We start from the raw sequence: 115343 nt of genomic DNA on the forward strand, positions 1-115343 counted from the left end.
CTTGCCGAGGCTCGCCGGGTCCTGGCGCGCGCCAGCGTCGCCCGCAAGGCCGCGCGCCGCCATCGCCGATTCCCACAGCGCACGCAGCTGCGCGTCCTGCTCGTACAGTTGCGACACGCGCGCGAGCAGATCATCGGGCGCCTGCGGCAAGGCCGACGGTGCATACGACGTCACCGCCGCGGGCCCGCGCAGCGCCATCGGCACGGTCGGCGCGAACGCGATCGCGTTTTCGCGGGTGGCGGGCAGTTGCGCGGCGAGCCGGTTGAGCCAGCCGTCCTTCGTCTGATACGGCGACGTGCCGCCGGTTTCCAGCACGTTCTGTCCGTCGAAATGCGAGCGGTCGCGATACGGTGAGGCGACCGCGTGCACGAACAACGCCTCGCGCTGCGCGTACAGCTTCGCCATCTGCGCGAGCGCCGGATGCAGCGCGAACGTGCCGTCCAGATGCGGCGCGTTCGACGCATCGATCGCGAGCGGCCCGCGCAGCGTCGCATACGCGGGGTCCGCGTACGGCACGACGATGTTCAGCCCGTCGGCCGCGCCACGCTGGATCACGAACACGAAGCGGCGGTCAGTCGCGACATGCGCGAACGCAATCCGCGGCGACACGAGCAGTGCGCCGGCACCGGCGGCGACGCTCAGAAACTGACGGCGTGACAGCATGGCGTTCATCTCCGTTGAAAATCGGGCGATACGAGCAGCAGCGCGATCGCCGTCGATGCGCTTTCCGCGCGCGACACCGCCGTGGCCGTCGGCTCGCTGAGCGAGCCAGCCAGCAAGGTCTGGCCGAGCGAGCGCGCATCGAGCCGGTCACCCACGCGCGCGGCGAAACGTTGCGCGACTTCGACGCGGCGCACGAGCGCATCGGGCGCGGCCCAGCTCGCGCCGATATCGTCGTAGCCGGCGGGTGAACCGGGCCGCCACACCGGCTGGCCAAGCTGCGTGAGGATCGGCGCGCTCTGCAGATTGCCGGGCTCGTGCCAGCCGAGTCCGCGCATCGACGAGATGGTCCACTCCCACGGCGTCTTGAACTTCACCGCGGCCGGCGACCATGCTTGCGGCGTATCGATCAACGCGCGATAGACGGTCGGCAGATCGCCGTCGCTGCGCGTGAACGCATCGGCCAGACGTTCGCTGACGCCAGGTGGCGGATCGTCGGCGACGAAATGGCGCGCGAGCTTCGTGCCGATATGCTGCGCGGTGGCCGGTGCGTGCGCGAGGTCGTGCAGGATCGCGAGCGCCTGCTGTTCGCCAGCTTCGTCGTAGCGGCGTCCCATGATCGTGCGCGAGCCGGGCTCGTGCAGCGCGGGACGAAACACGAAGCTGCCGGGTTCGCCGTTCTGTTCCAGCGCGCGCCGGTTTGCATTGGCGCCGCCGTTCCCCGGATTGCCGACGAGACTCCAGCCGGTCAGCGCACGCGCAAACTCGGTCACGTCGTCCTGGCTATAGCCGCTGCGCACGCCGAGCGTATGCAGCTCCATGATCTCGCGCGCAAGGTTCTCGTTGAGTCCGCGTTTGTTGTCCGGATTGCGCTGCGCGGCGCGCAGCGCGGCCATGCTGTCGGGACCGACCGAGCGGGTCTGGTCGAGGAACAGCTGCATGGCCGGATGACGCTCGACGGCCACCAGCATGTCCTCGAAACGGCCGAGCACGTGCGGGCGAATCGCCTCCGCTTCGAACGACCCGGCGAGCGCCGCGACGCCGGGCTTTTCGGTCGACACCGCGAAGTGATTCGCCCAGAAATGCACGAGGCGTTCGATGAACGGCGTCTGCGTGGTCAGCGCGCTTGCGACGCGCGCATTGACCGACGAGCGGTACATGTCGAGTATCTCGACGCGCAGAGCTTTTCTTTCGGCTTGCCTGGCGGCTTGCGCGTCGGTCTGGCTGGGTGCTGCGGTGTTGCTGGCGCTGTTGTTTGCGCTGTTGTTTGCGCCGTGGTTCGCATTCTGGCTCGGGTTGGTCTCCTCACCCGCCTTCTGTTTCGACTGCTGTTCCATCTGCATGCGCTGCTGCACGAGCTGCGTCGACAATGCGATCGAATCGGGTTGGTTCGCCCACGCGTCGGGCCGCGGCTGATACTGCTCGAACTGCGCGAGCAGCCAGCCCTTCGGATCGGCGGGCGGCGTGTCGTCGGCGCGCGCGCCGAGGCCGAAGCGGTTCAGTGCGATCGCCGCGGCATTCAGGTTCGGTGAGTTGGCCATACGATCCTCGTCGGCAGGTAGGACACCTGCATGTCCGTTAAACGGACGAAACGCTGAAATCCGTCGCCATAGCGCGCATTTTTTATTCGCTCGATGCGGCGTTCGCCGCCGGTTTTTTCGCGTTCGGCGCCGGCTGCGCTTCGCGCCATTGCCCTCGCAACTTCAAACTCTCGGCGAATTCGACGCGCTCCTCGGGCGTCAGCGTCGCCGCGAAATCGGCGACGCTCGCTTCGACCATCGCGCGCAGGCTGACATCGGCCGCGCGCGTGCGCGCGAGCGCGGCATCGAGTGCGGCGCGATCGAACTTCGGCGCGGCCAGCAGGCGCAGCACCTCACGACGCCCTTCGCGAGCGTCGCGCGCATACTGGCGGCCGTCGCGCCGCGCGCTCTTCAGGCCGTCGATAAACGCCTGCCGCTGCTGCGGCGACAGCGGCTCGGCGGCGAACCGCAGCGCGCGCCGGTCCTGCGCCGCCGCCGGCGGATTCGCACCGTGCGCGGCGAACCATTGATACGCGCCGCCGGCGATCGCGCCGAGCAGGAACACGTTGAGCACCACCGAGCCCAGCAGCGCAAATTTCCACGAGCGCCCGTTCATTCGCCGCTCCAATCGGCGGAGCTGCCGCCGAAGCTCGAAGTCAGATACGAGGATTCATGCACGACCGGCGCGTTCCCGGTCAGCACGAAGAACGACACCGCGAACGCCCCCGCCACGCCGCCGAGCAGCCCGACACCAGCCACCGCCGCGCCCGACCACCACAAACGCCGGCGCGCGGCTGGGCGTCGGGACGGCGCGCGGTCGATGATGCGACGCTGCAGTTCGAGGCTCGGCGGCTCGAGCTCGTCGGCGGCGAGCCACGCGTCGAGGCTGGCCGCGTCGCTCAACGCCGCATCGGCTTCGTCGCGATGCGCGCGCGCCCACGCCTGCGCGGCTTCGCGTTCGCGCTCCGGCCAGCGGCGCGCGTCGGCGCCGTACGCTGCAACGATCTGATGGAATCTTTCGGGCGTCATGACTTGTCCTTGCTAAGGCCGCTGCCGGCCAGTTGAGCGCGCAAATTGCGGCGCGCGCGGCCCAGCAGACTCTCCAGCGCATCGACGCTGACGTCCATCAAGGCGGCAGCGTCGAGGTTCGACATCTCCTGGTAGTAGGTCAGCACGAGTGCCTCGCGCTGTCGCGCCGGCAGCGCGGCGAGCGCCGCGCGCACGCGCGCGTGGTCGGCACGTGCTTCGAGCCGTGCGTCGGGCGGCGCGGCGGGATCGGCCGAATCGGGCAGTTCGTCGCTCGGGTCTTCGCGCCGGCCGCGCAGACGGTCATAGCAAAGATTGAGCGCGACCCGATGCATCCACGTGTCGAACTTCGCTTCGCCTTCACGCCAGCGGGCCGCCTGTTTCCAGATTCGCACGAAGACCTCCTGCGCGACGTCTTCCGCTTCCATGCGATCGCCGAGCATGCGCGTGGCGAGCGCAAGTAGCCGCGGCAGCTTGCGCGCGACCAGCGAGCGGACCGCGCCGGGCTCCGCGCGGCCCACCCGCGCGATCAGCTCGGCGTCCGGATCGGGTGGTGCGTCGCTCAAGGCGTGCGGCTCGGTCGCGACATCACGCGCGCGCTTTCGCGTGAGGACCGCATCACGGGATCAACGTCGTTCACTTGCCGCCGCTCCTTCAGCTGTCGTGTCGTTATGTTGTCGTGCCGCTACGCCGCTATCCGGCCAGGTATCACGTACGCGGTCAATATACGACGACCGCCGGCCGGTAATAGGCCGGGCGTGCCGGATAGACCACACAGCCGGCGAGCGAGGCCGCCAGCAGAATCATCACGAGTGTTTTCATCGCAAGCCTCGTTCAAGCCCAATGTCCTTCGATCCAGCGCCAGCGCGGCCCACGTTGCGCCCAATGCCCGGGCACCCAGTGATAGCCGACGCGCACCGGCTGCCAGTGGCCCGGCACCCACGCATAGCGGCCGTGCTCCCAGCGCCAGCGGCCCTGATCCCACACATAGCCGTCCCGTGGCGCGGGCACGACTTCGACGCGCGGCGCCGGCGGTGCCATCGGCGCGATCATCACTTGTGCGGAGGCGGGCGCGGCGGTCAGCGTGGCCGCGCAGCACAGCGCGGCGCTCAGCGTGGAACCGAGCAGACGAGCGATGCGGTTGGTGTTCATGTCGATTTCTCCCTTCAAAGCTGGAACAAGTCGGCGCCCTGGACGGCCCCGTTTCTACTTGAACGCGGCAGCGGAAGAAATCCGTCGCGCTATTGGCAAAAAAGCACGAAGACAGTCGGGCTCACGAAAGGCAATAGTCGGCGTATTGCCCGAAAACCTTCATTTTTTGATGGTCCAATGCACGGGCTGCAATCAATGGCGTCGGCCGTTACGCTTCTAACAACAATTTCCAGCACCGTTCATACCTATCGATGGAAGGGCTGGACCGCGAATGTGGAGCCACCAAAGAATGTTTCGTAAAGCCCTTTTGCCCATTCCGTTTGCCGCCGCACTGTTCGTGCTGAGCGCATGCGGAAACAGCAGCGTCAGCTCTCCTTCGACTGCATCCGCACCGGCCTCCACACCGGCTGCTACCGTATCCGCCCAGGACGCGTTGGCCACGGCAACGCCGATCAAGCACCTCGTCGTGATCTTCGGTGAGAATCGTTCTTTCGATCACTACTTCGGCACCTATCCGAACGCGCAGAACCCGGCCGGTGAACCGGCGTTCACGGCGGCGAACACGCCGGCCCAGATCAACAATCTGAATCAGAATTCGCTTCTGACGAGCAACCCGAACTTCCTGAACACGGCGAACAACGCGGCCTCCGCAGGCAGCGGTATCAATCCGTTCCGCCTCGACCGCAGCCAGGCCAACACCAACGGCCAGTCGCACGACTACATGAAGGAACAGCTCGCCTACGACAATGGCGCGGCGGACCTGTTCCCCAAGTACACGGGTAACAACAGCGCCGGCAGCGGTTCGACGTTCGGCACGCCGGGTCTCGTGATGGGCTATTTCGACGGCAACACAGTCACCGCGCTGTGGAATTACGCGCAGAACTTCGCGATGAGCGACAACATGTACACCGACACGTACGGTCCGTCGACACCGGGCGCGCTCGAGGTGGTTTCCGGCCAGACCAACGGCGCTATTCCTGCCAACGGTGCCGCTCAAGGCGACAACGTGATTGCCGACGGCGCGGGCAGCTTCACGATGAACGGCGATTCCGACCCGACCGGGGACGTGTGCAACACCTCGACGTCGAGCGGCCAGGCCACGCTGAGCTCGAATAACAAAAACATCGGTGACCTCCTCAACGCGAAAGGCATTACGTGGGGCGGCTTCATGGGCGGCTTCGACCTGAGCGCCACCAACTCGAACGGCACCACGGCGTGCAAGCGCAGTACCTACTCGTCGGTCCTCGGCGCAACGAAGACGGACTACGTACCTCACCACAACTGGTTCCAGTACTACGCTACGACGGCCAACCTGGCGCACACGCGCCCGACGTCGACCGCGCTGATTGGACAGACCGACCCGCTCGATTCGACGGCTACGCCGGTGCACCATCAATACGACGTCAACGACTTCTTCACGGCCGTCTCGGCGGGCAACTTCCCGTCGGTCAGCTACCTGAAGGCACCGGCCGTCGGCGATGCGCACCCGGGCAATTCGGATCCGATCGACGAGCAGGCGTTCGTCACGAAGGTCGTCAACTTCCTGCAACAACAGCCGGACTGGAAGAACACCGCCATCATCATCACGTACGACGATTCGGATGGCTGGTACGACCACGCTTATGCGACGCCGACGACTTCGTCGTTTGACGCCACCGCCGACCAGCTGAACGGCGCGGGCACCTGCAACGCAACGGGCGCGAAGCAAGGCGTCGGCGTGACAGGCGCGGCTGTCAACGGCCGTTGCGGCCCGGGAACGCGTGTTCCGCTTCTGGTGATCTCGCCGTACGCACGTAGCAACTACGTTGACCACACGGCGATCACTCAGGCTTCGGTTGTCAGGTTCATCGAAGACAACTGGCTCGGCGGCACCCGCATCGGCAACGGATCGCACGATGCGGCGACGGGGAGCATCGCGTCGCTGTTCGACTTCACCAACGGTGGCAAAACGCCGGCGTTGTACCTCGACACGAACCTTGGCACCAAGCTGTCGGCTCCTCCTGCAACGAACTAAGGAGCCACCGTTTATCCGTCCGTTCTGCCGCACAGAGAAATACGCGGTGTGACGTTCAGGGAACGGAGCTGTTGATGCCCGTCAATCAGTGATGACGTCGAGCCAGCCGGTACGGTGGCTCGACGTGCTTGTTTGCAGTTCAGCTTGCCTACCGCTATCGCCATGAATCGTCGTTCGAACGCCACCTTGTCTTCGCAACTACCCACCGCAAGCGCCCCGTCCCCTCGCGCTGCGAGCAGCACGCGGCGTCGCCTGATCCTCCGGATAGTGCTGGGCATCGTGCTGCTGGGCGCCGCTCTGGTTGGCTACGCGCTGATCTATCCCGAGCGTATGCCCGCGGCGATCGGCGATACGGTCGAGAATCTGACGGGCCTCAACGCCCATCCGGTCAAGCTCCTGCGTCCCCCCGTCGCGCCCCTTAGCGCGGTCGCGGTACTCGGCAGGGAGCTGTTCAATGATCCGTCGCTTTCGGCGTCGGGCAAACAGTCGTGCGCGTCGTGCCACAGCGCCGCGCACGCTTTCTCGCCTCCCAACGACCTGACGGTACAACCAGGCGGCCTTCACATGACGGAAGCGGGCTATCGGCCGGTGCCATCGCTCGCGTACCTGTATCGCCAGGCGCCGTTCAGCATCGGTCCCGATCAGGGCGATACCGACGCCGCACCGGTCAGCCTCGATACGCAGGCCTCGGCCGCGCTAGGCGTGCAGCGCGCCCAGAAAACCGCGGGCGTTGCGCCTGCCGCGCCGGCTATGGTGCCGCAAGGGGGACTCTTCTGGGACGGCCGGGCAAGCACGCTGCAGGACCAGGCGCTTGGGCCGCTGACCAACCCGGTCGAGATGGCGAACCCCGATCTGGCTTCGGTTGCCGACAAGCTAAGGCACTCGAAGCACATCGATACGCTCAGACAACTTTTCGGTCCGCACGTCGTCAACGATCCCAATCTGCTCGTGTCGGAAGCCATGTTCGCGATCGGTCGGTATGAATTCGAAGACCCGGCGTTCCATCCATTCTCGAGCAAATACGACGCCTGGCTCGAAGGACGTGCACGCCTCACGCAAGCCGAACTACGTGGCTTGCGTCTGTTCAACGACAAGGACAAGGCCAATTGCGCGGGTTGCCACCTGAGCCAGCCGACGTCGGACGGCCTTCCACCTCTTTTTACCGACACGCAGTATGAAGCGCTCGGCGTGCCGCGCAATCGCGAACTTGCGCCGAACAGGAATCCGAAGTTCTACGACATGGGCATTTGTGGGCCCTTCCGGACCGACATGGCCAAGGAGACGCAGTATTGCGGCATGTTCCTGACGCCGACGCTGCGCAATGCCGCCGAACGCAAGACGTTCTTCCACAATGGCGTGTATCACGACCTCAAGCAGGTGCTGGACTTCTACAACCTGCGCAATACGTCGCCGGACAGAATCTATCCGAGCGATGCGTCGGGCAAGGTGCAGAAGTACGACGATCTGCCGCCGCAATACCATGCGAACGTGGATGTGGCCGATGCGCCGTTCGACCGCAAGTTCGGCGACCAGCCCGCGATGACCGATCAAGACATCCAGGACATCATCGCGTTCATGAAGACGCTGAGCGACGGGTACAAGGACTGAGCACCCGCGCTGGACGCCGCCGCGCTGCAGCTTCCAGGCTGCGGCACGCGGCCCGGTGCGGTATCCTTGCCGGTCCGCGACCTTATCCCTACCCTCCCCGATGGCCGATTTTCCTTTCGACGCCGTGCTCTTCGACTGCGACGGCGTGCTCGTCGATTCCGAACCGATCACGAACCGCGTGCTCACCGAGATGCTCGGCGAGCTCGGCTGGCATTTGAGCGTCGAAGAGACGATGCGCATTTTCGTCGGCAAGATGGTCAGGGACGAAGCCGCGTTGATCGAGGCGCGCACCGGCTTCGCGATCACGGCCGGGTGGCTGGCGCAGTTCCGCGCGCGTCGCAACGTGGCGCTCGACAATGAGTTGCGCGCGATCGACGGCGCGCCTTTCGCGGTCCGCGCGCTGCAGCAGAGGTTGAATGGACACATCGCGGTGGCGTCGGGCGCGGATCGCATCAAGATCGAATTGCAGCTCGTGAAGGCCGGCATCCTCGACTGCTTCGACGGACGCATCTTCAGCGGCCACGAAACGCCGCGCAGCAAGCCGTTTCCCGACGTCTACCTCGCCGCGGCCGCGGCACTCGGCGTCGAGCCGACACGCTGTGCGGTCATCGAGGATACGGTGACGGGCGCGACCGCGGGCGTCGCGGCCGGCGCGACGGTATTCGGCTATTGCCCGACGCACCTCGGCCATAGCAGCGCGACCGCGTTGCATGGCGCGGGCGCGGTGCACGTGTTCAGGGAGATGGCCGAGCTACCGGCGTTGCTCGCGGGATGGGGCATGCGCTGATCGACCGACGTGTTGGCGCTTGAACGACACCGGCTTGCCGCAAGTTGGCCGACGCCGATCAGTTTTCGACTGCGCAGATACGGTCGATCAGCGCTCGAGCTAGCACAGACATTGAATCCCGCCGCATGGCATGGTGCGTGCAACTGGAACGCCCGAGCGTAAAGCATTTGCGCGCTCTATACCCATCCAACGTTGCCGGAGATTCATCATGTCGAACTTGACTCTTGCCGACCTGTCGCGCTGCGACGACCTCGACCACGCAGCTGCACAGTCCGTGCGCGGCGGCCACTCGTGTTTCCCGCACGAATACCCGCCTTCGTGTTACGGCGAAAAACCGCCGGTTCGCGGCCCGTCGTACTACAACCCGCCCTCCTACAACCCCTGCCAGCCCGTGCATTACGGCTGCGGGCCGGTCTACACCCCGGTCTGCCATCCGGAGCCGGGCAAAATCGTGCCGCTGTAAGCACGAGGCCCAGCGCCGCTGCGTACGACGGCGCGATCATGCATGTGTTGCGGCCCGGGTTGGTACGATCGGGCCGCATCGCGCGCTTCATGCTCTTATTCGAAGGCCGGATCGATCGGCACGCGATAGCCGACCGCTAGCCGGTTCGTTTCGTTAGCCATCCCGACGATGGCCTGCAGCTCGCCGAACATCTCGTCGGTCATGCCGGCGCGGCGTGCCGCCGCCGTGTGGCTCGCGACGCAATAACCGCAGTTGTTCGTCACGCTGACCGCGACGTATAAGAGCTCCTTGACGAGCGGGTCGAGCGCGCCGGGCGCCATCACTTCCTTCAGGCTGTCCCACGTGCGCGCGAGGGTCGGCGGATGCTGCGCGATGTACTTCCAGAAGTTGTTCACGTCGTCGACCTGGCGGGTCGCTTTGATGTCGTCGTAGACGGCTTTGACTTCGGGTGATGCGTCCGTGTCTTCGATGGCTTTGGGCTGGGTCATGCGGGCTCCTTGGCGTGTCGGTTGGGGGTGTGCGTCGGGGTATTGTGCGCTTGCAGTGGCGGCGAATGAAAAAAGGCTGCCGACCCTGTGAGCAGCGGCCTGTGTGGACAGCGTTAGGTGTACCCCACCGCACCTCTCAATCCTTCCTGACCCACTCCATCCGCACCGACTCGAGTTCTCGCGGCAAACGCGGTGAGACAGGCGCCCGGCGCGGCAATTCGACGAAGCCGAGACGCCGGTAGAGCGCGTATGCGCGCTTGTTGCTGATCAGCACATCGAGCACGAGTTGCTGCCGATCGCGTTCGCCACGGCCCGCGCGAGCCTGCAAATTCATCAGTTCACCCGCGCGCATCGCATTCGCAAACAGCGTGCTGAAAACACCCGTGCCGCGCAGGCGCTCATGCGTCGCGCAATGCGCGATCAACCTCTGCGACGACTTCGGCGCCGGCAGTTCGCTCTCGAGCACTAGGCCGCGCAACAACATGCGAACCGTGCGGCGCAAGCCAAAGAACAGCAGTAGCATCAGCGCGACGTGCGGATCGTCGAACCATGTGTGGCGTCCGTCATGCAGCGCGAGCACCGCGACCGGCTGATCGTCCCCGGTCACGGCCACACGGTGGCGTCGATACGAAAAGCGCCCGAGCTTCGAGGCAAACGCAAACGCCAGAAATTCGATGCAAGCTTCGGCCGGCTCACCGAGAAAGAAACTGAATTCACGCACGCCAGATGCGAAGATCAGCGGCGCGCATGCTTCGGCATCGTCGGCGCGCGCGGCGCGAAAGCGCAGGAGGAGCGGTTCGTCGTCGCGAGCGGGCGCGTGCGCACGCGCGGGTTCTACGGCATACATAGCAGACTGCCCTTTCGTGGATTCGTTGATTCTTTGTGTTTAGCGCGGCAGGCACGCGAGCGCGCACTGGTCTTTATAATTAGCCAAGCTGACAGGAAGTCAGTATCTTTTAAAAGTTCGCTTTTCCTTGCACGTCCAATAGAGCACCATGCCAAAACCGACGCACACAGTCACATTCAGTGGAATCAAAAAATAATTTCCTTTTTTGAATCCTAGCAGTACCGAAATCGCCGAATAGAGGAAGCTGAAGACCTCGCCCGCCAGCAACACGGTATTGATCCGCGGCATGATGGCGCGATAGCCATTCGTGCCTTTCGGCGTTCTGTGAAAGTCGCCATACACGCCGAACAGAGCACGCACGCCGCCGACGAAGTAGTACCAGGCCATCGGCAAAAACATCGCGATATAGCGGTAGGTGTCCCACAAATCTTTCACGGCGCTCCGCTTGTCATCGAAACGTGCCCCGCGGCGCGCACCGAGCGCATTTTCGAGCCCCCAGAGCACAGCCAGGCCGAAGAACGTAAACGCCCCCCAGCGCATGAATGCGGCATCGAAATGCACGAAATAGGTAAGCGGCAGGCTCAGCAAGATCAGTACATAGATCGACGCGAGCAGCACCGACGAAAACATCACGGAGATAGCGTGCATTCGCTTCATCAAAGGCATGCGTTGCACCACCATCTGCTTCACATGCTTGAAGCCGCTATGAATTAGTCCGCGCCCCCAACGCTCGCGTTGAATGCGAAATGCGCTAATGGTCTCGGGCAGCACCGACATCGACACCACGTCGCGCAAATAAGCGTATTTCCAGTCGCCGAATTGCGCGCGATAACCGAGATCGACGTCTTCCGTGACGGTCGACGCATTCCACCCGCCCAACGCATCGACGCACGCCTTGCGCCATACACACGAACTGCCGCTGAGCGATGCCATGTCGCCATCCTCGCTCAGGCCGACCGTCACGTATTGCTGATGGCCCATTTCCATCGCCTGGAAACGCGTCAGAAATGACACGTCGCGATTCTCGTAACCGATGCCCGTTTGCAGGAATCCCAGTTTTGGGTCCCGGAAACACGGAATCGTCTTCAGCAGAAAGTCGACGGGCGGCACGAAATCCGCGTCGAAAACTGCGAAGAATTCCCCGCGCGACTGCTGGATGCCGTTGACCAGATTGCCCGCTTTGTAGCCCTTGCGGTCGAGTCGCCTGAGCAGGCGAATATCGACGCCTTGCGCCGCGTATTGCGCGACTTTCCCGCGCGCGAGTTGTGTGGTGCCGTCCGACGAATCGTCGAGCACCAGAATTTCGAGCAATTCCGCGGGATAGCTCAGACGGCAGGCGGCATCGATCAGCCGCTCCACCACCTCGGATTCATTGCAGATGGGCAACAGCACGCTCACCGACGGCCGGCAATCGGCGTTGGCTTCGGCAGCCGAATGCTCGAGTTCGGTCAATTTGCGCCGTTCCACCTTTCGCGAAATCAGAAAGACCCGCAATTCAAGGAGCACGTACAGCGCGAAATAGACGACTACGACGAGAAAGACTGCCTGGCAAAACCAGGAAAGCAATGCGAGCATCGTGACCGGTCCCTCAAAGATTCACGACGGCGCAGATTTCTTCCAATCGATGTGCCCAGGTATGGTTCTCTCGTACGTATTTCGCACCGGCTTCGGCGCGATCGAGGTCCGCACGCGAAGGTCCGTGACGCAGCCGCGCGAACAGATCGCACGTTTCTTCATAGGTATTCACAACGTGACAGAAATCGCGGAAATGGCGATCGACGGCTCGGCTCGGGTTTGTCACCGCAATACCCCCGCAGGCTAGAATCTCGAGCAAGCGGCGCGAAAACATCGTTTCGGAACTCGTGACCGAATTCACGTTGATCGAAACCGCGTGCGACTTGTAGACGTTCGCCGTTTCCCGATGTGGCACCTTGCCATGCAGGCGCATCTGGCTTGTCTTCGGAAAGCGGAACTCGAAATGGCGCGACAGCCGGTCGTGATTCCGGTCGAACACATTGAGCGGCATCTCGTTGTGCTCGCAGATTTCGAACACCATGTCAAGAAAGCGGCGCCTCTCATTCAGAATGCGCCGGTAATAGCTGCCTGTAAAACAGACTTCGTTGCGCGTGAAATTGAAGCCCGTGAAGCTATGAAATGCCGGCTGAAAGGGCATGATTAGCGTATTCACGGGCACGTGCGCCGGCACCTGCTGGCGATAGCGTGCGAGGCATTCTTCATCTGTGGTGAAGACGTAATCGAACGCCTTCGCTACGTCGATGAACGCTTCGAAGAACGGACCGTCGTCCTTGTTCCAGAATACCGTGGGAACGCCTGCTTTCCTCGCGAAATCGACCAGACGGAAAATCGCCGTTGGCTTTGTGAGGCGCAACGTTTTCGGCTGCTTCGCCAGTTCGTAGCGCCAGCTTCCGTCCACGCCGTGGAATGCGGATTCCGCGAGCACCAGATCCGGCTTCCAGTTAGTGATGACGTCGCGGTAATTCGAGGGCGTCATCACACGAACACGGCATTCGGCAGACAGACAGTCTGCCGTGAAATAGTCCGTGACGAGCGCAATCTTCAGACTGCCAAATGGCCCGTCTCGTTCGACATCTTCCGATACTTTCGGATAGTCGTAGACCAGCGAACCCAGTCTTCTAATGACCCTGCCAACCATTCCCCTCACCCCGCACTTTTTGGTAGCGCCTTGATGACAAAATCGCGCCAGCAACGCTGTGTGGTCGCGTATTCTTTTGCTTGTTCGCCGAGCGCGGCAAGTGCCGCGCGATCACTTATTGCTGCCTCAATCACGCGCGCAAGATCGGTCGCGTCGCCGGCATTGAAAAACCAGCCTGCGGGACGATCACCCATTTCGTCGCGAAACACCGGCAAATCCGGCACGATCACCGGCTTTCCCATTGCCATCGCTTCGACGAGCTTGATCGGCGGCACGATTTCGCAGACTTTGAAAGGCTTGCGCGGAATACAGACCAGCGCGCAGCGGCTCAACGTTTCCTGTGCTTTTTGCGGCGCCATGCGGCCCAGAAAGCGGATCTGCTCCGACAAGCCGAGCCGCTGCACCTGCGATTCGAGCGACAACCGCGCTTCACCATCGCCGATGAGGCTCACGGAAATCCGCACGCGGCGTGCGCGCAGTTGCGCCACCGCGTCGATTAGGGTGTCGAGTCCCTCATAGGCCATCAACGAGCCCGCGTAGCCGATCGTGTCATGCACTATTTCACGCGACGCGAGCGATACGAATCGCTCGGGTTCGACACAGTTGGGCAGCAGGAACATGCGTTCCTTGTCGATGCCCCAGCGCGCGCGCGCGAAGCGTCCCAGTTGCTCTGAAATCACGAACACACGATCCGCGTGGCGCGCGACGAGCCCTTCGAGTTCGAGGCCTTGCTGGAAGCCCTGGCGACCTTCGTAGTGCGGCGTGCGCGAAATACGCGTGAGTTCCCACAGGCCGCGCATTTCATACTGAAACGGAATGCCCAATTGGCGCGCCGCCAGCAAGGCCGGCAACGCGTTCACATGATTCGACGCAGCGTGAATGACCGACACGCGATGTTGCTTCGCCCACTGCGCCACCACGCGCGCCGCCTGCATCGCATACAGCAGCACCGGCCGATTATTGGCTGGCCCCACGGCATGTAGATACCGTACTTCATCGACCTGGGTCTCTTCGTTCAACGCGTCGCGCAAACGGTCGATCCGATCAAATGGATAACCGGGCCGCGTCATCGCATGCACGCGCCCGCCCGCCGACGCCATTGCCCGAATGATCTCGTGCGTGCGCGTCGTATAGCCGCTCGTGTGATACGGCAACGCGCTCGCGGCCACATACAGAAGCCCCCCGGCACCGGCGTCGAATGACGCGGCGGGCGCACGCCGCTTCGCCTTGCGATCCAGCGTGCGGACCGTTAGCCAACGGCTCAATCCCAAATACGGCTCGCTAACGAACGTTTGCAGAGAATCGAATGTGCTGCTCATGCCCGCACGGTCCCCTGCTGCTTGAGTTCCGCGCGTGCGAGATCGACCGTTTGCGACACCCTGATCTTGCCGCGCGCGTGCAGGTCGAGAAATTCGGCGGTCGTGATCACGTCGTAGTCTTTTGTCAGACGGCGCAAGAGCTTGCGATAGCCCTCGACACGTTGATCGTCGCGATAAGTCGCGTAGCCCTTTTCATCCCAGTACAGCAGCGACCACGAATGCAGCAGGAAAATGGAAAACGTCGGGCTGCCGCTGAACGCATCGAGCAGCAATTTGCCCCACCAGGGACGGAAGCGGAAATACGGCGACTCCGGATACGTGAGGCGCGCCCACCATTCGTCTTTGCCGACCTTCGGCAAGATCTTTTTTTCCGTCATCGGTACTTCGATCACACCGTTCGACCATGCGTACGGCAGATTCGTCGGCTCGCTGAAAATGGCCTGTTTCGCGTGGACGGCGCACATCGAATTGTTGAACGACGCCTGCACGCCCGCGGCTTTCAAGGCGCGTATCGTGGACGCATTCCAGCGGAACGAACCTGCCCGATGCGCGAGAACCGGCTTGCCGGTTTGCTCCGAGATAAGCCCGCCAAAATGTTTGATGACGAACTCGGCGCGTGCGTCGTCGGTATATTGATTCATATACTGCGGACGGCGCGCGAGTCCATGCTCGGCCCAGAACGAATCGGGCAAATATTCCGGGTGCGTGTGCAGTTGCACGTCCTGACCCACGGAATCGAGCCAGCGCACCACTTCGCGCGTTTCTTCCAGATACGACCACGCGCCGCATTGATCGACGAAATAGACGTGCCTGGCGCCGAATTCGTCGCCAATCTCGGCCATTTCACGAATTCCCGCGGTTCCACGCTCGTGTACGCCCCACATGAGCCGCTTGACGTGATCGTGCGGCGCGCGTTTGGGCAGCGCTTCGGCATCGACCGTCAACATGGCATAACGATTCTTTTGCATCTTTCTCAGCTCAATTTCAGCAATGCATGCCATTGCGCGTCGCTGGCCAAACCAGCGCTCAACGGCAGGACGATTGCATCTCGATAGCGCCACGCGAGATACGCCTCCTTTCTCTGCTGTAGCGATGGGCCCTCGCCGCTTAATGACGGCACATATTCCACCAGCCAACCCTGCCGGGAATAAAAGGCGAAATCGGCGATATCCGTCACCAGAACCGGCGCCAGATCATCGCCGCCTTGAAGCTTTTTCGACAAGCCCTCGCATGCGGCGCGCAACTGATGACGATCGGCGCCGAGCGCCCAGATCATCACTGTCTTTACATCGGCAGAAAGCGGCCTGTGCTTGAGGGTCGGCAGCCACGGATATGGCGTTACGTGCGGCGAAATCAGATTTGCCGACGCCAACAAATGCCGAATGCGCCGCCAAACACGCTCCTGCCATGACGAAGGCGGTTTTTTTTCGAGCAGGTCGTAACGGACGAGCAGATCCCATTCGGGTCTGGCCGCGAGCGCTTTCACCTCACGCCGCAATGCTTTGGCTTCTGCAATCACGCTCACTGCATGCGCTCCCGTCTTGCTGCCAAAGCGAGGATTTTTTCCGCTGCGAGCACGGCGCCGTTCATCCGAATCGTTGCGCGTTCAGCGGGCGTATCGTTCAGCATATCGAGCAGTCTACCGACCGCAGCCTCGCGTTCGTCATCGGTCTCGCAGGCAGACACGACAGCCGGCATAACGTCGGCAACCATGTGGGCGCGACGCACCTGATCGTCGGCGAGCTGCGCATTGGGTACGAGCAGCGCGGGCACGCCCGCCTGCACGAGTTCGCAGCAGGTGTTGTAGCCGGCGGCGCCGACAAAGGCGTCGAACGCACGCAAATAGCGCGCGAGCGGATAGACCGTCAGCGGCATCACGCCGGCCGGCAATTCGATGTCGCGCACGGAAATGGGCGCACGCACCCAGACTACTTTGAAACCGGCCGCCTCGAACACACGAATCAGCCCGTGGCCGATTCCTGCCACATCCTTCAGATTGCCAGGGCCCAACGCGAACAGGACAAAACGGCAATCCTTCGGAAGGCTCAACGCCTCGCGCGCTGTAGCGCGGTCAAGCAACTCATCGTCTTCGAGCACGCACACGGGCGGCACGAGCGCACGCGTGCCGCCGCCTTCGAGCGGCCGCTCGCTTTCCTGCGCGCCCAATTCGCCGGGCTGGATCACGAGATCGAAACGCGACTCGTCCACGGAGACCGTCTTGCCGCCCTCCTTGAGCAAACCTCGGTTCGACCAGACGAGCGCTGGCGAACCGAACGTCTCGCACGTCGCCAGAAACCCTTGAAACGGCCAAGTGCCGTCGAAGACGATTACGTCGGGACGAACGCGTTCGAGCATCATGCCGAAACGCACAGCCAGCTCGCTATTCCACGCAAACGTGGAGCTCGTCGACCAGTATGGCGAAACGAAATAATCCGCCTCGAATCCCATCTCTTCGATGAGCTCGATGGCCGACGCCAAGGAAAAGAAAACCGCTCGGGCACGGCCGCGCAACCGCCGCGCATACGAAAGACAACGATTCAGATGGCCCATGCCTGAGCCATTCACGTTGAAGAACAGAATGCGGGGAAGCTGCGAGCCGGTCGAGTCGTTGCGAGCGGGTTGCGGATCGTTCATGCGTCGCCGCCGAACAGATCGCGCGTGTATACCTTGTCCGCCACGTCCGCCAGATCGGCCGTCATGCGATTTGCGACGATCACATCGGCCGAGCGCTTGAATTCAACCAGATCGTTGACCACTGACGAATTGAAAAAACTCGATTCGTGCGTCGCCGGTTCGTAGACGATCACTTCCACGCCCTTCGCCTTGATGCGTTTCATCACACCCTGAATGCTCGACGCGCGGAAATTGTCGGAACCTGCTTTCATCACCAGCCGGTAGATGCCGACCACCTTCGGGCTACGTTGGAGCACGCTCTCGGCGATGAAGTCTTTCCGCGTGCCATTCGACTCGACGATAGCGTGAATCAGGTTTTGCGGCACGTCGCTGTAATTCGCGAGGAGTTGCTTGGTGTCCTTCGGCAGACAGTAACCGCCGTAGCCGAAGCTCGGATTGTTGTAATGCGAACCGATGCGCGAGTCGAGGCACACACCTTGAATGATCTGGTGGGTATCAAGGCCGTGCTGCGCGGCGTACGTGTCGAGTTCGTTGAAATACGCGACCCGCATCGCGAGATACGTATTGGCGAAAAGTTTGATCGCTTCTGCTTCGGTGCTGCCGGTGAAGAGCGTCGGAATGTCCTGCTTGACGGCGCCTTGCTTCAGCAACTCGGCGAAAACTTCAGCGCGCTCCGAACGCTCGCCGACGACGATACGCGACGGGTACAGATTGTCGTATAGCGCCTTGCCTTCGCGCAGGAATTCCGGCGAGAAGATCAGATTTTGCGTGCCCAGTGTTTCGCGCGTGCGCTCGGTGTAACCGACCGGAATGGTCGACTTGATCACCATGACCGCTTGCGGATTGATTTCCTTCACATCGCGAACGACGCTTTCTATCGAGCAAGTGTTGAAATAGTTAGTTTCCGGATCGTAGTCGGTCGGCGTGGCGATGATCACATAGTCGGCGTTCGCATAGGCTTCAACCTTGTCGAGCGTGGCTCGGAAGTCGAGCGACTTGTGAGCGAGGAATTCCTCGATCTCCGCATCCTCGATCGGCGATTCCTTGCGGTTGAGCATCGCCACTTTCTCAGGAACGATGTCCAGCGCGATGACCTTGTTATTCTGAGCGAGCAATACAGCAAGAGAAAGACCGACGTAGCCTGTGCCGGCGATTGCGATTTTCATTGGCTTACCTTATAAAACCTTTTGACGCGGGCTGGATTTGCATCGTTTCGCCAGATGCGACGCTCTCTTCACAACCAGCATATTTTATGTTTCCGCATACCTCTTGTGCCACGCGCAGAGTGCATTCCCTGTGCGAGGCTTGTACCTTGTTACCAGCCTCAATTCAGCGATCAAGGCTTTTCAGCACACTCCCGTCCATCATCCTTCGCTGCGCGATATCCGGGACAAGCGGCATTGCAGCGAACGACGTCTCGATATACCCCAAAAATCCCAGCTGCGCCAACTGGAAATTAATCGATCATTTGGAGCGTTGAGAACCGGGATAAAAAGTAAAATATTAAAAATCAATGCATCCAAACCCGTCAATCTCGAAGCAACCTCCACGACCCCCGCTCAAAACCGAGTCGCCATCTTATCATTTTGAGCGTCGGCAAAACGAGCCGCCGCGTCGAATTCCGTGGGTGGCGCGCTACACAGACTCCACTGCATCAGGCTGGGTGGAACACCGGCGTACCGACGACAACGCATCGCCGATATGGGCCGATCTAACTCCATCAAAAAGTTGTCGATAAACAACACGCAGCAATCGAGATTTCGCCGATTGACGAAGACGCGCGCGCAACAGTTTCCGAAAGTCGGCTGAACCAACACACTACCTTTGGGAGCAGTGATCGTATAATTGCCTCGCGAAGAATCCGCCGGGATGCCCTCCCATCGGCTCCGGCAAGTCGTGGCTCGCATCGCTCTCGAAACGCGTCGTCGGCTTCTGATTGAAATTGTATGTCTGATCACCCGGAAATAAGCATACGCTTGGAGCTAGTAATGGATGTAGAAGTGGGGAAATGCGTCTATCGTCTTCGTTGTAACGACGGCAGCATCATCGAAAACCCCCGTATAGACGGACTCGAGGTCGAATTTCTGGGACGTCTCGGAGGCGTCGTCGAGATCGAAGAAGGGTCTATTTTCCGCAACACCCGGATTTCGGCGGGCGGCGCTGCACTGGTCACCATTAAAAGAACTCACTCCAAAGGTATCAAAAATACCAGGATCGAAACCGCCTGCCCGTGTAAATTCAAGCAACTGTTCATCGATGAGGGTTGTTCCATCGAAGGGTCACGCTTTGCGTTGGTGAACGACGCAAATCTTTTCGTTTCCATTGGAAAAGATTGCATGATGAGTTCCAACATTCTTTTCCGTGGCGCAGACGGACACACGATCTTCAACGTTGCAACGGGCGAAGTATTGAATAGATCTACCCCTATTGTCGTAGGTGATCACGTCTGGATCGGCGCCGGAGCAACTTTTCTTAAGGGCGCTCAGATATCCAGCAACGTAATCGTGGGTTCGAACACGTTGCTTTCGCGAAAGTTCGAGGAGAAATTCGTCGCAATCGCCGGTACGCCAGCACGCGTGGTCAAAACGGGCGTCAACTGGGACCGCGCAAGAATCCCAGAGTACGAGTTGGCGAGGAGTCGCAATCTGCATCACGACAACAGATAAAAGCCCGAGCCGGCGACACGATAATTTGTTATCCGGCCAGCTCGATCTGTCAGATTGATGTGTGACTGTCGTTAGCGGACGCCTGGAGATCGTCGAGTCTTCGTCCACCACGACTATTTGACTGCTCTCACGTAGTTCACTACGCTTTCCCAATTGACGAACTTTTTATGAGGTGAGCCGCACCAGACTTTAGCAGCAAAGTTCTCCGCTTCCGGATCAACACAACTCGCCTCTGCAAACACCGGTCCAGCGTTGCAAGTGCTCCAAATGTGCGGCGCATATTCATGCTGCCCTGCGGCCGCGCGCGCCTGGTCGAACTTGGCTTTCGAATGTTTAAATTCTGTGTGGGTTTCCTGCCCTAACGCAAAGGGCTTGATGAAGTCTACGGCAAGCTTGAGTGACGCGCCCGACTTTGCCTGATAGCTGTACCAATCGTGATTGCGTTGATGCGCGACACACGCCAGCGTCAGCAACGGCTGAACGCTAAACAGATGGTAATGCATTGCGTCTCGCAGATCGAAATCGATACTCTTCCCATCGGCCAGGAAACTGGTATTCATCTGCTGCCTAAACCCGTCTTCGACGGCACTCCAGAGATCATTATCTTGAAGCACAGTGGCAACGAGTCCAACCGTTTTAAGGCGATGGCTCTGCCAATTCCCTGTGCGATGTCTGGAGTCGTTCCAAGTGGTTACCGCCGTGTTCCTCATCCAGTTGTCTACCATGACGCGATCGCGTGGAGAAAACTGACTCCGTAAAATGTCGTAACCTACGATCAGCGGCTCAAGGGTCGTTTCGTTAATAGGATCACCATCGGGCCGATTTTCACGAGCCCACGCGAGAATGAAATCACCTTCCTTTTGAGCATACTTCCCGTCTTGACTAACCAGCCACGCCCATGCTAAAGCCGAGATCTTGGGCATGTCCTTGAGCGCGACTTCCGTCTCCATCTTCGCCGGGTCCGAGTCAAGACGACCTTCGCCAACAATGACTGAGACAGGATGCGGAACGTCGTTGAGCGCGTCATTTGCAACCTTGACTATGCCCTTGTACAGAGTCTCGGCCTCCCGATCCTGCGCAATTAATTGCTTCAGCGTTTCAGCTTCAGCGCCGTTCAGACTGACCGGCCCTGCCCAGGCTGAGCTGGATGACAACGCATAAGCGCATAGCGCCAACATCAAGTTTCGTACAAGCATCAAGCGTCCTTATTCGAGGAATTCATCGGGAATCGGCTCGTCAAGCAGGGAGTGGCGCCGATGATCAAGCGAGAAATACATTCGAAATCGAGAGCGACTTCGGGTTTCGTTAATTACAAAAATTGACCACGTCAGATCGATCAAGTTTCCTCGAGTGCTGACCATGATCACCTGCAGTCAATTTTTGACTTCGGGCGCAGCAAAACTGATATGCAGTGGAAAAGATGAATTCGCTGCATCGGTCTGCGCTCACACCATCGACTTGTACTTCGCAAACGCCGACCCGATCACCTGGTGCATGTCGTAGTACTTGTATTCAGAAAGCCGTCCGCCAAACACAACCTTGTCTTCTTTTTCCGCGAGCTCGCAATACTTCTCATAACGGTCTGAGTTGACCTCGTCGCCGACCGGGTAATATGGAACCTTTCCGTTTGCCCAAGTCGCGGGAATCTCCTTCGTCACTACCGTCTTCTCGCTCTTGTTACCCGGCGCGAAATGCTTGTGCTCGATTATGCGAGTCCAAGGCACCTCGGCATCGCCGTAGTTGACGACTGCATTACCCTGATAATTGTCGGTATCTTCTACCCAGGTCTCGAAATCAAGGGTCCGATATTCGAGTTCGCCAAACTGACAATCGAAATAGTCATCGATCTTGCCAGTGAAGACGACGGTCTTCGCTTTCGCATTCCATGCTTCGCGATCAGCGAGATAGTCGACGCCGAGCTTCACCTCGATCCCTTCGAGCATTTTTTCAAACATTGCCGTGTAGCCGTCTTCAGGCACGCCCTGGTACTTGTCATTGAAGTAGTTGTTATCCCACGTCAGGCGCACAGGCAATCGCTTGATGATCGACGCCGGCAAATCTTTCGGGTCGCGCTTCCACTGTTTTGCCGTATAGCCCCGAATCAGCTTTTCGTAGATATCCGTGCCGACTTGCGACAACGCCTGCTCCTCGAGATTGCGTGGCTCGCGGCCTTGAAGATCGAGTTTTTGCGACGCGATCTTCTCTTTCGCTTCTTGCGGCGTCTTCACACCCCACATGTGGTTAAAGGTGTACATATTGAAAGGAAGCGAATAGACCTTCCCATCAGATACGGAGATCGGCTGATTCCGGAAGTTATTGAAGCGTGAAAAGCGATTCACGAACGACCAGATCCGTTCGTCGTTACAGTGAAAAATATGCGGCCCATAGACGTGGACCTGAATTCCTTCCTTCTCTTCCGTGTGACAATTGCCCGCAATGTGCTCGCGCTTGTCGATAATCAGACAGGTCTTGCCATCATCGGCGGCCAGACGTGCAAAGGTAGAGCCGAACATACCGGCGCCAACGATCAGATAGTCATACATTGTGGGTTTCCTCTTCTTGCCGGCTTGCCAGCAGATCTAATAGTTTTGCTTTCCTGGCCTCGTATTGAGACTGTAAATCCTCGGGAACTCGGTCCTTCACCCATTTCACGAGGTTGCTGGCGAACTCGTTCCACACGTGGATCAGATAAGTGCCGTTCACGTGATTGACGATGCGATGATGAGTAAATTCCAACGCATCGAACGCAGCCAAACGCCGATGGTCCGAAACATTGGTAATTTGCGACCGTTGCTCGAACTTGCGGTGCGCGCAGACCTCACCTTCGCCGTAACCAATGTTGTTGGCTGCCAGCAGGCTTTCCCAATGGAAGGCAATGTCGTTATGAACCACCGTCGCGCCAAAAAAGATATTCGCGTCGTGAAGCAACTCCGTCTTGATAATCCGATTCCACGGATAGTTGATCAGCGACGATGCGATGCGGCGCAGTTCATTGTTGTCCTTTGCGTGACGGAAGCTCTCCCACAACGCTTTGTCCGCATTAAACATTTCGCGAACCTGGTTCTTCTCGTAGTATTCGATTCTGTATTTCATGAAATACAGGTCATTGCCGTGCCGTTTGGCTTCGATGACGGCCTTACCCAGCTCCTCGCCATCGACAACGTCGTCCGCGTCAAGGAAGAACGTATACAGCCCTGTGCACAAAGGGATCACAGCGTTGCGTGCGCGCCCCGCTCCGCGATTCTTCTGCTGGAAGAAATGCAGATTGTCGTGCTGCTCCTCGAGTTTGCGGCAAATCTCTGCGGTGCGGTCCTGCGAGCCGTCGTCGATCACGATGACATTGGTCGAGATGCCCGGTACATTTAGTACGCAGTTGATCGTTTCTTCAACGAACGTCTCGCAGTTGTACGTGGGAATCACGATGGTCAGATCATGCTGCGCGTAACCTTTGTAAAACTCCTCGATACGGCTATTGAAGTTCGAACGAAGGTTCTTTGCCGGGAGCCGTTTCCGATTTTTCGATACGATCTGGGCAATGCGTTTGCCGATAATTGCCTTGACCTCTTCGCGCTCCTGACGCTGCGAAATCCAGCTGCTGCGGTAACAGAAATCATAAAACTCGTCGACGATCAGCTGATCTGCCGGCAATTCGACGTGATCGGCGAGAAAGCAACCAATCGTGTTGATATGGCTGCACATGGCCGCGAGCTTGAAATCGGCTGCGCCCATCGTTTGACCTTCGCGCGCCATCCGATGGTAGCTGATAATGTCGTCGACCTTGACGAGCGTGCCATGCGACGCGAGCACAAACCAGTGAAGCGGATTGTCTTCGTAGAAGTAATCGCCTTCCGGATACGCAATCTGATTGTTTTCCAGAAATGCCCGACGATAAAGCTTTCGCCACGGCACAGGGGAGGTTCGGAATACCTCCGGAAAAGACTTTGCCGTAAAAGCTTTATCGGTCGAAATCTTTTCGAACATCTGCAGATCGTACGCTTCCGAATAGTGCCGACTATGTTCGACGAAGGTCCGAAAACCACCAATGACGACGTCTGCCTTATGCCGCTCGGCAGCAGCGACCATGTTCTCGAACGCCGTCTCTGTAATCCAGTCGTCACTGTCGACAAATCCGATATACGTCCCTGTCGCAGCACTGATACCGATATTGCTCGGAATGCCCGCACCGCCCAATGTGTTGTGATCGAGATGAATCACGCGGATGCGGCTATCCAGTTCCGCGTGCATCCTGATGATTTCCATACCATTATCGGTGGAAGCGTCATCGACAATAATCAGCTCGAAGTTGCTATAAGTCTGATAACGGACCGACAGAATACACGCATCAAGATACGGCCCCACATTAAAGACCGGCATGATAATCGAAATTTTTGGGGCAACGTGACCCATTTCGCGACGTAGGTCTCGCACTGCCGGAATTGCGGACTGATCAAGGCGAAGCTTTTTCTCAGCCCACGCAATATTAAATTCGGCGAATTTATACAGCGGATCGTTAGTCGCGATTTTTTTGTACTCCCGGATTGCAGAGGCGAGATCGCCAGCGCGAACCAGGTCGTTTCCCTGCTTGATACTCATCACTACCCCGTTAGGACAGACGCTGCTGGATTAACCGAATTAAAGTTTCGTCGTGAAAGATCGACCGTTGGATATGATATTGCGAAAAATTCAACGTGAACTATCTTTCCGCTTTTAACACGCCACCCGTTAGCTCATTGAGCCGGTTCTTCAGTTCCTGAAGCTCTTGCATCAATTTGAGCGGATGAGCATTTGCGAACCGTTCACTCATATATGCAATGTTCGCGCGACGCAACAACGGGGAATCGCGCATCCATTCTTCCTTCTGCTCATAAATGCGCAATACTCGATAACCAAATGCCTGCAGGAATTGATCAACTTCCGCGAAATAGGTCTGCTGCGTTCCAGAACGATTGAAACCGACCTCGATATAAATAATGTCGACGCTTTGACTCTCGAACAATTTGCGTGCACTCGCGAGCACGTCCATTTCCTTGCCTTCGACGTCGATCTTGAGCAGATTGATCTTGCCATCGGTAAAAATCGGAGCCTGACTATCAAGGCTCACGCAGCGCGCGGTAAACACGTCATCTGGACCAATTTCTGACACGAGGTCAGCCGATAAAGCTTTGGTCATGCTCTTTGCTGGGATGAAGCGATGCGCATCGCTCGATTCAGCAATTGCGAGGTTGTACGCGTGCACGACCGGACTATCGGAGCCGGCGATCTTGCTCATGAGTCGCGCGTAGCTGTTCGGATTAGGCTCGAACAAATGCGCTTCGTGAATTCGGAATTTCTTGCTCGAACGCTTGATCTTCAGGAACACGTCGCCCACATAGGCGCCGACGTCGACGTAGATAATCGCCTTGCCGTTAAAGAACAACTCCAGATCGGCCAGCAAGTCGTCGATATCGGCATCGCCCTTATTTGCTTTGGGAACAATCGTCTGCTTCAACTTCTCTAGAGCGGCTTTTTCCTGTTCCAGCTTGACCGTGGCCTGCTTCAATGACGTCAACTCGCGCTCACGCTCTTCTGCTAAACGCGCTTGCGTCTCGCGTCCTTCGGTCAGCGATTGTTTTTCCTGCTCCAACAGCGCCTTTGTCTGTCTCAGCGCGTCGAGTTCTCGAAGGCGTTCTTCGGCGATGCGACGCTCGACTTCATGCTTGACTTCCAACGCTCGCAGTTCCTGTTCGACGGTCGCCTTTGCGGCTTGAAGAGATTCCAGTTCTTCCTGAACCAGATGAAGACTTGCCAGCAGCGACTCGTTATCGCCGCTCTTCCGAATCGACGCGTCAAGCGCGTCGCGCAATTCCATTTCGCTTTGATCGCGCTCTGCGACTAGAATCACGTTCTCTTTCTGCAATTGTGAGTTTGCCTGCTTGAACGCTTCGAGTTCGCAATTGCGTTGGTCCAGCAGACTCGCCTGCGATTCGTAGCGCGCCGATAGCATGGCTTTTTCCTGCTCCAACTTCGCCTTCGATTGCTTCAGCTCTACAACTTCGCGCGCCCGATCAGTTGCGAGCCTAAACTGTTGATCACGTTCGCGTGCGAGATTGCTCAACTGCTTGTCGGCAGCCGCACGGCGCTCCGCAAACGCGGTTTTCTGCTTCGCTTCACTGTCGCGCGCACGCTTTGCCTCATTGCGCAGTTGTTTGGCCTGACGAGCTTCAGACTCGCTGAACTGAGCGTCGACAGGCAGCAATTCGAGCATGGCCTCCGCTTCGACGACGTCGCCGGCCTCATGCAGCCGGAATGCCAACCACTTCAGACGAAACGCCTTCGGATCGAGGTCATAGGCACGGCGGGCCGCTTCCGCCGCATTTGCGCGATCGCCTTTTCCCAAGTGTCGGGCGAGTGCCGTGTAGCCTTGGGCCTGCATCGCAGGAGCGATGGGCTGTGCGCCCATCGCCTTTTCGACAGCGTTAAAACCGCCGCTTTGCCACGCCGCGATGATCTTACTGAAATCTTTGCCGCCCAGCACTGCTGGCGGAGTCCGACGAGTCGATTGACGCCATATCTTGACGAGCTTGCCGGGCACCAAAAAAAGCGAACCGGGTGCATCCACGCCCTCGATCAGAATGTTGCCTAGCCGAGCATTCAATGCGTGATTCGATTCGCGCTCGTGAATCTTCTTCTGCGCGTCGACGAGCGCCCGCAGGCGTCGGTTTTCCGCGTACATTTCCGGCAGCTCATCGGCGACCCATTTGTTCGCGATTGTGGACGCATTCGCCACATTGGGATTCGAACTGGTCGTCAGTTTGGACGCGGCAGGTTGGGCCCTGGAATAATTGCGCTCCAGCTCCTCTTGCGCATGATGAAGTTGAACGAGCAACAGCTCGTTCTCCTGCTGAAGTTCCGAGACGCGGGATTCGAACGCTTCTTTGATACCAGTATTGTTAGCCATGTTTCTTCTTCCAGACGCCGCGGGTATCGACGAGTTTTTGAAAACGGGTCAATTGCGGAGAAATGTTCTTGAACTGCGAGTGATCGACCAGCAGCACAAGAACGCTCGCGCGCTCCATCGCGGCGTTCAAATCCATTTGCGCAACGCGACGATCGGTCAGGCTCCGCGGCAGACTCTCCAGGTTCGGTTCGACGACAAAAACCTTGCCTGCGTGACGATCTGCCAACGCCTCTGCGATATGAAGGGCCGGGCTTTCCCGCAAGTCGTCGATGTCCGGCTTGAACGTGAGACCGAAGCACGCGATGCTGATGTCTGTCGCCGTCATCCTGCTTGTTTTTAGTTCCGCGATTGCTTCATCGACTTTCTGAAGCACCCATTTAGGTTTCGTATCATTGACGGAGCGCGCGGTCGCGATCAGCCTGGCGGTTTCCGGCGCGCTGTTCACAATGAACCACGGGTCAACGGCAATGCAATGACCGCCCACGCCACAACCCGGTTGCAGAATATTCACGCGCGGATGCCGGTTTGCAAGACGGATCAGTTCCCATACATCGATGCCCTGGTCGTCGCAAATCATCGACAGTTCGTTGGCGAAAGCAATATTCACATCGCGGAAACTGTTCTCGGCCAGCTTGCACATTTCAGCCGCGCGCACCTGCGTCACCACGCATTCGCCCTGCACGAACGACTTGTAAAGCGCGACTGCCGCCTCCGAGCATTTGTGCGTCATGCCGCCAATCACGCGGTCGTTGGCAACGAGTTCGTGCACGATGCGGCCAGGCAGCACCCGCTCCGGACAGTAAGCAATGCGAATGTCGGAATCGTTACCGGCTTGCTGTGGAAACGTCAGGTCGGGACGCATCTCGGCCAGCCATTGCGCGAGCTTTTCCGTGGTTCCCACTGGCGACGTAGATTCCAGAATGACGAGATTGCCTTTTGCAAGCACTGGCGCGAGCGATTTCGCTGCGGCCTCGATGCAACTCACGTCGGGCTTCTGCTCGGACGTCAACGGCGTCGGCACCGCAATCACGAACGCATCGGCGGGCTCTGCTTGCATGGTCGCGCGCAAATAACCCGCGCCAACCGCCGCCTGAACCAGAATATCCAATTCGGGTTCGACGATATGAATATTTCCCCGATTGATGGTATCGACGACATATTCCGAAACGTCGACACCGATCACTCGCATTTTTCGCGACGCGAACAGCGTTGCAGTCGGCAAACCGATATAGCCTAGACCTATTATTGATATTGTTTTCAAGATACGTTCACCGGAATTTTCGCAAATGCGCTGAGGTGCTGCGCCGTTACGCTGACTTTCTTGTCAATGTTCTGATTGTTGTTTAACAAATTGAGCCGAGGCGCCCTTTTTGGTCGTCCCAGTCGTTTTCGGACGACAATCAGGGTTCTCACGCTTTGCCGATCTCAATCCACGTGATCGAGGATGATGCTTTCGAGCAGCTTGATTACGCCGATCAATGCCAGCGTGATAAGCAGTGTGATAAGCACGTTATAGAAGCGTTGCGGCTCCATCGGATAGGATGGCGTGGTCGGAGACTGGAGAATCGAAACCATTTTAAGTTTGCGCGCCGCGTCCATCCGCCCTTGCTCCAGTGAAGACAGTGCGGTTTTATAGAGGTCTTGCGTGAAATTGACCTGCATTTGCAAACGCTGGAATTCTTCAACCGTGTAATTCAGTGTCCGGCTCTTAGGCGACGCCAGTTCGGCACGCTTCAGCGCAATCTGCTGCTCCAGAGCGGCGAGATTCTTCTTAAGCATCACGACGGTCGGCTGATTCGGGCTGAGGTTTGCAGGCAGCGAGGCAATCTGCGTCTGAAGGTCCGTCTTCTGTCCTTCCAATCTGTCGATAATGGTATCCATATTGCCCGCCGTGGACGCAGGCGCCGCCAGCCCCTTCTCGTTCTGGAAGTTCAAAACGTCTCGCGACGCATCGAGGAAACGATCGTGTGCGAAAGTTACCTGCTTCTGCAGAAAATCAACCTGCGACTGTGCGAGTTGATGTCCAAGCTCGTTCATATGCTGCTCGCCCAACTTGACCATCAGCGCAACGATCGCCTTTGCGGTTTTCGCGTCGTAGGCCTGAGCTTGAATGCGCAATACACCGCTGTAGTCGTCGTATTCAACGTCGATGCGGTTTAGCCAGTATTGGAAAAACCATTCTTCCGGCCCATTCTTAAACCACATACGTGAGATTGGGTCGCGGTGCCAATTGCTGTAGTGCGACCGCAGATCGAGAGCGGCGTCCAGTTGGTCAAGCATGTCCTGGGACAGCAAATACTCACGCAAAAGGAGCTGATCGGCGCTATTGGCAGTCCCCCCGGCGGCGCTGAGTGCAGAAATTGCGACGCTAGGCCCATTGACCTGGTCCGTTCGCTGGATAATCACTGTCGCTTGTGAAACATAGCGATCAGAAGCCACGAGTACCCAATATGGCACCGACACGATTGCGAAGATGATCATCAAGCGAATGATCAGCTTAAAGAGCCGGAGGGAAAACAATGTGTTTTTTACTTTATCGTAGGCTGCAGTCCATCTACCGGACGAACGCCAATTTTCGATTGCTACTGTTTCTTTCATGGGAGAAGTTTCGTTTTGTAGGCGTTCAATCCTTGCTCCAGATCGTCGAACCAATATGCCTGGCCCTCGTCGATCCAGATCGCCGACTGACAAAATTGTTTGAGCGTCGCTTCGTCGTGAGAAACCATGATCACGCTTGCGCGACTCGTTCTGTTTTTGAAGGCTTCAGCAGTCTTTTTCCTGAATCGGGCGTCGCCGGCAGCCGTGACTTCGTCGGAAATAAATACGTCGAAGTCAAACGCGAGCGACAACGCAAACTGCAGACGCGACCGCATCCCGGAGGAATATGTCGTGACGGGCTGATCGAACGCGTCACCCAACTCTGCAAAGCTCTGAATGAACTCTAGTCTGTCCGAAAGTTCGTCCTGATGTCCGTGCACGCGACACACAAATTTTGCGTTCTGGCGTCCACTCAGCGTTCCTTCCAGCCCGCCCGCACCCATGGGCCACGAAACCTTGCATAGGCGTTGAACGCGACCCTTATTCGGAAAATCGATACCGCCGATGATTCGTAAAAGTGTCGATTTTCCTGCGCCATTGCGTCCAATCAGAGCGACACTCCTCGTTGTAGGAATCGTCATAGTGATGCCGCGCAGCACCCACTTTCCTGCCCCATGCTCAGACACGTAACGCTTATGAACATTTTCGATGAGAATCACCGCATCACCAGCTTTTTCGAAAAACGCCTGTACAAAGCCAAGCCAAGCAAATTGAGCCCCAGCGCCCATGCGTACAAATAGCCCAACCTAATCCCCTCCATGGTTCGGTACGACGGCATAAAGCCCTGCCTCATCAATTCGAGACCATTCACGATGGGATTTGCGGCAAAGATGTACTGATAGGGTTCCGGCACGAGGATCGACAATGGAAGCAGTGCACCCGATATGTAATAGAGCGGCAAATAGATGATCTTGAAGATGTGGTCAAGTTCGCGCACGAAGCGCATGGCCACTGACGTGGCCAAACCGAAGCCCAGACCAAGCAACCAAAGCCCAATGACGCTCGCCATCACCATCAGCGGATCTTGGGGAAGCCAGATCGGATTGAGAAGGTCTGGCGTGATCGCATGGTCTGTGGCAATCACAATGCACATCAGGACAATAGCAACCGGCACCATCAGGAACAGTTCGAGAACTGCCCGGACGATGGCGACATCGAAAGGCTTCACCTGCCGATAAGCGAAGAAGGCCTTGTTCGAGTCAACTCCATGCAGCACCTGAGTCCACGTGCGACGCCAGAGCAGAAACCCGATGAAGCCGGCGATGATCCACATGTTGATCCCAATACCACCCACCTGTCGAATACGAAGCGTCTCGAATCCGAATGCGTGAAGCGATATGTAGATAATCGGTTCGAGTAGCAGCCAGAACCACGCCGCGCGCGCCTCAAAAAGGCGATCTAGCGCCTCCCTCAAAAACAGGGCGCGCCAGACAGCGAATGTGACCTCAAACGGCGTACGAATTTTTTCCGTCATAACCCGTTACTGCAAATCATGAGTAAACGTCACCGTCGGATCGGCAACTATGACGACATACGTCAGGAATTTGCGGAATTCGGCACCAGGCGAGTTCGAAACATAAACGACGTCGTGATTCTGAATCGGGAAATTCTGCGTGACGAAGAACGCCGCTGGATCGCGAAGGTTGATTTCGTACACGACCGGCACCTTGCCATTGCTTGCCTTCACCGAAGGATCGGTCTTGTCCAGCAGCTTCGCGTCTTCGAAGCGGAATACAAAAATCGCGCGTGCGTCCGCGCGACTGTCGTTCAGCCCGCCTGAACGCGCGAGCGCCTGCGCGAGAGAAATGCCCTGTGCCTCGAAGGGAACTTCGTCGTTCTTGCCCGTTGCGCCCAGCACCGAGAAGGTCTGCGGCTGGAACAACGCCGTCACCACGTCGCCCGGCTTGAGTATCACGTTCTGCTTCGGATCGCGAATCACGGCATCGAGCGCCATCGTCGCTGTCGTGTCACCGCGCGAAAGCTGCACTGCCATATGGCTGACGGGCTGCTTCAGACCGCCTGCAAACGCGATCGCATCCAGCAGACGCTCGCCCTTCGGCGTGATCGGCATCATCGTGCTCGTATTGACTTCGCCGACGATCGTGACATTCGACGCATTGTTCTTGGTCACGCCCACGAGCACTTGCGGCTGATTCGCCTTGCCTTTGAGATGGCTGACGATGCTCGACTCGATTTGTTCGGTCGTGCGGCCGGCCACGCCGATGCGGCCCGCGAACGGAATTGAGATGGTGCCGTCGGCCGCCACCATTTGCGTCGGCAGCGTGATGCTATTCGACGTGCCGGCTCCAGCCGACGGCAGCGAAACCGGCGACATCGAGCCAAACAACATCGCAGGCGGCGCTTCCCAGATTGTGACTTCGATCACGTCGCCCAGGCCAATCACATAGTTATTGGCCGTCTTGCTCACAAAGACATCGGAGAACTGGCCGAGTTGCTTTCCGGCCGCGAGCTTGCGCGCGATCGCGTCGTCGACGTCGATGATCCGGATGCCTTCGACGTTGCCCGCTGCGCTCTGCTCCTGTATCTGCTGACGGCTCGGTCCCGACGCCGGCAACCATCCTGGAAATGTCCCGCACCCCGAAAGCGTTAGCACAGCGGGAAGGCAAAGTACCAAAATATTTTTCTTCATGAACCGTGAATTCTGGATCTGGCGTTGTCTTTCCGCCGGACTTGCCGCAAGGCTCACCACGCATGACCCTATCAGCCAGCGCCTCGCGTTACGCAAGCCCGCCCGGTTGAGCGCGCCTTTTAAAAATCATTCCGAAGTGTCGGCAGAGCGGTTGGTAATTTATGGAATTAATCCACGGTCTCACCGTCCGGCGACAAGCCAGTTTCGCCAACGGGTACGGACGAATCAAATTTCCAACGTGAAAACGGACGCAAGGCAACGGGGCATGCCGCCACTCACAAACGGAAATTCAATCACCTTCTATTTACGGCCAGTCCATCCGCGACCTTGACTGCTTTCACGCCGCGCCGACGAAAAAAGCATCAGCGAAGTAACGACAACCGTCACCGCCCCGCCAACCGCGCCACCGCCGCCACCGTCCGGCTAATCTGCTCCGCCTCATGCGTCGAACAGATAAAAAACCGCAACCGCGCCGCCTTCTCCTCAACAGCCGGATAAAAAATCGGCTGCACGTTGATGCCTTGCTCGAACAGCGCATTCGCCCACTGCGCGGCCTTCAACGAGCTGCCCGTAATTACCGGCACGACCGCGTAGCCCGCGCTCGTGCCGACATTGAGCCCGGCCCCGCGCGCTTCGGAAAGAAACTGATGCCCCCGCTCCCGCAATTGCGCGACCCGTTCCGGTTGCGCAATCAAACTTTCAAGCGCCGCAAGCGATGCTTCAGCGAGCGCCGGCGCAAGCCCGACGCTATACAAAAATCCCGGCGCCAGATGACGCAGCATGTCGGCGAGCGGCTGGCAACCGGCCATAAAACCGCCGCAGCCCGCCAGCGTCTTGCTCATCGTGCCCATCCACAGATCGACGCGATCGGGGGCCACGCCGCACTGCTCGCGAATGCCCCGTCCCGTCGCGCCAAGCACCCCGAGCGAATGCGCTTCATCGACCAGCAGAAACGCACCGTGCCGCTCCTTCACCTCACAAAAGCGCTGCAGATCGGGAAAGTCGCCGTCCATGCTGTACAGCCCTTCGATCGCGATCAGCACATGACGATACTCGCGGCGCACGCGCGTGAGCAGCTCGTCGAGCGCCCGCCAATCGTTGTGCGCGAAGCTCAGACGCTTCGCACCGCTCAGTTGCGCGCCCTGCACGATACTGTTGTGCGCGAGCGCGTCGTGCACGATCAAATCACCAGGCCCGAACAGCGAACCAATGACGGTCACATTCGTGGCATGGCCGCTCACGAATGCGACGCAGTCGTCCGTTTCATAGAACTCGGCGAGCGCTCGTTCGAGTTCGCGATGCACGGGCCGCTCGCCCGCAACGATGCGGCTCGCCGAAGCGGACGTGCCGTAACGGTCGATGGCCGCCTTCGCGCGCGCCGCGATGACCGGATCACCTGCGAGTCCGAGATAGCTGTAGTTCGCGAAGTTCACATACTCGCGCCCACCTATCTGCGTTGTCGCACCCGCAATGCCGTCGTGCACGCGAAAAAACGGCGACTCGACGCCCAGCGTCTCGCCCATCTCGCGCATCAGCTTGACCTGCTGGAATTGCGGCATCGCTTCGAAGCGGCTGCGCGCAGACAGCGTCTGCGCGGCCTGCGCCGCCAGACCATCAGGCTCCCCAGGCGCCGCAACCGCATCGGTCGCGCGCTCCAGTTGCCGCTTCAGCGCTTTGGCCGCCAATTGCTGGCGTAGTGTTTCCCCGAGTCCCATGTAATCCGATCTAACCTGTTTATGTGGCGTGCCTGCGTTATGCGTGCGCCTTGACCCACTCGTATGCGCCCGGTGTGCCCAACAGCGCCGCGAGCAGCCGATAGTTCATTTCATGCGTTGGCCGCCGCGCGCTCACGTGGCCCAGCAACGGTGCACCGGCGAGCGCGAGATCGCCGACCAGATCAAGCACGCGATGCCGAACAAACTCGTCGGGCTGACGCAGTCCGCCGACGACACGTTTGCCGACAATTGCCGCCGTGCATGACATCCGTGCGCCGCGCAGAATGGGCCAGCCGCGCAGATAGCCCACGACGATCGCGGGCACCGCCCATTTGATCTGCCCATACGAGCGCGACGACGCGATCTCATCAGCAAAGGCGCGCGGCGTGAGCCGGCCGTGCCATTCCATGTCGCCGAACCCCTTGAGGTCGTTGTTGTGCACGCTGAGCGCATAGTCGTCGGCGGGCTCGACGCGCATTTCACGGCGCGCGGCGCCCTCACCGTCGGCGACGCTCACAGTCTCGAGCACGCGCAAGAAGCGCTTCGGCTGCGGCAGCGCGGTGCGCCCGCATGCCAGGATCGCATCGATCCATGGCTGCGCGCTGCCGTCGAGAATCGGCACTTCTTCAGCGTCGAGTTCGACGATCGCGTGATCGATCTCGCACGCGAGCAACGACGCGAGCAGGTGCTCGACCGTGCGCACGCCGAGGCCATCCTTCGCGCGCAACATCGTGCAGAGCGGCTGCCCCTGGCGCAACGACGGATCGGCGGCCACCGTGCCGAGCGCTTGCCCCTTGTGCAGGCGCCGAAACACGATGCCGTGTCGTCCGCCCGCCGTCGCCGAGGTCTCGACGGGCAAAATGCGCACGTTCACGCGCCGCCCGGTGTGCAAGCCGTGCCCCGACAGTTCGAGCGGCCGCGCCAGCGTGCCTTCGCTCGGCCGCCAGCCCGCAGGCAGCTTCACTCCGCAAACGCCGGCGTCGACTGACATGACCCGTCTCCCTGTTGATCCTGATCGTTGTTGCCCGCGTTTCGATTACGTTCGAGCAGCGCGCGCGCCTCGTTCTCGTCGAGCGCGTGGCGCGCGGCCAGCGCCGCGAATTCCTCGATCGCGTCATTCGCGGCCCCCTGCGTGCCGGGCTCGTTTTCGCCGCTCTCGTCGTCGAGCATGTCGACGATGCGCACGGCGAGCGTGTGCACCGTCGCGCCTTCCGCAATCGCCATGATCGACAGCTTCACGCCGAACGACTCCTCGACCGCCATGCCGAGTTCCATCCCCATCAGCGAGTCCATGCCGAGATCGAGCACCGAGCGGTCGAGCGCGACGCGCTCCGGCGACATGTGCAGGATGCGCGCGATGTGGCCGCGCAACGCGGTCTCGACCGCCGTGACTGCATCGGCCTTCGGCAGAGCGCGCAACTGTTCGAGCAGTGCGCCGTCCTCGCTCGTTGTCTCGCTAGCGCCGCCGCCTTGCAATGCCATGTAGCGACGCGCCTGCGCGGCGGGCATGCCGCGCGCGATCGCCGCCCAGTCCAGACGCACCACACCCTCGCCGACCGCACCGCTTGCGAGCGCGCGCTCGAGCGCCGTCATCGCCTCGTCAGAGGTGATCGACGCACCGCCGATGCGCGCCTGCAGCGCTTCACGCGTCGTGCTGTTGCGCGCGAGGAAACCGACGTCCTCGATCGGCCCCCACGCCATGAAAGTGGCGGGCAGCCCGGCCGCGCGGCGATGGGCGACAAGCGCTTCGAGAAAGCTGTTGGCCGCCACATACGCGCCCTGGCCCGGATTGCCGAGATAAGTCGTGGCCGAGGAATACAGCACGAAGAAGTCGAGCGCGCAGCGCTGCGTCGCGCGGTGCAGATTCCATGCACCCGCAACTTTGGGTTCGAGCACGGCGAGCATGCGCGCGTCGTCGATGTTGCGCAGCAGGCCGTCGTCGATGCGCATCGCGGAGTGCAGCACGCCCTTGAGCGGCGTTCCGCGCGCCTCGATGCGCTCGATCAGACCATCGAGCGCCGCCGCATCGGTCACGTCGCACGACACCACCGTCACGGTCGCGCCATGCTCGGCACGCCAGCGTTCGAGTTCCTGCTGCTTCGCCGAGTCGAGTGCGCCGCCGCGGCTCGCGAGCGTCACGTGACGCGCGCCGCGCGCGATCATCCAGCGCGCGCTTGCGTAACCGAGACCACCAGTTCCGCCGACGATCAGATACGCCGCCTCCGGGTCGAGGCGCAGCACGGGCTGCACGACGCCCCGCGTGGGCGCCGGCGTACCCGACGGATAGGTGACGAGCACCTTGCCGATCTGGCGCGCCTGCTGCATGTAGCGGAACGCCTCCTCCGCACGCGCGGCCGGGAAGGCACGATACGGCAACGGATGCAGCACGCCGTTCACGAAGAGCGCCATCACTTCCTCGAAGAGGCGCGTGGTGAGTGCGGGCAGCACGCCCATGAGCTGATCGGCGTCGATGCCGAAATAGCTGATGTTGTTGCGGAACGGCCGCAGGCCGATCTGGCTGTTCTCGTAGAAGTCGCGCTTGCCGAGTTCAAGGAAGCGGCCAAACGGACGCAGCGTGTCGATGCCGCGCACCATCGCCTCGCCCGCGAGCGAGTTGAGCACGATGTCGACGCCCTCGCCGTTCGTGCAGGCGCGCACCTCGTCGGCGAACGCCAGGCTGCGCGAGTCGAACACACGATCGGCGCCGAGCAGGCGCACGAACTCGCGCTTCTCGTCGGCGCCAGCGGTGGCGAACACTTCCGCGCCGAGATGGCGGGCGATCTGGATCGCGGCAATGCCGACACCACCCGCACCACCGTGAACGAGCACGCGCTCACCGCGGCGAAGCCTTGCGAGCTCGCACAGTGCGTAATACGCGGTGAAGAAGGTCGTGGGAATCGTAGCGGCTGCTTCGAACGAAATCGTTTCGGGCTTGCGCGCGATCGCGCTCGCACGCGTGACCACGCGCGTGGCGAACGAAGCCGGCGCGAAGCCGAGCACCGCGTCGCCGGGCTCCCAGCCTTTGACGCCCGCGCCGACGCGCATGATGCGGCCCGAGAGTTCCATACCGATCGTCGCGCCCGCGAAGCCGGTTTCGACCGCTTCGTCGGAGAGCAGGCCCATCGAATACATAACGTCGCGGAAGTTCAGACCGGTCGCCATCGGCGCGATCTCGACTTCGCCTGGACTCAGTTCGCGCTCGGGCAACGCGAACCATTCGAGGTTGCGTAGCGAGCCGGGCATATCGAACGCCAGCACGGCGGGCACGGGGTCGGCCACCTGCTCAGCCGTGGATTCGTCGCGGGGAGTCTGCCGTTCGGCTGTTTGCGCCGGCAGCATGCGCGGCACGTAGCGGCCCTGCGCCGTGAGCAGCACCTCTTCCTCGCCGTCATCGTGCGTGAGCGCGTGCGCCAGTTGCGATACGGCCTCGCCATCCGCGCCCGCCACGTCGATAAGGCGCAGCGCAAGCGTCGGGTATTCGTTCGCCATCACGCGGCCAAGGCCCCATAGGCTCGCCTGCTCGGGCTGCGCCGCTGTGCCCGAGCCTTGACTGAACGGCGCGCCTCCGCGTGTCACCACGGACAGGCGCGCCAGCGCGGCCACGCCGGCTGCGTCGAATTCGCGTGCGAGCATGGCGAGCGCGAGCACGCCGTCCTGCTGCGCGCGCATGATGTCGGCGCCGCTGGCGTCGTCGAGCTGTACGAGCGGTGCCACGAACACGATCTGCGCTTGCGTGTTCTTGCGTTCGAGCCATGCGGCCGCTTCGCGCACGCTCGTCGCTTCAACCTGGCAGCCAAAGCGCTCGAGCTCTTCCGCGAGCGCAGACCCGAACGCGTCGTTGCCGCTCTGCACGATCAGCCACGGCTGCGCGTCGGTCGAACTGGGTTGCATCTGCTGAGCGGACGCAGGCTTGCGCGCGACCATCAGCGTCGGCGCACCTTCGAGATCGAGGCCCTGCTCTGAGTGACGCACGACGTCCTGCAGACCGGCGCGTTCGCAAAGCGTGCGAAGCGCGGCCGGTGCGAGCGCGCCGTAGGCCTGTGCGGCGACCTCGTGGCCCGCCACGCCGAAGACGATGTCGGCGAAACGGCTGGGGCGCGCGTCGGCGAGCACGACTACCCCTCCCGGCGCGAGCCGTTCGGCAATTGCTTGCAGCGTGGAGAGTGGATCGGCCTGTTCGCCGATCATGCGATTGACGACGATCACGTCGAACGGCGCGGCGTCACGGTAATGCGTGAAAAGCGGTTCGTTCTCTCCGAGCTGCAGCGTCTGAACGTGCGCGTGCGCTTCCGCGTCGAGCGCGGCGAGCTGCTGGTGCGTGCCTGCAATCACGTGTTCGCACCGCGAAGCCGGCACGCCGATGTCGAGCGGCTGGAGCACTTCGACGCTCGTCGCGCCGATTTCCAACATGCGCAGGCGACGAGTGCCCGGCCACGCTGCCAGCGCTTCTTTCGCGCAGGCGGCGAGCATCGCGCGGGCATGCGACCACGTGGGCGAAGCGTCGAAAAACTGCTCGACGAGGCTGCGCCCCGTCGGCGACAGCAACGCGGGCGCATCGGCATCGGATGCTCCATCGCGCAGCACGCGTGGCAGCGCCGCGCCCACGTGCGCGAGCAGTGTCAGTTCGGCGACGTGCGCGGGCGAAGTCGCCAGCACATCGCGCCACAGCGCATCATGCGAAGGCATCGCCGCGAAGGCGGCCGCGTCGTCGCGCACGAGACGCTCGCCCTCGAAGCGGGCGAGTCCGTCTTCCACGACGATCTGCGCAAGGCGCGCGAGCAGTGGCGTATTGGCGAGCGTGGGCAGCACGAGCTGCGCGAATGCGCCGATCGCTTCTAGCGCGTTCAACGCGTACAGGCCCGCGAGCACGTCGAGCAACGGCAGCGTTTCGGTCAAGTGACGCGTACGTTGCGCGCTGTCCTCATGCGAAGCGAGACGCGCGCTCGCACGTTCGACGAGCGCAGCCGGCGTGGGCAGCGCGGCGGCCGTGAAGCCCTCAGGCAGCGGACGCGCTTCAAGCGCGTAGGCAAAGCGCGCCGGTGCGGCGTGGCGTCGGCCCGTAAGGTCGACGCGGCGGAAACGGCACGCAGAAAGACGCGCGACGATTGCATTGTCGGCGTCGAGGAATTCGAACGACGCAACGATCGAATGCGGGCTGCGCCGCTGCACACGCGCCAGCACACGCCGTACCGAGTCGCCACGCAGAAAGTCGACGCGGCCGATCTGTACCGGCACGAAGGCCGCTCGCGCTTCGCCTGGCGCGGCGCCGGCCTGGCCCAGCACGGCGAAGAGCGGATGAAAACCGCTGTCCATCAGCGCGGGATGCAGCAGCCAGCCGGCCACCGCGTGCGCGCCGGCAAGCACCTGCGGCACTTCAAAGTCAGCGAGCGCGTCGTCGCCTTGCACCTGCACCTTGTGCACCCAGCGGAACGCCGGACCATAGCTCAGACCGATAGCGGTCGTGCTTGCGTAGAGGGCGCCGCCGGGCGTCGCGGGGATAGCTTCGAGGCGCGCCAGCACCGATTCATCGGCCGTGCTCTGCGCGCCTAGCGTGCTGCCGCTTTCGAGCAGGCGGCCCGTCACGTTGAGATTCCACGGGCCGTCGCTCATGCGCTCGCGCGTCTCGATCGTAAACGACGCGGTGCGCGCGTCGATCACGAAGCGCAACAGCTTCGCGTGCTGCGGCTGGAACACGACCGGCATGCGGATCTCGAGGTTCTCGAGCGCGACGTCCGACGTGCGGAAGAACACGCGCGCAGCGGCCAGCGCCATTTCCACGTAGCCCGCGCCCGGAAATGCAACGCCACCATCGACGACGTGATCGGCGAGCATCGGCACGCGCTGCGGATCGAGCTGGTTTTCCCATGCAAACGCATGCTCGTGCAGACGGTAGCCGAGCAGCGGATGATCGACGCGGCGATTCACGAGGTTGTAGCCCTCGATGGTGGCCGTCTGCCAGTGGCGTTCGCGCTGCCACGGGTAAGTCGGCAGCGCCACATGTGAGCCCTGAGACGCCACTGGCACGAAGCGGTCGACATCGACGCGCGCGCCGTGCGCGACCGCCGATAGCGTCGAATGCGCGAGCATCTGCGCGCTGTCGTGATGGCGCTTGAGTGTGGGCACGACCTCACCGGCGAGATTCAGGCTCGCGAGCGTCTGCTTGACGTAGTGGCGCAGAATCGAGTGCGGGGCGATTTCGATGAACACGCTTACGCCTGTATCGGCGAGACGCGTGAGCGCTTCGCCAAAACGCACCGGCTCGCGGATGTTGCGCCACCAGTAGCCTGCGTCGAGCGACGTGCCGGCAAGCGTGTCGCCGGTGACAGTCGAGACGTAGCGCTTCGTGCCTTCGCGCGGAGCCAGATCGGCGAGACCGGCGCGCACGACCGGCTCGATGGCGTCCATGCGGCTGCTGTGGAACGCGTAATCGAGATCGAGCAGCTGGAAGAAGCTGCCGTTCGCGGCGAGCGAAGCGCCGATCGCTTCGAGTTCTTCGGGCGATCCGGCCAGCGTGACGGCTTCGGGGCTGTTGGTGCCGGCCAGCTCGACCATCTCCGCGAGACCGAGGTGTGCGATCAACTGCCGTGCCTCGGCTTCGCCAATGCCCGCCGCAGCCATCTTGCCGGTGCCGCGCGTCAGGCCCTGCGCGCTGCTGCGAACGCGGATCACGCGCACGGCCTGGGCAAGCGTCAGCGCGCCCGATGCCCACGCGGCCGCGATTTCACCAACGCTATGACCGACCGCCGCGTCAAAGCCGAGGCCGCGCGCTTCGAGTGTGCGCGTGATGCCGACCTGAATCGCGAAGAGTAGCGGCTGCGCGTTCTCCGTCGCGGCGAGCCATTCGGCGCTCGCGCCGGCGCGCAGCACGTCGACGAGCGAGTCGCTGCCGTCGGCACGCCAAAGCACGTCGACTTCGTCGAGCGCCGTGCGGAACACTGCGTCTTCCGCATAGAGCTGCTTGCCCATGCCGGCCCACTGGCAGCCGTTGCCCGCGTAGACGAACGCCACCTTGGCGGCCGTCGCTACGGCCTGGCCGCGAGCGACGTAAGCCGGGAGCGCCTGATTGGACGAATCCGCGAGCATCAGGAGTGCGGCGCAACCCGCTTTCAGGTCGGGCGGCGCAATGACCACGCGCTGTTCGAGCCATTCACGGCGGCGCGCGGCGCCGGCCGCGAGCGCGGCCCAATCGGCGCCGTTCTGCAAACACGCGAGATAGCGCGCGGCAAGTGCGGCGAGCGCATCCTGCGAGCGCGCCGTGAGAACGAGCGGCGGCAACGCTCCACGCGCGGCCGGCGTGCTGCCCATGACAGGCGCGGCGGGCGCGGCTACCCTCACCGCCTCCGCTAGCACGACGTGCGCGTTGGTGCCGCCGAAGCCGAACGAGTTGACGCCAATCGTCAGCGGCGCACCATCACGCCGCGAGAGTGGGGTGAAGCGGTCGACGACGCGTAGGCGTCCGCCCTCGAAATCGATGGCGGGATTGGGCGTTTCGAAATGGAGCGAGCGTGGCACCGCGCCGTGCTTCAGGCAGAGGATCGCCTTGAAGAGGCCGGCCATGCCCGAGGCGGTTTCGAGGTGCCCGACGTTGGTCTTGACCGAGCCGATCAGGAGCGGATCGTCGGCCGGACGGCCGCCCGCGACTGCCTCTATTAGCGCGCGCGCCTCGATCGGGTCGCCGACTGCGGTACCAGTGCCGTGGGCTTCCAGATAGGCGAGCGAGCGCGGATCAACGCCCGCGCGGCGGTAGACCGAGCGCAGCAGTTCGGCCTGCATGGCCGTCGTCGGCACACTGATACCGCCGTGCGAATGGCCGTTGGAATTCACGCCCGAACCGGCGATGACCGCGTGAATTGTGTCGCCGTCCGCAAGCGCGCGCTCGAGCGGCTTGAGCAGCACGAAGGCGCCGCCCTCGGCGCGTACATAGCCGTCGCCGGTCGCGTCGAATGCACGGCAGCGGCCTCGCGGCGACAGCATCGACGCCTTCGAGAAGCTCACGAAGCCAAACGGATGGAGCAGCAGATTGACGCCGCCCGCGAGCGCCATTTCGGTTTCGCCCGACTGCAATGCCTGCACGGCCTGATGCAGCGCGACGATCGACGACGAGCAGGCAGTGTCCACCGACATGCTCGGACCGCGCAGATCGAACAGATAGGAAACGCGATTGGACGCAATGCTGAGCGTGTTGCCCGTGGCCGAGTATGGATCGATCCAGTTCAGGTCGTCCATGCTGCGGTTGCCGTAGTCCATGCTTGCGGCGCCGACGAACACGCCGCAGTCCCGGCCGCGCATCTCCGCTGGACGCACACCGGCGTCCTCGAACGCTTCCCACGCGAGTTCGAGCAGCAGACGCTGCTGCGGGTCCATCTGGGTCGCCTCGCGCGGCGAAACGCCGAAGAAAGCGGCATCGAAACCGGCCACGTTGTCGAGAACACCCGCCGAGAACGTGTAGCTCTTCCCCGGCTCTTTCTTGGACGGATGCTGGTAGAACTCCGTGCCGAATCGATCGGGTGGCACGACGGTCACTGCGTCGCGCTCATCGCACAGCAGTTGCCAGAAGTCTTCGGGCCCGGTCACTCCGCCGGGAAAGCGACATGCCATCCCGATAATTGCTATTTTTCTTTCCATCATCATGCCGGCATGTGCTGCAATTCGTTTCGCGAGTCGGTGTCGCCACCATCGGCAGGCATCATCGCGCGCTGTATCGTGGAACCGAGAGTCTCGACACCAACATCTCGGCGCTTGCCGATGTCGCTTCCGAAATTGCGCCAAATAAAGTAATCACTGTTCGTCGGTTCCGTTTCGAGCGCATCGAATACGGAAGACATCGCAGGAACGTGATCGCCATAAAAACACAGGACCGTCGGCCGATTACGCCCGCGCAGATAGTCGGTCAACCTGCCGATCATCGCGTCCGCGTTTTCCACATGCCGAAGGTACGCGGTCAGGTCGAGCCAGCGTGCGTCGTCGCCTAGCGTGTGCCGCGATGAGGACTCCCCAGGGGAAACCGTCTCCAGATGCAAAGGGCCGTGATTTTCCATCGTGATCGCAAACGCAAACAGCGGTTTGTCATCATTGGCCTGCAGGAGGGCGATGAGCTTGTCCGCTACCGCAAGATCCCCAACGTACGGCCCCACACGAGACGCACTTTCGAAATGCTCAATGTCCAGAAAGCGGTCGAAGTGCATGTGCGCGAATGCCCGTCGACGGCCAAAGAAGTTCGCGTGGTACGGATGCAGGGCCACCGTGCGATATCCTCCGCGCCGGAAATAACCCGCCAGCGACGCGCACGCCCGGCGCACGAACATATACGGATAAAAGCGCGCGTATCCAAGTTCGACCGAGGTCAGGCCGGTGAGCATGGCGAATTCGCTGCGCATCGTATTCGCGCCCCAGGCCGGCACGGACAATTCGCCTTGCTCGAACGACTCGCGTTTTGCGCGATCGAAGTGCGCATAGGGCTCGCCGGACACGCATTCGCCGAGCCGGCGGGCGTCGAAATACGACTCGCTTTGAATGACGATGACGTCCGGATGAACGTCTGGGCGCCCGACCGAAAACGGGCTGTTACCTTCGGCGCGAGTGAACGCGCGCCGTTGCGCACTGCTCAATCCGTTGATCAAATAGGCAGCGGACGCCGAGAAAAAACCGAATCGGCGCTGGTCCGAAAAGGGTTGCAGCGTGAGCGGCAAGCGACGAGAAAGCGCGATGCACACTGGTAGACAAATCAATGCGACGACGGCCTCAGCCCATCTTTGCCTCAGCGCCACGGGACGTTCGGCAATGAACGCCCCCGCCGCTGCTCCTATTCCGACGAGCACGATGATGAGCTTGCCAAAACCAAGAAACGGCAAATAAAGGCGCGGATGCGAGAAGACCTGGCTGAAAAGGCTCAGGTCGCTGAAGACCAGCGGTTCGCGCAGCGAGGCGTATTTGGCGTTGCCGACGACCGCGAGCAAGCCAATCAACACGAACGCGACGCCCATCGAAAATAACGGCCGCCCCGTCAGTGCGATGCAACCTGCCGTCACGGCAGCGAGCGCCGCCAGATGCAGCATCAGCGCGACAGGCGGCCTACGGAGCGACGATCTTGTGACAGAGATCGCTTCAACGGCGAAGGAGCATGCGACCATGGCGGCCGCGATCATAATACCGTGCGGCACTTCACATATTCCGACGAGGGATCTGAAACAGGAGACCCAGGATTGCGTCACCGACAGCCGCTGGCAACAGGCGTAGTAACTTGAGGCCGAGCGTCAAACTGAAAGGAAAAGCGATTTCCACGCGGCGCCGAGTCAGGCGCTTCTTGATAAACAAGGCGGCCTTTTCGGCGCTCCATATGAAGGGCTTGTTGCCAGGAAAAACGTCGCTCATCCCAGTTCGCACGAAGCCGGGCATCACGACTGAAATTCCAATATGGTCGCGTGCGAGAACCGGACGCACGGAATCGCAGTACGCCACGAGCGCGGCCTTGCTCACGCAATAGGCCGGCGAGATTGCCATCCCCCTCAATCCGGCGAGCGAACTGACAATCGCGATCTGGCCGCGCCGCCGATTCCGCATGCGCTCGATGGAAGGCAGCACTGCGTGCAAAGCACCGTAGAGATTGGTATCGACGACTTCGGCAGTCCGACTAACGCCTTCCCAGTCGTCAGGTGAGCGGAGTGTGCTGGCAACGCCGGCATTGGCAATCAGCAAGTCGATTGGATGTCGCGAGTCGAAATCGAAGATCCACGCCTGAAGCGCCGCTGCATCACGGACGTCCACGCTGCCAACCACGACCTCGGCGCCGCGCGCGCGACACGCCTCGGCAACGTACTCGAGACGTTCAGCGTTTCTTCCGATTAACCCTAGCGTGATACCGGGCGCGCAATAGCTTAAGGCCAGCGCACGCCCGAGTCCGGCACTACCGCCAGTGATAACGACTACACACGGCACACTCGTTCTCACTCTCCCCCCGATCTCAAGCAATATTGTTTTGCCACGGTCTGTGAATGGATTTATTTGCTTCTTTGCAGTGGTCGCATGGACTAAAACGCGCAGACCTTCATTGAAGACATGCGAGGCCGGACAACCACTGTTTCCGCTAACGTCGATTTGAGCCAATCAAAACTTTGAAGTCGGAACGTCCGCTCTTGCCGCGCCGATCCTTTCACCGTCCTCTAGCGACGACACGGGAACATTCAATCCAGCGCAACACCGATAGTGCCGAGCGAAGAGACGTACTGAAAGAGACGAAATGGCAAGCTTGTAAGCGCCGGCAGAATGTTAGCGCAGGAAGATTCTTTCGTACCATTACAGTTGACGAATATTTCTGTAAGAGTCGCGTCTTCACAACAAACAAAAAATTTCCAGTTGTTACGATCCCAATCGATCGCCGCCCTCGCGTGAGCGATAAAAAATTTCTTCTTGCCTGCGTCGCAAATATCTGCATCTTCAACTGTCCAGCTTTGCCAGTAGCCATTGGCAGGCTTTTCCACTGAAGATCAATGCAGTAGTTCGCAAAGTACAAAATTTATTTTTCAAAATGGCACCTGAATTTCCGTAACAAGCCAGCACCGCAAACGTTTGGTCATGCTCAAATGAAGCGAAAATAGTTCAATTGGGACAATTGTTAAAATAGGTTCGCGGCCTCCAATCTGAAGCGCAACACCTGTTTCGATCCGATTCGTTCGTTCGCCATCCATACGATAGACGTGCGCCACGCTCGCAGCACTTTCGATGGTTGATCGCGTCTCTCGCACTGTTTGCTGAGGACGTCGATCGTTTGCGCCAGCGCGATCGATTCGGCTCACCTCGAGGCCGGTTTCCACTCGTGGAGCGACGATCTACGTATCCGATCCCACGTGCGTTATCTTGATGATCATCCAGTGCCTATTGGCGCCGGAGTAATTGGGAGGTGCCCGCGCCGATGTTCGCGCTTGACCTCGACTGAGTTTCCCGCGTGGACTCCATCGGCGAGTTGGCCCCTGGAGGCGCAGGCACGAATACAATTAAACTACAGCGTTAGCCCCAGTTGTCGTTGGTTTCGTTCTGCGCGTGCGCGTCAAGACATGGCAAGACGAGGTCGCGATCAAATGCACTTCACGCAGAGAAGAGCTACAGGAATGCGATCGAGACACGCCGGCGTGGCGGCTTTCGTTGGGTGCCCGCAGTTGCATGTGCGCACGAATCGACATGCACACTCAAAGCCGTCCCGCTTTCGGCACGCGCAGGACAGCGTCACCGCCTCTGTTTTAATGGCTTATGGCAGGTACCCTCGCCCGACGTCCAGTACACCGCAATAGCTTCTTCTTTCGGCACGAATTTCTTTCTCAACAATACATATAGCACCCGCACCTAAAATAGCAAAACAGGTCCTCTGTAACCATGCGCGGCCATGGCGATCAGCATCGCGGACAGCGCCGGCAGCAACAGATCTAGTACTTTGTAGGCGTCCCAGTGCCATGGGAGCCAGCCAATCGCCCAGGTGTAAGCGTGCGACTCGAAAGCAAGCAATTCTTCCTTATCCAAGGTTTCGAGTTCACACTCGAGTTTTTTGCGCGACCAATACCAGACGATTACGGCAAGGGCTCCAATTCGGAAGTCGAACAGCAGCCCAACCGGTATCTGCACCAGCAACCCTTCCAGACAGTGAGACAGGGACATGCGCCACCTTGCCGCCGCGAACCAGTCAAGTAGAGACGTCATTGGAATATCCTCCTTGTTCCAACCTGCCAATGTTTCAAATTGAATTGGCTTCATCTTAACTGCACGTTGAGTTTCCGGGTTATGCGGTATTCCGATGCTATCGCGTGCCAACTGCCGTCATGCCTCCCGCGCCGATAGCCCGTGGACGTATGTGATTTGACCAGGCTGTGCCGACACCCGAATCATGCCGCGCCAAGGTCGCGGATCAGATCGATCATGTCTTTTCTGACGGTCGAGTCGGCATGCGGTCGCAATGGGTACCCCGCCCTCCGGAGATACCACGAGTTGGAAGCGAAAGGTGGACATCGCCTTCCATACGGTTTTTGCTCATCGTCTCGCGATTCACGCTCCACGTCGGGTCTCGTCACTCGGTCACCCTCCTGCGGTTGCGCTTCGCGTCGTCCGCCGTGACCAGCGTATGGCGAGACCTGCACCAGCAGGAATGCGCCGATTCCAGGCGTACATGACAAAAGCCCCGCAAGAACTTTCATTCTTACGGGGCTTCTCTTTTGACGCTAAAGCGTTATCCGCTTAGCGCGACATCATATTCATGCTGACGTTATGCAACACCCACAACGTCCCGCCAACCACGATAACAGCGGTCAGCACGGTGAACGCAAACGCCGTCACGTTCCAGCGCTGCGACGACGACGTGTTCATGTGCAGGAAGAACACCAGATGCACGAGGATCTGCACGAACGCGAGACCCGCGATTGCGAGTAACGCACTCTGGCCCGTCAACGTGCCGGTCATCACGATCGCGAAGGCCGCGACGGTCAGAATGACGGAAAGCACGAAGCCCGCCGTATAGCTGCCGAAGCTGCCGTGACCGCCTTCCGAGTGTGCGCCATGGGCGCTATGACTATGGTCCATTTAGATCACGCTCGCAAGATAGACAAAGGTGAAAACGCCGATCCACACGACGTCGAGGAAGTGCCAGAAAAGGCTCAGGCACGTCAGACGGATCATGTCGCGTTCGGTCAGGTCGCGATGACGCATCACCTGCAGCGCCAGCACGACCATCCAGATCAGGCCGAACGTCACGTGCAGGCCGTGCGTGCCGACCAGCGTGAAGAACGACGACAGGAACGCGCTGCGGCTCGGACCCGCGCCTTCGGCGATCAGGTGCGAGAACTCGCGCATTTCCAGCACGAGGAACGCGAGGCCCAGCAGGAACGTCACGCCGAGCCAGCCGAGCAGCACGCCCTTGCGGTTCTTGTGCGCGCCGAGCATCGCGAAGCCGTACGTGATACTCGAGAGCAGCAGCATCGTCGTTTCAAGTGCGACGCCCGGAATCTCGAACAGGTCCTTGCCGCTCGGACCGCCCGCGAACTGGTGGCTCATCACCGCGAACACCGCGAACAGCGCCGCGAAGATGATGCAGTCGGTCATCAGGTACAGCCAGAAACCGAACACCGAGTGCGACGGCACATGGTCCGGCGCGAGTTGCGGCTCAACCGCAATTGTCTTCTGTAACATCAGTCCACCTCCAGCGCGACCTGCTTGCCGGCGCTTGCGCCGACACCGGCCACGGCACCAGCACCGCCGTTGCGATTCTCTTCAATCAGCGCAACAGTGTCGGCAGGAATGTAATAGCCGTCGTTGTCCATGAAGCTGTAGATGATCACGGTGGCGATCGCGCCGACCGCGCCAACGATAGCAAGCCACCAGATGTGCCACACACCGGCAAAACCGAGCACCAGCGAGAACAGACCCACCAACAGACCCGCGGACGTATTCGACGGCATGTGAATGGCGCGATACGCCGGCACTTTCACACCGCCCTTGCGCGACTTCATTTCGGTGAACGCGTCGAGCGAGCGAACGTCCGGGATATGCGCGAAGTTATAAGCCGGCGGCGGCGAACTCGTCGCCCATTCCAGCGTATGACCGTCCCACGGATCGCCCGTGAGGTCGCGGTTTTCCTTCAGGTTGCGATCGCGGATGCTGACGACCAGTTGCAGCAGTTGGCAAGCGATACCGATCGCGATCAGCACCGCGCCGAACGCGGCGGCGATCAGCCACGGATGCCAGGTCGGGTTGTCGTAGTGGTTCAGACGACGCGTCATGCCCATGAAGCCGAGCACGTACAGCGGCGTGAACGCAACCCAGAAGCCGATCTGCCAGAACCAGAACGCGGCCTTGCCGAGCTTCTCGTTCAGCTTGAAGCCGAACGCCTTCGGGAACCAGTAGTTGAAGCCGGCCAGATAGCCGAACAGCACGCCACCGATAATTACGTTATGGAAGTGAGCGATCAGGAACAGGCTGTTGTGCAGCATGAAGTCCGCGCCCGGAATCGCCAGCATCACACCGGTCATACCGCCGATCGTGAAAGTGATGATGAAGCCGATCGTCCACAGAACCGGCGTCGTGAATTTCAGACGGCCCTTGTAGATCGTAAACAGCCAGTTGAACACTTTGACGCCGGTCGGAATCGAAATCACCATCGTCGCGATGCCGAAGAACGCGTTCACGTCCGCGCCCGAACCCATCGTGAAGAAGTGGTGCAGCCACACGAGGAACGACAGCACCATGATCGCGCAGGTCGCCCATACCATCGTCTTGTAGCCGAACAGCGGCTTTTTAGCGAAGGTCGCGACCACTTCCGAGAAGATACCGAACGCCGGCAGGATCAGGATGTACACCTCGGGGTGACCCCATGCCCAGATCAGGTTCAGGTACAGCATCGCGTTGCCGCCGGCATCGTTCGTGAAGAAGTGCATGCCGAGGTAGCGGTCCAGACCGAGCAGCGCGAGCGTGACGGTCAGGATCGGGAACGACGCCATGATCAGCACGTTCGCGCACAACGAGGTCCACGTGAACACCGGCACCTTCATCCACGACATGCCCGGAGCGCGCATCTTCACGATCGTCACGAAGAAGTTCACACCGGTCAGCAACGTGCCGATACCAGAGATCTGCAGGCTCCACAGGTAATAGTCGACGCCTACGCCAGGGCTGAACTGCAATTCCGACAACGGCGGATAAGCGAGCCAGCCCGTCTGTGCGAATTCACCGATCACCAGCGAGATGTTGATCAGGATCGCGCTGACTGCCGTCATCCAGAAGCTCAACGAGTTGATGAACGGGAACGCGACGTCGCGCGCGCCGATCTGCAGCGGCACGACGATGTTCATCAAACCGATCATGAACGCCATCGCCATGAAGAAGATCATGATGACGCCGTGCGCGGTGAAGACCTGGTCGTAGTGATGCGGTGGCAAAAAGCCCGGGCTCAGGTACGACAGCGCCAGTTGCATACGCATCATGATCGCGTCGGCGAAGCCGCGCAGCAGCATGATGAACGCAACGACGATGTACATGACACCGATCTTCTTATGGTCGACGGACGTCAGCCATTCGCTCCACAAGTAGCGCCATTTGCCGAAATACGTGATTCCGCCTAGCACCGCCAGCGCGGCGAGCACCATCCCGCCGCCCGCCGTAACGATGATGGGCTCGTGATACGGAATCGCATCGAGAGTTAGTTTTCCGAACATGAGTTACCCCTTAGGCGCGCAGTTGGCGTCTTTCATGTTGTCGATGACGTTGCCGTTGTTGTAGCGGGCAATGATGTTGTTGAAGAGCTTCGGATCGACCGTCGAGAAGTACCGCACCGGGTCCTTTTCGCTCGGCTCGGACACCGCGTGGTAGCGGTCCATGTCGAGGCGGTCCGACGAAGCGCGGACCTTCGCAACCCAGGCATTGAAGTCTTCAGGCGACGTCGCGAGCGTGCGGAACTTCATGTCCGAGAAGCCCTTGCCGCTGAAGTTTGCCGAGGTGCCCGCGTAGTCGCCGGCGTGATCGGCGATCAGGTGCAGGCGCGTCTGCATGCCCGCCATCGCGTAGATCTGGCCGCCCAGCTGCGGGATGAAGAACGAGTTCATCACCGTGTCCGACGTGATCCGGAAGTTCACCGGCGTGCCGACCGGGATCGCGAGCTGGTTCACCGACGCGATGCCGAGGTCCGGATAAATGAACAGCCACTTCCAGTCTAGCGCGACGACTTCGACGTTGATCGGTTTGACCTGCGACTCGAGCGGACGATACGGATCGAGCTCATGCGTGCTCTTCCACGTCAACACGGCGAGAAACAAAACGATCAGCGCCGGAATGGTCCAGACGGCGACCTCGATCGCGGTGGAATGCGTCCAACCCGGACGGTATTCGGCGTTGCTGTTCGATGCGCGGTAACGCCACGCGAAAAACAGTGTCATCAGAATGACCGGCACCACGACGATCAGCATGGCCCACACCGAAGTCGCGATCAGATCACGCTCCGCGAGTCCCACACTCCCCTTCGGATTCAGAATATCGAGGTTGCTGCAACCCGAAAGCAGCAACATGAGGCTGGCGGAAATGAAACTTGCCGGCCTTCTCAGCGTCCGTCCTTTCATATCCACTGCCTCGTTTTTTTGACTTCAACGAACGTCATTCGACGGCTCTCCTTAATAAGCGCTCGCATAATAGGGGGGCATCGGATGCTAATAAACACTCGATTTAGCAACGAACTATTGCGTCGCGACGCAGTGCGACACGTTGCCGCATTTCCCCGCGCACCCTATTCACCAGCGTCGTTTGCGACGCTTCGAAACGAAGCATCGAAAAGCTGACGCATCGCAAAAGCCCCCTGAAACAAGCGCTAAAAAATCGCTGGACGCGCAGCGGTTTTCGACGTACTGCAACACGCATGCATTCACAAAGGGATTGATAACGACGCGCAAAAGCGCAAGAGCGTCGCCGCATCCTGACGCGCGGATGCGACAACGACTCTTGCGCTCTGTTCTTTTAACCCGGAGTCTGCGTGGCGACGGGAACCGGTCCGGGCGCCGCTGCCTGCAGACGCTCGCCGCCCTCCGTCGGCACGGAGTCCGAAGGCAGCGCCGAGCGTTCCGATTGCGCGAGCAGCGTGCCGACCGACGGGTCGATCGCATCGGTGAACGGCTTCGGGTCGAGACCAATCGCGAGCACCAGCAGCGCCAACGCACCGAGCAGCGCGAACTCGCGCTTGCCGAGGTCCTTCAGCTTTGCGACGCGCGCGTTGGCGATCGCACCGAAGATCACGCGCTTGTACATCCACAGCGTGTAGGCCGCGCTCAGAATCAGGGTGGTCGCGGCGATCGCACCGATCCAGAAGTTGAAGCGGATCGCGCCCATCAGCACCATGAATTCGCCGACGAAACCCGACGTGCCCGGCAGACCGATGTTGGCCATCGAGAACAGCATCACGAAAGCCGCAAAGCGCGGCATCGTGTTGGCGACGCCGCCGTATTCGGCGATCGACGCGGATTTCGTGCGGTCGTAGAGCATGCCGGTGCACAACAGCATCGCGCCGGACACCACGCCGTACGAGATCATCTGCACGATTGCGCCGGACTGGCCGAAGCGGTTGAAAACGAACAGACCGAGCGTGACGAGGCCCATATGCGCGACCGTCGAATACGCGAGCAGGCGGCGCATGTCGGTCTGCACGAGTGCGAGCAGGCTCGAATAGATCACCGCGACGAGCGACAGCGTGATCATCATCGGCGCGAAGAAATGGCTCGCTTGCGGCGCGATCGGCAGCGCGAAACGCAGCAGACCGTAGCCGCCGATCTTCAGCATGCCGATCATCACCGCGGCGCCCGTCGGGCCGTCGAGGTGTACGTCGGGCAGCCACGTGTGCAGCGGCCACATCGGCACCTTCACGCCGAACGCGGCAAGAAAGCCGAGGAAGATCAGCGCCTGCGGCACCATGTCGAGGTGCGCTTCGCGCCACACGGCGAGGTCGAAGCTATGCGTCAGGCTATACAGATAGAGCAGCGACATCAGCATCATCAGCGAGCCGAGGAACGACACGAAGAAGAACTTCACCGCCGCATACGTGCGGTTCTTGTGACCGTAGGTGCCGATCAGCAGATACAGCGGGATCAGCGTCGCCTCGAACGCAATGAAGAACATCATGCCGTCGAGGGACGTGAACACACCCTGCATGAAGCCCGACAGCATCAGGAACGCGCCGAAGTACTGCGCGGTGCGCTGCGTGATCGACTCCCACGATGCGATCACGATGATGATCGTCGTCAGCGCGGTCAGCGCGACGAGCCACAGCGAAATCCCGTCGATTCCCACATGCCATGCGATATCGAACGTCGGCGACCAGCGGACGTTCTCGACGAACTGCATCGAGGTCACGTCGTTACGGAAACTCGCCACGAGCGGGATCACCGGCAAGAAACCCGCCACCGCGCCGATCAGCGCGAGCCAGCGTGTGCGATTACGCGCCGCGTCCGACCCGGCGCGCAGAACCACGAACCCGGCGACGATGGGGATCCAGATGAGAAGACTTAGGAGAGGCAATGGCATGTGCTCTGTCAAAACTTGAAGTACAAAACGCCGCGTCAACGCCCCCTGAAACAAGCAGACATTGAAATGGAAATGTAAGTTGTAGTTCGCTGAAATTGACGCGTGGCGGGGATTCCCGCTACACGTTTACCCGCAGCCGACTGACCAAGGGTGGGAGATTACCAAGATAAGAATAATTTTGCATCGCAACAGCCGCGAAATCCGCGCCACAATACATTGTTGCAACGTGGGCGCTTGCAAAATGGATCGAAATGTGCGCTTGCACATTGTTACAAAGGCGTCGTTAGGCCTTGGCAGTTTGGCAGCAAAAGCCGGCAATTAGCCGGAGGTTGGCCGCTGTTAGGCATTCGCTGTTTATGGGGCTGGTTCGACTGGAACGGATCGTGCTGTCGAGTGCTTTTTGACGGCCGCGGACGAGCGGCAACCAAACAAAAATTTGCCTCGTCGGCGATAAAAAAATTTTTGTGCGAGCGGTCTAAGCCGACCGGCGAGGAGGTCGCTAGCGGTGCCGCGCGCCTCGATCAAGGTGCGCTCAAAATGTTCCACTCCAGGCGCACGAATCTTCCGTTTTCCTTACACAGACCAGCGCCGCGCCATGGTAACTGCTGCAGAAACTCGCGCGGCGAGGCACACTCAATTCGCGCAACGGGCTCCCCTCGCCCGACTCCTTTTCCGGACCTCCTCGCATGGCGCTTCGTGACGACGTCGTACCCGCACTCGAATGCCGCGGCCTGAGCAAGCGGTACGGCACCGGCCGCATCGTGCTCGCGCAGCTCGACTTCACACTCGCTGCGGGCGAGTTCGTCGCGATCATGGGCGATTCGGGCGTCGGCAAGTCGACATTGCTCAACCTGATCGCCGGGCTCGACCGCGCCGATAGCGGCAGCGTGCTAATCGACGGACGCCCGGTCGAACAACTCGACGACAACGCCGCGACGCGACTGCGGCGCCAGAAGCTCGGCTTCGTGTTCCAGGCGTTTCACGTGCTGCCGCATCTGACGCTCGCGCAGAACGTCGCGCTGCCACTGCTGCTCAATGATCTACCGACGGCCGCCGCGCTCGACATGCTCGCGGCGGTCGGCCTCGGCGGACGCGGCGACGACTTTCCGCGCGATCTCTCGGGCGGCGAATTGCAGCGTGTAGCCATTGCACGCGCACTCGTGCATCGTCCGACGCTGCTTCTCGCCGACGAACCGACCGGCAACCTCGACCCTGCTACCGCGCGCGACGTGCTCGGCCTGTTCCGCGCGCAATGCAAGGCGACCGGCGCGGCGACGATCATGGTCACGCATTCCGAGGCCGCGGCCGCCGTGGCCGACCGCGTGTTGATCCTGAGCGACGGCGACTTGCATGGCGCGCGCGATAAGGCCGCGAACGTCGCGCACGCCGCGGCCCGCTCGACCCACCATGGCCGTTGACCTTCGTCCACTGCCGCGCGCGCCGGGATATCGTGTTCTCGCGCGCTGGCTGATGGTCGCGGAATGGCGCAGTCATCGCGGACGCGCACTCGTCGCCATCGCGACGATCGCGCTAGGCGTCGCGCTCGGCTACGCGGTGCAATTGATCAACAGCGCCGCCTTCAACGAATTCTCGGCGGCCGCGCGCAGTCTGTCAGGCGAAGCGGATCTGCAGGTGCGCGGCGCGCAGCCCTTCGTCGACGAGTCCCTCTATCCGCGACTCGCCAACGAACCGGGCGTGGTGCTGGCGAGTCCCGTGCTCGCGCTCGACGTCGGGGTGCCGGGCCGCACCGGTGCACTGCCCGTTCTCGGCATCGACGTCTTCAAGGCGAGGTCGATCACGCCCGATCTGATCGGCGTGCCCTCGCCTGATCGCCCGTTCGACACGCTCGCCTCCGATGCGATATTTCTGTCGACGGCCGCGCAGCAATGGCTGAACGTCAAGACCGGCGACGACGTCACGCTACGCATCGGTACGTCGGATCTGCATCTGCGCGTCGCGGGCGGGCTCGTGCGCACGCGGCCGGGTCAACGGCTCGCGGTGATGGACATCGCCGCCGCGCAATGGCGATTCGGCAAGGTGGGCAAGCTGACGCGCGTTGACGTGCAACTCGCACGCGGCGTCGATCGGCAACGCTTCAAACGCGATCTGCAACAGCAACTCGGCAGCACATGGGTAGTCGCCGAGACGCGCGACACTGAGAGCCGCACCGATCGCCTGTCGCGTGCTTACCGGATCAACATGAACGTGCTCGCGCTGGTCGCGCTGTTCACGGGCGCGTTCCTCGTGTTTTCGACTCAGGCACTCGGTGTCGTGCGACGCCGATCGCAATTCGCGATGCTGCGCGTGCTCGGGCTCACGCGAGCTCAGCTATTGCGGCAGATCCTGCTTGAAGGCGCGCTGCTCGGGTTGCTCGGCTCGTTGTGTGGACTTGCGCTCGGCTACGCGATGGCCAGCGGTGCGCTGCGCTTCTTCGGCAGCGATCTCGGCGGCGGCTATTTTCCGGGCGTGCAACCGCGAGTCGGTTTCGAGCCGCTCGCGAGCGCGGTGTTTCTCGCGCTTGGGGTCGCGGTGTCGGTGTTGGGCAGCGTAGCGCCCGCTATCGACGCGGCGCGCGCACGGCCTGCCCCGGCACTCAAGGCCGGTGCCGAGGAAAGCGCATTGGCGCGGCTCGCCACGCCGTGGCCGGCGTTCGGCTGTTTGCTGGCGGCCGCCGCGCTGACGCGCGTGCCGCCGTGGTTCGATGCGCCGATCGCCGGTTATCTGGCGGTCGCGTTGCTGCTCGTCGGCGGCATTGCGCTGATGCCGCGCGTGACCGCGCTGATATTCGGCGCGGCAGGCCGCGCGCGCGGCACGCGACGCCGCGCGGGCGCGACGGGCACGCTCGCGATTGCGCGTCTCGCGAATGCGCCGGGGCAGGCGTCGATCGCGATGGGCGGCGTGCTGTCGAGCTTCGCGCTGATCGTCGCGATGGCGATCATGGTGGCCAGCTTCCGCGTGTCTGTCGACGACTGGATCACGCATCTGCTGTCCGCCGATCTGTACGTGCGCGTAGCGTCGGGTGGCAATAGCGGCGACAGTGGCGGCTTGCGGCCCGACGAACAGACACGCATCGCGACGGTGCCCGGCATCGGCAACGCCGCGTTCGCGCGCATCACACATCTGACGCTCGATCCCGCGCGCCCGGACGTCGCGCTGCTCGCCCGCGAAATCGACGCGACCGATCCGGGCGCGACTCTGCAGATGACCGGCGCGGTGCTGCCGCCGTCCGCGCTTCGCGCCGGCGACATACCTATTTGGGTCTCCGAAGCAATGATCGACCTGTATGGGTATGAGTTAGGTCAACGTGTGCGGTTGTCGCTCGGCGAGCATGGCCAGACGTTCGTCGTAGCCGGCGTCTGGCGCGACTACGCGCGACAGAGCGGCGCGATCCAGATACGGCTTGCCGATTATCGGCGGCTGACCGGCGACTCCACCGCAACCGATGTCGCCGTGACCGTCGAGCCGGGCGTGAGTGTCGAACGCGTCGTCGCAAGTTTGAAGGCGCTGCCGTTCGGCGCTTCGCTCGAGGTGTCGCAACCGGGCGAGATCCGTGCGCGCACGCTGGTGATCTTCGATCGCAGTTTCGCGGTCACGTATCTGCTCGAGGCGGTGGCGATCGTGATCGGATTGTTCGGCGTCGCAGCGACGTTTTCCGCGCAGACGCTCGCGCGCGCCCGTGAGTTCGGGATGTTGCGCCACGTCGGCGTGACGCGCGCGCAGATTCTCGCGATCCTCGCTTCGGAGGGCGGTCTGCTCACCGCATGCGGCATTGCGCTCGGTTTCGCGCTTGGTTTCGCGATCAGCCTGATTCTCGTGTTCGTCGTCAATCCACAGTCGTTTCACTGGAGCATGTCGCTGCATGTACCGTGGTTCGTGCTGGGCACAGTCGCCTTGGTAATGCTGGTGCTGTCGTGTACGACGGCGGTGGTCGCGGGACGCGGTGCGGTGTCGGTGGATGCAGTGCGCGCGGTGAAGGAGGACTGGTGATGCCAGCTGCGCGGCGTGCGTGGAAAATGCGGTTGATCTGGGATAGCGTGGCCATTCGCGAGGTTTGCTCTGCGCTTGATGGCTACGCGACGTGCATCGCGCGCCGACACGGCGGGTCACCTCCGCGGCGCCTTCAGCTTTTTTTCCGAGGGCTACTTTGGATTGGCATTGCCGCTGTGTCGCCCTCTTTCGCCGCTAGTAGCGACTCCACTGGTTCCGCCCCGGTCGCCTTCGCGGCAGTCACGCCAGACCATCCGATCTCGTTTCCGCGGGACAGCGGTGCTCATCCGGCTTTCCGCACCGAATGGTGGTACGCGACAGGCTGGCTCACGACGCCCGACAACCGACCGCTCGGATTCCAGATCACGTTCTTTCGTACGGCGACTGGTCACGATGCCGCCGATCCAAGCGATTTCGCCCCGTCGCAACTGATCATCGCGCACGCTGCGCTGAGCGATCCGGCCATCGGACACCTCGTTCACGATCAACGCATCGCTCGGCAGGGTCTCGGGCTCGCCTACGCGAAGACCGCCAACACCGACGTCAAACTCGACGCCTGGAAAATGATTCGCGCCGCGGACGGCCACTACGACGTCACCGCCGATGCAAGCGGATTCTCGCTACACCTCCAACTCGCGCCAACGCAGCCTCCGCTGATTCAGGGCGAGCGCGGTTACTCGCGCAAAGGACCGCGGCCCGAACAGGCGAGCTATTACTACAGCGAACCGCAACTCCGCGTGACGGGCACTGTGGTGCGCCCAGCCGGAGGTGGAAACGACACGACGCGCGATGCAGCAGTGACGGGGACCGCATGGCTCGATCACGAGTGGTCGAGCACGTTGCTCGACGCCAATGCGGTCGGATGGGATTGGCTCGGCGCCAATTTGACGGACGGCTCGGCGCTAATGGCATTCAAGATCCGTAGCCGCGACGGACATGCAATATGGGCCCACGCGACGCTTCGCAGACCCGATGGTCAGGCAACGAATTTCGACCCCGGTGAAGTCGACTTCACGCCGCGTCGCATGTGGCGCTCGCCGCACACGAATACTTCGTATCCGGTCTCGATGACGGTTAGAGCGGGAACGCTGACATGGCAACTCGATCCGCTGATGGACGATCAGGAACTCGACTCACGACAGTCGACCGGTGCCGTGTATTGGGAAGGCGCGGTACGGGTGAGTCAACAGAATGCGGATGTAGGGCGAGCCTATCTGGAACTGACGGGTTACGCGGATGCGTTGCGGATCGGAAAGTAGTGAAGCGCGCAAAGTCGGCCGCGTAAACGCAAAAACCCCACCGCGGCGGGTGGGGTTTCTGACTGGAGGGGAGCCTGACGATTACCTACTTTCACACGGGCAATCCGCACTATCATCGGCGTGGAGTCGTTTCACGGTCCTGTTCGGGATGGGAAGGGGTGGGACCGACTCGCTATGGTCATCAGGCATGACGGGTTGCTGCGTCGCAGGGTTGAAGTCAACCGGTTGCGCCACAGCCAATCGGGAAGAAGCGTAAAGGATTCGAGTGTGTGGGGGTTGTGTTGTTTCTGGCACAACACTGAATCCCAACCGGGCGTTTCTGTGAGCTCCCGCGGGAGGTCACACAAATCCCCTTCGGGGATCGGACCCGCGTAAGTGCTGAAGCACTCACGCGGGTCGAGACACACCTGTTATAGGATCAAGCCTTACGGGCAATTAGTATCAGTTAGCTCAGTACATTACTGTACGTGCACACCTGACCTATCAACGTCCTGGTCTTGAACGACCCTTCAAGGGGCTCGAAGCCCCGGGGATATCTCATCTTAAGGCGAGTTTCCCGCTTAGATGCTTTCAGCGGTTATCTCTTCCGAACATAGCTACCCGGCGATGCCACTGGCGTGACAACCGGTACACCAGAGGTTCGTCCACTCCGGTCCTCTCGTACTAGGAGCAGCCCCCTTCAAATATCCAGCGCCCACGGCAGATAGGGACCAAACTGTCTCACGACGTTTTAAACCCAGCTCACGTACCTCTTTAAATGGCGAACAGCCATACCCTTGGGACCGGCTACAGCCCCAGGATGAGATGAGCCGACATCGAGGTGCCAAACACCGCCGTCGATATGAACTCTTGGGCGGTATCAGCCTGTTATCCCCAGAGTACCTTTTATCCGTTGAGCGATGGCCCTTCCATACAGAACCACCGGATCACTATGACCTGCTTTCGCACCTGTTCGACTTGTCAGTCTCACAGTCAAGCACGCTTATGCCATTGCACTATCAGCACGATTTCCGACCGTACCTAGCGTACCTTCGTACTCCTCCGTTACACTTTGGGAGGAGACCGCCCCAGTCAAACTGCCTACCATGCACTGTCCCCGACCCGGATCACGGGCCAAGGTTAGAACCTCAAACAGATCAGGGTGGTATTTCAAGGACGGCTCCATTGAGACTGGCGTCCCAACTTCATAGCCTCCCACCTATCCTACACAGACCGGTTCAAAGTCCAATGCAAAGCTGCAGTAAAGGTTCATGGGGTCTTTCCGTCTAGCCGCGGGGAGATTGCATCATCACAAACACTTCAACTTCGCTGAGTCTCGGGAGGAGACAGTGTGGCCATCGTTACGCCATTCGTGCAGGTCGGAACTTACCCGACAAGGAATTTCGCTACCTTAGGACCGTTATAGTTACGGCCGCCGTTTACCGGGACTTCAATCAGGAGCTTGCACCCCATCATTTAATCTTCCGGCACCGGGCAGGCGTCACACCCTATACGTCCACTTTCGTGTTTGCAGAGTGCTGTGTTTTTATTAAACAGTCGCAGCCACCAGTTTATTGCAACCCTTTCACCCTTCTGGCGCAGGCCAGTCAGGCTATGAGGGCGTACCTTATCCCGAAGTTACGGTACCAATTTGCCGAGTTCCTTCTCCCGAGTTCTCTCAAGCGCCTTAGAATACTCATCTCGCCCACCTGTGTCGGTTTGCGGTACGGTCACTGTGAAACTGAAGCTTAGAGGCTTTTCCTGGAACCCCTTCCAGTTGCTTCGCCACCGAAGTGGCTCGCCTCGCACCCTTGAATTCCGCGCCCGGATTTGCCAAAGCGCCTTCTCCAATGCAAGGACCGGGACTTCCAACACCCGGACAACCTTCCGCGATCCGTCCCCCCATCGCATTTCACAATGGTGCAGAAATATTAATCTGCTTCCCATCAGCTACGCATTTCTGCCTCGCCTTAGGGGCCGACTCACCCTACGCCGATGAACGTTGCGTAGGAAACCTTGGGCTTACGGCGAGGGGGCCTTTCACCCCCTTTATCGCTACTCATGTCAGCATTCGCACTTCCGATACCTCCAGCACACTTTCCAGTGCACCTTCGCAGGCTTACGGAACGCTCTCCTACCATGCACATTACTGTGCATCCGCAGCTTCGGTATATGGCTTAGCCCCGTTACATCTTCCGCGCAGGACGACTCGATCAGTGAGCTATTACGCTTTCTTTAAAGGGTGGCTGCTTCTAAGCCAACCTCCTGACTGTTTTAGCCTTCCCACTTCGTTTCCCACTTAGCCATATTTGGGGACCTTAGCTGGCGGTCTGGGTTGTTTCCCTCTTGACACCGGACGTTAGCACCCGATGTCTGTCTCCCGTGATTGCACTCTTCGGTATTCGGAGTTTGCTATGGCGTAGTAATCCGCAATGGACCCCACAACCATGACAGTGCTCTACCCCCGAAGGTGATACACGAGGCACTACCTAAATAGTTTTCGGAGAGAACCAGCTATTTCCAGGTTTGTTTAGCCTTTCACCCCTATCCACAGCTCATCCCCTAACTTTTCAACGTTAGTGGGTTCGGTCCTCCAGCACGTGTTACCGTGCCTTCAACCTGGCCATGGATAGATCACCTGGTTTCGGGTCTACACCCAGCGACTGGACGCCCTGTTCGGACTCGCTTTCGCTACGCCTGCCCTAATCGGTTAAGCTCGCCACTGAATGTAAGTCGCTGACCCATTATACAAAAGGTACGCCGTCACCCCTTCGCAGAGGCTCCGACTGTTTGTATGCATGCGGTTTCAGGATCTGTTTCACTCCCCTCCCGGGGTTCTTTTCGCCTTTCCCTCACGGTACTGGTTCACTATCGGTCGATCACGAGTATTTAGCCTTGGAGGATGGTCCCCCCATCTTCAGACAGGATTTCACGTGTCCCGCCCTACTTCTCGTACACCCAGTTCTTCCATGCTGTTTTCGTCTACAGGGCTATCACCTGCTATGGCCGCACTTTCCAGAGCGTTCGACTAACAATACAGATAACGTGTACCGGCTGATCCCATTTCGCTCGCCACTACTCTGGGAATCTCGGTTGATTTCTTTTCCTGCGGTTACTTAGATGTTTCAGTTCACCGCGTTCGCCTCACGCAGCCTATGGATTCAGCTACGGATACTCCATTAGGAGTGGGTTTCCCCATTCGGACATCTCCGGATCAATGCTCGTTTGCCAGCTCCCCGGAGCTTTTCGCAGGCTACCGCGTCCTTCATCGCCTGTGATCGCCAAGGCATCCACCACATGCACTTGTTCGCTTGACCCTATAACGGGTGTGTCTCTGTGTCGACCCACGCTAGCGCTTTAGCGCTTACGTGGGTCCCATCCCCGCAGGGGATAGACGCACTCGCTACAGGTTGAGTATTCGTGTTGCGCCGTATTCCAAAGCAATCTTTCGATCACCTTTAAAATACATCGATACAATCACAACCCTGATTCACCTACTCCGCACCCATCTCCAGGTGCCTTTCGTGAATCTCTTTACTACTTCTTCCTGATTGTTAAAGAACGGCAGCCGGTATGAAGCCTGTGCCTCATACCGCTCTGACTGGCTCAATCGCCAATGCAAAGTACTCAGCATCACTTCGTGCTGAACCCTTGGCATTGAGGATTGGTGGAGGATGACGGGATCGAACCGACGACCCCCTGCTTGCAAAGCAGGTGCTCTCCCAGCTGAGCTAATCCCCCAGTCTCACAGATACTCCAGCGGCCCCAGCCCTTCAGCTCACCAGACAAGACACTGGTGGGTCTGGATGGATTCGAACCATCGACCCCCGCCTTATCAAGACGGTGCTCTAACCGGCTGAGCTACAGACCCCTGAGCCTGCCTGCGTTTCTTCTAACCACAGCCGATAAGCGTGAGCACTTGAGTGCAATGAATGCACAGCTCTGGAAAGGAGGTGATCCAGCCGCACCTTCCGATACGGCTACCTTGTTACGACTTCACCCCAGTCATGAATCCTACCGTGGTGACCGTCCTCCTTGCGGTTAGACTAGCCACTTCTGGTAAAACCCACTCCCATGGTGTGACGGGCGGTGTGTACAAGACCCGGGAACGTATTCACCGCGGCATGCTGATCCGCGATTACTAGCGATTCCAGCTTCACGCACCCGAGTTGCAGAGTGCGATCCGGACTACGATCGGTTTTCTGGGATTGGCTCCACCTCGCGGCTTGGCAACCCTCTGTTCCGACCATTGTATGACGTGTGAAGCCCTACCCATAAGGGCCATGAGGACTTGACGTCATCCCCACCTTCCTCCGGTTTGTCACCGGCAGTCTCCCTGGAGTGCTCTTGCGTAGCAACTAGGGACAAGGGTTGCGCTCGTTGCGGGACTTAACCCAACATCTCACGACACGAGCTGACGACAGCCATGCAGCACCTGTGTTATGGCTCCCTTTCGGGCACTCCCGCCTCTCGGCAGGATTCCATACATGTCAAGGGTAGGTAAGGTTTTTCGCGTTGCATCGAATTAATCCACATCATCCACCGCTTGTGCGGGTCCCCGTCAATTCCTTTGAGTTTTAATCTTGCGACCGTACTCCCCAGGCGGTCAACTTCACGCGTTAGCTACGTTACCAAGCCAATGAAGGCCCGACAACCAGTTGACATCGTTTAGGGCGTGGACTACCAGGGTATCTAATCCTGTTTGCTCCCCACGCTTTCGTGCATGAGCGTCAGTATTGGCCCAGGGGGCTGCCTTCGCCATCGGTGTTCCTCCACATCTCTACGCATTTCACTGCTACACGTGGAATTCCACCCCCCTCTGCCATACTCCAGCGCTGCAGTCACCAATGCAGTTCCCAGGTTAAGCCCGGGGATTTCACATCGGTCTTACAGCACCGCCTGCGCACGCTTTACGCCCAGTAATTCCGATTAACGCTCGCACCCTACGTATTACCGCGGCTGCTGGCACGTAGTTAGCCGGTGCTTATTCTTCCGGTACCGTCATCCCTCACGGATATTAGCCACAAGGTTTTCTTTCCGGACAAAAGTGCTTTACAACCCGAAGGCCTTCTTCACACACGCGGCATTGCTGGATCAGGCTTGCGCCCATTGTCCAAAATTCCCCACTGCTGCCTCCCGTAGGAGTCTGGGCCGTGTCTCAGTCCCAGTGTGGCTGGTCGTCCTCTCAGACCAGCTACAGATCGTCGGCTTGGTAGGCCTTTACCCCACCAACTACCTAATCTGCCATCGGCCGCCCCTTGAGCGCGAGGTCCCGAAAGATCCCCCGCTTTCCTCTCCCGAGCGTATGCGGTATTAATCCGGCTTTCGCCGGGCTATCCCCCACTCCAGGACACGTTCCGATGTATTACTCACCCGTTCGCCACTCGCCACCAGACCGAAGTCCGTGCTGCCGTTCGACTTGCATGTGTAAGGCATGCCGCCAGCGTTCAATCTGAGCCAGGATCAAACTCTTCAGTTCAAACCTGTTACTGTGTTCGGGCTCTCTCGAACCCGGTCGCTCACTCAACGTACTGACGATGATTGATCCGTCTTTCGACAGACAAACCTTCCTCTAATACTGTGTGAGGCTTCTGATACTTCTGCCTGACAGCAGACTCCGGAGAATCCGCCGCCGCATTCCGCATCAAGCGCCCACACTTATCGACTGTTAGTTTTTAAAGATCGGTCCGCCAAACCCGCCGCGCCTGAACCACCACTACCCGGCACTGCTTCGTTTGCGTCGCTGCGTCTGCAGCAGAGAAATGAGATTATGGAGAGCGGTCGACAACACGTCAATACCCTTCTGCGAATTTCTTTTGGGAGCAAAGACTGCCATCTCCATCGCATTGCCGCCAGCCGTAAAAAAGAGTCAACTCTGGCCAGACCGAAAATCAGCGGAAATAGTTAGTCATCCGATTCAACCCGCCGAAGTCCTGATACCGACAAAACAAAGTAGTCCGAGCACGGCTCGAACTCACCACCGCTCCCCAAATTAAAGTTCTACCCTTCCCCGCCGTCAATCAGATCATCCCGCCACTTAAATTAGCTGCCGACTATGGACAATCTCGTCGACGCACACGTCGAGGACACCCAGCCCGCCGCGGCATCCCCGATGCTCGAGCCTGATACGGTGCCGGTAGGCACGCCGCTCCCATGGCCGATCGTCGATGCCGACGGCACGCTGCTCTTCGCAAGCGCGACGACGCTCGCGACCACCGACGAGCGCGCCTTTCTGTTTCAACACTTCCGCCCGCAACGCGGCGACCTGTTCGACCTCGGCGCCCAACAACCGCCGGCGCCAACCGCCCAGCCTGACCACGCCGGTGAGTTGACGCTGAAGGACATGCACCTCGAGATCGGCACATTGATCGGCATGCGTTCGCAACTCGGCAGCGGCGCGCCGATGCAACCTTGCGGCATCATCGGTTTCGCGCCGAATCATGCGCTGTTCGTCACGCCGCCGATGCAGCAGGGCCAACCGCTGCCGCTCACGCCCGGCGAGAACGTCGAGGTCGTCGCGATCGCGAGTCAGGCCGTGTTCCGTTTCGTCTGCACGGTCGAAGCGGTCTGCCGCGTGCCGTTCGACTATGCCGTGTTGTCGAGGCCCGGTATGGTCCGCCGGCTCCGTGAGCGCAAATCGATCCGCGTCCACGCGCACCTGCCCGTGCGGTTTGGCATCGGCGGGAGCGGTGACACTTACGAAGGCCTTGGACTCGCCAAGGGCATCAGCGCGCTCGGCATGTCGTTGAGTGCGTCATGGACACTGGGCGAAGTCGGCGAGCGGCTGCGCATCGCGTTCCGGCTGAAGTCGGCCGAATACGATTCACAGATCGAGACGACGGCGGTGATCCGCAACGTTCAGAAGGGCAAAACGCCTGGCGAGCCGTCCATGCATGGGCTCGAACTGGATCAACTCGATTCCGTTCAACAGATGGCGATGAAGGTGTTCGTGTTCGATCGTCAGGAGAATGTGCAGCACTGGTCCAACGGACTGAAATAAGCGGTACGGCCACAAAAGCAACGCGCGTGCGGCCACAGCAGCGTCGACCTCGCTGCGCACACATCGATCAGCCGAGCAACTCTTCCGGCGTCAACCGCCGCGCTCCCCAGGCATTGGCGAGCACCTCGCAACGACCGAGCCGTATTGCACCACGCTCGAAATCGACGAACACGACTTCATCGACGTCGGCCGGCCGCGCGGGTTCGTCGCTCGTGCGGCCGTCGGTCAGAATCCATAACCAGCGCTGCTGGGCCGGCCGTCGCCGCACGCAGCGTTCGAGCAGTTGCGCGGCGCTGCGCACGCCCGACGCGAGCGGCGAACCGCCGCCTCCGCCCACGGGCGCGAGCCATCGCTCGTTCCACCAGCGCGGCACGGCGGGGCCGAAGCGCACATCCGCTCCCGCACCGCCGAAGCAGATCAGCGCAGCCTCGGCGCGCATCGCACTCGCACGGTCGAACAAGGCAGTCAGTAGACCCTTCGCCAACGCGAGGCGCTGGCCCGCCAGCATCGACCCGGAGCAATCGAGCACGAAGCAATGCAGCACACCGCCACGCGGCACTTCCCGTACGAAACGCAGATGCTCACGACGCAGCGTGTGCTCGCGCATCGCGGCGAGCGTCGGTGGCCATGCAATGCGCCTGCCCGGTTCGCCGCGCGACGTGTCGCGCGAATCCGCCCCCGCGCCTCGTCGCCATCGAAAACCGCTGCGCGAGTCAGCGGCGGCGCCTTTCCGATGGCTCAGCGTTTTTTTGCGTCGAGCGCAATTACGCCTTTGACAGGCAAAGCCGCGGCCGGCTCGGGCGGCAGGTAGCCCCACTCGGAGTCGGCGGAAGGTGTCGTGGATGCGGCCGTATCGCCGGATGCACCCGCAGCGACGTCCCGTGTCGGCGCCGCGCTTTCTGGCCGGCGCTGATTCGCATGTTGCGAATCATGCTGACGCCGCCGATGAAGCAGCACCGGATCGGCAACGCGCTCCACATGCCGCACCGTCACCGCACCTGCCCGTTCGAATGCGGCCAGCGCGCGCGCCGCGCGCAGCATCACGAGGTCGGCGCGCAGGCCGTCGACGGCCGCGTCGATGCATAGCGCGCTCACGCGCGCATGGACGGCGTCATCGAACGACAGCAGCGGCAGCGCCGCGCGCGCCGAGCGAATTCGCTGCGCGTATGAAGCTTGCTGCTCCGCGTAAACGGTACGAAACCCAGCGGGATCGAGATCGAACGCGAACCGCGCTTTGACGATCGCCTGCCGCACCTGCGGCTCGAACGCGTTCTGCAACTCCACCATCAGACCGAAGCGGTCGATCAATTGCGGCCGCAACTCGCCCTCTTCGGGATTCATCGTGCCGATCAGCACGAAGCTCGCGTCATGACTATGCGACACGCCATCGCGTTCGACGGTATTCACGCCGCTCGCCGCCGCATCGAGCAACGCATCGACGAGCGCATCGGGCAGCAGATTGACTTCGTCGACGTACAGCACGCCGCGATGCGCCTTCGCGAGCAGCCCCGGCGAGAAGCGCACCGAGCCGTCGCGCAACACGCTTTCGATATCGAGCGTGCCGATCAGACGATCCTCGCTCGCGCCAAGCGGCAGATTCACGAGCTCTCCCTCCGGCAGCAGTTCCGCAAGCGCGCGCGCGGCAGTCGACTTCGCGGTGCCACGCGGTCCGCTGATCAATACGCCGCCCAAGCCCGGGTCGATCGCCGCGAGCACCAGCGCCTGCTGCAACGAGGCCTGGCCGATCAGCGCCGCAAACGGAAAAACGGGCCGCGCCGCCGTACCCGATACACAGGCGGAGCTACCTGCGTCGTCCGCTCCTCGCATCGCTCCATTCATGTTTGTCTTCCTTCGATCTGCTGTTCGCTCGCCAGCAGATGCGTTTCCACCTGCGCGCGATAGTCACCCGGCTGCTGCCACAGCCCCCGCTGCATCGCCTCGAGCAAACGCTCGCAGATCGAATGCAGCGCATGCGGATTGTGCCGTTGCATGAACGCGCGCGTATCGGCGTCATTCAGATAAGCATCGGCGACGAGCGCGTATTGATGATCCGCGATCACGCGCGCGGTCGCGTCGTAGCCATACAGATAATCGACGGTCGCGGCGATCTCGGCCGCGCCCTTGTAGCCGTGGCGCTTCACGCCGTCGAGCCATTTCGGATTGACCACGCGCGAGCGGATCACGCGCGCGATCTCCTCCTGCAACGTCCGCACGCGCGGCGCGGCCGGATTGCTGTGATCCGCGTGATAGACGCGCGGCTGCCGACCTGCCAGATGCCGCACCGCCGCGACCATGCCGCCCTGAAACTGGTAGTAGTCGTTCGAATCGAGCACGTCGTGCTCGCGGTTGTCCTGGTTCTGCAGCACGAGGTCCATCACTGCGAGGCGCGTGCCAAACGCTTGATGCGCCTCCTCGCCCGCGCTCTTCTGCGCGTACGCATATCCGCCCCATGCCTGATACGCGTTCGCGAGATCGGCGTCGGTCTGCCATTGGCGCGAGTCGATCATCTGCTGCAGACCCGCGCCGTACGTGCCCGGCCGCGCGCTGAACACGCGCCAGCCGGCGCGCTTGCGCGCTTCGACCGGGTCCATGCCGCGCGCGATCAACGCATCGCGTTCGCGCTGCACGCGCGCGCGAATCGGATTCAGCTCCGCGGGCTCGTCGAGTTCGGCCACCGCTTGCACGGCCGCATCGAACAGATGCATCACGTTCGCGAACGCATCGCGAAAGAAACCGGATACGCGCAACGTGACGTCGATACGCGGCCGATCGAACGCGTCGATCGGCATGATCTCGAAGTCCGTCACACGGTGGCTGCCCGGCGCCCATTTCGGCCGCACGCCGAGCAGCGCGAGCGCCTGCGCGATATCGTCGCCGCCGGTGCGCATCGTCGCGGTGCCCCAGACCGACAGGCCGATCGCGCGGGGATAATCGCCGTGCTCCTGCAGATGCCGCTCGATCAGTTGCTGCGCCGATTTCAGGCCGAGTGCCCACGCGGCTTGCGTCGGCACCGCGCGCGTGTCGACCGAATAGAAGTTGCGGCCGGTGGGCAGCACGTCGGGCCGACCGCGCGACGGCGAACCGCTCGGACCTGGCGGCACGAAACGTCCTTCGAGGCCACGCTTCAACTGCGTCATTTCCTGCGGGCCGCAGGCGTCGAGACGCGGCAGCACGTCGTCGCGCAGGCGTGCGATCACCTGTGCCGCTTGCAGCAGACTTTCGTCGGCTACGGGGACGGCCTGCGAACGATCCGCATCATCGCAATCGACATCGCAGACACCGCGCAACAGCTCGCCCGCGAGCAATTCCAACCGCTCGCGCGTATCGCCGTAATGTCGCCACGGCGCATCGCTGACCCGCTGCAATACCTCGGGTCGCGGGCCGTCCCATGCGGCGGCCCAATCCACCGTCAACGGGTCGAACCGATGATCGATGCGCAGATCGCGCGCCAACGCGTCGACGAGCCCCGCCTTGCCGCCCTGCCCATCTCCGACCGGAAAGCGCCCGAGCGCGAGCAGCGTGTCGCGCCGCTGCACGCCCCGCGGCGACTGCCCGAACGTATGCAGGCCATCGCGAATCTGCGCTTCCTTCAGCTCGCACAGCCACGCATCGACGCGTGTGAGCAGCGCGTCTTCATCGTCCTGTCGGTTCGGCGCCGCGAGACTCAGCTCTTCGTGCAGCCGATGCTCGACGATCGTCGTCAGAATCGTGCGACGCAAGAGCTTCGCGCGACGCGAATCGACCATCAATGCCTCGTAGTATTCGTCGACCTGGCGTTCGAGGTCCTGCAGCGGCCCATAGTTTTCGGCGCGTGTAAGCGGTGGCATCAGATGATCGATGATCACCGCCTGCGCGCGCCGCTTCGCCTGGCTGCCCTCGCCCGGATCGTTGACGATGAACGGATACAGATGCGGCATCGGTCCGAGAATCAGATCGGGCCAGCACGCGTCGCTCAAGGCGACGCTTTTGCCCGGCAGCCATTCCAGGTTGCCGTGCTTGCCGACGTGCACGACCGCGTCGATGCCGAACTGATGGCGCAGCCAGAAATAGAACGCGAGGTATGCGTGCGGCGGTACGAGCTCCGCATCGTGATAGCTCGCGTAGTCGCCGTGCTCGCGCGAACGCGCAGGCTGAATGCCGACGAACACCAGGCCGCAGCGCCAGCCGGCGATCATGAAGCGGCCGCGCCGTAGCGTGGGGTCCTGCTCGGGCTTGCCCCAGCGCGCGTTCAACGCGTCGCGCGCGCTCGCCGGCAACGCGTTGAAATGCGCGAGATAGTCGTCGAGTGCGAGGCTTTGCAGGGCCGGACGCAGATCGCGTACGACCGGATCGTTGGTCACGCCTTCGGTCAGCCTGTTCAACAACGCGTCGCCGTTTTCGGGCAATTCGCCGACACCATAACCTTCATCGCGCAGCATCGACAGAATGCCGACCACCGACGCCGGCGTATCGAGCCCGACGCCATTGCCGATGCGCCCTTCGCTCATCGGATAGTTGGCGAGAATCAACGCGACTTTTTTGTCGGCGTTATCGAGCGAACGCAAACGGCACCAGCGCCGGCTCAGCTCGGCGAGAAAGCGCACCCGTTCGAGGTCGGGCTGATAGCGGACCACGTCGACCTGCGTATGCGAACAGCGATACGCGAGCCCCTTGAAGCTGATCGCGCGCGTGATGATGCGCCCGTCCACTTCGGGCAGCGCGATATGCATCGCGATGTCGCGCGAATTGAGGCCGTGGTTGTCCTTCAGCCAGTCTTCGCGATTGCCGCCGCTCAGGATCACCTGAAACACCGGCGCGTCGCCGGCGAGCGCGAGCGGCTCCGGGTCGTCGATCGCGGAAGCGGCGAACGCGGTCGTGTTCAGCACGAGCGCGACACCATGTTGCGCGCACAGCGACTGCACGACATCGCGGCTCAGCGCATCCTTCAGCGACGTGATCGCGAGCGGCAGCGGATTGAGCCCTTGCGCTTCGAGCGCGTCGATCAGCGCATCGAACACCGCGGTATTGGCGGCCTGCAGATGCGCCTTGTAGAACAGAATCGCGACGACCGGCGCGTCTTGCCGCCAACGCGCCTGCCAGTCGGCGACGATGGGGGTATCGCGCTCAGGGTGATACAGCGACGCGGCCGGCAACGCGCGCGGCGGATCGGGTTCGCGCCCCCAGTCGAGCGCGCGATACGCGACGCAGCGCAAAAACGCCTCGGCGTTCTGCGGACCGCCCTCGCGCAGATAGCGCCACAGCTGCTGACACAACTCGGCGCTCGCAGTGCTGCGCGCGAGCAGGTTCGGGTCTTCCTGCAGATCGCCGGAAAACATCGCGAGTGTTTGCTGTTTGCGCTGCGCGAGCGCGACCACCTGCTCGATGCCGTACGGCCAATACGTTTCGCCGCCGAGATGATCGACGACGACCACGCGCGCATGCTGCAACACGTCGTCCAGATAGAAATCGACCGAGGCAGGCTGACGCAGATACGTGACGTTCGCGAGCCGCACGCTCGGAAAGCCGTCGCCGAGACGCGGCACTACGCTCGCGAGCAGCGACAGCGTGGTGTCGGCGGAACTGAGCACGACGATCTCGGCGGGCTGCTGATCGATGCGGATCACGCCCTGCGTATCGTCGACGAAGCCGCCCGGCGTCGTGCGCAGCAGATGCATGCTGGTGCGCCCGTTTATGCCGTCGCGTTCGACGTCGCGCCGAGCGCCGCGTCGAACGCCTGTTGCAGCGCGTGTTGGTCGAGGTCTGCGCCGATCAGCACGAAGCGGCTCAACGCGCCGTCGCCATTTTCACCCGCTTGCCAGCGCCGGTCGAAGTAGCTCTCGAAGCGCCGGCCCACGCCCTGGATCACGAGACGCATAGCCGCGCCCTGCAGTGCCGCGAAGCCTTTGACACGGTAAATCGTGTGGGTTTCGACGAGCGCCTGCAAGGCGGCGAGCGCCGCGTCGCGCGACGGTACCGATGCCTGCACGACGACCGAATCGAATTCATCGTGGTGATGATCGGGGTCGTCGGCGGAACCGTGGTGGTCATGACGCAGGTGGATCGTCTCTTCCGACGCCGCTTCGAGGCCCAGCAGCGTATGCAGGTCGAGCCGCCCCTGCTGCGCGCGCACGATCTTCACCTGCGGCGCAATCTCCGCGCGGATCGCGGCTTCGACCTCGTGCTGCCGCGCGTCGTCGATCAGATCGGTCTTGTTCAGAATCACCAGGTCGGCCGCCGACAACTGGTCTTCGAACAGCTCATGCAGCGGCGACTCGTGATCGAGATTCGGATCGGCCTTGCGCTGCGCATCGACGGCGAGCGGGTTATCGGCGAACTGGCCGCTCGCGGCGGCCGGGCCGTCCACCACCGTCACCACCGCGTCGACCGTGAAGCCGTTGCGGATCTGCGGCCAGTTGAACGCCTGCACAAGCGGCTTCGGCAAGGCGAGCCCCGACGTTTCGATCAGCACGTGATCGAGTTCGTCGCGGCGCTCCGCGAGCTTTTCCATCACCGGGAAAAATTCTTCCTGCACGGTGCAGCACAAACAACCGTTCGCGAGTTCATACAATTGTCCTTCAGTCTCGACGCCGTTTTCATCGCAACCGATGCCGCAGCCCCTGAGGATTTCGCCGTCGATGCCGAGCTCGCCGAACTCGTTGACGATCACCGCGATGCGCTTGCCGCCCGCATGCTGAAGAATGTGCCGCAGCAGCGTGGTTTTGCCGCTGCCGAGAAAGCCCGTGACGATCGTGACGGGGATCTTGCGCAATTGAGTTTGCATCGTGAGGTCCATCCCTTGGCGTTGATCGGTATGCCGGAAAGTCCGCGCGTGGGTCCGCGTCGGCTGGCGAATGGAGCGAATGAAGCACGCGCAGCAGTACCGGCGATTACCAGACACGGGGACGAACGACGGCATTGCCGCGACAACGGAAATACAGAAAGCGGAACTGAGGTCATGAACGCGCCGCCGCATCCCCGCGGCGGTCGTTCTGCTTCGTTGGGCCGGTATCCGGGCTGGCGAAAGCGCCGCTTCCCCTTCCCGGCCGAGTGGTTTCTCGTCCAGTGGTGAAATGTCCACGCGAGCTTGCGCGAGGACATCGAAGCCGGCACTGCGGTGCCCGGCTATCAAGCCGGAACCGCTTTTCGCTTACCGTTGCGGGGACAGCACAGGTTAGCCGCTCCAGAGCAGGTGGCTCCCTGTTTCCCGTTTAACTGCATGCGCACGAGCGCGCACGCGAGCACCCAAAGTGCGTGCGAGTGTAGGCCCGCGGCCTTGCGCAGTCAAGCAACGCACCGAGCCGGAAAGCGCCGCCGAGGCTTATCCGGCAAGGCGCCATGTGCTATCGTATGCGCGCGTTTGGTGCCCGCACATGCGCTCGCGTGTGCAGTTAAACGGGAAACAGGCAGCGCCTCGCGCGTTCAACCTGTGCTGTCCCCGCAACGGTAAGCGACCTGCGGCGCGCGATTCGATTCGCCTTCGATTCCGACGTGCCGCGCATGCGTTTTTTGATGCCACTGTCCCGCGAATCCACAAACCGGGACGGGAAGGCGAAGCGCATGAGGCCGCCAGCCCGGATACCGGCCAGACGCGGAGGCGGTGCCGCATTGCATCCGTGCGTCACGCGGCGCCGCCGGCCGCCGGAATCCGCGGGGAACGGATGTGAAGGCGTAGCAGCGCGGCATCGCGCGTGCCCGGATTCGCAGTTGCGCATGACCACTATATTCACCGCCGCGCGCGCTGTCGCACGCCGCGTCTCTTCTTCCATCACCGCATGGCGCGCGCCATGCACGCCGCGATGACGCGCGCCTGGCTGATCGGCGCCGGTCCCGGCGACGTCGAACTGATCACGCTGAAGGCCACCCGTGCGCTCGCGCAGGCCGATGTCGTGCTCGTCGACGATCTGGTGAATCCCGACGTGCTGCAGTTCGCGCGCACCGACGCGCAAGTCCTGTACGTCGGCAAACGCGGCGGCCATCCGTCGACGCCGCAAGCCGACATCGTCGCGCAAATGCTCGGGCATCTGCGCGCGGGGCGCAGCGTCGCGCGGCTCAAGGGCGGTGATCCGTTCGTGTTCGGCCGCGGCGGCGAAGAGTTGCAGGCGCTACAGGCCGCGGGTATCGAAGTCGACGTGATCAACGGCATCACGGCCGGCATCGCGGCGCCCGCGGCGCTCGGTATCGCGGTCACGCATCGTGATCACGCGCAGGGCGTCGTGTTCGTCACCGGCCACGGCGCCGGCAGTGGCGAACCGGACTGGGCCGCGCTCGCCGCGACGCGCATGACGCTGGTGATCTACATGGGCATGCGCCGGCTCGGCGAGATCGCCCGCGCATTGCTCGCTGCCGGCATGTCCGCCGACACGCCGTGCGCGGCGATCGAGTCGGCGACGCGGCCTGAGCAGCGTCATGTGCTCGCGCCGCTTCGCGAGTTCGCCGAGGCGGTGGCGCGCGCGGGGCTCGGCTCGCCGGCGATCGTCGTGATCGGCGCTGTGGCGTCGCTCGCACTGGCGCGTGATGCGGCCAAACGCGACGCCGGCGTTGCTCACGAACTGGCAGCGAGCGCGACACGACACGGACTCGCACGCGCGATCAAAACGCTGAGCGTCGGCATCGGTTGCCGCTTGCACAGCAAAGCCGCTGAGATCGAAGCCGCCGTCCGCGCAGCGCTCGGATCGAATGCCTTCGAGCAGATCCGCGCGATCGCGACGATCGACACCAAAGCCAACGAAGCCGGTCTGCTCGAATTCTGCTCACGTCATCAGCTGCCGCTGCAACTGTTCAGCCGCGAGCAGATCGCCGCGGTACCGGTCGCGTCGCCGTCGGCGGCGGCACACGCGCATCTCGGCGTCGATGGTGTGTGCGAGCCGTGCGCGCTGCTGGCGGCAACGGCGCCGGACTCCACCACAACCGCGCAAAACGCGCGTCTGATCGTACGCAAGACCGCGCACGCCGGCATCACGGTGGCGATCGCAGCGGCGAACGACGCTGCCCTTAGCGACGCGCCCCCATCCCATCCCGCCTCTCAAAACCAGGACCCTCGATGAAAACCGATCCGGAATCGCATCAACGCATGACCGAACGCCGCCGCGAAGGCCACGAAAAGAAGCAGGCCGGCGCGACCGTCGAAAAAGGCCTGCTGATCGTCAACACCGGCACCGGCAAGGGCAAGAGCACGGCCGCGTTCGGCATGGCCGTGCGGGTGCTCGGCCACGGCATGCGGCTCGGCGTCGTGCAGTTCATCAAGGGCGCGCTGCATACGTCGGAGCGCGATTTCCTCGGCGCGATCGCGCAATGCGATTTCGTCACGATGGGCGACGGCTACACGTGGAACACGCAGAACCGCGAGGCCGACATGGCGACAGCGCGCAAAGGCTGGAACGAAGCGCGGCGGATGATCGAAAGCGGCGACTACCAGATGGTGATCCTCGACGAGCTGAACACCGTGCTGAAGTACGAATACCTGCCGCTCGACGAAGTGCTCGCGGTGATCAACGCGCGTGCGCAGATGTTGCATGTCGTCGTGACCGGACGCCATGCGCCGGACGCGCTGATCGAAGCTGCCGACCTCGTCACCGAAATGCGCGCGATCAAGCATCCGTATCGCGAGCAAGGTGTGAAGGCGCAGCGCGGCGTGGAGTTCTGAGCGATGTCGGCGTTTCCCAACGGGGCTTCGTCCGGGGCGCCCCCCAAGGGGACTTCCTTCGGGGCGTCCCCCCAGGGGACTTCCTTCGGGGCGTCCCCCCAGGGGACTTCCTTCGGGGCGTGCCCCGCGCTGTTCATCAGCGCGCCCGCGTCGGGACAAGGCAAAACCACGATCACTGCCGGTCTCGCGCGCTATCACCGGCGGCTCGGACGTCGCGTGCGCGTGTTCAAGACCGGGCCGGATTTTCTCGATCCGATGATCCTCGCGCGCGCGAGCGGCGCGCCGGTGCTGTCGCTCGATCTGTGGATGGTCGGCGAAAGCGCATGCCGCAACCTGCTCGCGCGGGCGGCGCAAGAAGCCGATCTGATCCTGATCGAAGGCGTGATGGGCCTGTTCGACGGCACGCCGAGCAGCGCCGATCTGGCGACCACGTTCGGCGTGCCGGTGCTCGCGGTGATTTCCGCGCAGGCGATGGCGCAGACCTTCGGCGCGGTCGCGTTCGGCCTTGCGCGCTTCAGACCGCAACTGCCGTTCCACGGCGTGCTCGCGAATCGCGTCGGCTCGGCTCGGCACGCGCAGATGTTGCAGGAAGCACTGCCGCCCGGGTTGCGCTGGTGCGGCCACCTCGCCGCGAGCGACGAGATGACGCTGCCCGACCGCCACCTCGGCCTACACCAGGCCGATGAAATCGACGATCTCGAAGCGCGCCTCGAACGCGCGGCGGATACGCTCGCGTCGACCGCGCTCGCCGAACTGCCGCCGCCGGTCGATTTCGGCGTGCCCTCGCCCGAGGTGCTGCCGCGTCTGCTCGAAGGCAAGCACATCGCGATCGCGCGCGACGCCGCGTTCTCGTTCATCTATCCGGCCAACGTCGCGCTGCTCGAAGCGCTCGGCGCGCGGCTCAGCTATTTCTCGCCGCTTGCCGACGAAGCGTTGCCCGCCGGCACGCACGCGCTCTATCTGCCGGGCGGCTATCCCGAGCTGCATCTGGCGACGCTCGCGGGCAACTCGACCAGCGCGGCATCGATCCGCGCGCACGTCGAGGCGGACAAACCGCTGGTCGCCGAGTGCGGCGGCATGCTCTATCTGCTCGACACGCTGACCGACGCGCAAGGCACCAGCACGCCGATGCTGGGCCTGCTGCCCGGTCACGCGACGATGCAAACGCGCTTCACGTCGCTCGGCATGCAGCAGATCGATGGCGTCCACGGCACGCTGACCGGCCACACGTTCCACTACTCGAAGCTCGCGACGCCGCTCGCGCCGCAGCGCTTCGCCACGCGCGCGCACAGCGACGCGCCCGGCGAAGCGGTGTTCCGCGTGGGCCCGATTGTGGCAACCTATATGCACGCTTACTGGCCCTCCAACCCGGCTTTCACGGCCGCCCTCTTTCATGGCGAAGCCTTTTGACGACTCCGAGCGCGATGCGGTCTATCGCGCGATTTACGAACGCCGCGACATGCGCCACTTCGTGCCCGATCCGGTCGATCCGGCGGTGCTGCGGCGTCTGCTCGACGCGGCGCATCACGCGCCGAGCGTCGGCTACATGCAGCCGTGGCGCATCGTGCGCATCACCGACCCGGCGCTGCGCACGGGCTTGCGCGACATCGTCGAGCGCGAACGGCTCGCCACCGCCGACGCGCTCGGCAAGCGCCGCGACGAGTTCATGAAGCTGAAGGTGGAAGGCATGCGCGAATGCGCGGAGTTGCTGGTGATCGCGTTGATGGACGGGCGCGAGCGACACGTCTTCGGCCGCCGCACGCTGCCGGAGATGGATCTCGCGTCGGTCGCGTGCGCGATCCAGAACATGTGGCTCGCCGCGCGCGCGGAAGGACTCGGGCTTGGTTGGGTGTCGCTATTCGATGTCGACGCGGTGCACCAGCTACTGGTGATGCCGGAAGGCGCGCGGCCGGTCGCGATTCTGTGCCTCGGCCACGTCGCTGCGTTCTATAGCGAGCCGATGCTCGAAACGGAGCGCTGGGCGAGCCGTCTGCCGCTCGCCGATTGCGTGTTCGAAAACCGCTGGCCGCAAGACGAGCCGGCGCAGGAATAACTGATACTCGCGGCCCCGGCGACCTGAGGCTGCGTTTTAACGCTGCAGCGGCTCCATCGAATCGACGTTCGGCACACCGCTCGTCTTGTCGATGCTGAGCTTCACACGCCAGTCGGCCGGCGCATCGAACGGCAGCTTCGCGAGCGCGGTTTTCACGAGCAACGGCAGTGCATGCAGCGGGTCCGCATCGCGATCCAAGAAAACCGCGCCGACCTTGTAGCGCTCGGTGCCGCTCGCGTAGTCGAAAAAGCGCAGCGTCAGCGCGTGCTGATACTTGCGCCCAAACAACAGCGCGCCTGGACCGTCGCTGCCCGCGCCGCAATCGGCGGGCGCGCAATCCTCACCGCCGATGCCGATCGACGCCGGCCGCGTGCTATACGCCATCGACAGCAGATAATGCGCGGGCTTGCCCGCCGTATCGACGAACCCGTGTTTCGCCAACTCGTCGCGCAACAGCTTTTCGACTTGCGGATGATCGGCGCTGTCGTCCTGCGGCTGCGTGCGCGCGAGCGAATAGGTCTGCTCGCCTTGCAGCGCAACGGCACGGTCGGCGCCGTTAGCGGAGACGGCGTGCACGTCGGCGCTCAGGCCCGCGCAAGCGGTGAGGCTCGCCGCGGCCAGCGCGGCACAGAGGTGAGCGATCTTTGCCATTGTTTGTTTTCTCTCTAGTACATCGAATACATCAAAGGCGCATCAGACGCGCGGTGCGATCGATTCGTCGAGGGGCGCGTCGTCGAGCGCGGGCAGCCAGATCGTAAAGGCCGTCCCCTCGCCGGGCGCGCTGACGACTTCGACGCTGCCACCGTGGCGCGTGACGACGGTTTTGACGAACGCCATGCCGAGTCCCGCGCCGCCCACTTCCGGCCGCTCCGCTTCGTGAAAACGGCGAAAGCGCTCGAACAATCCCGCTTGCTGCTCCTCAGGAATGCCATAGCCCTGGTCGCGAATCGTGCACGACACGCGCGGCGCCTCGCTGCCCGCGCGCTTTGCCGCCGGCTGGCCAGCGAAGCTGCACACGATGCGCGTGTCGGGCGGACTGTACTTGACCGCATTGTTCAGGATATTGACGAGCGCGCGTGTCATCAGCGAGCGGTCGGCGCAGATCCAGGGATCGTCGTCGGCGTCGTCGCCGGATTCCGTATGCAGCGCGATGCGCTTCGCATGCGCCTGCGGCCAGACCTCGTCGCTCGCATCGATGACGAGTTCGGTCAGACTCAGCGGCTCGAGCACATAGGCCTGCGATTCGGCGCGCGCCAGTTGCACGAAGTCGTCGGCAAGCGTGAGCGCGCGTTGCGCGTAGCGTTCGATGCGCTCCAGCACGCTGCGCGCGAGCGCAGGCTCGGTCCGCGCGCGCTCGATCTCGACCAGCGCAATGATCGACGCCTGCGGCGAGCGCATGTCGTGCGACAGCAGCCGCAGCGCGTCTTCGCGCTGACGCTCGGCCGCATGCAGCGCCGACACGTCGACGAGACCGGCGATCCAGCCGGTCGTCTCGCCCCGCGCGTTGGTGCAGGTCGCATAGCGCAGCAGATGGTCGCGCTCGTTCGCGTCGCGCACCTCGACGCCCTGCGCCATCAGCGCCGCGAACTCGCCGCGCGTCGGATCGAGGAGCGCCGGCCAGTGCGCGCGCGCGGACAGATTGCGCTGGTTGTCCGTGGCCGCGCCGGTGTCGATCGTCTTCACGAGCGTGAGACCACCGAGCACGCTCTGCATCGGCTGGCCTTCGGGCATCGGCGCGCCTAGCCGAGCGAAATGCGCTTTCGCCGCGTGATTCGCGATCAGCACGACGCCGGCCACGTCGCTGACGAGAATCGGCTCCGGCACGCTATCGAGGCTGTCCCACACGAAGCGCTTCATGTCCTGCACCCGTTGCGCGGCCTGCGCCATCAGCGCCATGTGCTGCGCGAGCACGTCGCCGCCGAACTCGCGGCGGCGCTTCGGCGTCTCGGGCAGCAGATGCGGCTCGTCGGCGAGACGCTGCAGTTCGCCGCGCAGATACGCCATCGTCATTTCGAGGCGTCGCCAGTTCCAGATCGGATAGACGATCACGACGCCGAGGATCGCCGGCACCGGCGAGATCCACAGCCTGCCGCCGTACAGCAGCAGCGCGCTGCCGGTCGCGGCGAACAGCACCAGCGCGCCGGTCAGCAACAACGAGCGGCGCGGCGACAGCACGAGGAAGCCGGCGAGCAGCGCGGCGAGCGGCCCGAGCGCCGCCGCGAACACGACCCACAGCGCGACCGGCTGGATCTCGCGGCCGCTCAGCAGCGTGTCGAGCACGTTCGCGTGGATGTAGACGCCGGGCAGCGGTCCGAGCTCGCCCGATACCGGTGTCGCGAAGCGGTCGTACAGACCCGACGCCGTCACGCCGATCACGACGATGCGCCCGCGCAACTGATCGGCCGGCACCTTGCCGGCGAGCACGTCGGCGAAACTGAGCTTCGGGTAGTTCGCGGCGTTCGGGCCGAACGGAATCAGGAAGCGCTCTTCGCCGCCGTCGTCGCTGCCGCGTGCAGGCTCGTTCGAGGGGCGCGGCGGCAAGCCGCCGCGCAGATGCAGCTTGCCGTGTTCGACCGCGTCGGCGACGAGCACCGTCAGTTGCGGCCAGCGCGAGCGCTCATCGCCCTGGAAGCGCGCGACGCTACGCACGATGCCGTCGCTGTCCACTTCGAAATTGATATGACCGAGCCCGGCAGCAGCCTGCGCGAGCGGCGCGACGGGTTCATCGACGGTGCGCTTGCCGCTCGCATCGGGCGGCGTCAGCAGCACGGGCAGATAGGTCGGGCTCAGCGCAATGGCGTGGGCGAGCTGAGCGTCGTCGACATTGGGCTCGGTGAACAGTACGTCGTAGATCACCGCGGCAGGTTTGGCCGCGGCGATCTGCTCGAGCAGCCGCGCGTGCACGCTGCGCGGCCACGGCCAGCGGCCGAGTGCGTCGATGCTCGCGTTGTCGATCTCGACGACGACGATGTCGGACAGCAGCGGCTGCTCGCGCAGCTTCAGAAACTGGTCGTACACCAGCAGATCGATGCCGGCGCCGACGCGCCCGAACGACGTCAGCAGGATCACCACGAGACCGAGACAGCCAACGCTGACCCACTCGATCAGAAAGCGCCGGCCCGCCCGCCGTCCAAGACGGGCGCGCGGGTCGAGGCTCAGTCGCGTAGAAGTGGCGGGCATGGACGATATAGTCGGGAACGGGAGGACGGACCGGCCAGCAGGCCGGCCCCGAGAATCTACCCGCGTCAGGGCGCAAGCGTAAAGGAGCGGACCGGACTGCTCTTTTCGTAGAAGCGGCCGTTGTCGAACTGCTCGGCGACGATCGTCCAGTAGTAGACGCCCGGAGGCAGATCGCTGATCACGAGTTCGCCGCCCGGCAGATCGGGGCGATCGATTACCGGATGGCTCAGTTCGGCCGTGTTCGCGAGCAGGAAGCGGAAACGGGTCGGCACGTTGCTGCGGCTGACGAACCAGCGGAACTCGTAGTCGCGGCTACCCGCGCGCTGCGCGGCCGAAGCGTCCAGCCCCAGCTGGCGGCGCTCGAACGCGTACACGTTCGGCAGGCCGTCGAGACCGTTGCTATCGGTCGACGCGACGCGCACGAAGTACGTGCCGTCGGGCAGATCGCCGAAGTCGGCATGCGGCGCGCTCACGCGCAGGTCTCGCACCAGGTCCAGTTGATCGGCGTCGTGCGAAATCTGCAGCCGATAGCCGACGGCGTGCTCGGCCGGGTTGACGTCGAACGCGACGCTCTTGCCGTCCTGCACGCGCGCCGGCCGCGCGAGCGCGGGTGCGGGCAACAGCTGGACCGGACTGCCGACCGCGCCGCCCGAGTGCGTAACGTTGCCGAAGCTTGCCTCGACCAGTTGCTCGGACGCCTGCAACGGCCTGCCTGGCGCCGGCGCGGCGCTCTGGCCATGCTGCGTGGCCGGATCGACGCCGACCGCGCCGTCGAGCACCGCCACCGCGGTGGTTTGCGTGTCGCCGTCGTAATCGACGCGGAAACGCGTGCCGCGCACTCCGGCGACCACCGAAGGCGAACGGATCTGGAAGCGATCATCGCGTCGCTTCGCATGCGTGACCTGGCTCTCGACTTCGCCGGCGCGCAGCTCAAAGACGCGATCGGCGACGCCGGTCAGCGCGACGTGCCGCAGTCTCTCGATATTGAGTTCGCCGTTCTGCGCGACCGTCACGTATGAGCCGCCGGGCAGCTCGAGCGTCGCGAACCCGTTCGCGCCGGTGCGCAAGCGATCGCCTTCGGCAAGCGTTTCACCGGTTTTCAGCGGCAGATAGGGGCTCGATTCGAACGCGTGCTCGACCGGACCGCTGGTCGCGATCACGCGAGCCGTGTCCCGATCCTGGCGCAGCCTTCGGGACGGCAAACGCAGCACGATGCCGGCCGCCATGCGGCGCGGCGCGGGCACGTGATTGAGGCTGCTCAACAGCGCCCAGTCGGTCGGATCGGCCGTGTAGCGGGCGGCGATGTCATACAGCGTGTCGCCCTCGTGCGTCGTGTACGAAGCGTAGACCGGCGACACCTTCGCTCCGGTCTTGCCGCGCGCGGGCTGCGCGTGCGCGAGCGCGCTCCAGCCGGTCGCGCCCGTTGCCACCAGACAGGCCGCGGCAAGCCACGCGGCGGCGCGGCGGCCGGGCATGGCGGCGCTGCCCGATGCCGCCCCATCCACGCAGACCGTCACGCTTCCCCCGCTTCTTCAGTGGGTTCGTCGTCGGCGGCCGGTGGTGTGCCGGTTTCGATCCGCTCGAGGCGGTAGCCATAGCCGTAGATCGGCGTGAGCCGATAACCGTGCTCGGGGCGCAGACCGAGCTTGCTGCGCAACATCGACACATGAGTGTCCATCGTGCGCGACGGGATGTCCGTGGCCTGCTTCCAGATCACGTCGAGAATGTGTGCGCGCGACAACGGCCGGCTCATATGCTGGAACAGCAGCAGCGCGAGTTCGAACTCTTTCTGCGTGACGGAGACCGGGGTGCCGCGGACCACGACGTGCTTGACGCTCAGGTCGAACTCGAAGTCGCCGAATACTTCCCTCGTTGCCGGCGGCTTCAGGTAATACGCGCGCCGCAGCAGGGAACTGACCCGCGCGAGCAGCACGGCGCCCGACACGGGTTTGACGAGATAGTCGTCCGCACCGGTATTCAGAATCGAAGTGATGTCGGTTTCGCGGTCGCGGCTCGTCATGAACAGCACCGGCAGGCGCTCGGACAGGCTTTCGCGCACCCAGCGAAGCACTTCTTCGCCGGACATGTCGGGAACGTTCCAGTCGAGCACGAGCAGATCGAACGTCTGACGACGCAACTGGCGCACGAGTTCGCGCCCTGCGCCATACGCGTGACAGACGTGTCCAGCGGCGGACAGCGTTTGACACACAAGGTCGGCCTGAGCCGAATCATCATCGAGGACTGCAATTCTCATAACACCCCACAACGCAACAGCGCCTTCATGGCTGACGGCCGGTATACCGGCTGACGACCGGGATGACGGCGCAGCACCGCCGATCCGGCTTCCCAAAAAATTCCGGCTGTTACTTTCTGATTAATGGTCCCTCGCCGTACCCCGCCATGACGCTGCTTTCATGAAGCGGAAATCAGCGCATAAATGTAATTTCCATAGCGATTATGCAGGGCAGATCATGATAATCGAAAACCTTCTTTCTTCCCGTTTGCCGTGTACCGGCAATCCCTCGCGAAAAACCCTAATCAGAAACGGCTGACGCGCTTTTCAGATTTTTCTGGTCTGCCACCACTAGCCGGCGCCGGAAGGAAGTGACACTGCGGACGGAAGATCCTTGCTGGAGCGGCTTTTTGACCATGCTCGCTTATCGGCTTTAAGATTCCTTTCAGGTACTCTTATTTAACAATTGCGCGTTCAGTATAAGAATAATCTCAAAAGAAATCGTTTAAACATTGTTAGATTTTGTCCCGGTCGAGTTGTCATTCGAGGCAGTCGGCCTGGTCGGGCGAGCAACTCAAAGCCCTCGTTTTGAATGAGGCATTCGACTGCTTCACATTGTTGGCCGACGCGATGACGCGCCGCGAGACGGACCATCTGCGGGTGATGCGCAGCGTTAGGGCCGCCGGAAAAAAAAATGCGGCGCTGCCCCTGTCGAAGCAACGCCGCTCACAAACACTACACACGCTCGCCGGGGTCTAACCGCACGAGTAACGTCACGTTAGCCCAGAGAAAAGCCGTGCTCAAGATGAAAGAACTTCCTTTGTAACCGTTGGCGAAGTAGTTATTACGCGCCGCACCAGCGGCGCGCGACGCGCAAGTCCTACACAGCGCGAGTTCGAAATTGGTATGAGTTGAAGTCCCCATCGACGGTAATTTACATACACAGACGCTTTGTTACAGTGTGGCCCCGATTGGCGTTGCTGCGGCGCGTCAGATTTTCCCCCTGCGTGTCTGCGCGGCCCGTCTGCGTTGCCTCGTTCGGTCGCTTGCCCGCGCGTTCAACGCGCGCCTTCGATGTCCGGCATAGGCGCGAACAGCGCGTCGAGATCGTCGTCCGAGAACTTTGCGGCGCCGGCCGCATCTTCCGCGAGAATGCTGTCGGCGAGCCCGGCCTTGTGCTCCTGCAACGCGACGATCTTTTCCTCGATGCTGCCGGCCGCGATCAACTTGTACACGAATACCGGCTTGTCCTGTCCCAGCCGATGCGCGCGGTCGGTCGCCTGGTTCTCGGCGGCCGGGTTCCACCACGGGTCGTAGTGGATCACCGTGTCGGCGGCGGTCAGGTTCAGCCCCACGCCGCCGGCCTTCAGGCTGATGAGGAACAGCGGCACCTCGCCCTGCTGGAACCGCTCGACCGGGCTCACGCGATCGGCCGTGTCGCCCGTCAGCATGACGTACGGGATCGCGGCTTCGTCGAGCGCCTCGGCGATCAACGCGAGCATGCCGGTGAACTGCGAGAACAGCAGCACGCGGCGTCCCTCCTCGATCAGCTCGGGCAGCATCGACAGCAGCAGATCCAGCTTGGCCGAGCGCATCGCGCGCTCGCCGCCGCCCGTGGCAGCGCCGTCCGCGATACCGCTGGCGGTGCGCACGAGCCGTGGATCGCAGCACACCTGGCGCAGCTTCAGCAACGCATCGAGCACGATGATGTGGCTGCGCGCGAGCCCCTGCGCGCTGACCGCCGCGCGCACCTTCTGCTGCATCGCGGTGCGCACGGTTTCGTACAGGTCGCGCTGCGCACCTTCGAGATCGACCGGACACACGATCGTCGTCTTCGGCGGCAGCTCCTTCGCGACCTCGTCCTTGCGACGGCGCAGCATGAACGGCCGGATGCGGCGCGCGAGCAACGCGCGGCGCACGTCGTCGCCGTTCTTTTCGATCGGATTGCGCCAGCGTCGCGTGAAGTCCTTCTGGCTGCCGAGAAAGCCCGGCAGCAGAAAATCGAATTGCGACCACAGCTCGCCGAGATGATTCTCGAGCGGCGTGCCCGTCAGGCCCAGCCGATGCCGCGCCCGCAAGCCGCGAATCGCCTGGGCGGCTTTGGTGGTCGCGTTCTTCACGTACTGCGCCTCATCGAGAATCAGCAGATGATAGTCGTGCTCGGCGAGCACCTTCTGATCGCGCCACAACAGCGCATAAGTGGTCAGGATCAGCTCGGCTTCGCCGATCTGCTGGAAACGCTCCTTTCTCTGCGGCCCGTTCAGCACCAGCACTTTCAGCTCCGGCGCAAAGCGGCGCGCTTCCTCGCGCCAGTTGTGCACGAGCGTGGTCGGCACGACGATCAGCGCGGGATGCGTGAGCCGCCCCGCTTCCTTCTCGGCGAGAACGTGCGCGAGCGTCTGCACGGTTTTGCCGAGGCCCATGTCGTCGGCGAGCACGCCGGCCAGATCCTGTTCGCGCAGGAACTGCATCCAGTTCAGGCCCTGGTGCTGGTACCCGCGCAGCTCGGCCTTCAGCCCGCGCGGCACCGGCACTTCGCGCAGGCCCGGACCGGCTTGCAGACGGCGCGCGAGCTCGCGGATCGAATCGTCGCCGCTGAACTGCCAGCGGCCGGTGTCGTGCAGCGCATCGAGGCGACCCGCATCGACCGCGGGCACGCGCAGCGGCGCGCCTTCGGCAAGCGCGCCGCCGAGCGAATCGAACAGATCGACCAGCACGCGCACCACCGGCTTCAGACGATCGGCGCGCAACCGCAGGCGCTTGTTCTCCTCGGTCTTCAGCTCGATCGGCTCGTCGTCTCGAATACGCTCCAGCGCGCCGGAGAGCCAGCGCCGGTCGCGCCGGAACAGATCGGCCAGCAGCGGTTCGAGCCGCACGTTGCGCTCACCGACGCGGATGCCCATCTCCAGATCGAACCAGCCGTCGCCGGCCTGCTGCGCGGTGCCGTCGATCGCGTCGATCTCGATCACGTTGTAGCGGAACTCGGGCGCCATCGTCACGCGCCAGCCCTTCGCGACCAGATCCGGCACCGCGTCGTTGACGAACTCGGACCACGCGTCGGTGTCGGGCAGACCGAGCATCGTGTCGGGCAACAGACGCGACGCATGCAGGTTGCGCGTCGGCACCTTTTGCAGACCGGTCTTGCGCAATTCCAGCAGACGCTTTTTCTCGGCGTCGTAGCGCCGGCGGATGTGAATCACATCGCCGCCCGGCAACGGCACCAGCGTCACGCTGCTGTCGGCGTTGATGCTGACACCGTCGTAGTCGAAGCTCGCGGCGGCCAGTTCTACCGCGGCGGACTTGCGCTCCGCGGCCTTCGCGGCCTTCGCGGTTTTCGCCGTTTTGATGCCCTTCCCCGCGCCGGGCAGCGCATGGCTGTTCAGCGTCAGCACCGGCACCGGTTCGACGTCGATCACCCGAATCGCGGGCGCGTCGTGGGTCGGCGGCAGCGGCAGCTCGGGCGCGATCTCGCGCAGCACCGACGCGACGAGCGGCGCCTCGGCGAGCGAGATCGGCGGCATCGCGAGGTAGTCGGGCAGTTGCTGGAACGGCAGCGACAGTGGCACGACGCCCGCCTCGTTGGCGACGCCGTCCACGTACCAGACCGGCTCGGTCGGCAGCACCATGCTCGCGCGCGGTTCGGTGCGCAGTACCGGGCGCAGGCGCTCGTCGGCGAGCGGCTCCCATTCGATGCGCCCGAGGCGGTCGGCGGCGCGCGCGAGCGGCGTCGGTCCGGCCTGGCCCGGCGCGATCCCGAAGTCGAAGAACAGGCGCCCGGTCGCGATCAGCTTCTGCAGCGTTTCCGCGCCACTCGTGCCTCGCAGCACGAACTGGCCCAGGTCCTCGCGCGAGCGACCGAGCCATAGGCCGCGGAGGATCGACAGGTCTTCGTCGGACACGAAGCGCGGCTGCCTGAGCAGCGCGCCTTCGACGTCGCCCCAGCTGTCGCCGACTTCGACGATCACGCCGTCCGCGTCGCAACGCGCGCGATGCAGCACGACTTCGTGGCGCATATGAAAACGCGACCAATTGAGCCGATAGGCGAGCGTTTCCCTGCGCGTGGCGTCGAGCTTCCGGGCGGCGTCTTTTCCGGCGGCGTCGGCCGCGCGGGCGCGGGCGCGAAAACGCTCGAGCCAGCTGACCAGTTCGGGTCGCACACCTTGAGATGAAGATGGCGCCGGCGGCGCGCCCGGCACCGTAATCCGTCGCGCGATGAACACCTCCGACGTCGCCGGGTCACTGCCGTCCTCGACCTGCGTGATGTGATCCATCTCGTCGTGGTAGTCGAGTTCCGCGAGCAGCAGCGCCGCGACGTGCTTGCAATTGCGGCCGACCGGGCACGTGCATTTGCCTTCGGCCGACGGCGACCCGCCATCGGTACGAAAGCGAACCCGCGTCAGGTACGGCCGCGGCTGCGAGCCCTGCACTTCGCCCGACAGCGTGTCTCCCTGCCATTTGACGTTGCTGACCGCGCCCACCGAGCGCGCCTTGGCGACGGTGCGCTCACCGAGCCATTCCGCAATCCTTTCCCGATCGAAGAAAACTGATGACATCCGCGTGCATTCCTGTTCAAACCGGCGAAGGCAAGCGCGCGTGGACCATCACGGGGCGCCGCGCGACGCCCGGCCGATTCTGTCCAGTTGCGATTTGCCAGTGATAACCGGCCATTTTACGCGTTGGACGAAAATCGCCAGGGCGGGCGATCTGGACAGTTCGGCAGCAACCCGGTCAAGCCGCGGTTCGACCCATATTAGCGTTCGCCGCGGGCCATGCTGCCCCACACTCCGTCGCGCAGGATCAGCCCATGCAACAACGCCGCCGCCAGATGCAGCAGCACCGTCGCGAACAACGCGAACGCGAGCCACGTATGCAGCGCGCGCAGCAGCGCGAACAGCGCGACGTTGTGCGGTGCGATCGGCGGCAGATGCAGCGGACCGAACAGGGTGACCGGATAGCCGGCCGCCGATAGCATCGCCCAGCCGATCAGCGGCATCGCGAGCATCAGCCCGTACAGCACGAGGTGCGACGCATGCGCCGCGATTCGTTGCGGCTTCGACATGCGCGCGGGCAATGGCGGACTGCCGCGCATCACGCGCACCGCGAGCCGCACCAGCACGAGCAGCAGCAACGCGATGCCGAGCGGCCGATGCAGCGCGACCAACGCATCATGGGCACGCGATACCGTCGCCACCATGCCCACGCCGATAAACAGCATCGCGACGATCAGCGGCGCCATCGTCCAGTGCAGCAGCCGCGCGAGCGGACTGAAGTGAGTGCGGGTGCGCGTCATGAAGGCTCTCCGTTTGGCTGGGTTCGATGGATCTCGGGATGCAGCGCCTCCTCGCGCGTGCGGCGTTGGAACGACTGTGCGTAGGCCGCAGAGCGCGCGGCGAGCAGCGGATCGTCCGATGGCGCGATGCCGGCGGGCACGATCGTCGGATCGAAGTTGATGTCGCGGCAGGCGCCGTCTTCCTGCGACGTGGTGCGTTCGATCACGAGCGTCCCCGCGTCGACGCGCTGGCGGTCGTCGGGCCACTGCAGCGTCGCGTCGCTGATCGGGTCGCCAGGTTGCGCGACGGTCAACAGCAGATGCCAGCGCAACGGTCCGTGTTGCAGACGCTCGTCGAGATCGGCGGCGAGGAAGTTCTTTTCGGCCTGCTGCGCCGCGGCGATCGGCGCGTATGGCGTGTCGGGCACGACGGCCCAGCGCACGGCGCGCGTCGTGCCGTGGGCATCGGTAAACAGAAACGCGTCGATGCCGTAGTACGCGGCGTTCGCGAGGCTCGACGACGGCGCGTGCGACTTGACCCAGCGCTGGAACGGCTGCGTCTCGGGATTGGCCGCGTAGAACGCCTTCAGCTTCGCGGGGTCCGGTTTGCCGGTCGCAGGGTCGGGCTTCGCGGCCAGCAATTGCTGATAGAACTGCGCAGGCGTATGCACCGCGAACACCGGCGTCGAGTTCATGCCGGTACGCCACTGTTCGCCATCGCGAAGCCGGAACTGCAGCGCGAGACTGCGCACCGGCGAGCTCGTATCGGGCGCGGACGGATTGCCGCCGGGCACCGCGAAGCGACCCGACACCGGCGTGCGGCCCGGCGCGAACACTGCCGCGTGCGACAGCGCCGCGCCATTGCCGTTGCTGTCGAAATAGCCGTCGACGCACAGGCCCTTGGCATGATTGCGTCGATAGCCGGGATGCGGGCCCGCGACCGCCTCGAACGTATCGATGATGCGCGGGGCGGTCAGACGCGCGGGCGTCAGCCACCCCGCGGTGTAGGCGAAGCCGCCCGCGAGCGCGAGCGCGACCGCGCCGATCGCGGCGAGCCGGCATGGCACGCAGATCGGGCGCGGGTCGGAGCCGGCGGGGTTGGGTTTGGGTGCGAAGGGTGGTGTCACGGAAACTCCTTGCCGGATGGATCGACGATTCGGTCGACGAATCGACCAACGTACGGGCAAACACGCCTCGCTACGGTCTATTCCATCCGGCCCTGGCGCGCACATTCAAACCCATTCGCGCGCCAGTGGCCGATGCTGCTTCAATGGGTGCCAACAGCCGGCGCTCCCGAGTTCGCGACGTGGCTCGCGGCGAGCGCCGCTTGCGCGGCGAGCGCCTGCTTGCGCTGCTCGACCTGACGTGCGAACACGGGACTGACATCGGGATACGACGCGTCGGTGATGTAGTCGAGACCGTTCTGCTGCGCCTCGATCAGTTCCTGGTACACCTGAGCGCGTGTCTTGCCCTGCGCAAACGCGCTCGACGAAGCGGCGAGAACGACGAGCGACAAAGCAACGAACGAAAGCTTTTTCATGATCGACTCCTTGGAGAGTTGTGCGGGTTCGCACCAGGGAGAACCACGGGTGGGCAGCGTTTATTCCTGTATTCGTGGCGTGAAAAAAACATCGCCGGCGCGGGGAATAAATGTCCCCGCCGCCGTGTTTGCCGTCCGATAGCAGCAATCAAGACCGCGCATCATCATGACCTCGACTCACCGCCCCTGCGGCGCTCCGCTCTCCGAAGACGACATTCAGGCCTATGCGGACGGCACGCTGACGCCCGAGCGCGCCGCGTCGCTGCGCGACTATCTCGGCAAGCATCCGGCGGAAGCACGGCGTGTCGCCTTTTACGACCGCTTGAACGCGCAGATCCAGGCCACGTTTCAGACCGCCGAGGAGCCCGCGCCTGGGCGCCTCGGCGGATCGCGCCCGCTGCGCATGCGCCCGCAACCGGGTGGTCGCGCACGCCGAACACTGGTCGCGCTCGTCGCGCTCGCGCTGATGCTGAGCGCCATCAGCGGTTGGCTCCTGGCGACTCAGGTGTCGGCACGAGCGCTCGATAATGCCGCCGTGATGGCGCTCGCCGAAGCCGCCGCACGGCCCTTTTCCTCGGCATCGCCGACGCGCGTCGATCCAGCCGCGCCGGATCTCGGCGCGATCGGCCTGCGCCTCGTCGAGCAACGCGTGCTGCGGCTCGGGCCATTGCAGCGCGCGGACGAACTCGTCTATCTGAACGGCGATCAGCAACCGGTGGTCGTGCTGTCGGCCGCGGCGCCGTTTGCGCGGCAAGAGCCGCAGTGGGCCGCGCGCCGCATCGGCGAGCTGCGGCTGTTGACGTGGACCGCGCAGCGGCAGCGTTTCGTCGTCGCGGGCAATGCGCGCACCCACGGCCTGATGCGCGCCGCCGACGTGATGAGCGCGCCCTGACGCCGCTGCGTGCGGCCCTCGCGGAATAAAATGCGCTGACAGGTGTTTGCAGTTCGAACGCATCGTGCGACGGAAGCCTCCGCGACCGGCCCGGCGCGTACCGATACCGACGCGAGTGAAGCCGATGCCACCCCCACGCCCCTTGACCGGGATCAACCATGGATGTCCGTGACGAGTTGATCGAGCACGTGCCGCGTCTGCGGCGCTATGCGCGGGCGCTGATCAACAATCGGGAGCTCGCCGACGACCTCGTGCAGGACACGCTCGAGCGCGCGCTCGGCCGCACCCGTCTGTTCCAGCCGGGCACCGATCTGCGCGCGTGGCTGTTCACGATCATGCACAACGTCTTCGCGAATCAGGCGCGCAAGGCGTCGGCGCGCGCGGTCCACGTCGCGGTCGACGACGACAGCATCGCCGAAAGCGAGCTCGCGGTGCCGTCGGGCCAGACGCGTTCGCTCGAAATGCGCGACCTCGACTACGCGTTGCAGCGGCTGCCGGTCGAACAGCGCGAGGTGGTGCTGCTGGTCGGTCTCGAGGAGATGAGCTATGCCGATGTCGCGCTCGCGCTGAACGTTCCGATCGGCACGGTGATGTCGCGGCTCTCGCGCGGACGCGAACGGCTGCGGGCTTTGATGGCGGGCGCCCAGCCCGGTGCGAAATTACAGGTGGTGCGATGAGCGAGCCGCAAATGCCGATCGGCGAAGAAGACTTGCACGCGTACGTGGACGGCACGCTGTCCGGCGAGCGGCGCGACGAGGTGGAGCGCGCGCTCGAACAGAATCCGGAGCTGGCCGCGCGCGTCAGCGATTACTTTTCGCTCAATGGTCTGCTTCACGAGCGCTACGACCGCGTGCTCAGCGAGCCCGTGCCGAAGCGCCTGCAGACCGGTGCGCCGCGCCGCGCGCGAGCAGCCGCGAACTGGCCGCGTTTTGCCGCGCAGTTCGCGGGCATGGCCGCGGCGCTCGTGCTCGGCCTGGGCATCGGCATGCACAGGAACGATCTGATTCCACCGGTTGCGATCGATCGAACCGCCCCTGGGGCCGAAACGCAAGCCGGAAATCGTCCGGTCAGCGCGGACAGCGCCGAGGGCCTCGCGCGCCAGGCGGCGCTCGCGCACGTCGTCTACATGCCGGCGATCGACCGGCCGGGCGACATGAGCGCCGATCGCGAGCAGGACTTCGTGCAATGGCTCGCGAACCGGCTCGGCACCGAGGTCCATCCGCCGATGCTGTCCAAGAGCGGATTCATGCTGTCGGGCGGCCGCCTGCTGCCCGGCGACGACGGTCCGACCGCGCAGTTCATGTATCGCGGACCGAACGGCGAGCGCGTCACGCTGTGCATCTCGCGTCGTCGCGAGAACGCGAATACGACCGCGTTCAAGCTGTATCAGGCGGGGCCCGTCAACGTGTTCTATTGGGTCGACGGCGATTTTGGCTATGCGGTGTCGGGTGGGATCGATCGCAAGGAGCTGCTGCAGCTCGCGCATGATGTCTATGCGCAGTTGACGGGGGCCGCGCCCGGTTGAAGCGGATGGGTTCCGCGCCGCGCGGTTCGCGCATCAACGTCGTGGGTTCTCCTGCCCCGACATGGCCGCGTCATCGCGCGCGGCGCCGCGCAGTTCACGCGGCGTTGCACCGAGCAAACGCGACATCCAGTGCGCCATATGGCTCTGATGCGCAAAGCCCGTTTCGAGCGCGATCTGGCTTGCGCTGAGGCGTCCCTGTAGCAGCAGCGTTCGCGCGCGCTCGACCCTGCGCTGTACCACGTACTGATGCACGGGCACACCGAGCGTGTCGCGAAACAGCGCCTTGAAATGCGGCACGCTCAGTTGCGCCTGCGCGGCGAGCTCGTCGAGCGTCAGACGCTGATCGAGATGCGCGTCGATAAACTCGATCACACGTGCGGCCGTGCGCGGCGCGAGCGTACGCCGCCGGTTGCCCGGCATGGGTTCGACGCCGACCAGACGCACCAGCATCGCCGTACACAGACTTTCGGCATAGAGCGGATCGGACGCATCGTCCGCTTCGAGCTCCGCGCGCAGCGCCCAGGCGAGATGCTGAAAGCGCGGATCGCGCATCTGGAAGCGCGGGCGCAGCTGCGCGTCGGCCGAGTTCAACGCGAGTTGCTCGACCGTCCGTCGCGCGAAGTCCTCTGCAAACCAGACGCTGAAAATCGTGCAGGCGGCGTCATCGTTCCACTGACCTTCGAGCCCCGCGGGGATCACGTCGGCGTCGCCGTGCGCCTGAATCCGCGTGTGGCGGCGCGCATCGCACAGACAGCGCGCAGTCACCGGCGCACCAACGTGCACGCCCACGCGATGATGGCGAAACGCGGACATCCGATGCAAACCGGACGACACGTTGACCAGCTCCGCACCGAAGCTTTGCCAGCCAAGCGCCCTGCTCGTGCGCACGGCGATGCGCGAGCCGCTGTGCGGCGCAGGCGCGGGAATCGGGGTGACGGCGTTCATCGCTTGTCTCCTGAGTGAGCTGAATGACGGCGAGATGCCTGCATTGTGCGGCGTTTTTGGCAGGTTCGCCGGCGTGACGGAATTTCGTAGCTCGCGAACAGCCAACGCGATTCGCGCGACCTGCGCGACCTGCGCGGCATCGGCGTAAAAAATCATCCAGATCTGCGCAAAGTCATCCAGATCTGAGCGCCTCGCGAGCACCGCGTCCCTACCATCACGTCATAGCGATCCTCAAAAGGAGCACAACGTGTTCGTCATTTTCGGAGCGACCGGTCACGTGGGACACGCGAGCGCAACCGCCTTGCGTCGCGCGGGCCACCCGGTACGCGCGGTGGTGAGCGACGCCACGCAAGCCGAAGCGCTCGCGGCAATCGGCTGCGAGCTCGCGATCGCCGACCTGAACGACCCACAGTTGGTCGCGCGCGCGATCGACGGCGCGCAGGCAGTGCAATGGCTCTGTCCGGTGCCGCGAGCGCATGACGATCCCGCGGCCGCGATGCGGCGCATCATCGACGCGGGCGTCGCGGCTTTGCGCATGAGCGCGCCACCGCGGCTCCTCGCGCTGTCCGACTACGGCGCCGAGCACGCGGATGGCACCGGCATCACGACGCTGTTCCACTACCTTGAAACGCAGTTGCGCACCGTCGCGTCGTCGCTGATCTTGTTGCGCGCCGCCGAGCACATGCAGAACTGGGCACGCGTGCTGCCGGTCGCGCTCGGCCGGGGCGCGCTGCCGAGTCTGCATGATCCGCTCGACAAGCTGTTTCCGACCGTCGCGGCGCAGGACGTCGGCGAGCTTGCCGCGCAGTTGCTGCTCGGTGAAGGGCCTTCGCGCGCGACGCCACGGGTGGTCAGTATCGAAGGGAAAGAGCGGGTAAGCGCGCTCGACGTCGCGCGTACCTTGGCCGAACTGTCCGGGCGGCCGGTTATCGCCCACCGGGTGCCGCGCGACGAATGGAGTGCCGTGCTGCGCGGCGCCGGGCTCGGCGAGCGGCACGCCCAACTGATCGTCGATCTGTACGACGCGCACAACGCTGGACGCATCGACGTCGAGGCGAATATCAGCGAGCGACGCTTCGGCGCCACCACGTTGCGACAGGTGTTGAGGGCGCTGCTATCGGGCGTGGCCGGTACGGCAGCGGCGGCGCGGTGATCCGCGTGGATGTAGGGCAAGCAGACGGCGTGGCGCGGCGCGAACAGCGTCGAAGGCGTTCAACACTGGAGAGACAGCATGCAGACCTGCCCGTTGCTTCGCGCATCGATCGACGCCAGATCAACGAAAAACGCAATGCGACGGATGCAGTGCGTAGCGTCAACACCGTCAACGCACCCGAGCTCACGCGCCGAGCGCTGGCTGCGCATAGCGATAAGGCTATCGAGCTTCACGGGCTGGCGCGCGCTTGCCAACCTGCTCGCCGCGATTCCCGACAGCAATGACGATTTCGGCGTGTTCTAGGTTCTCAGTCATGAGCCGCGGGCGGCTCAAGCGGCGCTGAAGGTGCTGGCCTGGTGGCAAGCACCGCTAGCCGCCGCCAACCCGCTTATCGAGGCGGTCTACTCGTTCTCGTCGAAATGGTGACGCGGGCGAGCCTTCTCGTACAAACCTACGCCAACGCTTACGCCGGACCACTGAGAGGTTGATACCGTCAGCGACACAGTCGGGTCACGGCCTTTTTCAACGCGATCAACCCTGAACCAGGGTTCGAGCTTCTCTGACCACAACGACGACTTTTAAGGTACAACCACGAGCTGAGGTCTTAATGCAGCGCCGCTACGTAGCCGCGCTAGCTACGATCGGTCTGCTGTGACATTCCGCCGGCAAGCGTCGGTTCGCGCTGGCGGACCTGCACGCGCAGCGAACAGGGCAGTGGCGATCAACCCGCTCCGAAGCGCGGCGGATTTCATGCGGTCAATGGGTATTTTCTGGACGCGGAACGGGGGTGAGGCTGTGGGACCGCCTTCACGTCAGTTGCGATTTTGCCTGTCGCCATCAGCGCCCTTTTCGCTGAGGGTTTGGTCTACATCTTCTCCTTCACACCGGAACGAATCAGCCACCAGTTCACAGGGTAGCTCGTTACGAAGCCCGCGAGCATGGCGATCTGCATGGCGAACCAGAACTCCGAACTTGTCACGTTCGCGATGCCGCCAAAAACCGGCTTGAACCATAGGAACTGAATGATCGCCATTGCTCCATACATGCCAATCTGCCACGCGGTTATCGAGGCAATATCCGCTTTGACTGCAGCGATCACGCCCTGTCCAATTGACAGGTCGCGCATCGGCTTGATGGTGAAGTACTGAAAACCGATTCCTAGCAGAAAGGCGATCATGAAGTCTGGGATCCAGACGGCAAAAGTTTTCTCGTTGAATACGCTGTGCCATCCGAACCACACCGCCAACCCTGGAAACGCAAACGCTGACCGTTCGACAACAATGTCGCCGAGTGTGCAACCAGCGCCGCAATGACTAGTGCCTTTCATCACGATCACTGTGAACGGTTGCGTTTTATCGCCAGCTTCGGCGGCGAGCACGTTGCGTCCCCATGCATAATAGGCAGCAAGCCAGAGAACTGTGCCGAATAGCGTGGTCAGCGGCCAAACCAGGCTCATGATCCACATCTTCTGCGGATGTCTTACCTCGTCAGTCACAATGATGACGGCACACACCACGCCTAACACAATCCAGGCGATCGACAGACTATGGAGCCAGGCTGGAAAAGTACCGTAAGTCATCGTTGGTCTTGAAAGGCTTTGCACCGATAGCGCACAGAAGAGCAACTGCCGTTCCGGCTCTGCAAGATTGGCTGATGAACAACGGCTGGATTCGGGCAGACGCCGGGTTACAGGTCTCCTGATGACCAAGCGAGATTGCACGTCAACCGAACGGTCGCGATGCATCGTTAAGCACGTCGCCGGGGCGCGAAAAGGACGATCAGAGAATAGCGACGATCCCGCTCGGCACGTTGCCCGGGCCATCGGTCAGAATCGCAAGAAGTGAGTTTGGCCTCGCGTTGGCGCGGCCTCCGAAACGCTCCGACAGATCAAACCAGTAGGTCGAGCGATCGACTCTGCCGTCAGAGGAGCGACTGCGCCACCTGTCTCGACTTTAATCCGGCGTGCGTCTCCGGCCCGCGCGGTGCGAGTGGCGAGAGGTCGCGCCGGTTCAGAACAGCTGGTGCAACAGAAAACACCTTACATCGGCATCCCATCTCAAGTCGCGCCAGCTCATTCCTGTCTTTTCACCGCGCTGTTACGCGTATTGCGCTCGATCGCTGTGAGCAGTAGCAGCAAAGTCAGGAAACCTGTCAACGCGAGAAGAATTCCCAGCGACGAACCGAACTGAGCGTTTTTGCCCTCTGCCGCCTGAACGGCGCTTTGGGCCGCATCAATCCGCCCAATCTTGACACGGGCATACTGATCCATGGCCGCTGCAACATACCGCTCGCGGTTGTCCCATTCCCACGTAGCAGCGTGCTGCCCGGCAGTCGCAACAACGTCGGACAGTTCATCCAGGAACTGCTGTCGGTCGGCTTGGGGAATACGCTCGAGCCACGCCTTGAGCAGCGGTTGGCTTGCATTATTCTGGTTCAACAGGGCATTAAGCGGAGCGGGGATAATGAATCCCGCGGCGCCAGCGACATCCGCCATGGCGTTGCCGTTCGCGCTGCCGATTTTCAGACCGTCGTTGGCCGCCTCCGAACCCGCTATCGAAGAGAGTACCTCGCTCGCGCTGACGGGCGGATCTGTGATAACAGCTGCCGTCCTCGGAACGCCAAGCGCAAACATTAATGCGATCATCGCCAGGATGGCGCCAACTAGCGCGATGAGACATAGCACGCGCGCCATGCCCAATAGACGCTTTTCGATTCTGTCTGCGATCCCCATATGAACTCCGTCGATGTCTGTTCGACCTACCGTCGCCTTTGCCTCACGGCTTGCGCAGATAACGCTCCGAGAGCGCCTCGTACAGCGGTGGCGCAAAAAAGCGCGAGACGCGACTCGCGATGAGCGCCGTGGCCATCAGCGAGATAACGAGCGCGTGCCCGTTGATCATCTCGATGACAATCACGAACGCCGTGATTGGGCTCTGGGTGACCGCCGCCAGATAGCCGACCATGCCGAGCGCGATGAGCATCGGAAGCTGGATCTGCGAGAACGCCATGTGAACGGTGTTGCCGATGCCAGCCCCGATCGCGAGCGACGGGGCGAACAGGCCTCCGGGCGCGCCTGGCAGATACGATCCCACCATCGAGACCATCTTCAGGAGCGGGTATGCCGCGCTGACATGCGCGCTGCCTTCCAGCATGCTCCGCGCTTCGGCATAGCCGCTGCCAAATGTATGGCCATTGGTGCTCACGCCGACGAGCGCAATGACCAGGCCGCATAGCGCGCCGAATAGCACAGGCCGCTTCACGCGCAGTTCGAGCAGAACTTCGGGCATCCAGCGCTTCGTGTTGAGCAACAGCCAGCAGAAGCATCCCCCTAGCGCGCCCGCAAGGACACCGATCAGCACTACGGCGAGGCTGAGCCATCGGGGCAATCCCGACCCGATATCGATCGTGCCGAAATACACATAGTTTCCCTGCAGCCCAAGTGAAACGACGCCAGCGAAGATGATTGCCGTGATCAGCACGCCGCTCGCGCGCTGCTCGAAGCTGCGCATGAGTTCCTCAATGGCGAACACCACGCCTGCGAGCGGAGCATTGAATGCCGCCGACAAACCGGCGGCCGCACCCGCGAGCGCGAGTCTGCGCTCCAGCACGCCCGGCCGGATCGCCAGAAAACGACTCGGGTAAAAGCGCCTCAGGCTGAACATCAGGGCGGCGCCAACATGAATGGTCGGACCTTCGCGGCCGATGGTAAAGCCACCGAGCAGGGCCAGGAACGAGACCAGAATCTTTCCAACGAGAATACGCAGTGTGAGCAGCCGTGGCCCGAGTTCGTTCGGCCCGTGCAGCATGGCGATCACCTGGGGGATACCGCTGCCCTCGGAACCGTCAAAGAAGCGCCGTGTAAGCCACACCGTAACGGCGCCTGTTGCGGGCGCCACAATCAGAGGCAGCCAGAACCGGTCAGCCGCATAGCGAAGGAACACAGCGTAGCCGAAATCGATCAGCTTCGCGTAAAGCACCGCGACCAGGCCTACGGCGATCGCCCCCAGCCAGAACACGCCATAGTGGAGCCATAACCGGTTGATGCGCTGCAGCTTTCGACGGTCCATCAGCGCGAGAATGCGCACGATCTGTTCCCCTGTTTTTCTTCTGGGTTTTTTCCGGCGACGCCCTCACGGGCTGCATTTCGCGCCAGAAGCGCGACTCAGGCTTTCCGCGGTGACGGAACCTTCATATTGAACGCGATTGCGAGCCAGCACAATATGAGCCCGGAGCACGCATAAAATACCGCGTTCGCGCCATCGTGTTTTAGAAGCCAGCCGCCAACCACGCCGCCGAGGGCAAGGCCGATCGACTGCGTGGTGTTGTATACGCCCGTGGCCGCACCCTTCCGATCGCCCGGCGCGAGCTTCGAGACGAGCGAGGGCTGCGACGCTTCGAGGATGTTAAAGCCGAGGAAATACACGAACAGGACGGCGGGCACGATAACGAGTGTATGTTCGAGCGAGCCAAGCAATAGCTGGCCAATGAGGATCAGACCGATTGCAGAGACGACCACGGCCTTCATTTTCCCCCGCTTCTCCGCGGCAATGATGGCCGGCACCATCATGACGAACGCAATACCCATGACCGGCAGATAGACCTTCCAGTGCAACGAGACCGGCAGCCCTGCGTCGACGAGCAGGCGAGGCACCACAAGGAACAGCGCCGTTTGCGTGGCGTGCAGTACGAGCACGCCGAAGTTCAGGCGCAGCAGCTCGACGTTGTGGAGCACTTCGGCAAATGGCGCCCGCAAGTGGACGGGCCGGTTCGGCGAATCCGGCACGACCCAGATCACCACGCCCACCGCGAGAATCGAGAGCGCGCCGACCAGCGAGAACAGGCCGCTCATCCCGAGCCAGTGGAACACCAGAGGCGCACCCACGATCGCCACCGCAAAAGAAATGCCGATCGAGGCACCCACCATCGCCATTGCTTTTGTGCGGTGCTGCTCGGCAGTGAGGTCGGCAATAAAAGCGAGCACCGCGGAGGAAACGGCGCCCATTCCCTGGATCACGCGACCGACGATTATCCAAACAATATCGTGCGCCCCCGCGGCGACGAAGCTGCCGATCGCAAATATTACGAGACCCGTCGCGATAACTGGCTTGCGGCCAACCTTGTCGGAAACCCAGCCGTAGAAGATATAGAAAAGCGATTGAGTGACGCCGTACGCCCCCAGCGCGATGCCGACCAGCAGGAGATTGTCGCCGCCGGGAATGGTTTTCGCATACACCGAAAACACCGGCATGATCATGAAGAGACCGAGCATGCGCAGTGCAAAGATCGCGGCGAGCGACAGCGTCGCTCGCAGCTCGAGCGCACTCATGCGCGAGCGGGAAGTGGCCGATGTGGAAGTTGCGCTCATATCGTGTAAAAAAAAAACCCAGCAGTCGCTGGGTGAAGATAGCTGCCGATGCTGCAGTCGGACGTGCTTGACCGGCAAGCTGAGGACACGTCGAAGTCACGCGATTCCGCGCCGCACCCGCTGAAAGCCTGGTGCAATATTATGGCACGACATGACATTTCCAGGAAATTAGACGCGAAAACTTAAACGAAACTTAAAACCCGGCTCGTGAGCCAGCCGGCGTGCTGCTTGAGACCCTGGTGATCTGGGACGGCGTGCTCTCTCTTTTATGCGGCCTTCGACGATCCCCAGACGGTCATTGGAACCCTGAGCGCTGCGAGGGCTCCCGCTCCCGGAAGCGAGTCGGATGCGGCCAGACCTCTCGTCCTACGGCCGCATGACGAAGGGCACGCGCGATTTACCGCTCGCGCAGATTACGTCGGATCGCAATCATTTAGCTTCGCGACATGTCGAGAATTATTGATCCGATGCGGCAGGTCGCTAATGAACGTCAGGTCGCATCTGCAGACTTATCGCGTCTATCCCCTGGAACGCTCTTGCGCTGACAACGGCATCGGCGCTGTCTCGCAATAACGAAGACATGCGCCGGCACCTCAGCGCTCCAACGGTCTAAATACCCCAGAGAATATCGTCGCCATGGCGATGGGCCTCGCGCATCATGTCGAGCAATGGCCAGGCGCGATGTTCGACGGTCGCGGCCGCACTGTTTGAACTATGGTCGTTCGGCACGTGATGGAGGACGTTGAGGGCTAATTCGGTGCGTGCCTGATCTTCGATAGCGCGTTCAAGCCGCGTTATCACCGTACCCAGTTCGTCGTGGCTGATGACGCCACGAGTGGCGACTTGCTTACCAATGGCTGCGAGGAGATATTCCGCGAGGTTCCGCAGCATGACGACGTCCGGAGTTGAACGGCACTTGAACGTAACAAGCATACAGACCTCTCCGCGAAGGACAACTGTGCCGCCGAGGCGGCCGCCTGATGCAATCGACGCTTATAACCAGCAACGAGGCGTGCGCTAATCCCGATATCCAAAGTGTAGGCTAATATGTCACATTGTGCTATATAAAGATCAGATGCGCGGACCGTACCTTACCGGCGCGCAGGCAGGTCGACATGAATCTAACTCGCGGGCAGCGCTCATTAGCTGCGCACGACGTTCGTTGTGTTGTGGCCTAAGCGGAGGCAATAAATGCCATGATCGACTGCTCTTTGGGGGCGTGATGACCCTCCAGAATAAGCTAACGCTAAATTGTCCCTCTGTACCGCCAGGGACGCTTTGGCATCGCGGACAGATTCATCGTGCGCTCGCGGACGAGGCGGGATGCCCGGCAGGCTTCGAAGCCATTTGTGCGGTTTGTGCGTGCTGAGGAATGGCGTCCAGGTCGACCCAGTCATACCGCACGCTCGCCACCGCCTGCCGGAGGGCGTCATTTGCTTGATAGTACTGGTGATGAGAGATCAGCCTCGCAGCGTCATTGACGTCCGCGATCACCAGTTTTAGCGGAACGAGTTCCATGGTGTAGGCAACGTTGATATTCGCGACCTTCAGGGCGTTGAGCGCCTGATCCCGCTGACCTTGCTTGATGTGCTCATTCGCGGATGCCACCGCTTTGGATTTCTCGGAAGACTGGGCGAGATTGTCGGTGATAGTTACGTCAGCGCCAACTGGAAGCCACGTCAGCTCCTGCGAAGCGTGAGCGACGTCCGCTTGGACATGCGGTGCACCGGAAGCCGTGGGTGGAAGTTTCAAGTCTTTTTCAGCCTTGGTAAAAGCAGTATTGTCAGCCTGCGCTTCCTGCAGTGATTTCTGGGCGGCTTTTACAAGCGTGGCGGCCTCCGAACCGTTACCGTTGAAGATCGCGAGTCGCGCAAGTTCGATCTGCTGGAAGGCCTCGTTTCCTTTCCCCGAGACTTTGCCCATGTCCGACGCGACGGCCCGCGGGGACTCGGCGGCCTGCACGGTCGCACCACAATAGGCGGCGGAGAGCAACGCGCACGTGACAGCGATAACCTGATGCCTTTTCATGGTTCATTCTCCTCAGCGAGTGTCCAGTTCCAGACGTCGCATGCGGCCTTGCGCGCTCACATCGGCGGCGCATATGGCATGCGAGACTTTCACAGGGCTTGAACTTCGAACAGTTGACGCTTTAAAGCTAGGCCGTGTTGCTTAAAGGACGCTTAATAAGGAGCCATCCGGACGCAAGGCGGCAGCACTGGGTAGTGCGAAGAACAGGACCTCGCCAGTTAGCGTTCGCATGATGTGCTAGCAGCGCGAAGCGACCACTGCCGCTTCTGATGCGCAATGACGTCAGGTTCATCGCACATACTCGTGATCATCGGCGTTAGAGGGCGCTCATTCTGCCCGTCGCTTCCGGTTAGACAAGTCTTGCTCGATCGCCGCTCATTACATGAGCGCGACTCCCTGACCAGATCTCACCGTTGGAAGTCTGGCTTGCAGTTCAGGCGGGTACTCGGGTAGTCCCTTCAAGCGCCCCGCTAACGGATCGAGCTTCCGTTGACTCCTCCCTCGCTGAACGATGGCGTTGCCAGTCAACTCGTCGCGTCCATTCGCTCCATCATTGCTCGCGTCTGCTCGACGCGCAACGCGCAGCGCATTGCGAGCCTCATCACGATCACGCTCCAGAGCGCCACTAGAAGAATGTCCCAACCGAATCCGATCACACCGAGTCCGCCACCGATGCCGCCGAGCCACGACAATAACCAGATGCCCCCAAACCACGGCAACAGCCACGCAATGTTGTTCCAGCCGAAGTCTTTCGCAGCTTTGCGCAAGACGATGTGGTAGTACGCCGCGTAGAGTACGAAACCGATCGCCACCAGCGCAAACAGAAAGGTGTTCGTTGCAAAGCCAGTCCAATATATTACGAGGTTGCTGCAGATAAATGCGGCTGGCGCCAGCACGGGCGCGGCCCACATGCGAAATGGACGATGCAGTTCCGGAAGGTTACGGCGTAACACCAGCAACGCGATCGGACCAAGACCATATGTCAGCACCGTAACCGACGTAATGTAGTCGACCATCTTCTGCCATGCAGGAAACGGCAGCAGGAAAATGGTGCCAACCACCCACATCACGAGAACCGCCAGCCATGGCACCTTGTTGCGGTTCAGCTTTGTCAGCACGCGGGGACCGGCCTCCATTTCGCCCGTAGCAAAGAGGACGCGCGATCCGCCGGTTACATACATCAGCCCCGTGCCGCCAGGCGATATATAGGCGTCGATGTATAGAAGCGTCGCCATCCAGCCGAGCCCGAGCGTCGCGGCAAGTCCAGCGAACGGTCCCATTTCCCCCTTGAAGCTGAGGTGTGCCCATCCGTGCGCGAGATCGACCGGCGACAGCGCCCAGATAAAGGCCACTTGCAACATGATGTAAACCACTGCAGCGAGCACGACCGAGCCAATCACGGCTAGCGGAATGTCGCGATGTGGATTGGCCGTTTCGCCGCCGAGGTCGATCGCAGTACGGAAGCCCAAATAGCTGAAAACGATACCTGCTGCGGGAAGTGCCGTGAACATGCCGGAGAGCTTGTAGGTGTCAGGCGCCGCACGCACGACATCCCAGTGGGTGCTCGCTGCCATCAAGCCGACGATGGTCAGTATCGGCACCAGAATTTTCCACCACGTAATGGTTGAATTGACGTTGAGCAGCCATCTGATCACCATCAGATTCAGCAGCGCGGTGATTCCGAGCAAACCGGCGCACACGAAGAAGCCCGCCAAACTCAGCACCCCGGCGGAGCCAGGACGGATCAGCCATGGCAGATAGTTGCTTGCATAAGTGACGATTGCTTCGGCTTCGACTGCAGGCACCGGGACATAGGCGAGGAAGAGCAGCCAGCACCACAACCTTCCAAGTCCGTCGCCATGGCTCGCGTGGCTCATATGAACCAGCGCCCCACTACGAGGAAAAACGGCGGCAAGCTCCGCGAAACATAGCGCAATCAGCATGATGATGACAGCGCCAAGCGCCCAACTGCCTATGCTCAGCGGACCGGCTATTCTCGATGCATGGTAGGCGCCGAACAGCCACCCTGAACCAATCATGCTAGTGGTGCTTGCGAACAACAACCCCACTATCCCAGCATCGCGACGCAGTTTTCCCGATAGCGTCAGGTCGGAAATCGTGCTCATTTCTGGTCTCCTTGCGCCTGCCCCGAAGTTCGGTTTTTGAACCGGCGTTGCGCGAAAGAGGCGGTGCGCATCCGCGCACCGTCATACATGAACGGCTCACCCTGAACGCTTCGACCGCAAAGACGGCGATAAAATTCCCGCCGTGAACCGAAGCGACAATTAAAGGGCTTGGAAATGCCCGTGCGCTTCGACGAGCGTTAGTTCACACTGTGCCATTTCAAATTCGTGGCATGGCTTCATGCGATTCAAGCATCGTCGAGCATGCGCCAATCGCTCGCACTGGCCCCGGCCAGAGTACGAACACGAGCTTCGTCGCGCGCAAGTTCTCGCGCGGATCCGGAAAAAACGACCCGACCATCGTCCAGCACGCAAGCCGCGTCGGCAATCTCGACAGCCGCTCGAACGTTCTGCTCAACCAGAAGCACCGACATGCCTTCGGCGCGCATTCTGACGATAACATCAAACACTTCCCGCACCATCAGCGGTGCGAGACCTTGAGACGGCTCATCGAGAAGCAGTACGCGTGGGTTGAGCAGCAGGCCGCGTGCGATCGCGAGCATTTCCTGCTCCCCTCCGGAGAGTTGCCGGCCCTTGCTGTTCCGACGCTCGCGTAACCGGGGAAAAAGCTCAAACACACGTGCGATCGTCCAAGGACCGGTGCGCCCGTTGGGCACAAGCAGATTTTCTTCCACGCTGAGACCCGCGAATATGCGCCTACCCTCCGGCACATATCCGACACCGAGCGACGCGACCCGGTCTGGCGGCCAGCCGGTCGTTTCGCGGCCTAGAATGCTCACCCTCCCCGCGCGTGGCCGGGTCAATCCCATCAGGCTTCGCATGGTTGTCGTCTTGCCGGCGCCGTTGCGCCCTACCAGGGCTACAATCTGGCCGTCGTCAACGTCCACCGATACGCCATGCAGAATGTGGCTCTTGCCGTACCAGGTCTGCAGTCCCTCGGCAACCAGGGCACTCATTTTGCTGTTCCCAGATAGGCTGCTTGCACGGCTTGATTGCCGGTGATTTCTTCCGGCGTTCCTTCTGCCAGAATCCTGCCTTCGGCGAGCACCATGATGCGCTGTGCCAGCTGGAAGATGACGCGCATGTCGTGCTCGATCAGAATCATCGTCAGCGATCGATCGCGGTGCAGGCGTCGTATCAGTCGCGTCACGTCGTAGGTTTCCTGATCTCCCATCCCCGCGGTCGGTTCGTCGAGGAGCAGGAGCCTGGGTTCGAGTGCGAGCGACATGATGATTTCCGTGGCTCGCTGGTCGCCAAGCGACAGCTCGCCCACCAACCGGCGCGCTCGCTGCTCGAGTCCGCCGAGCACGAGCAATTCTTCCAGCCGCTGGTTGACGGTCGCGCGCGCCGCCCTCGATAGCCACGGCGAGAGCCTGTGCCCGGCCCGAAGTTCGACCGGAATCCGCAGATTATCGCGAACGGACAACTCAGGAAAAACTTCCGTAATCTGGAAAGTCCGCGCCATTCCCATGGCAACGCGGCGATGAGGCGCAAGCCGGGTCACGTCGCGTCCGTCGAACACGATACGCCCCGACGTAGGCGGAAAGAACCCACTGATCAGATTGAAGAACGTCGTCTTTCCTGCACCGTTAGGTCCAATTACCGCGCGAAGCTCACCGGCTTCCACAGTCAGGCAAACATCGCTAACCGCGCGAAGATTGCCGAACCGGTGAGATACGTGATCGACTACGAGCAGGCTCATGAACGCACCCCGCCCGTCCGGATGCCCAGCACGCCACGGGGAAAGAACAGAACGACGAGGATGAACAGCAGGCCGATAAACGACATCCAGTTCTCAGTCCGTGTGGAGATGTAATCCTGAACCAGCACGAAGACGGCCGCGCCGATCAGCGGTCCCCACAGCGAGCGCATTCCCCCCAGCACGGCCATGATCACAAAATCGCCTGACTGGTCCCACCGCAGATCATGCGGATCGGCGAAGTTATTGAGCAGCGCGTAGAGGGTACCGGCAAAACTCACGAAAAAGCAGGAGATCACGAACGACAGCCAGATATGCTGCTCCACCGGCAGCCCCAGGAAGCGCGCCCGCTTTTCGTTCTCGCGTATCGCCAGAAGCGTACGGCCAAACGGAGAGCGCAACAGCGCAGTCATGACGGCAACCGACACGGCAAAGCAAAGCAGAACGAAATAGTAAAACACGGTGCTGTTGCCAAGAATGTCGATTCTCTGCTGGCCAAAGTGGAGAGGCATGCGATGCCATCCGGAGAGCCCATCGTCGCCGCCAGTCACGGCGTTCCAGCGAAAGGCGACGAAGTAGAACACCTGGCCGAATGCGATCGTCGCCATCGCGAAATAGACGCCCCGAAGCCTGGCAATCAGCGCGCCGATGAGCGCCGCCGCCAGCGTGCCGGCCGCGACCCCAATGACGATACCAAGCAGCGTATTCGGCACCAGATAACGGATCGTCATACCAACGCCATACGCGCCGAGACCAAAATATGCCGCGTGACCGAACGACAACACGCCAGTAAAACCGAGTAGAAAATTGAGCGCCATCGCCGCCAATGCCATTACTACTACGCGTGTACCAAGTGCCGTATAGCCGCCGAGCCAGGTGATCCAGTACGGCATGGCTGCGAGCGCCAGCCAGACCGCCGCATTCCCCGCGAGTTGCAGTGATGATCTCACTGGACCCTCCCTTCCTCACCCAGCAGTCCGCGCGGACGTACGAGCAGCACTAGCCCCATCAGGACGTAAATCACCGCTTCGGTCGCGGACGGGAAAAAGACAGAAGTCAGGCCAGAAGCGACGCCAATGAGAATGCCGCCGAGCAGCGTACCCGGCAGGCTGCCCAGTCCCCCGACGATGATCGCAACGAAACTCGGCATGATGAGCGAATCACCGATGGTCGGTTGCAGTCCGAGCATGCCGGCTGCCAGTACGCCAGCCAGCCCCGCGAGAAAGATGCCGAGGCCGAAATTCATGCTGCGAAGCCACCGTACATTCACGCCCAGTGTCGCGACCGTTTCGAGGTCTCCGACACCAGCGCGGATACGAATGCCGGATCGAGTGAACTTCAGGAACATGAAGAGCGCCGCCACGACGATCACAACCAGAACGACCATGAACACACGATAGCCCGTTAGAAAGAAGAACGAGGACGTCAATGGCCGGTTCAGCGCGTCCGGAATCTGGTATGGCAATGTCTGAGGCCCCCAGATATAGCGGCTACCGTCCTGCAGCAGAAACGCGAGCCCGAACGTGAGCAGCAGACTGTATAGGGGATCTCTTCCATACAGCCGGCGAATCAGTACCCGCTCGATCAGCAGTCCGAGAGCAGCCGTCAGCAAGGGGGCAATAACAAGCGCAGCCCAAAAGCCGACATACGGCATGATCGTGTAGGCGAGGTAAGCGCCAATTGCCAGGAATCCGCCGTGCGCGAAGTTGATGACACCGCTCAGATTCAGGATCAGCGACAGGCCAAGCGCCATTAGCGCGTAAAACGCGCCAATGACGATACCGTTGAAAACGTTGAACAGGATCAATTGCGTCATACCGTTACCTGTGCTGCCGACGTCCGCTTCCGATGTCCCGGCTCATCGGTCGCGCGGCAATTGCGGCAGCGCGACATCATTAGGCACTCAGTCCCCTGTCTGGCTCCCCGAACCGGTCATGCCCATGTGAGATGGCAGCCGGTTTCGCTGACCGGCAGCGCCGCGTCGATGCCCTTTACCAGCCGATCGACGTGGAATAGATCATCAGGTCTAGGTCCCTGCGCTACCGCATGTCCCACATAGAGATCCGGCATGAGCTGATGGTTGCCGGCCCGATAGAACGGTATGTCCGGCATCAGCCCTACGTCCGGCGGCAACTTGAAGCCTTCGAGCGCCCGCGCCAGTTTCACCGCGTCAAGCGTCTTCTCCTGATTAGCGACGAGTGCAACGCTATTGACAGCGACGTGCCCGAACCAGTGTCTGGCAGTCGGCACTCTCCCGGCCTTCTTACGGATGCCGGCCACGTATTCCGCTACGTGGGGTACGTTGGGCTGGTCCCAGTACCATTCGAATACCCACGTACCGATTCGCGCATCCGGCGGCAAGCCCTCGAGCACCTCCAGTTCCTGCTGCGCCCCGGCGATGTGGAAACGCTTGTTAAGGCCGAACTGCACCGCCTGCTTAAGCGAATTGACAGAATCCTGACCTGCGGTAAGAAACAGGATGACGTCAGGATCGGCAGCCTGCGCCTTGATCAAATACGACGAATAGTCGGTGGTGCCAAGCGGCGCCAACGCGGCTCCAGCCTCCACCCCTCCGAACTTCTTCAGGCTCGCCTCGAAGCCGAGTTGCAAGGTGTGGCCAAATGCGTAATCGGGGGTGATGAAAAACCATTTTTTTCCGTACCGGTCGAACAGGACCTTCGATACCGAGTTGGTTTCCATCCTCGTCGTATTGCAGACCCGAAAGACGTTCCAGTGACAATCTGTACCGGTCACGGCGTCGGTATGCCCACCCGTCACAATATGCAGTGTTTTCAATTCGTTTGAAACCTGCCCCATCGCAAGCGCCATAGCCGAGTTGACATTGCCAAGCAGGAAGTCCACCTTGTCACGTTCGATCAGCTTGCGCGCCTTCTGTACAGCAGCGCCAGTATCCGCGCTGGTGGAATCCTCCACGATGAGCTGAACCGGACGACCCAATATGCCCCCGCGCGCATTGATCTGATCGATCGCGTATTCGCAACCCATTTGCTCGTTCTTGCCGAGTTCGGCATAGGTACCTGTCAGCGGGTCGTCGAGCCCGAATTTGATTGGAACCTCTCCGCGCGCCTTGATGATGAAGGGTGCGCCGATCTGCGCAATTCCGGCTGCGGCAGCAGCCTTCAGTACGAGCCGGCGATGCCGTCGGCCCGCGGTCGATAGTCTTCCCATTTCGGTCTCCCACAGAATGGACACGTCCGAGCAATGCTCGCGCTCTCCTCCTGGGAAAGCTGGTTCCGATTTCTACGCTTCGGATTTCCAACGCATATCAAATGTTAGTGCACGATATGACATAATTCCATGAGATGTAACGAAACGTCTGAGTGCCAGCCGGTCTATCGCGGTGATTCAACGCACACCGGCGCGGTGCGCGGGTAAAGCGCTTCAGTAAATGTCCCGGGATGCGCATGAAAGAGACGCGGGAAAACCTCCACTCTGAAGAATCCTTCCTCTATTGAGGCATCTGGAACAACTCCGATGCTCGCGCCGGGTGTTGGGAGATCTGGCAGCATCGTAGGCAGTGGTCGCGCTCGCAACCGATCCGCTTGTCAAAGATTGCGCCAAAGCGAACGCGAAATTGTGGGACCACATCGGCGTTTCGTGCGCGGCATCCGTTACAGAGATGGCCGATTTCGAATGGGTGAGTTCCCCTCCGCAATCAAGCAAGACCAGCCACGGCCCTCGCTACCGCGATTGAGATGATTAATCGAGGCTCGAAGCCCCGAAACCCAATGCGCTAAGTGCGAAACTTCCTGCGCCAAACGCATTACGTGACGGCGTGTATGCATCGTCAAACGCCAGGATTTCGCCGTGCGCTGCCAGCGATATGTCCGCCAAAGAAGACCGGGAATACGGATCGGCGCGCTCCGGATACCATGGTGTCGTTGGAGAGGATACTGCCTCAGAGGTCGAGCCTCTGCTCGAAGACCTCATCTTGGCCCATGGACCAGAGGAATCCAGCGGCACTAACTCGTCCAGCATACGATCACCTGTCATCGCGTTCACGCTGCCGCAAATGGCTGTCGCGACCAACAGCACGGCCTTGGTGAGCTTGCGAAGGAGTTTTGATGAGTCTGGCGCAGACTTCATGAATGATCGCTGTGTCACTTCAGAATTCAGACGTTTGGAACTTGCCGCCTCACGGCACAGTCGCTGCATGATAGCGGGTGGCCTCTGCCAAATAAATCTGTGTTTACTCCCTATCTGCGAGTGCAGCGCACCGATGGATCCCGCACCCGGTGCTTACCCCGATGATCGGATATGGCCCCGCAGCGGCCGCGCATGCCTTGCCCAGCCACCTGTCCGACAATTTGCGCAAACTCAGCGCATATGCCATGAACAACTTCATTGCACGGATGTCGCAAGGCAACGCTCGCCTCAAAGCGGCCCATCCGAAATCCAGTACTACATGCCGATATATCTGTAACGCTCCGCCCGTGCCTCGTAAAGTGGTGGCGCAAAAACCTCGAAATGCGGCTGGCAATCAGCGCGGTCGCCATCAGCGAATGACCAGTGCGTTCCTATTGATCATCGCGATGACAATCACGAAGGCCTTGCCAACCCGGAGACGACGCCGATCAGCAGCACCGCGACGGCGAGTAGCGGATGGTCCGAAATCGCGCGGGATGGAAGTGCCGCAGGTTAAGCATCAGCGATGCGCCGACGTGGATCGTCGGCACGCCGCAATATGTCACAATCTGCATCAATCAGATGCGCTTCCAGCACTGCGACGAGAGCGGTGACCAACGGGCCCACCCAGAAGATTCCATAGTGGAACCAAAGCCGCCGAACATGTTGCAGCGTTCTTCTGTCCAGGATGCGGAAGAAAGTGGCAGACGGATTCAACGTCAGATAGGGATCAACGAAAAAAAAGCCCAGCCGTGAAGCTGGGCGGAGGGGAATCGCCTTCTGTCGCCTGAAAACGAGTGGGCTTGCTGACGGACCATACGCCATAACATGCAATATCGGCACGCCAGGTCCCACACCACTAGCCCCTAGGATAAGCACGTTGTGACATTTATTCAAGCGATTCCTGCACCTTCTTCGGAAAACCCAGGAAGGGGGAACAGGGCAGGAGTTCATTCAGATGACCTTCGCGAGATAACGGCGGCTGCTCCGATGGCGGCATCGCCTGGGAAAATACGGAGGCACACCACGCAAACGCCACATAGACTTCAAGACGTCGCTTCCCTCGACGTACTGCCCTGCTCCACGTCGTCACTTTTCTGGGAGACAGAATGAAAAAATGCACGATCCGGCTCACGTTCGTGATGCTCGCGCTGCTCGCCGGATGTCATGAAACGAAAACGCCGCAAACGGTCACATCGAGCGGCCAGGCTGCCAATGCGTCGGCGCTCAGTACCAGTCCCTCGACGATCGACGAACTGAACAATCCCAACAGTCCGCTTGCAAAGCGAAGCATCTATTTCGATTTCGACAGCTATACGGTCAGGGATGACTATCAGGCGCTACTCCAGGCACATGCGGACTATCTGCGCCGGCATCCGTCCCAGCATGTGCTGATACAGGGCAACACCGACGAGCGCGGCACCACCGAATACAATCTCGCCCTGGGCGAGCGGCGCTCGCAGGCCGTCATGCGTGAGTTGGAAACGCTTGGCGTGCCCGGGACGCAACTGGAAGCCGTCAGCCTGGGCAAAGAAAAACCGGTTGCGCTGGGGCACGACGAGGCGTCGTGGTCGCAGAATCGCCGCGCCGACCTGGTGTACCGCTAATCGCGCAGCGCACGACGCGCGGAGCAGTTCAAAGCCCGAAGTACCAGAGCCGCACGTCCTCTTCCTCCGACCATATCTGCACGTCCAGCATCTCGTCGAATTCGACCGGCTCGCCCCGGTACATGCAGCAGAACCCGCGCTCGGTGCGATAGACGATCACCCACTCGCGCGGGTCGGGGGCTGCGTCGGGCGAACGGTCTTCCCGTGTGCTCCCGGAATCCGCAAGGTGCACCGCGGCCTTGAGCCGCTCGCGCAACGTCCGCCACTCAGTTTTCAGCTTCACGGTCGCTCACCTTGAGACCCCTGCCGTGCACGGCATACGAAGCGTCGTTGACGCGCACGGATTGCATCGGCGTGGCGGTCCTGCCGCGAGCCCGGGGCTGGAAAATATCGATACTGCGGGCGACGGCGTCCGCAATATGCTCCTTCGCAATCACGCCGGACACGTCGAACGCGCCATCGACAGCGGCATCGACGAGGACCACCGCCATCACCGCGCGGCGCTGCCGGAGTTCGCTGATCACTTCGAACGCCGCATCGGATCGCTTCACGACGATGAAGTTGCGATTCGCGAGTTGCCCGATCGTGACCGTCGGATTGTCATGGCTGACCGCGCGGCGCAGGCCGGTGTTGATGCGCAGCACGCCGTACAGCATGCCTGCCTTCGTGACGACGATGTGCCGGAACGGCGCGACGCCCATGCGATCGAGGAGATCGCGAAACGGGACCTCCACGTCGAGCACCAGTATGTCGGCCTCCATGATCGCCCCCGCGTTCTGCACGAGAAACATATTGGCGTGCAACGCATCGGGAATGACATGACCGCGCCTGACGAGTTTCATCGTGTAGATCGTCTCGCGCGAGAGGAGCCGGCGGGTGCCGATGCTGAACGCAACCGCAAGTATCATCGGCAGCACGATGTCGTAATCGCGCGTCATTTCGAAGATCATCGCCACTGCCGTCATCGCGGCACCCGTGCCGCCCGCGACCACCGCCCCCATGCCGACCATCGCGAATGCAGGCACGCTGACCGGAGCGGCCGGCACCAGCAGATGGAACAGGGACGCCAGCGCGGCGCCCAACGTCGCGCCGATGAACAGCGACGGCGAGAACACGCCGCCCGACGAGCCGGAGCCGAGGCTAACCGACGTCGCGGCCATCTTGCACAGCGCAAGCAGCAGCAGGAACAGGCCACCTTGCAACTGTTCATTGAGCGTCGCCTGGATCGTTGCGTAGCCCACGCCTTCCACGTAGTAGCGGCCTGCGTAGCGCATCAGCAGATACATCATTACGCCGACGAACAGCATGCCGAGCGCGTGGCGCGCAAAACGCCCCGGAACGCGATCGAAGGCGTCCTCCGCCCAGTGCAATCCGCGAATCAGAAACGCGGCCGCCACGCCGGCCACGACCCCGAGCAGCGCGTAAAGCAGCAGCGTGAAGCCGCTCGCGAGATGGTTATCGAGCGCTCCGAGCTGAGGGGGAACCAGGAAAGCCGCTGCTCCGCCCAAGAACAGCCGTCCCACGAACGTGGCGGTGCCCGTTGCCAGTGCGACGGGCAGAAAAGTCCCCACGCTGATTTCCGGCATCATCAGCTCGGTCGCGAACAGTACGCCGCCGATCGGCGTATTGAACGTCGCGGCAATGCCGGCCCCCGCGCCGCTCGCAACGAGAATGATCCGCTGACTGGCGGGCATCCGCAGCCACTGACCCAGCGTCGAGCCCATTGCCGAACCGATCTGGATGATCGGACCTTCCCGGCCCACCGCCGCACCGGTGCCGATCGCGATCGCCGATGCGAGCGACTTGACGACCGCCACGACCGGACGGATCACGCCGCCCCCGAAATAGATCGCGTCCATCACTTCTGGCACGCCATGCCCTTTTGCTTCCGGTGCGAAGCGGCTTACCAGCCACGTGACCACGAAGCCGCCTGCTACCGGCACAAGAATCACCCATGCGCCCCACGGCGACGGCGGGGTAAACTGGCTCGCGTCGTAGAGCGGCGAAAGGCGTCCGAGAAACGCCGCATTATGGATAGTGCCGATCAGCATCCTGAACACGACCGCGCCAAAACCGGTCACGATCCCTAGGCAGAACCCCAGCATGCTCATGCGATAGAGGTCGAGCGGCTTCACGACTTCTTGCGCGTTTTCAGGAGGCGCCGAATCTCCTTCCTTGCCGTCGAGCTTCGTGGGGGCCATATCCCGCTTCTCCTCGCATGACAACACCGCGTCATCGTTCGGCGCGGGAGCCTCGAGCGGTCCCATGCACGCAATACAAGGTCCACGCAGAAAGAAGCCGAGCGGTCTTGGGGGATGATCGAACATCGCACCGCCCGCCTGAATCGGTCGGTGCGACCGGGTAGACAGGCCTCGGCAATCATGTCATGCCGTGCCATGCACTATAGTCCTATCAACGCGTGTTCACCAACCTTGATGGTCGTGGCGATACGGAACACCCACCGTTCACCGCATCCAGATCCGGCGCGGGCACGCAATCCATCTGATACGATTTTGCGCTGTCACCCCGTCACGCCGCATTGCCGGTGCGCTTTGCGATAGAGCAACAGGATTTCAGCAAGGCTGCAGAGAATCCGGTTTCAGGCGCCTGGTCCATGTTCCGAACGAGACAGGTAGCAAAGTGAAGCAAACATCACCGCACATCCGGGTCGGCATGCCCAACAAGCAGGATCTCGAAGCCATGTCGGCATTCCGTTACCAGTTACGCAGGTTCCTGCGGTATTCGGAAGAAATTACTCACGCGGAGGGAGTCACGCCTCTGCAATATCAGATGCTCCTTCACGTCAGGGGATTTCCCGAGCGCTCCTGGGCCAGTATCGGCGAACTGGCTGAACGGTTGCAGGCCGCGCCCAACGGCACCGCGGCGCTCGTGTCCCGCTGCGAAGCCGCCGGGTTCGTCGAGCGTCGCCCCGACGCTTCCGACCGGCGACTCGTGCAGGTCCACCTGACGGAAAAAGGCGAGCGGTGCCTGTTGAAGCTCGCGATGCTGCACAAGCGGGAAATCGAGTCATTCGGTTGGGCGCTGGGGCAGTTTCAGGTTCAACAGACACCACTGGTTGGCGCAGCGGCCAAATCGCCAGATTGGTGATCTTGCAGCGGCGCCAGGGATGAGCGTTCGTCGACGGCCGGCGCGCCAGCGACGATCTCTGCGTGCCAGCCCTTTAGCCCGTGCCCGTACGACCCATTCTCAAGACATCCAAGACCGCTTGGGCTAATGGGTGATTACCCTCGCACGGACGCGCCAGAAGCTTTCAGGCCTGCCTCAATTGGGGCGATCGTACTTGTCATGCCAGGAGCGGCGCCTGTGGCGCGAAGTCCGCTGGATGACATTTTCCGATGGACGCGAGCGGCTCGACGCCCCTCAGCGGCCACCGCTCGCCGCTTCGTGCGCAGCCGCACTGGACGCGCCTTCCGATTCGGCGGCACGTTCGACAGGTGGCCAAAGTGCCTTGCTAAATGCCCTATCGTGCGCTAAAAAATATTTACTTCCTTCGCGTGTCTACTGGCCGTCCGGCCAATGCCATGGACGCCCCCACTCCAGCGAGCACGACTGTCCATGAGTCTTCTTGAGCTCAGAGGCGTTTCCAGGCATTTCGGCGCCATTCAGGCCCTGACCGACGTGACGCTCAGTCTGGAGCCAGGTCAGGTCGTGGGGCTCATGGGCGATAACGGGGCCGGGAAATCGACTTTGGTGAAGGTCGTCGCCGGCAACTTTCCACCTTCGCACGGCGAAATTCTCATCGATGGAAATCCCGTGCATTTCAACAAGCCGGTCGACGCGCGCGCGCGCGGCATCGAAGTCGTCTATCAGGATCTCGCGCTCTGCGACAACCTGACGGCAGCCGCCAACGTTTTCCTTGGCCGCGAACCGCGGGTCGGGTTCGGGCCTATCCGCGTGCTCGATCACGCGACCATGTATCGGCGTGCGGGTGAACTGTTCAAGGCACTGAAGTCCGAGACGCGCCCGCGCGACCTCGTCAGGCAAATGTCGGGGGGACAGCGGCAGGCGGTGGCCATCGCCCGCACACGTCTCTCGGAAGCAAGGCTCGTCCTCATGGACGAGCCGACCGCCTCGATCAGTGTGCGCCAGGTCGTCGAGGTGCTGGATCTCATCAGACGCCTGTCCGAACACGGTATCGCCGTCATCCTCATCAGCCACCGCATGCCTGACGTATTCGCCGTTGCCCAGCGGGTGGTTGTCATGCGGCGCGGGCGCAAGGTCGCCGACAAGAAGACCGAAGAGTCCTCCCCGGAAGAAGTGACCGGACTGATCACCGGCGCCATCGCCGCTGCCTGAAACTGCCTCGCATCGGAGCCACCACATTGAACGACGCGCCGCGAAGGCCCCCTACAACCCCGCCATTGCTCGATGATCCACAGTCCGCGAGGACGCATACTCGCTGGTCGGGAATGCTCGCAAGCCAGGTGTTCTGGGTCGTGCTGGCAACGATCGTCGCCTGTATCGCCCTGTCTTTCGCGACCTCGACCTTCGCGACCTCCGAGAATCTTTTCAACGTTACGCGAAACTTCGCCTTCGTCGCCATCGTGGCGCTGGGAATGATGGCGGTGATCGTCACGGGCGGCATCGACATTTCGGTTGGCTCGACGATCGGCATCAGCGGTATCGTGCTCTCGGTCGTCATGAACGCGGGCTACCCGATCTGGGCCGGTATCGGCATGGGACTACTGACCGCCGGGCTGGTCGGCCTCGTCAACGGCTTGCTCATCGCGTATCTCGGCATGCAGCCTTTCGTCGTGACGCTCGCCATGCTGAGCGTCGGCCGCAGCCTCGCACTCGTGATCTCCCGCAGCCGGACCATTTTCGATTTCGGCCCCGACGGCAGCAAGCTCCTCGCGCTCGGCGGCGGCGCGACGCTCGGCGTCGCCAATCCGGTGTGGTTCCTGAT

The 115343-nt window shown here is 61.9% G+C and carries 86 protein-coding genes, 2 tRNA genes, 3 rRNA genes, 2 pseudogenes and 2 riboswitches (2 of these 95 cut by a window edge); of the genes and pseudogenes, 24 read left to right on the forward strand and 69 right to left on the reverse strand.

Annotated features, from left to right (window positions below):
- From OKW27_RS14705 to OKW27_RS14730, 6 genes and pseudogenes are all read right to left on the reverse strand, one after another.
- Positions 1 to 663, reverse strand: partial view of a DUF1501 domain-containing protein gene (locus tag OKW27_RS14705; protein WP_429333919.1) — the 5' portion only. 483 nt of this gene lie to the left of the window's left edge; 663 of the gene's 1146 nt are visible here — the first part of the coding sequence; its start codon is at positions 661 to 663; its stop codon lies off the left edge, out of view.
- Positions 664 to 668: 5 nt separating this feature from the next.
- The gene (locus OKW27_RS14710) at positions 669 to 2201 is read right to left on the reverse strand and encodes a DUF1800 domain-containing protein (RefSeq protein WP_429333920.1); all 1533 of its coding nucleotides are present in this window, start codon (positions 2199 to 2201) and stop codon (positions 669 to 671) included.
- A gap of 82 nt (positions 2202 to 2283) precedes the next feature.
- Positions 2284 to 2796, reverse strand: a complete 513-nt coding sequence (locus OKW27_RS14715; RefSeq protein WP_429333921.1) for a periplasmic heavy metal sensor — start codon at positions 2794 to 2796, stop codon at positions 2284 to 2286.
- The gene (locus tag OKW27_RS14720) at positions 2793 to 3209 is read right to left on the reverse strand and encodes a hypothetical protein (RefSeq protein ID WP_429333922.1); all 417 of its coding nucleotides are present in this window, start codon (positions 3207 to 3209) and stop codon (positions 2793 to 2795) included. The genes OKW27_RS14715 and OKW27_RS14720 overlap by 4 nt, the downstream gene beginning before the upstream one ends.
- A pseudogene (locus OKW27_RS14725) lies at positions 3206 to 3796 on the reverse strand (RNA polymerase sigma factor); the annotation flags it as partial. The pseudogene OKW27_RS14725 and the gene OKW27_RS14720, both read right to left, overlap by 4 nt.
- Positions 3797 to 4040: 244 nt before the next feature.
- A complete protein-coding gene (locus OKW27_RS14730; protein ID WP_429333923.1) occupies positions 4041 to 4358 on the reverse strand; it encodes a YXWGXW repeat-containing protein in 318 nt (105 codons plus the stop codon).
- Positions 4359 to 4647: 289 nt separating this feature from the next.
- On the opposite strand from OKW27_RS14730, the gene OKW27_RS14735 reads away from it, so the two are divergent.
- From OKW27_RS14735 to OKW27_RS14750, 4 genes are all read left to right on the forward strand, one after another.
- A complete protein-coding gene (locus OKW27_RS14735; protein WP_429333924.1) occupies positions 4648 to 6372 on the forward strand; it encodes a phospholipase C in 1725 nt (574 codons plus the stop codon).
- Positions 6373 to 6534: 162 nt separating this feature from the next.
- Positions 6535 to 7980, forward strand: a complete 1446-nt coding sequence (locus OKW27_RS14740) for a cytochrome-c peroxidase (RefSeq protein WP_429333925.1) — start codon at positions 6535 to 6537, stop codon at positions 7978 to 7980.
- A 100-nt stretch (positions 7981 to 8080) separates the two neighbouring features.
- On the forward strand, positions 8081 to 8767 hold the full coding sequence (locus tag OKW27_RS14745) for an HAD family hydrolase (protein ID WP_429333926.1): 687 nt from the start codon (positions 8081 to 8083) through the stop codon (positions 8765 to 8767).
- Between the two features lie 208 nt (positions 8768 to 8975).
- Positions 8976 to 9230: a hypothetical protein gene (locus OKW27_RS14750; RefSeq protein WP_184038248.1), complete on the forward strand. Its 255-nt coding sequence runs from the start codon at positions 8976 to 8978 to the stop codon at positions 9228 to 9230.
- A 95-nt stretch (positions 9231 to 9325) separates the two neighbouring features.
- Here the strand turns inward: OKW27_RS14750 and OKW27_RS14755 are convergent, their stop codons facing one another.
- From OKW27_RS14755 to OKW27_RS14795, 9 genes are all read right to left on the reverse strand, one after another.
- Entirely contained in the window at positions 9326 to 9718 is a 393-nt protein-coding gene (locus OKW27_RS14755; protein ID WP_429333927.1) for a carboxymuconolactone decarboxylase family protein, read from the reverse strand.
- A gap of 136 nt (positions 9719 to 9854) precedes the next feature.
- Entirely contained in the window at positions 9855 to 10565 is a 711-nt protein-coding gene (locus tag OKW27_RS14760; protein WP_429333928.1) for a GNAT family N-acetyltransferase, read from the reverse strand.
- A 99-nt stretch (positions 10566 to 10664) separates the two neighbouring features.
- On the reverse strand, positions 10665 to 12140 hold the full coding sequence (locus OKW27_RS14765) for a glycosyltransferase (protein WP_429333929.1): 1476 nt from the start codon (positions 12138 to 12140) through the stop codon (positions 10665 to 10667).
- Positions 12141 to 12153: 13 nt separating this feature from the next.
- Complete coding sequence (locus OKW27_RS14770) at positions 12154 to 13239, reverse strand: CgeB family protein (RefSeq protein WP_429333930.1); 1086 nt, start codon at positions 13237 to 13239, stop codon at positions 12154 to 12156.
- Between the two features lie 5 nt (positions 13240 to 13244).
- Positions 13245 to 14558 (reverse strand): glycosyltransferase family 4 protein, encoded by a 1314-nt coding sequence (locus OKW27_RS14775; RefSeq protein ID WP_429333931.1) that lies wholly within the window; start codon positions 14556 to 14558, stop codon positions 13245 to 13247.
- Positions 14555 to 15526 carry a polysaccharide deacetylase gene (locus OKW27_RS14780; RefSeq protein WP_260334548.1) on the reverse strand — a complete coding sequence of 324 codons (972 nt, stop codon included), beginning with the start codon at positions 15524 to 15526 and terminating at the stop codon, positions 14555 to 14557. Before OKW27_RS14780 ends, OKW27_RS14775 begins: the two co-directional genes overlap by 4 nt.
- Positions 15527 to 15531: 5 nt before the next feature.
- Positions 15532 to 16083, reverse strand: a complete 552-nt coding sequence (locus OKW27_RS14785; protein ID WP_429333932.1) for a hypothetical protein — start codon at positions 16081 to 16083, stop codon at positions 15532 to 15534.
- Positions 16080 to 17192, reverse strand: a complete 1113-nt coding sequence (locus OKW27_RS14790) for a glycosyltransferase (protein ID WP_429333933.1) — start codon at positions 17190 to 17192, stop codon at positions 16080 to 16082. The genes OKW27_RS14785 and OKW27_RS14790 overlap by 4 nt, the downstream gene beginning before the upstream one ends.
- Complete coding sequence (locus OKW27_RS14795; protein ID WP_429333934.1) at positions 17189 to 18358, reverse strand: nucleotide sugar dehydrogenase; 1170 nt, start codon at positions 18356 to 18358, stop codon at positions 17189 to 17191. The genes OKW27_RS14790 and OKW27_RS14795 overlap by 4 nt, the downstream gene beginning before the upstream one ends.
- 822 nt (positions 18359 to 19180) lie before the next feature.
- On the opposite strand from OKW27_RS14795, the gene OKW27_RS14800 reads away from it, so the two are divergent.
- Positions 19181 to 19858, forward strand: a complete 678-nt coding sequence (locus OKW27_RS14800) for an acyltransferase (protein WP_429333935.1) — start codon at positions 19181 to 19183, stop codon at positions 19856 to 19858.
- A 113-nt stretch (positions 19859 to 19971) separates the two neighbouring features.
- Here the strand turns inward: OKW27_RS14800 and OKW27_RS14805 are convergent, their stop codons facing one another.
- The 21 genes from OKW27_RS14805 to OKW27_RS14905 all read right to left on the reverse strand — a co-directional run bounded on the left by OKW27_RS14805 (position 19972) and on the right by OKW27_RS14905 (position 52790).
- Positions 19972 to 21054 carry an alginate lyase family protein gene (locus OKW27_RS14805; protein ID WP_429333936.1) on the reverse strand — a complete coding sequence of 361 codons (1083 nt, stop codon included), beginning with the start codon at positions 21052 to 21054 and terminating at the stop codon, positions 19972 to 19974.
- Between the two features lie 249 nt (positions 21055 to 21303).
- Positions 21304 to 22401, reverse strand: a complete 1098-nt coding sequence (glf, locus tag OKW27_RS14810) for a UDP-galactopyranose mutase (RefSeq protein ID WP_429333937.1) — start codon at positions 22399 to 22401, stop codon at positions 21304 to 21306.
- Positions 22394 to 24451 (reverse strand): glycosyltransferase family 2 protein, encoded by a 2058-nt coding sequence (locus OKW27_RS14815; protein WP_429333938.1) that lies wholly within the window; start codon positions 24449 to 24451, stop codon positions 22394 to 22396. Before OKW27_RS14815 ends, glf begins: the two co-directional genes overlap by 8 nt.
- A 100-nt stretch (positions 24452 to 24551) precedes the next feature.
- On the reverse strand, positions 24552 to 26795 hold the full coding sequence (locus tag OKW27_RS14820; protein WP_429333939.1) for an FkbM family methyltransferase: 2244 nt from the start codon (positions 26793 to 26795) through the stop codon (positions 24552 to 24554).
- Positions 26788 to 28059, reverse strand: coding sequence for a UDP-N-acetyl-D-mannosamine dehydrogenase (gene wecC / locus OKW27_RS14825; RefSeq protein WP_429334601.1), 1272 nt, complete (start codon positions 28057 to 28059; stop codon positions 26788 to 26790). The genes OKW27_RS14820 and wecC overlap by 8 nt, the downstream gene beginning before the upstream one ends.
- Before the next feature lie 161 nt (positions 28060 to 28220).
- Complete coding sequence (locus tag OKW27_RS14830; RefSeq protein WP_429333940.1) at positions 28221 to 29393, reverse strand: chain-length determining protein; 1173 nt, start codon at positions 29391 to 29393, stop codon at positions 28221 to 28223.
- Positions 29390 to 30052 carry an ABC transporter ATP-binding protein gene (locus OKW27_RS14835; RefSeq protein WP_184046778.1) on the reverse strand — a complete coding sequence of 221 codons (663 nt, stop codon included), beginning with the start codon at positions 30050 to 30052 and terminating at the stop codon, positions 29390 to 29392. The genes OKW27_RS14830 and OKW27_RS14835 overlap by 4 nt, the downstream gene beginning before the upstream one ends.
- Positions 30049 to 30867: an ABC transporter permease gene (locus OKW27_RS14840; protein ID WP_429333941.1), complete on the reverse strand. Its 819-nt coding sequence runs from the start codon at positions 30865 to 30867 to the stop codon at positions 30049 to 30051. The genes OKW27_RS14835 and OKW27_RS14840 overlap by 4 nt, the downstream gene beginning before the upstream one ends.
- 6 nt (positions 30868 to 30873) lie before the next feature.
- Positions 30874 to 32043 (reverse strand): polysaccharide biosynthesis/export family protein, encoded by a 1170-nt coding sequence (locus tag OKW27_RS14845; protein ID WP_429333942.1) that lies wholly within the window; start codon positions 32041 to 32043, stop codon positions 30874 to 30876.
- 383 nt (positions 32044 to 32426) lie between these two features.
- Positions 32427 to 33758, reverse strand: a complete 1332-nt coding sequence (locus OKW27_RS14850) for an aminotransferase class I/II-fold pyridoxal phosphate-dependent enzyme (protein ID WP_429333943.1) — start codon at positions 33756 to 33758, stop codon at positions 32427 to 32429.
- Between the two features lie 37 nt (positions 33759 to 33795).
- The gene (locus tag OKW27_RS14855; RefSeq protein ID WP_429334602.1) at positions 33796 to 34722 is read right to left on the reverse strand and encodes a UDP-3-O-acyl N-acetylglycosamine deacetylase; all 927 of its coding nucleotides are present in this window, start codon (positions 34720 to 34722) and stop codon (positions 33796 to 33798) included.
- Positions 34719 to 42383 carry an SDR family NAD(P)-dependent oxidoreductase gene (locus OKW27_RS14860; protein ID WP_429334603.1) on the reverse strand — a complete coding sequence of 2555 codons (7665 nt, stop codon included), beginning with the start codon at positions 42381 to 42383 and terminating at the stop codon, positions 34719 to 34721. Before OKW27_RS14860 ends, OKW27_RS14855 begins: the two co-directional genes overlap by 4 nt.
- Before the next feature lie 2 nt (positions 42384 to 42385).
- Positions 42386 to 43918: an LTA synthase family protein gene (locus OKW27_RS14865; protein ID WP_429333944.1), complete on the reverse strand. Its 1533-nt coding sequence runs from the start codon at positions 43916 to 43918 to the stop codon at positions 42386 to 42388.
- 1 nt (position 43919) lies between these two features.
- Positions 43920 to 44705 (reverse strand): SDR family NAD(P)-dependent oxidoreductase, encoded by a 786-nt coding sequence (locus OKW27_RS14870; RefSeq protein WP_429334604.1) that lies wholly within the window; start codon positions 44703 to 44705, stop codon positions 43920 to 43922.
- A gap of 233 nt (positions 44706 to 44938) precedes the next feature.
- The gene (locus tag OKW27_RS14875) at positions 44939 to 45235 is read right to left on the reverse strand and encodes a hypothetical protein (RefSeq protein ID WP_429333945.1); all 297 of its coding nucleotides are present in this window, start codon (positions 45233 to 45235) and stop codon (positions 44939 to 44941) included.
- Between the two features lie 859 nt (positions 45236 to 46094).
- Positions 46095 to 46499: a hypothetical protein gene (locus OKW27_RS14880; protein ID WP_429333946.1), complete on the reverse strand. Its 405-nt coding sequence runs from the start codon at positions 46497 to 46499 to the stop codon at positions 46095 to 46097.
- A gap of 477 nt (positions 46500 to 46976) precedes the next feature.
- Positions 46977 to 47318: a cytochrome o ubiquinol oxidase subunit IV gene (gene cyoD / locus OKW27_RS14885; protein WP_090805900.1), complete on the reverse strand. Its 342-nt coding sequence runs from the start codon at positions 47316 to 47318 to the stop codon at positions 46977 to 46979.
- Positions 47319 to 47924, reverse strand: a complete 606-nt coding sequence (cyoC, locus tag OKW27_RS14890; RefSeq protein ID WP_018425052.1) for a cytochrome o ubiquinol oxidase subunit III — start codon at positions 47922 to 47924, stop codon at positions 47319 to 47321.
- A complete protein-coding gene (gene cyoB / locus OKW27_RS14895; protein ID WP_429333947.1) occupies positions 47924 to 49945 on the reverse strand; it encodes a cytochrome o ubiquinol oxidase subunit I in 2022 nt (673 codons plus the stop codon). The genes cyoC and cyoB overlap by 1 nt, the downstream gene beginning before the upstream one ends.
- A gap of 3 nt (positions 49946 to 49948) precedes the next feature.
- Entirely contained in the window at positions 49949 to 50842 is an 894-nt protein-coding gene (gene cyoA, locus OKW27_RS14900) for a ubiquinol oxidase subunit II (RefSeq protein ID WP_187611323.1), read from the reverse strand.
- Between the two features lie 391 nt (positions 50843 to 51233).
- The gene (locus tag OKW27_RS14905) at positions 51234 to 52790 is read right to left on the reverse strand and encodes an NADH-quinone oxidoreductase subunit M (protein WP_429333948.1); all 1557 of its coding nucleotides are present in this window, start codon (positions 52788 to 52790) and stop codon (positions 51234 to 51236) included.
- Positions 52791 to 53476: 686 nt separating this feature from the next.
- On the opposite strand from OKW27_RS14905, the gene OKW27_RS14910 reads away from it, so the two are divergent.
- The 3 genes from OKW27_RS14910 to OKW27_RS14920 are packed head-to-tail and all read left to right on the forward strand — an operon-like array spanning position 53477 to position 58036.
- Positions 53477 to 54208, forward strand: a complete 732-nt coding sequence (locus OKW27_RS14910) for an ABC transporter ATP-binding protein (RefSeq protein WP_090805906.1) — start codon at positions 53477 to 53479, stop codon at positions 54206 to 54208.
- Positions 54198 to 56777: an FtsX-like permease family protein gene (locus tag OKW27_RS14915; protein ID WP_090805907.1), complete on the forward strand. Its 2580-nt coding sequence runs from the start codon at positions 54198 to 54200 to the stop codon at positions 56775 to 56777. The genes OKW27_RS14910 and OKW27_RS14915 overlap by 11 nt, the downstream gene beginning before the upstream one ends.
- 26 nt (positions 56778 to 56803) lie before the next feature.
- On the forward strand, positions 56804 to 58036 hold the full coding sequence (locus OKW27_RS14920; protein ID WP_429334605.1) for a lipocalin-like domain-containing protein: 1233 nt from the start codon (positions 56804 to 56806) through the stop codon (positions 58034 to 58036).
- Positions 58037 to 58108: 72 nt separating this feature from the next.
- On the opposite strand, the gene rrf is transcribed toward OKW27_RS14920, so the two are convergent.
- The 5 genes from rrf to OKW27_RS14945 form a co-directional block, all read right to left on the reverse strand.
- Positions 58109 to 58222 (reverse strand): 5S ribosomal RNA (rrf, locus tag OKW27_RS14925).
- A 228-nt stretch (positions 58223 to 58450) separates the two neighbouring features.
- Positions 58451 to 61332: ribosomal RNA gene (locus tag OKW27_RS14930) — 23S ribosomal RNA — on the reverse strand.
- Positions 61333 to 61680: 348 nt separating this feature from the next.
- Positions 61681 to 61756, reverse strand: a tRNA-Ala gene (locus OKW27_RS14935).
- A 53-nt stretch (positions 61757 to 61809) separates the two neighbouring features.
- Positions 61810 to 61886: transfer RNA gene (locus OKW27_RS14940), tRNA-Ile, on the reverse strand.
- Between the two features lie 75 nt (positions 61887 to 61961).
- A 16S ribosomal RNA gene (locus OKW27_RS14945) occupies positions 61962 to 63494 on the reverse strand.
- The 16S, 23S and 5S rRNA genes sit together here with 2 tRNA genes alongside, the layout of an rRNA operon.
- A 576-nt stretch (positions 63495 to 64070) precedes the next feature.
- On the opposite strand from OKW27_RS14945, the gene OKW27_RS14950 reads away from it, so the two are divergent.
- Positions 64071 to 65015, forward strand: coding sequence for a flagellar brake protein (locus tag OKW27_RS14950; RefSeq protein WP_429333949.1), 945 nt, complete (start codon positions 64071 to 64073; stop codon positions 65013 to 65015).
- Between the two features lie 67 nt (positions 65016 to 65082).
- Here OKW27_RS14950 and OKW27_RS14955 read toward each other — a convergent pair whose 3' ends face one another.
- From OKW27_RS14955 to cobW, 4 genes are all read right to left on the reverse strand, one after another.
- Positions 65083 to 65622, reverse strand: a complete 540-nt coding sequence (locus tag OKW27_RS14955) for a vWA domain-containing protein (protein ID WP_429333950.1) — start codon at positions 65620 to 65622, stop codon at positions 65083 to 65085.
- Positions 65623 to 65753: 131 nt separating this feature from the next.
- Entirely contained in the window at positions 65754 to 66854 is a 1101-nt protein-coding gene (locus OKW27_RS14960) for an ATP-binding protein (protein ID WP_429333951.1), read from the reverse strand.
- Positions 66851 to 70669 carry a cobaltochelatase subunit CobN gene (gene cobN / locus OKW27_RS14965; protein WP_429333952.1) on the reverse strand — a complete coding sequence of 1273 codons (3819 nt, stop codon included), beginning with the start codon at positions 70667 to 70669 and terminating at the stop codon, positions 66851 to 66853. The genes OKW27_RS14960 and cobN overlap by 4 nt, the downstream gene beginning before the upstream one ends.
- A 14-nt stretch (positions 70670 to 70683) precedes the next feature.
- Complete coding sequence (gene cobW / locus OKW27_RS14970; RefSeq protein ID WP_429333953.1) at positions 70684 to 71775, reverse strand: cobalamin biosynthesis protein CobW; 1092 nt, start codon at positions 71773 to 71775, stop codon at positions 70684 to 70686.
- A 202-nt stretch (positions 71776 to 71977) separates the two neighbouring features.
- A riboswitch (cobalamin riboswitch) is annotated at positions 71978 to 72255 on the reverse strand.
- Positions 72256 to 72335: 80 nt separating this feature from the next.
- A riboswitch (cobalamin riboswitch) is annotated at positions 72336 to 72595 on the forward strand.
- A 195-nt stretch (positions 72596 to 72790) separates the two neighbouring features.
- Between cobW and cobA the strand changes: the two are divergent.
- The 5 genes and pseudogenes from cobA to bluB all read left to right on the forward strand — a co-directional run.
- A pseudogene (gene cobA / locus OKW27_RS14975) lies at positions 72791 to 73528 on the forward strand (uroporphyrinogen-III C-methyltransferase); the annotation flags it as partial.
- A gap of 75 nt (positions 73529 to 73603) precedes the next feature.
- On the forward strand, positions 73604 to 74038 hold the full coding sequence (locus OKW27_RS14980; protein WP_429334606.1) for a cobalamin biosynthesis protein: 435 nt from the start codon (positions 73604 to 73606) through the stop codon (positions 74036 to 74038).
- Positions 74035 to 74637, forward strand: coding sequence for a cob(I)yrinic acid a,c-diamide adenosyltransferase (gene cobO / locus OKW27_RS14985; protein WP_429333954.1), 603 nt, complete (start codon positions 74035 to 74037; stop codon positions 74635 to 74637). Before OKW27_RS14980 ends, cobO begins: the two co-directional genes overlap by 4 nt.
- A 3-nt stretch (positions 74638 to 74640) precedes the next feature.
- A complete protein-coding gene (locus tag OKW27_RS14990) occupies positions 74641 to 76047 on the forward strand; it encodes a cobyrinate a,c-diamide synthase (RefSeq protein WP_429333955.1) in 1407 nt (468 codons plus the stop codon).
- On the forward strand, positions 76031 to 76690 hold the full coding sequence (gene bluB, locus OKW27_RS14995) for a 5,6-dimethylbenzimidazole synthase (RefSeq protein ID WP_429333956.1): 660 nt from the start codon (positions 76031 to 76033) through the stop codon (positions 76688 to 76690). The genes OKW27_RS14990 and bluB overlap by 17 nt, the downstream gene beginning before the upstream one ends.
- Before the next feature lie 36 nt (positions 76691 to 76726).
- Here the strand turns inward: bluB and OKW27_RS15000 are convergent, their stop codons facing one another.
- From OKW27_RS15000 to OKW27_RS15035, 8 genes are all read right to left on the reverse strand, one after another.
- Positions 76727 to 77341, reverse strand: coding sequence for a DUF4136 domain-containing protein (locus OKW27_RS15000; protein WP_429333957.1), 615 nt, complete (start codon positions 77339 to 77341; stop codon positions 76727 to 76729).
- 42 nt (positions 77342 to 77383) lie between these two features.
- On the reverse strand, positions 77384 to 79870 hold the full coding sequence (locus OKW27_RS15005; RefSeq protein ID WP_429333958.1) for a CHASE2 domain-containing protein: 2487 nt from the start codon (positions 79868 to 79870) through the stop codon (positions 77384 to 77386).
- Between the two features lie 65 nt (positions 79871 to 79935).
- The gene (locus tag OKW27_RS15010; RefSeq protein ID WP_429333959.1) at positions 79936 to 81387 is read right to left on the reverse strand and encodes a FecR domain-containing protein; all 1452 of its coding nucleotides are present in this window, start codon (positions 81385 to 81387) and stop codon (positions 79936 to 79938) included.
- Complete coding sequence (locus tag OKW27_RS15015; protein WP_429333960.1) at positions 81384 to 82124, reverse strand: response regulator transcription factor; 741 nt, start codon at positions 82122 to 82124, stop codon at positions 81384 to 81386. The genes OKW27_RS15010 and OKW27_RS15015 overlap by 4 nt, the downstream gene beginning before the upstream one ends.
- Positions 82125 to 83161: 1037 nt before the next feature.
- Positions 83162 to 86656, reverse strand: coding sequence for an SNF2-related protein (locus tag OKW27_RS15020; RefSeq protein WP_429333961.1), 3495 nt, complete (start codon positions 86654 to 86656; stop codon positions 83162 to 83164).
- Between the two features lie 197 nt (positions 86657 to 86853).
- A complete protein-coding gene (locus OKW27_RS15025) occupies positions 86854 to 87393 on the reverse strand; it encodes a cytochrome b (RefSeq protein ID WP_187610286.1) in 540 nt (179 codons plus the stop codon).
- A complete protein-coding gene (locus OKW27_RS15030; RefSeq protein WP_429334607.1) occupies positions 87390 to 88445 on the reverse strand; it encodes a catalase family peroxidase in 1056 nt (351 codons plus the stop codon). Before OKW27_RS15030 ends, OKW27_RS15025 begins: the two co-directional genes overlap by 4 nt.
- A gap of 194 nt (positions 88446 to 88639) precedes the next feature.
- Complete coding sequence (locus tag OKW27_RS15035) at positions 88640 to 88912, reverse strand: DUF4148 domain-containing protein (RefSeq protein WP_184049825.1); 273 nt, start codon at positions 88910 to 88912, stop codon at positions 88640 to 88642.
- Between the two features lie 166 nt (positions 88913 to 89078).
- Between OKW27_RS15035 and OKW27_RS15040 the strand changes: the two genes are divergently transcribed.
- The 3 genes from OKW27_RS15040 (at position 89079) to OKW27_RS15050 (ending at position 91329) form a co-directional block, all read left to right on the forward strand.
- Positions 89079 to 89804 carry an anti-sigma factor family protein gene (locus OKW27_RS15040; protein WP_429333962.1) on the forward strand — a complete coding sequence of 242 codons (726 nt, stop codon included), beginning with the start codon at positions 89079 to 89081 and terminating at the stop codon, positions 89802 to 89804.
- Positions 89805 to 89962: 158 nt separating this feature from the next.
- Positions 89963 to 90481: a sigma-70 family RNA polymerase sigma factor gene (locus tag OKW27_RS15045; protein ID WP_018421072.1), complete on the forward strand. Its 519-nt coding sequence runs from the start codon at positions 89963 to 89965 to the stop codon at positions 90479 to 90481.
- Positions 90478 to 91329: an anti-sigma factor family protein gene (locus OKW27_RS15050; RefSeq protein ID WP_429333963.1), complete on the forward strand. Its 852-nt coding sequence runs from the start codon at positions 90478 to 90480 to the stop codon at positions 91327 to 91329. Before OKW27_RS15045 ends, OKW27_RS15050 begins: the two co-directional genes overlap by 4 nt.
- A 33-nt stretch (positions 91330 to 91362) precedes the next feature.
- Here OKW27_RS15050 and OKW27_RS15055 read toward each other — a convergent pair whose 3' ends face one another.
- Positions 91363 to 92274: a helix-turn-helix domain-containing protein gene (locus OKW27_RS15055; RefSeq protein ID WP_429333964.1), complete on the reverse strand. Its 912-nt coding sequence runs from the start codon at positions 92272 to 92274 to the stop codon at positions 91363 to 91365.
- Positions 92275 to 92521: 247 nt separating this feature from the next.
- Between OKW27_RS15055 and OKW27_RS15060 the strand changes: the two genes are divergently transcribed.
- Entirely contained in the window at positions 92522 to 93427 is a 906-nt protein-coding gene (locus OKW27_RS15060) for an NAD(P)H-binding protein (RefSeq protein WP_429333965.1), read from the forward strand.
- A gap of 135 nt (positions 93428 to 93562) precedes the next feature.
- Entirely contained in the window at positions 93563 to 93730 is a 168-nt protein-coding gene (locus OKW27_RS15065; RefSeq protein WP_176078873.1) for a hypothetical protein, read from the forward strand.
- A 562-nt stretch (positions 93731 to 94292) separates the two neighbouring features.
- On the opposite strand, the gene OKW27_RS15070 is transcribed toward OKW27_RS15065, so the two are convergent.
- The 13 genes from OKW27_RS15070 to OKW27_RS15130 form a co-directional block, all read right to left on the reverse strand.
- Positions 94293 to 95171: a DUF4396 domain-containing protein gene (locus OKW27_RS15070; protein WP_429333966.1), complete on the reverse strand. Its 879-nt coding sequence runs from the start codon at positions 95169 to 95171 to the stop codon at positions 94293 to 94295.
- 327 nt (positions 95172 to 95498) lie between these two features.
- Positions 95499 to 96158 carry a hypothetical protein gene (locus OKW27_RS15075; protein WP_429333967.1) on the reverse strand — a complete coding sequence of 220 codons (660 nt, stop codon included), beginning with the start codon at positions 96156 to 96158 and terminating at the stop codon, positions 95499 to 95501.
- 43 nt (positions 96159 to 96201) lie between these two features.
- On the reverse strand, positions 96202 to 97494 hold the full coding sequence (locus OKW27_RS15080) for a chloride channel protein (protein ID WP_429334608.1): 1293 nt from the start codon (positions 97492 to 97494) through the stop codon (positions 96202 to 96204).
- 95 nt (positions 97495 to 97589) lie between these two features.
- A complete protein-coding gene (locus OKW27_RS15085) occupies positions 97590 to 98792 on the reverse strand; it encodes an MFS transporter (RefSeq protein WP_429334609.1) in 1203 nt (400 codons plus the stop codon).
- A 609-nt stretch (positions 98793 to 99401) separates the two neighbouring features.
- Complete coding sequence (locus OKW27_RS15090; protein ID WP_090805945.1) at positions 99402 to 99725, reverse strand: DUF1840 domain-containing protein; 324 nt, start codon at positions 99723 to 99725, stop codon at positions 99402 to 99404.
- 363 nt (positions 99726 to 100088) lie between these two features.
- Positions 100089 to 100820, reverse strand: a complete 732-nt coding sequence (locus tag OKW27_RS15095) for a YfdX family protein (RefSeq protein ID WP_429333968.1) — start codon at positions 100818 to 100820, stop codon at positions 100089 to 100091.
- Positions 100821 to 101344: 524 nt separating this feature from the next.
- Positions 101345 to 102946 (reverse strand): APC family permease, encoded by a 1602-nt coding sequence (locus tag OKW27_RS15100; protein WP_184068996.1) that lies wholly within the window; start codon positions 102944 to 102946, stop codon positions 101345 to 101347.
- Positions 102947 to 103191: 245 nt separating this feature from the next.
- Entirely contained in the window at positions 103192 to 103920 is a 729-nt protein-coding gene (locus OKW27_RS15105) for an ABC transporter ATP-binding protein (protein WP_090805950.1), read from the reverse strand.
- Entirely contained in the window at positions 103917 to 104666 is a 750-nt protein-coding gene (locus tag OKW27_RS15110; RefSeq protein ID WP_184068999.1) for an ABC transporter ATP-binding protein, read from the reverse strand. Before OKW27_RS15110 ends, OKW27_RS15105 begins: the two co-directional genes overlap by 4 nt.
- Positions 104663 to 105556, reverse strand: a complete 894-nt coding sequence (locus tag OKW27_RS15115) for a branched-chain amino acid ABC transporter permease (protein WP_244168782.1) — start codon at positions 105554 to 105556, stop codon at positions 104663 to 104665. The genes OKW27_RS15110 and OKW27_RS15115 overlap by 4 nt, the downstream gene beginning before the upstream one ends.
- A gap of 53 nt (positions 105557 to 105609) precedes the next feature.
- Positions 105610 to 106479 carry a branched-chain amino acid ABC transporter permease gene (locus OKW27_RS15120; RefSeq protein WP_090805954.1) on the reverse strand — a complete coding sequence of 290 codons (870 nt, stop codon included), beginning with the start codon at positions 106477 to 106479 and terminating at the stop codon, positions 105610 to 105612.
- A gap of 116 nt (positions 106480 to 106595) precedes the next feature.
- Positions 106596 to 107852 carry an ABC transporter substrate-binding protein gene (locus OKW27_RS15125; RefSeq protein ID WP_429333969.1) on the reverse strand — a complete coding sequence of 419 codons (1257 nt, stop codon included), beginning with the start codon at positions 107850 to 107852 and terminating at the stop codon, positions 106596 to 106598.
- A gap of 531 nt (positions 107853 to 108383) precedes the next feature.
- The gene (locus OKW27_RS15130) at positions 108384 to 108770 is read right to left on the reverse strand and encodes a hypothetical protein (protein ID WP_184069008.1); all 387 of its coding nucleotides are present in this window, start codon (positions 108768 to 108770) and stop codon (positions 108384 to 108386) included.
- Between the two features lie 516 nt (positions 108771 to 109286).
- Between OKW27_RS15130 and OKW27_RS15135 the strand changes: the two genes are divergently transcribed.
- Complete coding sequence (locus tag OKW27_RS15135) at positions 109287 to 109565, forward strand: hypothetical protein (RefSeq protein WP_143037191.1); 279 nt, start codon at positions 109287 to 109289, stop codon at positions 109563 to 109565.
- A gap of 353 nt (positions 109566 to 109918) precedes the next feature.
- Positions 109919 to 110416 (forward strand): peptidoglycan-associated lipoprotein Pal, encoded by a 498-nt coding sequence (gene pal / locus OKW27_RS15140; protein ID WP_184067238.1) that lies wholly within the window; start codon positions 109919 to 109921, stop codon positions 110414 to 110416.
- Between the two features lie 28 nt (positions 110417 to 110444).
- Here the strand turns inward: pal and OKW27_RS15145 are convergent, their stop codons facing one another.
- Positions 110445 to 110699, reverse strand: coding sequence for a hypothetical protein (locus tag OKW27_RS15145; protein ID WP_090805959.1), 255 nt, complete (start codon positions 110697 to 110699; stop codon positions 110445 to 110447).
- Positions 110683 to 112617 (reverse strand): chloride channel protein, encoded by a 1935-nt coding sequence (locus OKW27_RS15150; RefSeq protein ID WP_090810060.1) that lies wholly within the window; start codon positions 112615 to 112617, stop codon positions 110683 to 110685. The genes OKW27_RS15145 and OKW27_RS15150 overlap by 17 nt, the downstream gene beginning before the upstream one ends.
- Before the next feature lie 472 nt (positions 112618 to 113089).
- Here OKW27_RS15150 and OKW27_RS15155 point away from each other — a divergent pair, with 472 nt between their 5' ends.
- The 3 genes from OKW27_RS15155 to OKW27_RS15165 form a co-directional block, all read left to right on the forward strand.
- Positions 113090 to 113524, forward strand: a complete 435-nt coding sequence (locus OKW27_RS15155; protein WP_429334610.1) for a MarR family winged helix-turn-helix transcriptional regulator — start codon at positions 113090 to 113092, stop codon at positions 113522 to 113524.
- Positions 113525 to 113992: 468 nt separating this feature from the next.
- The gene (locus OKW27_RS15160; protein ID WP_090805962.1) at positions 113993 to 114733 is read left to right on the forward strand and encodes an ATP-binding cassette domain-containing protein; all 741 of its coding nucleotides are present in this window, start codon (positions 113993 to 113995) and stop codon (positions 114731 to 114733) included.
- A gap of 113 nt (positions 114734 to 114846) precedes the next feature.
- A protein-coding gene (locus tag OKW27_RS15165) for an ABC transporter permease (RefSeq protein ID WP_090805964.1) crosses the window boundary here: on the forward strand, positions 114847 to 115343 show its 5' portion. The gene runs 442 nt beyond the window's last position; the window shows 497 of its 939 coding nt (coding positions 1-497); the start codon lies at positions 114847 to 114849; the stop codon falls past the right edge of the window.

The organism is Paraburkholderia sp. 35.1, from assembly GCF_050436525.1.
GTDB classification, from domain to species: Bacteria; Pseudomonadota; Gammaproteobacteria; order Burkholderiales; family Burkholderiaceae; genus Paraburkholderia; species Paraburkholderia tuberum.

Coding starts and splice junctions, on each gene's coding strand:
- OKW27_RS14710 (WP_429333920.1), bottom strand. CDS start 2,201: ATGGCCAACTCACCGAACCTGAATGCCGCGGCGATCGCACTGAACCGC.
- OKW27_RS14715 (WP_429333921.1), bottom strand. CDS start 2,796: ATGAACGGGCGCTCGTGGAAATTTGCGCTGCTGGGCTCGGTGGTGCTC.
- OKW27_RS14720 (WP_429333922.1), bottom strand. CDS start 3,209: ATGACGCCCGAAAGATTCCATCAGATCGTTGCAGCGTACGGCGCCGAC.
- OKW27_RS14730 (WP_429333923.1), bottom strand. CDS start 4,358: ATGAACACCAACCGCATCGCTCGTCTGCTCGGTTCCACGCTGAGCGCC.
- OKW27_RS14735 (WP_429333924.1), top strand. CDS start 4,648: ATGTTTCGTAAAGCCCTTTTGCCCATTCCGTTTGCCGCCGCACTGTTC.
- OKW27_RS14740 (WP_429333925.1), top strand. CDS start 6,535: ATGAATCGTCGTTCGAACGCCACCTTGTCTTCGCAACTACCCACCGCA.
- OKW27_RS14745 (WP_429333926.1), top strand. CDS start 8,081: ATGGCCGATTTTCCTTTCGACGCCGTGCTCTTCGACTGCGACGGCGTG.
- OKW27_RS14750 (WP_184038248.1), top strand. CDS start 8,976: ATGTCGAACTTGACTCTTGCCGACCTGTCGCGCTGCGACGACCTCGAC.
- OKW27_RS14755 (WP_429333927.1), bottom strand. CDS start 9,718: ATGACCCAGCCCAAAGCCATCGAAGACACGGACGCATCACCCGAAGTC.
- OKW27_RS14760 (WP_429333928.1), bottom strand. CDS start 10,565: ATGTATGCCGTAGAACCCGCGCGTGCGCACGCGCCCGCTCGCGACGAC.
- OKW27_RS14765 (WP_429333929.1), bottom strand. CDS start 12,140: ATGCTCGCATTGCTTTCCTGGTTTTGCCAGGCAGTCTTTCTCGTCGTA.
- OKW27_RS14770 (WP_429333930.1), bottom strand. CDS start 13,239: ATGGTTGGCAGGGTCATTAGAAGACTGGGTTCGCTGGTCTACGACTAT.
- OKW27_RS14775 (WP_429333931.1), bottom strand. CDS start 14,558: ATGAGCAGCACATTCGATTCTCTGCAAACGTTCGTTAGCGAGCCGTAT.
- OKW27_RS14780 (WP_260334548.1), bottom strand. CDS start 15,526: ATGCAAAAGAATCGTTATGCCATGTTGACGGTCGATGCCGAAGCGCTG.
- OKW27_RS14790 (WP_429333933.1), bottom strand. CDS start 17,192: ATGAACGATCCGCAACCCGCTCGCAACGACTCGACCGGCTCGCAGCTT.
- OKW27_RS14795 (WP_429333934.1), bottom strand. CDS start 18,358: ATGAAAATCGCAATCGCCGGCACAGGCTACGTCGGTCTTTCTCTTGCT.
- OKW27_RS14800 (WP_429333935.1), top strand. CDS start 19,181: ATGGATGTAGAAGTGGGGAAATGCGTCTATCGTCTTCGTTGTAACGAC.
- OKW27_RS14805 (WP_429333936.1), bottom strand. CDS start 21,054: ATGCTTGTACGAAACTTGATGTTGGCGCTATGCGCTTATGCGTTGTCA.
- glf (WP_429333937.1), bottom strand. CDS start 22,401: ATGTATGACTATCTGATCGTTGGCGCCGGTATGTTCGGCTCTACCTTT.
- OKW27_RS14815 (WP_429333938.1), bottom strand. CDS start 24,451: ATGAGTATCAAGCAGGGAAACGACCTGGTTCGCGCTGGCGATCTCGCC.
- OKW27_RS14820 (WP_429333939.1), bottom strand. CDS start 26,795: ATGGCTAACAATACTGGTATCAAAGAAGCGTTCGAATCCCGCGTCTCG.
- OKW27_RS14830 (WP_429333940.1), bottom strand. CDS start 29,393: ATGAAAGAAACAGTAGCAATCGAAAATTGGCGTTCGTCCGGTAGATGG.
- OKW27_RS14840 (WP_429333941.1), bottom strand. CDS start 30,867: ATGACGGAAAAAATTCGTACGCCGTTTGAGGTCACATTCGCTGTCTGG.
- OKW27_RS14845 (WP_429333942.1), bottom strand. CDS start 32,043: ATGAAGAAAAATATTTTGGTACTTTGCCTTCCCGCTGTGCTAACGCTT.
- OKW27_RS14850 (WP_429333943.1), bottom strand. CDS start 33,758: ATGGGACTCGGGGAAACACTACGCCAGCAATTGGCGGCCAAAGCGCTG.
- OKW27_RS14860 (WP_429334603.1), bottom strand. CDS start 42,383: ATGGAAAGAAAAATAGCAATTATCGGGATGGCATGTCGCTTTCCCGGC.
- OKW27_RS14880 (WP_429333946.1), bottom strand. CDS start 46,499: ATGAAGCCAATTCAATTTGAAACATTGGCAGGTTGGAACAAGGAGGAT.
- cyoD (WP_090805900.1), bottom strand. CDS start 47,318: ATGGACCATAGTCATAGCGCCCATGGCGCACACTCGGAAGGCGGTCAC.
- cyoC (WP_018425052.1), bottom strand. CDS start 47,924: ATGTTACAGAAGACAATTGCGGTTGAGCCGCAACTCGCGCCGGACCAT.
- cyoB (WP_429333947.1), bottom strand. CDS start 49,945: ATGTTCGGAAAACTAACTCTCGATGCGATTCCGTATCACGAGCCCATC.
- cyoA (WP_187611323.1), bottom strand. CDS start 50,842: ATGAAAGGACGGACGCTGAGAAGGCCGGCAAGTTTCATTTCCGCCAGC.
- OKW27_RS14905 (WP_429333948.1), bottom strand. CDS start 52,790: ATGCCATTGCCTCTCCTAAGTCTTCTCATCTGGATCCCCATCGTCGCC.
- OKW27_RS14910 (WP_090805906.1), top strand. CDS start 53,477: ATGGCGCTTCGTGACGACGTCGTACCCGCACTCGAATGCCGCGGCCTG.
- OKW27_RS14915 (WP_090805907.1), top strand. CDS start 54,198: ATGGCCGTTGACCTTCGTCCACTGCCGCGCGCGCCGGGATATCGTGTT.
- OKW27_RS14920 (WP_429334605.1), top strand. CDS start 56,804: ATGCGGTTGATCTGGGATAGCGTGGCCATTCGCGAGGTTTGCTCTGCG.
- OKW27_RS14950 (WP_429333949.1), top strand. CDS start 64,071: ATGGACAATCTCGTCGACGCACACGTCGAGGACACCCAGCCCGCCGCG.
- OKW27_RS14955 (WP_429333950.1), bottom strand. CDS start 65,622: ATGCGCGAGCACACGCTGCGTCGTGAGCATCTGCGTTTCGTACGGGAA.
- OKW27_RS14960 (WP_429333951.1), bottom strand. CDS start 66,854: ATGAATGGAGCGATGCGAGGAGCGGACGACGCAGGTAGCTCCGCCTGT.
- cobN (WP_429333952.1), bottom strand. CDS start 70,669: ATGCATCTGCTGCGCACGACGCCGGGCGGCTTCGTCGACGATACGCAG.
- cobW (WP_429333953.1), bottom strand. CDS start 71,775: ATGCAAACTCAATTGCGCAAGATCCCCGTCACGATCGTCACGGGCTTT.
- cobO (WP_429333954.1), top strand. CDS start 74,035: ATGAAAACCGATCCGGAATCGCATCAACGCATGACCGAACGCCGCCGC.
- OKW27_RS14990 (WP_429333955.1), top strand. CDS start 74,641: ATGTCGGCGTTTCCCAACGGGGCTTCGTCCGGGGCGCCCCCCAAGGGG.
- bluB (WP_429333956.1), top strand. CDS start 76,031: ATGGCGAAGCCTTTTGACGACTCCGAGCGCGATGCGGTCTATCGCGCG.
- OKW27_RS15000 (WP_429333957.1), bottom strand. CDS start 77,341: ATGGCAAAGATCGCTCACCTCTGTGCCGCGCTGGCCGCGGCGAGCCTC.
- OKW27_RS15005 (WP_429333958.1), bottom strand. CDS start 79,870: ATGCCCGCCACTTCTACGCGACTGAGCCTCGACCCGCGCGCCCGTCTT.
- OKW27_RS15015 (WP_429333960.1), bottom strand. CDS start 82,124: ATGAGAATTGCAGTCCTCGATGATGATTCGGCTCAGGCCGACCTTGTG.
- OKW27_RS15020 (WP_429333961.1), bottom strand. CDS start 86,656: ATGTCATCAGTTTTCTTCGATCGGGAAAGGATTGCGGAATGGCTCGGT.
- OKW27_RS15025 (WP_187610286.1), bottom strand. CDS start 87,393: ATGACGCGCACCCGCACTCACTTCAGTCCGCTCGCGCGGCTGCTGCAC.
- OKW27_RS15035 (WP_184049825.1), bottom strand. CDS start 88,912: ATGAAAAAGCTTTCGTTCGTTGCTTTGTCGCTCGTCGTTCTCGCCGCT.
- OKW27_RS15040 (WP_429333962.1), top strand. CDS start 89,079: ATGACCTCGACTCACCGCCCCTGCGGCGCTCCGCTCTCCGAAGACGAC.
- OKW27_RS15045 (WP_018421072.1), top strand. CDS start 89,963: ATGGATGTCCGTGACGAGTTGATCGAGCACGTGCCGCGTCTGCGGCGC.
- OKW27_RS15050 (WP_429333963.1), top strand. CDS start 90,478: ATGAGCGAGCCGCAAATGCCGATCGGCGAAGAAGACTTGCACGCGTAC.
- OKW27_RS15055 (WP_429333964.1), bottom strand. CDS start 92,274: ATGAACGCCGTCACCCCGATTCCCGCGCCTGCGCCGCACAGCGGCTCG.
- OKW27_RS15065 (WP_176078873.1), top strand. CDS start 93,563: ATGCGACGGATGCAGTGCGTAGCGTCAACACCGTCAACGCACCCGAGC.
- OKW27_RS15070 (WP_429333966.1), bottom strand. CDS start 95,171: ATGCATCGCGACCGTTCGGTTGACGTGCAATCTCGCTTGGTCATCAGG.
- OKW27_RS15075 (WP_429333967.1), bottom strand. CDS start 96,158: ATGGGGATCGCAGACAGAATCGAAAAGCGTCTATTGGGCATGGCGCGC.
- OKW27_RS15080 (WP_429334608.1), bottom strand. CDS start 97,494: ATGGACCGTCGAAAGCTGCAGCGCATCAACCGGTTATGGCTCCACTAT.
- OKW27_RS15085 (WP_429334609.1), bottom strand. CDS start 98,792: ATGAGCGCAACTTCCACATCGGCCACTTCCCGCTCGCGCATGAGTGCG.
- OKW27_RS15090 (WP_090805945.1), bottom strand. CDS start 99,725: ATGCTTGTTACGTTCAAGTGCCGTTCAACTCCGGACGTCGTCATGCTG.
- OKW27_RS15095 (WP_429333968.1), bottom strand. CDS start 100,820: ATGAAAAGGCATCAGGTTATCGCTGTCACGTGCGCGTTGCTCTCCGCC.
- OKW27_RS15100 (WP_184068996.1), bottom strand. CDS start 102,946: ATGAGCACGATTTCCGACCTGACGCTATCGGGAAAACTGCGTCGCGAT.
- OKW27_RS15105 (WP_090805950.1), bottom strand. CDS start 103,920: ATGAGTGCCCTGGTTGCCGAGGGACTGCAGACCTGGTACGGCAAGAGC.
- OKW27_RS15110 (WP_184068999.1), bottom strand. CDS start 104,666: ATGAGCCTGCTCGTAGTCGATCACGTATCTCACCGGTTCGGCAATCTT.
- OKW27_RS15115 (WP_244168782.1), bottom strand. CDS start 105,556: ATGCCGTACTGGATCACCTGGCTCGGCGGCTATACGGCACTTGGTACA.
- OKW27_RS15120 (WP_090805954.1), bottom strand. CDS start 106,479: ATGACGCAATTGATCCTGTTCAACGTTTTCAACGGTATCGTCATTGGC.
- OKW27_RS15125 (WP_429333969.1), bottom strand. CDS start 107,852: ATGGGAAGACTATCGACCGCGGGCCGACGGCATCGCCGGCTCGTACTG.
- OKW27_RS15130 (WP_184069008.1), bottom strand. CDS start 108,770: ATGAAGTCTGCGCCAGACTCATCAAAACTCCTTCGCAAGCTCACCAAG.
- OKW27_RS15135 (WP_143037191.1), top strand. CDS start 109,287: ATGGTCCGAAATCGCGCGGGATGGAAGTGCCGCAGGTTAAGCATCAGC.
- pal (WP_184067238.1), top strand. CDS start 109,919: ATGAAAAAATGCACGATCCGGCTCACGTTCGTGATGCTCGCGCTGCTC.
- OKW27_RS15150 (WP_090810060.1), bottom strand. CDS start 112,617: ATGGCCCCCACGAAGCTCGACGGCAAGGAAGGAGATTCGGCGCCTCCT.
- OKW27_RS15155 (WP_429334610.1), top strand. CDS start 113,090: ATGCCCAACAAGCAGGATCTCGAAGCCATGTCGGCATTCCGTTACCAG.
- OKW27_RS15160 (WP_090805962.1), top strand. CDS start 113,993: ATGAGTCTTCTTGAGCTCAGAGGCGTTTCCAGGCATTTCGGCGCCATT.